70 protein-coding genes, 1 tRNA gene and 1 riboswitch are annotated in these 83,812 nt (G+C 67.9%); of the genes, 29 read left to right on the top strand and 42 right to left on the bottom strand.

Annotated features, from left to right (window positions below; translation table 11 throughout):
* Positions 1-82: 82 nt before the first annotated feature.
* From JZ791_RS11660 to JZ791_RS11695, 8 genes are all read right to left on the bottom strand, one after another.
* A tRNA-Glu gene (locus JZ791_RS11660) sits at positions 83-155 on the bottom strand.
* A gap of 61 nt (positions 156-216) precedes the next feature.
* Entirely contained in the window at positions 217-837 is a 621-nt protein-coding gene (locus JZ791_RS11665; protein WP_216894261.1) for a TetR/AcrR family transcriptional regulator, read from the bottom strand.
* A 6-nt stretch (positions 838-843) separates the two neighbouring features.
* On the bottom strand, positions 844-1,668 hold the full coding sequence (locus JZ791_RS11670; protein WP_216894262.1) for an enoyl-CoA hydratase family protein: 825 nt from the start codon (positions 1,666-1,668) through the stop codon (positions 844-846).
* A gap of 8 nt (positions 1,669-1,676) precedes the next feature.
* The gene (locus tag JZ791_RS11675) at positions 1,677-2,840 is read right to left on the bottom strand and encodes an acyl-CoA dehydrogenase family protein (protein ID WP_216894263.1); all 1,164 of its coding nucleotides are present in this window, start codon (positions 2,838-2,840) and stop codon (positions 1,677-1,679) included.
* A complete protein-coding gene (locus tag JZ791_RS11680) occupies positions 2,837-4,867 on the bottom strand; it encodes an acetyl/propionyl/methylcrotonyl-CoA carboxylase subunit alpha (RefSeq protein WP_216894264.1) in 2,031 nt (676 codons plus the stop codon). The genes JZ791_RS11675 and JZ791_RS11680 overlap by 4 nt, the downstream gene beginning before the upstream one ends.
* A gap of 8 nt (positions 4,868-4,875) precedes the next feature.
* Positions 4,876-6,480 carry an acyl-CoA carboxylase subunit beta gene (locus tag JZ791_RS11685; protein ID WP_216894265.1) on the bottom strand — a complete coding sequence of 535 codons (1,605 nt, stop codon included), beginning with the start codon at positions 6,478-6,480 and terminating at the stop codon, positions 4,876-4,878.
* Positions 6,477-7,634 (bottom strand): acyl-CoA dehydrogenase family protein, encoded by a 1,158-nt coding sequence (locus tag JZ791_RS11690; protein WP_308162888.1) that lies wholly within the window; start codon positions 7,632-7,634, stop codon positions 6,477-6,479. Before JZ791_RS11690 ends, JZ791_RS11685 begins: the two co-directional genes overlap by 4 nt.
* Positions 7,631-9,343, bottom strand: coding sequence for an acyclic terpene utilization AtuA family protein (locus JZ791_RS11695; protein WP_216894322.1), 1,713 nt, complete (start codon positions 9,341-9,343; stop codon positions 7,631-7,633). The genes JZ791_RS11690 and JZ791_RS11695 overlap by 4 nt, the downstream gene beginning before the upstream one ends.
* 166 nt (positions 9,344-9,509) lie before the next feature.
* Here JZ791_RS11695 and JZ791_RS11700 point away from each other — a divergent pair, with 166 nt between their 5' ends.
* Positions 9,510-9,668 (top strand): CG2302 family histidine operon protein, encoded by a 159-nt coding sequence (locus tag JZ791_RS11700; protein ID WP_216894267.1) that lies wholly within the window; start codon positions 9,510-9,512, stop codon positions 9,666-9,668.
* 31 nt (positions 9,669-9,699) lie between these two features.
* Here the strand turns inward: JZ791_RS11700 and JZ791_RS11705 are convergent, their stop codons facing one another.
* The 6 genes from JZ791_RS11705 to thiO form a co-directional block, all read right to left on the bottom strand.
* Complete coding sequence (locus tag JZ791_RS11705; RefSeq protein WP_216894323.1) at positions 9,700-10,458, bottom strand: adenylate/guanylate cyclase domain-containing protein; 759 nt, start codon at positions 10,456-10,458, stop codon at positions 9,700-9,702.
* 580 nt (positions 10,459-11,038) lie between these two features.
* Positions 11,039-11,857 (bottom strand): ABC transporter permease, encoded by an 819-nt coding sequence (locus tag JZ791_RS11710; RefSeq protein WP_216894268.1) that lies wholly within the window; start codon positions 11,855-11,857, stop codon positions 11,039-11,041.
* Complete coding sequence (locus JZ791_RS11715) at positions 11,857-12,807, bottom strand: ABC transporter ATP-binding protein (RefSeq protein WP_216894269.1); 951 nt, start codon at positions 12,805-12,807, stop codon at positions 11,857-11,859. The genes JZ791_RS11710 and JZ791_RS11715 overlap by 1 nt, the downstream gene beginning before the upstream one ends.
* Positions 12,808-12,901: 94 nt before the next feature.
* The gene (locus tag JZ791_RS11720) at positions 12,902-13,657 is read right to left on the bottom strand and encodes a thiazole synthase (RefSeq protein ID WP_438804508.1); all 756 of its coding nucleotides are present in this window, start codon (positions 13,655-13,657) and stop codon (positions 12,902-12,904) included.
* A 37-nt stretch (positions 13,658-13,694) separates the two neighbouring features.
* Entirely contained in the window at positions 13,695-13,901 is a 207-nt protein-coding gene (gene thiS, locus JZ791_RS11725; protein WP_216894270.1) for a sulfur carrier protein ThiS, read from the bottom strand.
* On the bottom strand, positions 13,898-14,986 hold the full coding sequence (thiO, locus tag JZ791_RS11730) for a glycine oxidase ThiO (RefSeq protein ID WP_216894271.1): 1,089 nt from the start codon (positions 14,984-14,986) through the stop codon (positions 13,898-13,900). Before thiO ends, thiS begins: the two co-directional genes overlap by 4 nt.
* Positions 14,987-15,128: 142 nt before the next feature.
* Between thiO and thiE the strand changes: the two genes are divergently transcribed.
* Positions 15,129-15,848: a thiamine phosphate synthase gene (gene thiE, locus JZ791_RS11735; RefSeq protein WP_438804507.1), complete on the top strand. Its 720-nt coding sequence runs from the start codon at positions 15,129-15,131 to the stop codon at positions 15,846-15,848.
* Positions 15,849-15,867: 19 nt separating this feature from the next.
* Here thiE and JZ791_RS11740 read toward each other — a convergent pair whose 3' ends face one another.
* Positions 15,868-16,542: an NUDIX hydrolase gene (locus JZ791_RS11740; protein ID WP_216894273.1), complete on the bottom strand. Its 675-nt coding sequence runs from the start codon at positions 16,540-16,542 to the stop codon at positions 15,868-15,870.
* Between the two features lie 162 nt (positions 16,543-16,704).
* Here JZ791_RS11740 and JZ791_RS11745 point away from each other — a divergent pair, with 162 nt between their 5' ends.
* The 3 genes from JZ791_RS11745 to JZ791_RS11755 all read left to right on the top strand — a co-directional run bounded on the left by JZ791_RS11745 (position 16,705) and on the right by JZ791_RS11755 (position 21,490).
* Positions 16,705-18,036, top strand: a complete 1,332-nt coding sequence (locus tag JZ791_RS11745; protein WP_216894274.1) for a GlnX family signal transduction membrane protein — start codon at positions 16,705-16,707, stop codon at positions 18,034-18,036.
* On the top strand, positions 18,033-19,007 hold the full coding sequence (locus tag JZ791_RS11750) for a glutamate ABC transporter substrate-binding protein (RefSeq protein WP_216894275.1): 975 nt from the start codon (positions 18,033-18,035) through the stop codon (positions 19,005-19,007). Before JZ791_RS11745 ends, JZ791_RS11750 begins: the two co-directional genes overlap by 4 nt.
* A 143-nt stretch (positions 19,008-19,150) precedes the next feature.
* Positions 19,151-21,490 carry a serine/threonine-protein kinase gene (locus JZ791_RS11755; protein ID WP_254205583.1) on the top strand — a complete coding sequence of 780 codons (2,340 nt, stop codon included), beginning with the start codon at positions 19,151-19,153 and terminating at the stop codon, positions 21,488-21,490.
* Between the two features lie 47 nt (positions 21,491-21,537).
* On the opposite strand, the gene JZ791_RS11760 is transcribed toward JZ791_RS11755, so the two are convergent.
* Together JZ791_RS11760 and pta are read right to left on the bottom strand one after the other, a co-directional pair.
* The gene (locus JZ791_RS11760; RefSeq protein ID WP_216894277.1) at positions 21,538-22,734 is read right to left on the bottom strand and encodes an acetate kinase; all 1,197 of its coding nucleotides are present in this window, start codon (positions 22,732-22,734) and stop codon (positions 21,538-21,540) included.
* Between the two features lie 30 nt (positions 22,735-22,764).
* Positions 22,765-24,846, bottom strand: coding sequence for a phosphate acetyltransferase (pta, locus tag JZ791_RS11765; protein ID WP_216894278.1), 2,082 nt, complete (start codon positions 24,844-24,846; stop codon positions 22,765-22,767).
* A 375-nt stretch (positions 24,847-25,221) separates the two neighbouring features.
* On the opposite strand from pta, the gene JZ791_RS11770 reads away from it, so the two are divergent.
* Together JZ791_RS11770 and JZ791_RS11775 are read left to right on the top strand one after the other, a co-directional pair.
* Positions 25,222-26,025: an LLM class flavin-dependent oxidoreductase gene (locus JZ791_RS11770; protein WP_216894279.1), complete on the top strand. Its 804-nt coding sequence runs from the start codon at positions 25,222-25,224 to the stop codon at positions 26,023-26,025.
* Between the two features lie 9 nt (positions 26,026-26,034).
* On the top strand, positions 26,035-26,544 hold the full coding sequence (locus JZ791_RS11775; protein WP_216894280.1) for a nitroreductase/quinone reductase family protein: 510 nt from the start codon (positions 26,035-26,037) through the stop codon (positions 26,542-26,544).
* Positions 26,545-26,594: 50 nt separating this feature from the next.
* Here the strand turns inward: JZ791_RS11775 and fgd are convergent, their stop codons facing one another.
* The gene (gene fgd / locus JZ791_RS11780; RefSeq protein WP_216894281.1) at positions 26,595-27,602 is read right to left on the bottom strand and encodes a glucose-6-phosphate dehydrogenase (coenzyme-F420); all 1,008 of its coding nucleotides are present in this window, start codon (positions 27,600-27,602) and stop codon (positions 26,595-26,597) included.
* Positions 27,603-27,831: 229 nt separating this feature from the next.
* Here fgd and JZ791_RS11785 point away from each other — a divergent pair, with 229 nt between their 5' ends.
* Positions 27,832-28,590, top strand: a complete 759-nt coding sequence (locus JZ791_RS11785; protein ID WP_216894325.1) for an HAD-IIA family hydrolase — start codon at positions 27,832-27,834, stop codon at positions 28,588-28,590.
* Positions 28,591-28,643: 53 nt separating this feature from the next.
* Here JZ791_RS11785 and JZ791_RS11790 read toward each other — a convergent pair whose 3' ends face one another.
* Both JZ791_RS11790 and JZ791_RS11795 read right to left on the bottom strand, forming a co-directional pair.
* Entirely contained in the window at positions 28,644-29,858 is a 1,215-nt protein-coding gene (locus JZ791_RS11790; RefSeq protein ID WP_216894282.1) for an O-succinylhomoserine sulfhydrylase, read from the bottom strand.
* Entirely contained in the window at positions 29,855-30,277 is a 423-nt protein-coding gene (locus JZ791_RS11795) for a rhodanese-like domain-containing protein (protein WP_216894283.1), read from the bottom strand. Before JZ791_RS11795 ends, JZ791_RS11790 begins: the two co-directional genes overlap by 4 nt.
* Positions 30,278-30,295: 18 nt before the next feature.
* Positions 30,296-30,409: riboswitch (SAM riboswitch) on the bottom strand.
* 418 nt (positions 30,410-30,827) lie between these two features.
* Between JZ791_RS11795 and JZ791_RS11800 the strand changes: the two genes are divergently transcribed.
* From JZ791_RS11800 to JZ791_RS11820, 5 genes are all read left to right on the top strand, one after another.
* On the top strand, positions 30,828-32,219 hold the full coding sequence (locus tag JZ791_RS11800) for an FAD-dependent oxidoreductase (RefSeq protein ID WP_216894284.1): 1,392 nt from the start codon (positions 30,828-30,830) through the stop codon (positions 32,217-32,219).
* 102 nt (positions 32,220-32,321) lie between these two features.
* Complete coding sequence (locus JZ791_RS11805; protein ID WP_216894285.1) at positions 32,322-33,188, top strand: amidohydrolase family protein; 867 nt, start codon at positions 32,322-32,324, stop codon at positions 33,186-33,188.
* A gap of 85 nt (positions 33,189-33,273) precedes the next feature.
* Complete coding sequence (locus JZ791_RS11810) at positions 33,274-34,368, top strand: CaiB/BaiF CoA transferase family protein (protein WP_216894286.1); 1,095 nt, start codon at positions 33,274-33,276, stop codon at positions 34,366-34,368.
* 506 nt (positions 34,369-34,874) lie between these two features.
* Positions 34,875-37,493, top strand: coding sequence for a helix-turn-helix transcriptional regulator (locus JZ791_RS11815; protein WP_216894287.1), 2,619 nt, complete (start codon positions 34,875-34,877; stop codon positions 37,491-37,493).
* 410 nt (positions 37,494-37,903) lie between these two features.
* A complete protein-coding gene (locus tag JZ791_RS11820; RefSeq protein ID WP_216894288.1) occupies positions 37,904-38,356 on the top strand; it encodes a hypothetical protein in 453 nt (150 codons plus the stop codon).
* Between the two features lie 14 nt (positions 38,357-38,370).
* On the opposite strand, the gene JZ791_RS11825 is transcribed toward JZ791_RS11820, so the two are convergent.
* A complete protein-coding gene (locus JZ791_RS11825; protein WP_216894289.1) occupies positions 38,371-38,913 on the bottom strand; it encodes a methylated-DNA--[protein]-cysteine S-methyltransferase in 543 nt (180 codons plus the stop codon).
* Positions 38,914-39,112: 199 nt separating this feature from the next.
* Here JZ791_RS11825 and yczR point away from each other — a divergent pair, with 199 nt between their 5' ends.
* The gene (yczR, locus tag JZ791_RS11830; RefSeq protein WP_216894290.1) at positions 39,113-40,600 is read left to right on the top strand and encodes a MocR-like transcription factor YczR; all 1,488 of its coding nucleotides are present in this window, start codon (positions 39,113-39,115) and stop codon (positions 40,598-40,600) included.
* 86 nt (positions 40,601-40,686) lie between these two features.
* On the top strand, positions 40,687-40,842 hold the full coding sequence (locus JZ791_RS11835; protein WP_216894291.1) for a hypothetical protein: 156 nt from the start codon (positions 40,687-40,689) through the stop codon (positions 40,840-40,842).
* A 135-nt stretch (positions 40,843-40,977) separates the two neighbouring features.
* Here JZ791_RS11835 and JZ791_RS11840 read toward each other — a convergent pair whose 3' ends face one another.
* Entirely contained in the window at positions 40,978-42,267 is a 1,290-nt protein-coding gene (locus JZ791_RS11840; protein ID WP_216894292.1) for an adenylosuccinate synthase, read from the bottom strand.
* Positions 42,268-42,569: 302 nt separating this feature from the next.
* Between JZ791_RS11840 and JZ791_RS11845 the strand changes: the two genes are divergently transcribed.
* Complete coding sequence (locus tag JZ791_RS11845; RefSeq protein ID WP_216894293.1) at positions 42,570-43,229, top strand: hypothetical protein; 660 nt, start codon at positions 42,570-42,572, stop codon at positions 43,227-43,229.
* Positions 43,226-44,014, top strand: coding sequence for a site-2 protease family protein (locus JZ791_RS11850; RefSeq protein ID WP_216894294.1), 789 nt, complete (start codon positions 43,226-43,228; stop codon positions 44,012-44,014). Before JZ791_RS11845 ends, JZ791_RS11850 begins: the two co-directional genes overlap by 4 nt.
* 413 nt (positions 44,015-44,427) lie before the next feature.
* Here JZ791_RS11850 and JZ791_RS11855 read toward each other — a convergent pair whose 3' ends face one another.
* Both JZ791_RS11855 and JZ791_RS11860 read right to left on the bottom strand, forming a co-directional pair.
* Positions 44,428-45,579 carry an FUSC family protein gene (locus JZ791_RS11855; protein WP_216894295.1) on the bottom strand — a complete coding sequence of 384 codons (1,152 nt, stop codon included), beginning with the start codon at positions 45,577-45,579 and terminating at the stop codon, positions 44,428-44,430.
* A gap of 63 nt (positions 45,580-45,642) precedes the next feature.
* Positions 45,643-46,089, bottom strand: coding sequence for a DUF3151 domain-containing protein (locus JZ791_RS11860; protein ID WP_216894296.1), 447 nt, complete (start codon positions 46,087-46,089; stop codon positions 45,643-45,645).
* Between the two features lie 143 nt (positions 46,090-46,232).
* Between JZ791_RS11860 and JZ791_RS11865 the strand changes: the two genes are divergently transcribed.
* The gene (locus JZ791_RS11865) at positions 46,233-47,648 is read left to right on the top strand and encodes an Rv0361 family membrane protein (protein ID WP_254205584.1); all 1,416 of its coding nucleotides are present in this window, start codon (positions 46,233-46,235) and stop codon (positions 47,646-47,648) included.
* A 229-nt stretch (positions 47,649-47,877) separates the two neighbouring features.
* Positions 47,878-48,921, top strand: a complete 1,044-nt coding sequence (locus tag JZ791_RS11870) for a fused (3R)-hydroxyacyl-ACP dehydratase subunits HadA/HadB (protein ID WP_216894297.1) — start codon at positions 47,878-47,880, stop codon at positions 48,919-48,921.
* A gap of 193 nt (positions 48,922-49,114) precedes the next feature.
* Here JZ791_RS11870 and JZ791_RS11875 read toward each other — a convergent pair whose 3' ends face one another.
* The 3 genes from JZ791_RS11875 to fbaA all read right to left on the bottom strand — a co-directional run bounded on the left by JZ791_RS11875 (position 49,115) and on the right by fbaA (position 52,824).
* On the bottom strand, positions 49,115-50,563 hold the full coding sequence (locus JZ791_RS11875) for a glycoside hydrolase family 183 protein (protein WP_216894298.1): 1,449 nt from the start codon (positions 50,561-50,563) through the stop codon (positions 49,115-49,117).
* A gap of 97 nt (positions 50,564-50,660) precedes the next feature.
* Positions 50,661-51,776 carry a BTAD domain-containing putative transcriptional regulator gene (locus tag JZ791_RS11880; protein WP_216894299.1) on the bottom strand — a complete coding sequence of 372 codons (1,116 nt, stop codon included), beginning with the start codon at positions 51,774-51,776 and terminating at the stop codon, positions 50,661-50,663.
* Positions 51,777-51,786: 10 nt separating this feature from the next.
* Positions 51,787-52,824 carry a class II fructose-bisphosphate aldolase gene (gene fbaA, locus JZ791_RS11885; RefSeq protein WP_216894300.1) on the bottom strand — a complete coding sequence of 346 codons (1,038 nt, stop codon included), beginning with the start codon at positions 52,822-52,824 and terminating at the stop codon, positions 51,787-51,789.
* 249 nt (positions 52,825-53,073) lie between these two features.
* Between fbaA and JZ791_RS11890 the strand changes: the two genes are divergently transcribed.
* On the top strand, positions 53,074-53,781 hold the full coding sequence (locus JZ791_RS11890) for a DedA family protein (protein ID WP_216894327.1): 708 nt from the start codon (positions 53,074-53,076) through the stop codon (positions 53,779-53,781).
* A gap of 4 nt (positions 53,782-53,785) precedes the next feature.
* The gene (locus tag JZ791_RS11895; protein ID WP_254205585.1) at positions 53,786-54,508 is read left to right on the top strand and encodes a DedA family protein; all 723 of its coding nucleotides are present in this window, start codon (positions 53,786-53,788) and stop codon (positions 54,506-54,508) included.
* 7 nt (positions 54,509-54,515) lie between these two features.
* Here the strand turns inward: JZ791_RS11895 and JZ791_RS11900 are convergent, their stop codons facing one another.
* Complete coding sequence (locus tag JZ791_RS11900; protein ID WP_216894301.1) at positions 54,516-55,655, bottom strand: glycoside hydrolase family 76 protein; 1,140 nt, start codon at positions 55,653-55,655, stop codon at positions 54,516-54,518.
* A 64-nt stretch (positions 55,656-55,719) separates the two neighbouring features.
* On the bottom strand, positions 55,720-56,412 hold the full coding sequence (locus JZ791_RS11905) for a TrmH family RNA methyltransferase (RefSeq protein ID WP_216894302.1): 693 nt from the start codon (positions 56,410-56,412) through the stop codon (positions 55,720-55,722).
* Positions 56,413-56,645: 233 nt separating this feature from the next.
* On the opposite strand from JZ791_RS11905, the gene JZ791_RS11910 reads away from it, so the two are divergent.
* Complete coding sequence (locus JZ791_RS11910; protein ID WP_308162889.1) at positions 56,646-57,056, top strand: hypothetical protein; 411 nt, start codon at positions 56,646-56,648, stop codon at positions 57,054-57,056.
* Here JZ791_RS11910 and JZ791_RS11915 read toward each other — a convergent pair.
* The 6 genes from JZ791_RS11915 to clpB all read right to left on the bottom strand — a co-directional run bounded on the left by JZ791_RS11915 (position 57,040) and on the right by clpB (position 64,470).
* On the bottom strand, positions 57,040-58,170 hold the full coding sequence (locus tag JZ791_RS11915) for a beta-ketoacyl-ACP synthase 3 (protein ID WP_216894304.1): 1,131 nt from the start codon (positions 58,168-58,170) through the stop codon (positions 57,040-57,042). The two genes, JZ791_RS11910 and JZ791_RS11915, sit on opposite strands and share 17 nt — an antisense overlap.
* 77 nt (positions 58,171-58,247) lie before the next feature.
* Complete coding sequence (gene pyrE, locus JZ791_RS11920) at positions 58,248-58,793, bottom strand: orotate phosphoribosyltransferase (RefSeq protein ID WP_216894305.1); 546 nt, start codon at positions 58,791-58,793, stop codon at positions 58,248-58,250.
* Positions 58,794-58,834: 41 nt separating this feature from the next.
* Positions 58,835-59,644: an SDR family NAD(P)-dependent oxidoreductase gene (locus tag JZ791_RS11925; RefSeq protein WP_216894306.1), complete on the bottom strand. Its 810-nt coding sequence runs from the start codon at positions 59,642-59,644 to the stop codon at positions 58,835-58,837.
* Positions 59,645-59,698: 54 nt separating this feature from the next.
* Positions 59,699-60,856: a TtfA family protein gene (locus JZ791_RS46480; RefSeq protein ID WP_308162891.1), complete on the bottom strand. Its 1,158-nt coding sequence runs from the start codon at positions 60,854-60,856 to the stop codon at positions 59,699-59,701.
* A gap of 79 nt (positions 60,857-60,935) precedes the next feature.
* The gene (locus JZ791_RS11935; protein WP_216894307.1) at positions 60,936-61,826 is read right to left on the bottom strand and encodes a DUF5666 domain-containing protein; all 891 of its coding nucleotides are present in this window, start codon (positions 61,824-61,826) and stop codon (positions 60,936-60,938) included.
* Positions 61,827-61,914: 88 nt separating this feature from the next.
* Positions 61,915-64,470: an ATP-dependent chaperone ClpB gene (gene clpB / locus JZ791_RS11940; protein ID WP_216894308.1), complete on the bottom strand. Its 2,556-nt coding sequence runs from the start codon at positions 64,468-64,470 to the stop codon at positions 61,915-61,917.
* A 315-nt stretch (positions 64,471-64,785) separates the two neighbouring features.
* Between clpB and JZ791_RS11945 the strand changes: the two genes are divergently transcribed.
* The 4 genes from JZ791_RS11945 (at position 64,786) to JZ791_RS11960 (ending at position 70,535) form a co-directional block, all read left to right on the top strand.
* Entirely contained in the window at positions 64,786-66,906 is a 2,121-nt protein-coding gene (locus JZ791_RS11945) for a hypothetical protein (protein ID WP_216894309.1), read from the top strand.
* A 130-nt stretch (positions 66,907-67,036) separates the two neighbouring features.
* Positions 67,037-68,392, top strand: coding sequence for a DUF6250 domain-containing protein (locus tag JZ791_RS11950; protein ID WP_216894310.1), 1,356 nt, complete (start codon positions 67,037-67,039; stop codon positions 68,390-68,392).
* Between the two features lie 139 nt (positions 68,393-68,531).
* On the top strand, positions 68,532-69,692 hold the full coding sequence (locus JZ791_RS11955; RefSeq protein ID WP_216894311.1) for an FAD-binding oxidoreductase: 1,161 nt from the start codon (positions 68,532-68,534) through the stop codon (positions 69,690-69,692).
* Between the two features lie 57 nt (positions 69,693-69,749).
* The gene (locus JZ791_RS11960) at positions 69,750-70,535 is read left to right on the top strand and encodes an FAD-binding oxidoreductase (RefSeq protein WP_216894312.1); all 786 of its coding nucleotides are present in this window, start codon (positions 69,750-69,752) and stop codon (positions 70,533-70,535) included.
* Between the two features lie 141 nt (positions 70,536-70,676).
* On the opposite strand, the gene JZ791_RS11965 is transcribed toward JZ791_RS11960, so the two are convergent.
* The 7 genes from JZ791_RS11965 to JZ791_RS11995 form a co-directional block, all read right to left on the bottom strand.
* Positions 70,677-71,846 (bottom strand): globin domain-containing protein, encoded by a 1,170-nt coding sequence (locus JZ791_RS11965; protein WP_216894313.1) that lies wholly within the window; start codon positions 71,844-71,846, stop codon positions 70,677-70,679.
* A 530-nt stretch (positions 71,847-72,376) separates the two neighbouring features.
* Positions 72,377-72,802: a heat shock protein transcriptional repressor HspR gene (locus JZ791_RS11970; RefSeq protein ID WP_216894314.1), complete on the bottom strand. Its 426-nt coding sequence runs from the start codon at positions 72,800-72,802 to the stop codon at positions 72,377-72,379.
* A complete protein-coding gene (gene dnaJ, locus JZ791_RS11975) occupies positions 72,802-73,971 on the bottom strand; it encodes a molecular chaperone DnaJ (protein WP_216894315.1) in 1,170 nt (389 codons plus the stop codon). The genes JZ791_RS11970 and dnaJ overlap by 1 nt, the downstream gene beginning before the upstream one ends.
* A 71-nt stretch (positions 73,972-74,042) precedes the next feature.
* Positions 74,043-74,708: a nucleotide exchange factor GrpE gene (gene grpE / locus JZ791_RS11980; protein ID WP_216894316.1), complete on the bottom strand. Its 666-nt coding sequence runs from the start codon at positions 74,706-74,708 to the stop codon at positions 74,043-74,045.
* Positions 74,705-76,546 carry a molecular chaperone DnaK gene (gene dnaK / locus JZ791_RS11985; RefSeq protein ID WP_216894317.1) on the bottom strand — a complete coding sequence of 614 codons (1,842 nt, stop codon included), beginning with the start codon at positions 76,544-76,546 and terminating at the stop codon, positions 74,705-74,707. The genes grpE and dnaK overlap by 4 nt, the downstream gene beginning before the upstream one ends.
* A 334-nt stretch (positions 76,547-76,880) precedes the next feature.
* Positions 76,881-77,756: an RNA polymerase sigma factor gene (locus JZ791_RS11990; RefSeq protein WP_216894318.1), complete on the bottom strand. Its 876-nt coding sequence runs from the start codon at positions 77,754-77,756 to the stop codon at positions 76,881-76,883.
* A 41-nt stretch (positions 77,757-77,797) separates the two neighbouring features.
* Positions 77,798-78,655: a haloalkane dehalogenase gene (locus JZ791_RS11995; protein WP_216894319.1), complete on the bottom strand. Its 858-nt coding sequence runs from the start codon at positions 78,653-78,655 to the stop codon at positions 77,798-77,800.
* 168 nt (positions 78,656-78,823) lie between these two features.
* On the opposite strand from JZ791_RS11995, the gene JZ791_RS12000 reads away from it, so the two are divergent.
* The 3 genes from JZ791_RS12000 to JZ791_RS12010 all read left to right on the top strand — a co-directional run.
* Positions 78,824-79,963, top strand: a complete 1,140-nt coding sequence (locus tag JZ791_RS12000) for a zinc-binding dehydrogenase (RefSeq protein WP_216894320.1) — start codon at positions 78,824-78,826, stop codon at positions 79,961-79,963.
* Positions 79,964-80,230: 267 nt separating this feature from the next.
* On the top strand, positions 80,231-82,753 hold the full coding sequence (locus JZ791_RS12005) for a LuxR C-terminal-related transcriptional regulator (RefSeq protein WP_308162892.1): 2,523 nt from the start codon (positions 80,231-80,233) through the stop codon (positions 82,751-82,753).
* Between the two features lie 68 nt (positions 82,754-82,821).
* Positions 82,822-83,812, top strand: a 991-nt coding sequence (locus JZ791_RS12010; protein ID WP_216894321.1) for a hypothetical protein, incomplete at its 3' end; no start/stop codon positions are given.

Genomic DNA, 83,812 nt, shown 5'->3' on the forward strand with positions numbered 1-83,812 from the left:
GGGTTTGGGGGCCGCGCCCCCAAAAGACACAACGAAGCGAAAAAGACTCATGCTCTCCATGAGCATGAGTCTGGGATTCGCGTAGTCCCGACGGGATTTGAACCCGCGCTACCGCCTTGAGAGGGCGGCGTCCTAGGCCGCTAGACGACGGGACCTTGAACAAGCGTGCTCCAGCGTAGCCGCCGCTAGCCCGTCGACCAAATCGGGTAATTCGGGTCACACGGCAGGTGAGACCGCGAGGGCCGAATGCAACGTTGCGGCCCACTGCGTCACGATCTGCTTGCGGCGGGCCGAATCGTCGGTGAGCACATCGGCGAGGCCGAGCCCTCGCGCCAGATCGAGAGTGGCCTGAACCAGATGGTGCGCAACGGGATTCGAATCGTCGACCCCCAGTGCCTCCACCGCCATGCGATGCGAGACCCGTCCGAAGCGCGCCTCCATCGGCACAATGCGTTCGCGCAGTACAGGATCGGCGGCGGCATGCGTCCACACCTGTAGCGCCGCCTTGAACAGCGGGCTGGTGTACGACTCGACCAGCGAGGTCACCACCGCCTCGGTGCGGCCGGCTCCCTCGGCGATTCGGCGCAGGCTCTGTACCTGCGACTTGGATTGCGCCATCCGGGAGTCGAACATGTACTCGAGTGCGGCGGTGATCAGGTCTTCGCGGGTCGGGAAGTGATGCTGGGTCGCACCGCGTGACACCCCGGCTCGTTCGGCGACCACCGAGACGGTCGCCGCCGCCCAGCCGGTCTCGGCCAGTGTGTCGATGGTCGCCTCGAGCAGCCGCTGCCGGGTGGCCCGGCTGCGGTCCTGCTTGGGTTCGTGCGGTGTAGCCATGGCAGGCTATTCTGCCCAGCTCGGCGGGCGACGTTCGAAGAAGGCCGTCATACCCTCGATGACCTCGGGTGTGCCGAAGAAGCCTGCCGAACGCTCTGCCAACTCCTGCGCACCACGATCGAACTCGGCGAGCAGGGCGGCGTTGACCAGGCGCTTGCCCTCGGCCAATCCCTGCGGCGACCCCTTGCGCAGCTCCCCGCGCAGTCGCCGCACCTCCGCGTCCGCGTCGTCGGCGGCCACGGTGATCAGGCCGATGCGCTCGGCCTCGGCGGCGTCGAAGGTTTCACCGGTCTGGTAATAGCGGGCCGCGGCGCGAGAACTCATGCGTGGCAGCAGTGTCAGCGAAATCATGAACGGCGCCAGGCCGATTCGCGCCTCGGTCAGCGCGAAACTGCTCGCCGGACCGGCCACGGCGATATCGCAGGCGGCCAGGATGCCCATACCTCCGGCGCGAACGTTACCGTCCACCTGTGCGACAACGGGTTTCGGAACAGTGATGATGTCGCGCAGCACCTGGATCATCCATCGGGTCCGGATGTCCGCGGCCGCCGCCGGGTCGGCATCGAGGGCCTCCTTGAGATCCGCACCGGCACAGAAGGTGTTGCCGGTGTGGGTGAGCACCACCCCGCGCGCCCGCTCGTCGCCGGCGGCCCGTTCGAGGCCCGCCAGCAGCTCACGAACCAGACGGGAGGACAGCGCGTTGCGGTTGTGCGGGGAATCCAGGGTGAGCACCGCGAAGCCGTCGCTGACCTCGTAGTGCACGAAAGGCGTATCCGTGCCGGACTTGTCGGCATCGTTCACGATCGCGTCACCTCCTGTCTCTGCGCTCATCGATTCGCTCAGTACGACCTCGGCAGACCCAGCGAATGCTGGGCGACGAAGTTGAGCACCATCTCCCGGCTGACCGGCGCGACGCGGCCGATGCGGGCCGCGGCGAGCATTCCGGCCAGGCTGACATCGCGGGTCAGCCCGGAGCCGCCATGCGTCTGCAACGCCTGATCCAGGGCCTTGATACTGGCTTCCGCCGCAGCGTATTTCGCCATGTTCGCGGCCTCGGCGGCGCCGAAGTCGTCCCCCGAGTCGTACAGCACCGCCGCCTTCTGCATCATCAGCTTGGCCAGCTCCACCTCGATCTTCACCTGCGCGAGCGGATGCGAAATCCCTTGGTGCGCACCGATCGGCACGCCCTTCCACACCGTGCGCTCCTTGGCGTATTCGACCGCGCGGTCGATGGCGTAGCGGCCCATGCCCGCGGCCATCGCCGCGCCCATGATGCGCTCCGGATTCAGGCCCGCGAACAGCTGCGCGATGGCCGCGTCTTCCTTGCCGACCAGCGCGTTCGCGGGCAGGCGCACATCGTCCAGGAACAGGGTGAACTGGTTGTCCGGCTCGATGATGTCCATCTCCTGCTTCGTTTTCACGAAGCCGGGCGTGTCCACCGGCACGATGAACAGGGCCGGTTGCAGGTTGCCGGTCTTGGCGTTCTCGGTGCGTGCCACGATCAGCACCGCCTCGGCCTGGTCCACGCCGGAGATGAAGACCTTGCGGCCGTTCAGGATCCAGTCCTCGCCGTCGCGGCGGGCGGTGGTGGTGATCTTGTGCGAGTTGGATCCGGCGTCGGGTTCGGTGATGCCGAAGACCATCTTGGCCGAGCCGTCCGCCAGGCGTGGCAGCCAGTTCTGCTTCTGCTCATCGGTGCCGTATTTGGTGATGATCGTGCCGCAGATGGCCGGGGACACCACCATCAGCAGCAGGCCGCAGCCCTGCGCGGCGAGCTCCTCCATGACCAGCGCCAGCTCGTAGATGCCCGCACCGCCGCCGCCGTACTCCTCGGGCAGGTTCACCCCGAGGAAGCCGAGCTTCCCCGCATCGGCCCACAACTCGTCGAGCGGCTCGTTACGGCGGGCCTTGGGTCCGGCGTAATCGCGGAAGTTGTACTTGGCGGCGAGCTGGGCCACCGCGGCCCGCAACTGCTTGCGCTCGTCGGATTCGATGAAGCTCATGCTGTTCCTTCTGTCGCGTCTGTTCCGTCCGTGTCGGCGTCCACCACGGCAAGCACCGCGCCGACGTCGACCTGTTGTCCCGCTTGCACATTCAGCTCGCTGAGTACGCCCGCGGCCGGTGCGGTGATGGTGTGCTCCATCTTCATCGCCTCCAGCCACAGGATCGGCTGGCCCTTCGCGACCCGATCGCCCGCCTGCGCCCCGAGCCGGATGACCGCGCCCGGCATCGGCGCCAGCAGCGAGCCCTGCGCCACCTGATCGGCCGGATCGGCGAATCGCGGCAGGCGCTTCAGCGCGACCGGTCCCAGCGGGGAGTCGACGGCCACCAGATCGCCGTAGCGGGCGATCTCGAAGCGGCGGCGCACCGAACGGGTGCCCGCGGGCACCAGCAGGGTCACCGAATCCGATGTGGCCTCGACCAATTCGAGCCCGGAGAATCCGTCGACCTCGAGGCCCGCGCGGGTGAGCCGATAACGCACCTCGTGCGTGCCGCTGGCGCGGGACTCGTACGACTTGGACTGCGGCTGGGACGGCAGGTTCCGCCAACCACCGGGCAGACCCGCGCCGATGCGGGCGTTCGCGCGGTTGGCGGCCGCATCGGCCAGCGCGGCCGCCACGATGGACAGTTTCTCGTCGGCCTCGGAGATCAGCGGCGCGGACAGTGTGTCCAGGCCGTGGGTGGCGAAGAAGGCGGTGTCGGTGTCACCGGCCAGGAAGGCCGGGTGGCGCAGCACGCGCACGAGCAGATCGCGGTTGGTCACCAGGCCGTGGATCTTGGCGCGCTGCAACGCCGAGGCGAGCAGGTGCGCGGCCTGATCCCGGGTCTCGCCGTAGGCGATGACCTTCGACAGCATCGGGTCGTAGTGCACGCCGACCACCGAACCGTCCACCACACCGGTGTCCAGGCGCACCCCGGGCTCACGCAGCACGGTGAATTCTCCTGCGACACCGGGGATGTCGAGCTTGTACACCGGACCGCTCTGCGGCTGCCAGTCGTGCGCGGGGTCCTCGGCGTACAACCGCACCTCGATGGCGTGGCCGTGCGGTCCGGGCTGCCGATCGGGCAGCGGATGACCGGCGGCGACCTGCAACTGCAACCGGACCAGGTCCAGACCCGTCACCTGTTCGGTGACCGGATGCTCCACCTGGAGGCGGGTATTCATCTCCAGGAAGTAGAACTCACCTGCCTCGTCCGCCAGGAATTCGACCGTGCCGGCGCCCTCGTAACCGATCGCCTCCGCAGCCAAGCGCGAAGCCTCGAACAGCCGCTCCCGCATGCTCTTTCGGCCGGGCTCGCCCTCGATCCGCTCGACCAGCGGCGACGGGGCCTCCTCGACGACCTTCTGATGCCGGCGCTGAATCGAGCACTCCCGCTCACCGACCGACCACACCGTCCCGTGCGTATCGGCCATGATCTGCACCTCGATATGGCGCCCGGTCTCCAGATAGCGCTCGCAGAAGACGGTGGGATCGCCGAACGCCGAGGCGGCCTCGCGCTGCGCGGCCTCGATCTGCGGTGTGAGATCGGCCAATTCGCGCACCACCCGCATACCGCGACCGCCCCCACCGGCCGACGCCTTGATCAGCACCGGCAGCAGGTCCGCGGTGACCGCGTCCGGGTCCAGTTGCTTCAGCACCGGCACGCCCGCGGCGTCCATCAGCTTCTTGGACTCCACCTTCGAGCCCATCTGCTCGATGGCCGCCACCGGCGGGCCGATCCACAGCAGCCCGGCCGACTGCACCGCGCGCGCGAATTCCGCGTTCTCGGAAAGGAATCCGTAGCCGGGGTGAACGGCATCGGCACCGGCCGCCAGGGCGGCCTCGATGATCAGATCACCGCGCAGATAGGTCTCGCCCGGGGTGTTGCCCGACAGCCGCACGGCCGCATCCGCCTGCGCCACATGCGGCGCGTCGGCATCGGCGTCGGAATAGATCGCGGTGGTCGCGATGCCCATGCGGCGACAGGTCGCGAAGACCCGTCGCGCGATCTCACCGCGATTGGCGACCAGGACGTTGGTGATTTCCACAGCTCGCCTCACATCCGGAAGACGCCGAAGCCCGCGGCGCCCTCGATCGGGGCATTGTGGATGGCGGACAACGCCATTCCCAATACCGTGCGGGTGTCCCGAGGGTCGATGACACCGTCGTCGTAGAGCCGCCCCGACATGAACATCGGCAGCGATTCGGCCTCGATCTGCGCCTCGATCGCCGCGCGCATCCCGGCATCGGCCTCCTCGTCGAAGGGCAGGCCCCTGGACTCGGCGGCCGCCCGGCCCACGATGGAGATCACGCCCGCCAGCTGCGCGCCGCCCATGACCGCGGATTTCGCACTGGGCCAGGCGAACACGAAGCGCGGATCGTAGGCCCGCCCGCACATGCCGTAGTGGCCCGCGCCGTAGGAGGCGCCCATGAGCAGCGAAATGTGCGGCACCTTCGAATTCGAGACCGCGTTGATCATCATCGCGCCGTGCTTGATGATGCCCTTCTGCTCGTACTCCCGGCCGACCATATAGCCGGTGGTGTTGTGCAGGAACAGCAGTGGCATATTCGACTGGTTGGCCAGCTGGATGAACTGGGTGGCCTTCTGCGACTCCTCGGAGAACAGCACGCCACGGGCGTTGGCCAGGATGCCGATCGGATAGCCGTGCAGCTGGGCCCATCCGGTGACCAGGCTGGACCCGTACAGCGGCTTGAACTCGTCGAAGTCCGATCCGTCCACCACGCGGGCGATGACCTCGCGCGGATCGAACGGGATCTTCAGATCCGTCGGCACGATGCCGAGCAGTTCCTCCTCGTCGTGCACCGGCGGGATGACCTCGCTCGGGGGCCGGGGGGTCGGCCCCTTCTTCGTCCAGTTCAGGCGCCTGACGATCGAGCGGCCGAGGCGAATGGCGTCGGGCTCGTCCACCGCCAGGTAATCGGCCAAACCCGAGACACGGGCATGCATTTCGGCGCCGCCCAGCGACTCGTCGTCGGATTCCTCGCCGGTGGCCATCTTCACCAGCGGCGGGCCGCCCAGGAATACCTTGGACCGCTCCTTGATCATGACCGTGTAGTCGGACATGCCCGGGACGTACGCGCCGCCCGCGGTGGAATTGCCGAAAACCAGTGCGATGGTGGGAATTCCGGCCGCCGACAGACGCGTCAGATCGCGGAACATGCGCCCGCCCGGGACGAAGACCTCCTTCTGCGTCGGCAGATCCGCGCCGCCCGACTCCACCAGGCCGATGACCGGAAGCCGATTCTCCATCGCGATATCGTTCATGCGCAGGTTCTTGCGCAGCGTCCACGGATTCGAGGTGCCGCCGCGCACGGTCGGATCCGGTGCGACGATCATGCATTCGACGCCCTCGACGATGCCGATGCCCGCGATCACGCTCGCGCCCACGTGGAATTCGCTGCCCCAGGCCGCCAGCGGCGCCAGCTCCAGGAACGGCGAATCCTCATCGATGAGCAGTTCGATCCGCTCGCGCGCGGTCAGCTTGCCGCGCTTGCGATGCCGCGCCAGCTTGTCCGGGCCGCCGCCCGCGATGTTCTTGGCGTATTCGACCTCGACCTCGGCCAGTTTGGCGCTCATCGCCTCGGCAGCGTTGTGATAGTCGGCTGTCTTCGAATCCAGTGTGGTACGAAGGACACTCATGACTGGAACCCCAATCGCTTGGCCGCGAGGCTGGTCAGGATCTCGGTGGTTCCACCACCGATGCCCAGGATGCGCACATCCCGGTAGTGCCGCTCGACCTCGGACTCACGCATGTAGCCCAGGCCGCCGAACAGCTGAACCGCCTGGTGCGCGACCCACTCCGCGGTGTCCACGGCGGTATTCTTGGCGAAGCACACCTCGGCGATCAGATCGGTCTCGCCGCCCGCCGCACGCTCGACCACATGACGGGTGTACACGCGGGCCACATCGATGCGCCGCGCCATCTCCGTCAGCGTGTTCTGCACGGCCTGCCTGCTGATCAGCGGACGCCCGAACGTCTCCCGGTCCCGGCACCATCGCAGGGTCAGGTCCAGGCAGCGCTGCGCGTGCCCGTACGCCTGCACGGCCAAGGCCGTTCGCTCGCTCACGAAAGCCTGTGCGATCTGGGCGAATCCGGAGTTCTCCGCACCCACCAGATTCGACACCGGCACGCGCGCATCCACATACGACAATTCCGCGGTGTCCGAGGCCAGCCAGCCCATCTTCTCCAGCTTGCGGCTCACCGTGAATCCGGGCGTGCCCTTCTCCACGACAAGCAGCGACACTCCGGCCGCGCCCGGACCACCGGTGCGCACGGCCGTCACCACATAGTCGGCGCGCACACCGGAGGTGATGAAGGTCTTCGCGCCGTTCACGACGAACTCGTCGCCGTCGCGTACCGCGCTGGTGCGCAGGTGCCCGACATCCGATCCACCACCCGGCTCGGTGATGGCCAGGGAGCCGATCTTCTCTCCCGCCAGAGTCGGGCGTACCCAGCGCTCGATCTGCTCTCGATTTCCCGACGCGACGATGTGCGGTACGGCGATGCCGCAGGTGAACAGGGAGGCGAACACACCACCCGAGCAGCCCGCGTAGTGCATCTGCTCGCAGACGAGGGCCGCGTCCATGCCGTCGCCGCCGGATCCGCCCACCGCCTCCGGGAATTGAATTCCCAGCAGGCCCAGTGCGCCGGCCTTCTTGTGCAGTTCACGCGGGAGTTCCCCCGCGCGTTCCCAGTCGTCCAGATACGGCAGAACCTCGCGCTCGACGAAACCGTCTACGGTGGCGCGCAATTCACGACGTTCGGACGTATTCCAGGGATTCGAGTAGTTCACAGCAACTCCACGGGGATATCGATATGCCGGGCACGAAGCCATTCACCCAGGCCCTTGGCCTGCGGATCGAATCTGGCCTGATACGCCACGCCCTGACCGAGCAGTCCCTCGATCACGAAGTTGACCGCGCGCAGATTCGGCAGCACGTGCCGGGTGATGGACAGCTTCGCGGCCTCGGGCAGCAGCGTGCGCACCTCGTCGACGGTGAGCGCGTGCACCAGCCAGCGCCACTGCCGCTCGGAACGCACCCACACGCCGATATTGGCGTTGCCGCCCTTGTCGCCCGAGCGGGCCATCGCGATCGTGCCCAGCGGCACGCGCCGGGTTTCGCCGGGCTCGAGAGGTAGCGGCAGTTCAGGTTCCGCGACATCGGCCAGTTCCTGGAAGTGCGAGGCGGGCGGGACGCCGATCTCGTCGCCGTCCGGCAGCACCGCCATATGCGGAACCTGCGCCGCGTCGACGTAGCCCGGCGTGAACACACCGTACGGCCCGCCGTTCCCCGGCGGTGCGGTCAGCGAGAATCCCGGATAGCTCGCCAGCGCCAATTCCACTGCGACACTGGAGAACGCGCGGCCAACCCTGTCCGGATCCGGATCGCGCACCACACAGCGCAGCAGCGCGCTCGCCTGCTCCTCGGTCTCCGCGTCGGGCCGATCCAGGCGGGACAGGGACCACTCCAGCTCCGCCGGGCGCACCGGCAGCCAGGACTCGAGCTGCCGCCGCGCCAGCGCGGCCTTCGCCTCGATATCCAAACCGGTCAGAATGAAGCTCATCTCGTTGCGGAAGCCGCCGATGGTGTTGAGCGACACCTTGATCCGCGGCGGCGCGGGCTCCCCGCGCACCTCGCTGATCAGCACCCGGTCCGGTCCCTGCGGCTCGAGCCGGATAGTGTCCAGGCGGGTGGTCACATCGGGTCCGGCGTAGCGCGCGCTCTGTATCTCGTACATCAGCTGCGCGGCAACCGTATCCACCGTGACCGCACCGCCCGTACCGGCATGTTTGGTGATCACGCTGCTGCCGTCGCGACGGACCTCCGCGATCGGGAATCCGGGACGATCCAGGTCGGCGATCTCGGTGAAGAACGCGAAGTTGCCGCCCGTGGCCTGCGTGCCGCACTCGATCACGTGCCCGGCCACCACCGCGCCGGCCAGCTGGTCGTAATCGGCTCGCCCCCAGCCGAAGTGGGCCGCGGCGGGACCCACCACCAACGAGGCGTCGGTGACCCGGCCGGTCACCACGATATCCGCGCCGGCCCGCAACGCCTCGGCGATGCCCCACCCGCCCAGGTAGGCGTTGGCCGTCAGCGGTGTGCCCAGGCCGAGCTCACTCGCGCGGGACAGCAGATCGTCGCCCGTCACGTACGCGATCCGCGGGTCGAACCCGAGCCTGTGGGCCACCTCCCCCACCCGCCGCGCCAGCCCGGCCGGGTTCAGCCCGCCCGCATTGGTGACGATCCGCACTCCCGATCCCAGGGCCAGGCCCAGGCAGTCCTCCAGCTGGCGCACGAAGGTCTTGGCATAGCCGAGATCCGGATCCTTCAGCCGGTCCCGCCCCAGGATCAGCATGGTGAGTTCGGCCAGATAATCGCCGGTCAGCACGTCGAGCCGACCGCCCTCGAGCATCTCCCGCATGGCGCCGAACCGGTCTCCGTAGAACCCCGAACAGTTGCCGATACGTATGGTCTCCGGATCCTGTGCCAGATCGCCCATCCGCGCGATGCCTCCCACTCGTGAGCCCGCCTTCGCGACGCTGTCGCCGCATCGATAACAGGGTCACATCGCGATCGGAAAAAATCAAGCCTGCGTGATTGTTTTTCTGGCGGGTATGAAGAGACCACCCTGGAGGGGGTGTGCGAACACACGGCATGATGGCCGTGTGTCCCATACCGTGATCGTGGTCGTCCTACTGGCCCTCGCCGGGTTTCTGATCGGCGGAGCCTTCACCACCTGGAAGAACGACAGCCGTGTGCTGTCGGTCGTCCTCGGCGTCTGCGCCGTGCTCGCGGTCGTCGGCGCGGCCCTGTGGTGGAAGTAGAGCTGAGCCCACCCACCCCGCCGGCTCACCGTTACTCCAACCGGAAAATCCGCACATCCTCCGGAACACCGCTGAGCGGGGCGGCGAACCGGCTCCGGCGATAGGGCTTCGCGGCGCACCCCAGCTCGGCGAGCGTATCGGGCGCCAGCGCGTCCAGCGTGGCGTTCGAGAGCATGGTGTTGCCGTTGCCACCGGCCTCCATCATGCGCGCCGCGATGGTGACGTCGACGCCGAGCCAGTCGCCGCCGATCTCGCGCGGCGTGCCGGTATGCAGGCCGACCCGCATCTGCGGCCGATAGCCGTGCAGATCCAGCTCGCCGAGCTGGCGCTTCGCGGTGATCGCGGCGCGCACGGCGCTGTCGGGGCTCAGGAATATCGCCATGACGCCGTCGCCCATGCGCTTGATCACCCGGCCGCCGCGGTCCTTGATCGGCGGCTCGATGGCGCTCGCGACCCGGCGCAGCAGCTCCAGCGTGGCCTCGTCCCCGGCGGTCAGTGACCAACTGGAGAACGCCACGAGATCGGTGAACATCACAGTTACCGGCTCGCTACCTTTTCCGCGGCCGACCCGTTCGAGCATCGCCTGCCAGACCTGCAGGGCGCCCAGGCCGATCTCCTTGGCCGCGCTGGGCGAGATGCCTACGATGCCCGCCGCCGCGCGCGCCACGGTCTGTGGCCCGCCCGGTCCGGACAGCGACAGCGGATCACCGAAAGACGGGTCACCGGGGAGATTTTCGCGCGCCTTGCGGATCGCGCCGATCAGATCGGGGCGCTGATTCGTGGCGGACATGAGCGCCGACAGCTGCCCCGAGCGCAGACGCCGACCCTGCTGCTCATCGGGTTCGCCGTCGACCGGTGTGAGCGGAATCACGACCTCGTGATCGGCCTCTGCCCGGCCACCCCGGTTCGGGAGGCCGCCGTCACCGGCGCCGGTCCGCGATTTCCCCTGCTCCCTGCGCTGCGGCGAGCCATCTGCAGCTGCCGCGTGACGTGGCTTTTTGCCGTCACCAGAGGACTTTTCGGTCACCTCGGGAGCGTATCCCAACGCTTCCCCGGTGGGTGGAGTACCAATAATCGCCACCGGCCACCTCTCTATCGGACGGAGCGAACACGGCATTGGGTCCGCCGATGGATAACGTGTTGGTTGCTGATCCGATGCTACGGAGACGCGATTGTGAATGGAAGACATTTATCAATAGTTAACGCGAATTTCCCCTTGCCCACCGGCCCGATGTGACATGGCACGCACCGGGCCGGTGGGAGTCGCAGCGGGCGGGCAGTGCCCGGTGCGACCGAGGTGCGGCGGCCCCCAGCAGGACCGCCGTCCCAACCCGGGGCCGCGAGGGTGGCGCCCGGGGAGGCCGGAGGTGTCAGGCGTCACGTTTGTTCACCACGAACAGCGCCGCACCGAAGACGATCGCGACGATGACCGCGGAGTAGAGCAGGCCACCCCACGGTCCCCAATGCCAGGGCAGATCGTCGCTACCGGCCGTGCCGAGGAACCGGCCCGCGTTCTGGAAGGGAAGAAGCACCTCGATATTCCGCCCGACCTTGCCGAACGCACCGACGATCGGCTCGATCAGCACCGGCCACACGATCAGCAGCGACAGCGCACCGGCGGACTGCCGGATCAGCGCGCCCACCCCGACGGCCAGGAACACCACCAGCGCGACGAAGATCGGCACCGCGTAGAAGATGTGCGCATCGCCGTTGGTCAGGCTCATGTCCCGGCCCGCGTCGCTGGACAGCATCCCCTTGAAGATGAAGAAGCTCAGCAGCGTCAGCACCGCGGACAACACCGCGGCGACGACCGCGACCAGTCCGGCCTTGGCCACCAGGACGCCGGTGCGGTTGGGCACGGCCAGGAAGGTGGCCCGGATGGTCCCGAACCGGTACTCGCTGGTGACCGCGAGCGCCGCCATGATCATGATCATGATGTAGCCGAACCCCGGCACGCCCTGCGAGGCGCCGGTGATGCCGAGCGCCGCGACACTGTTCGTCGGATAGGGCGCGGTCGCCAGGGTGGGGTGCCCCGAGGCCAGCTGCCGGTTGTACTCGTTGACGCTGACATTGAGCAGCAGGCTGAACAGCGCCGCCATGCCCAGCGCGAACACCACCGTCAGCACCGTGCACCACATCGGGGACCGGGTGGAGGTGAGTTTGATTCGTTCCGCCGTCAGCATGCCCATCAGAGCGCACCTCCCATGGCCTGCTCCAGGCCCTCGCCGTGATACTGGACCGACCCGCCGGTCAACCGCATGAACGCCTCCTCCAGCGAGGCCCGCTGCGGCGCGAGCTCATACAGCGTGATGCCGTTGTCGCCCGCCAATGTGCCCACGGCGTCGCTGGTTTCGCCGACCACCGTCAGCGCCGGTGCCGCGCCGTCGACCGGAGCCCCGTCCTCGCGCACCGTCATACCGTTGGAGGTGAGCAGGCTGCGCAGCTGATCCAGCTGCGGACTGCGCACGCGCACAGTGGATTCGGAGGAACGGTCGATGAAGTCCTTGGTCGCGGTGTTCGCGATCAGCTTGCCGCGGCCGATCACGATCAGATGATCCGCGGTCTGCGCCATCTCCGAGAGCAGATGGCTCGACACCAGCACGGTGCGGCCCTCGGAGGCCAGGCGCTGCATGAACCGCCGGATCCACAGGATGCCCTCCGGGTCCAGGCCGTTCACCGGCTCGTCGAACAGCAGGATCTCCGGATCGCCGAGCAGCGCCGCGGCCAGGCCCAGCCGCTGCGACATGCCGAGAGAGAACCCGCCGGCCTTCTTGTCCGCCACCTCGGTGAGCCCGACCAGCCGCAGCACCTCCTCCACCCGGCTGGCGGGCAGCTCGTTGGAGGCGGCCAGCCAGCGCAGATGCGCGCGGGCCGAGCGGTTCGGATGCGTCCATTTCGCGTCGAGCAGAGCCCCGACGGTGTGCAGCGGGCGCTCCAGCTCCCGATAGGGTTTGCCGCCGATCAGCGCGACACCGGCCGTAGGCCGATCCAGCCCCAGGATCATCCGCATGGTGGTCGACTTCCCCGCGCCGTTGGGCCCGAGAAACCCTGTCACCTGCCCCGGCTCCACGGTGAACGTCAGGTCGTCAACCGCGGTGGTCGCACCGAACCGCTTGGTCAGACCCCTCACTTCGATCATGTCGACCAGTCTCGCCGACGACCGCCGGGCGCACTATCGCCCCCGGGTCGCGATTCGGGTCATCCTCGAGGATGAGTCGGGTCGGGACCTTTCTCTAGGAGAGAGCCGGAGAAGAGGCCTGCGCCCAGAAGCGCTTCGGGATGCGTCCGGCCTGGCGGGCCAGATATCCGGCCCGGACCGCGTCGGCCATCGCCGCCGCCATCAGCGCGGGCTGACGCGCACGGGTCACCGCGGTGGCAAGCAGTACCGCCGAGCAGCCCAGCTCCATGGCCAGGGCGGCATCGCTCGCGGTGCCGATGCCCGCGTCGAGGATCACCGGCACGCCCGCGTCGGCGACGATCATCTCGATATTGTGCGGATTGCCGATGCCGAGGCCGGTGCCGATCGGCGCGCCCAGCGGCATCACCGCGACGCACCCCGCGTCCTCGAGCCGCCGGGCCAGCACCGGATCGTCGGTGGTGTAGGGCAGCACGGTGAAGCCGTCGTCGACCAATTGCTCAGCGGCGCTGACCAGTTCGATCGCGTCCGGCAGCAGGGTGCGCTCGTCGGCGACCACCTCGAGCTTGACCCAGTCGGTCTCCAGGGCCTCACGGGCCAGCTGCGCCGTCAGCACGGCCTCGGCGGCGGTGCGGCAGCCGGCGGTATTGGGCAGCAGGGCGATCCCCAGCTGCTTCAGCAGATCCAGCACGCCGGTGCCGCCGACCACGTCCACGCGGCGCATCGCCACCGTGGTCAGCTGGGTACCCGAGGCCACCAGCGCCTCGGACAGCACCGACAGACTCTCCGCACCACCGGTGCCCATGATCAGCCGGGAGGAGAATTTCCGGTCGGCGATCCGCAACGGTTCCATCATCGTGTCCGTCGTCACTGCCGTGCTGTCGACGCCGCTAACCACCTTGCACCGCCGTCAATACCTCGATCTCCCAGCCGCGGCCGACCGGAGAATCCCAGCGGGACTTGGGGAACACCGCGCCGTCCACCGCGACCGCGACGCCCCGGCAGGGCAGCCCCAGCCTGGCCAGCAGCTCACGCACGGTCAGTTCGTCGGGGAATTCGTGATCCTGGCCGTTGACGGTCACTCCGATGGGGATCATCGGCTACCTCCTGATAGTGAATAGGTCGAAAACCGTTCGGGATCGGCCGCTTTCGCCTCGGACAGGACCTCGTCGGCGAGCAGGGCGAGCACCGCGTCCACGGTGAGCGGCACGCCGAGAATCCCGTTGCGGCCGTGGCCGGTCGCGGCGACGACCCGGTCGTCCAGGCGGCCGATCAGCGGCAGATTGTCGGGGGTGACCGGCCGTGATCCGGCGGATGCCTCGGCCAGTTCGTACTCACCGAGCGCGGGCAGCACCGCCTCGGCGTCCGCGATCAGATCGCGCACGCCGGCCACTGTCACCGCCGTATCGAAGCCCGCCTCGTACTGGGTCGCGCCGACCACGATCCCGTCACCGCGCGGCACCAGATAGAGCGGACGCCCATGGACGCGCGCACGGATCACCCGGCGCGGCGGCGGCGGTGCGCCGGGGCGGTGCCGCAGCCGCAGGATCTCCCCCTTCACCGGTCGCACCGCCAGCCCGGGCCACAGCCGCGCCGCGGCCGCGCCCGTCGCCAGCACGACCCGGTCGAAGTCCAGATTGTCCACAGTTTCCACAGCCTCGGCCGCCATGTGAACACCCACTTGTTCACAACACTGCCGCAACGCACCGACCAGCAATCGGTTATCCACAGCCGGTTCGGTCGATGCCAGTAGACCGGCCCGGACGGTGCGCGCGAGCCCGGACTCCGCCGCCCGGACCTCGGCGCGGTTCAGCAGGCGCAGCCGATGCGTGAGCGGAGCATGCTCACCGACGAACTCGGCGATCGTGCGCAGATCCGCCGCGTCGGCCGCGTCCAGCGCGACGGTCAGGGTTTCCGCGGCGACGAAGACCGAGATGCCCGTCGCCGCCTCGATCCGCGCGGCGAACCGCGGCCAGCGATCGAGCGAGGCGGCGCCGAATTCCAGCGCCTCCCCCTCACCGGGCCAGGCCTCCGACAGCGGCGCCAGCATCCCACCGGCCACCCATGACGCGCCCGAACCCGGCGCCGGATCGAAGATCGTGACGTCCCATCCCGCCTCGGCGGCACACCACGCCACGGCCGAGCCGATCACACCCCCACCCACGACGGCTAGCGTTCGCATACCTTCCACCTCGCTGGTTCCGCCGCAGCGGAATCCGTACGCCGAATACCGGCATCGGCGGCACACCCGCGCGGCCGCCTTCGCGCCGGGGATGCCGTACATGTTTTCGCCTACCAACCGTAGCGCGGCTACCGTCGAGGGCGTGCAACCCTCCCACCAGTACCGACCTGTGGCCGATCCGGAACGAACCCCGCGGGAGCGACTCGCCGCCGCACGGCTCTACCTGTGCACCGACGCCCGCCGCGACAAGGGTGATCTGGCCGCGTTCGCCGACGCGGCCCTGGCCGGCGGGGTCGACATCATCCAGCTGCGCGACAAGGGCTCACGGGGCGAGGCCGAGTTCGGGCCGCTCGAGGCCCGGGCGGAACTGGGCGCCCTGGCCGAACTGAAGGCCGCCGCCCGGCGCCACGGTGCGCTGGTCGCGGTGAACGATCGCGCCGATATCGCGCTGGCCTGCGGCGCCGACGTGCTGCATCTGGGCCAGGACGATCTGCCGCCCTGGTACGCCCGGCAGATCCTGGGTCCCGAGGTGGTGATCGGCCGCTCCACACACGATCCAGAGCAGGCCCGGCTGGCCGCGACCGAGGACCATATCGACTACTTCTGCACCGGACCGGTGTGGACGACCCCGACCAAGCCCGGCCGCAGCGCCGCGGGCCTGGATCTGGTCCGCACCACCGCCGAGGTGAATCCGTCGCGCACCTGGTTCGCCATCGGCGGCATCGACTCGGGCAGACTCGCCCAGGTGCTGGACGCCGGGGCCACCCGCATCGTCGTCGTGCGCGCGATCACCGAGGCCGACCACCCGGAGGCCGCCGCCCGGGCCCTGAAGACCCGGCTGCTGGAGAACGCCGCGGGCTGACCGGCCCGGCCGGGCGCTGTCAGAACAACAGTTGCTCGACAGTGATGTACAACACGTTGTCGGTCGAATCCCCGAGGCCCGGACTTGCCCCGGCGATCCGAGCCTCACGGCCGGACGAGCCGTTGCCGTGCAACCAGAAAAATCCCTGATCGGCGAGATCGACGGTGCGGGGCAATGTCTCGGCTATCCGCGTCGCATCGGTCGTGTCGCCGAGACCGTCCAGCGCGAGGCGAGCGGCCTCGGCGCGCAACAGGGGCCAGGCCGCGGCGAACCCGGGATGCAGCGGACGGGCGTCCACCTGTTCCTCCGGCACCCAGGCCAGGGCGGCGCTCTCCGGATTCGCCGTCGTCGCCACGGGTTCGGCGATATCGGCGATCACGGTGGTGTAGGTCCACCCGCTGGGCGCCGTGGCGGTGACCCGGCTGCCACGCACCCGCACCGCCTCCGGGTCGATCCCGGCCTCCTCGTGTGCCTCCCGGACCGCGGCGACCGCACTGGTCTCATGGCTGTCGCGGGCTCCACCGGGCAGCGCCCAGGTCCCGCCCTGATGGCTCCACGGCGCGCGATGCTGCATCAGCACCACCGCACCGCCGCCACTGCGAGGGGCACGCAGCAAAAGTCCGGCAGCCCCGAACAATCCCCACTGACGCGTCCCGTCAGGGCTGTTCACAAAGCCGTCTCCATCACCGCGCATACCGTCTCGTCCCATCCTCGCCCGGGCACGCCGCGCGCCCGAACGGGGGAGCCGCCGCCGAAAAATACCGGAGCAACTCCGGCGATGGCCCGCGCGGCATCGCTACGACCACAATAAGCTCTAGCGACACAGGACCCGTCGGCGATGCAGCGGAGGTGTGAGATGACCCGTACCGCGCAGCCACGTCCGGACGACCTGTCACCCCACGCCGCCGCGACCGCGGTCCGCGAGCAACTCGACGTCACCGACCTGCGCTCGTTCGCCCGCTCCTCGCCGGCCAGGCTGGTCGCCGTCGCGCTGGCGCTCCTCATCCTGTGCCTGATCGCCGGAGGCGTGACCGCGTCGGAGGTGAGCAGCCGCCAGCACGCGCTGGACTATCTGCTCAACGACGCCGAGCCGGACGCGAATTCCGCACAGCGCCTGTACACCTCGTTGTCCGTGGCCGACGCCCAGGCCGGCACCGCGTTCATCTTCGGCGGCCTGGAGCCCCAAGCGGTGCTCGACGGCTACAACCAGGCGATCGGCGAGGCGGCGGCGGAGCTGGTGGCCCAGGCCAACCACGACACCAACGCCGGCGACGCCCAGCTGCGCACCGGCATCGCCACCAAGCTGCCGGTGTACACCGAACTGATCCAGACCGCGCGAACGAACAACCGGCTCGGTCACCCCGTCGGCGCCGCGTATCTGAGCGAGGCGTCGAATCTCATGCAGACCACGATGCTTCGGCAGGCGCAGAACTTGCAGCAGCATCGCACGGCCGCCATCGCGGATATTCAACGCCGCCATGTTCGCCCGCCGTGGCTGGCCATCGCGCTGCCGATCGTCGCGCTCGCCGCACTGGTCATCGCGCAGTGGTACCTGGCCAGGCGCTGGCATCGGGTGCTCAATCCGGGACTGCTCCTGGCCTCCGCCACGCTGGTGGTCCTGCTGGCCTGGACGGTGACCGGGGGGTTGATCTCGGCGATCGCCACCACCGACGGCCGCGACAACGGCGCGGTCCCAACCTCGGAGCTGACCCAGAGCCGCATCCTGACCCAGCAGGCCCGGGCCGCGGAGACCCTGAAAATGGTGCGCCGCGACGACAGCGGCGATTACGACCGCACCTACAACGATGCCACCGCCAAACTGACCGATCTGCTCACCCACTATCCGCACGGCGCCCCCGCGCAGGCCGATGTGGCCGGCGCCCGTACCGCCCTTGGCCATTGGCGCGAGGCGCACCAGCGGATGAACGACGCGCTGGGGCGCGGCGATTTCCCCGGCGCGGGCATCGTCGCGATCGGGCCCGGCCCCACCGAGGCCACCGCCAGCATGACCGCCCTGGACAGCGCCCTCGCCAACGGCATCGCCGAGACACGTAATGCGTTGCGCAGCAATGTCTCCGATGCCGCACGCACATTGGACGTGCTGTCCCCCGGCGCGTTGACGCTGGCGGTGCTGGCCGCGCTGTTCGTGGCGATCGGTCTGTGGCCGCGACTTCGGGAGTACCGATGATCACGCGTCGCACATTCGTTCTGACCGCCGCCGCGCTGCTGACCGCCGCATGCGCCTCGACCACCACCGCACCGCGAGACGAGAGCACGGGCAGCTATACCCAGCCGCCGCTGCCCGCCAATGCCACTCTCGTGCCGACGAATTCGCCGATTCCCCCGGCCGCGGCCGAGCAGGACTGCGGCGATGTGACCGCCAGCCTCAGCCCGAACGGCACGACGCAGGGCCAGGCCATCAACGCGATCCGCGCCCGGGGACGCCTGCTGGTCGGCCTGGACCCCGGCAGCAATCTGTTCAGCTTCCGCGACCCGATCAGCGGCACGCTGCAGGGTTTCGACGTCGACATCGCCGGGGAGATCGCCCGCGACCTGTTCGGTGATCCGCAACGAGTCGAGTACCGGATCCTCGGCCAGGCCGAGCGCGAGCGCGCGCTGCAGCAGCATGCCGTCGATGTGGTGATCGAGACCATGACCATCAATTGCGAGCGCAAGCGGCAGGTCGCGTTCTCGGCTCCGTATTTCATGGCACACCAGCGGATCCTGGCGGCCAAGAACTCCGGGATCAACGGCCTGGCGGATCTGGCCGGTAAGCGCGTGTGCATGGTCCAGGGCACCACCTCGCTGGACTTCATCCGGCGCGCGCAGCCCAAGGCCGAGATTCTGACCGCGCCCACCTGGGCCGACTGCCTGGTGATCCTGCAGCAGCGCCAGGCCGAGGCCGCCAGCACCGACAACGCGATCCTGGCCGGTCTGGTCGCACAGGATCCGTACTACACCGAACTGGTCGGCCCGGACCTCACCGATGAGCCGTACGGTGTCGGCATTCCCCAGGGCGAGGACGATATGGTGCGGTTCGTCAACGGCACCCTCGCCCGCATTCGCGCCGACGGCACCTGGAACAGGCTGTACACCCACTGGCTACAGCCTGTGCTCGGTCCCTCGTCCGGGCCGCCACAACCGGAATACGACGGCTGATGAGGCCCCGGCAGCCCGATGAATCCGGTTCCGGCCCAGGAGAATCCACTTCCGATCCGCCGGCCCCTCCCGTATCCGGCGAAGGCCGCGCGACGATTCGGGAACGGGCCGAATCACAGGATCCGGAGTCGACGCGGGCCGTCATGCCCGATCTCGCCGGTACGCAGCTCGCCACGACGCGGACCAGCCGACCCGACACAACCACGACGCGAACCCACGATGATCTCGCCGGAACCCAGGCCGCCACAAGAGATTCGGAGCCGACTCGGGCCGGCACACCCGATGTGACCGGCCTTGCTCCCACAAGCGCTGCGCGCAAACAGGATCCGGAGTCGATCTCCCAGCCCACCGCGCGCGTGCGCACCGGACGGTCCCGGCCTACCGTGCGCCGACTGGGCACCGGTCTGGTGGTGCTGCCGGCCGAGCCGCCGATCGATCCCCGCTCGGCAGTGCTGACCGACCCGGTGGTCAGCGAGGGGCGCCGATTCTGCTGGCACTGCGGTAAACCCGTCGGGCGCGCCACCGCGACGCACGGGCCCGCAACGACCGGTGTGTGCGGAACCTGCGGCGCACCTTACGATTTCCGTCCGCATCTGCGACCGGGCGATCTGGTCAGCGGGCAGTACGAGGTTCAGGGCTGCATCGCGCACGGCGGACTGGGCTGGATCTATCTGGCCGTCGACCGCAACGTCAGCGACCGCTGGGTGGTGCTCAAGGGTCTGCTGCACAGCGGTGACGCCGAGGCGCAGGCGGTCGCCGTCGCCGAACGGCGGTACCTGGCCGAACTGGCCCATCCCAGCATCGTCAAGATCCACAACTTCGTCGAGTATCCGGGCGCGGACGGCATCCCGATCGGCTATATCGTCATGGAATACGTCGGCGGGCGCTCGCTGCGTGACCTGCTCGACACGTACACCCCGCCCGCGCGGATGCCCGTCACCGAGGCCATCGCCTACATGCTGGAGATCGCGCCCGCGCTGGAATATCTGCATTCGCTGGAATTGGCCTACAACGACCTCAAACCCGACAACATCATGGCCACCGAGGATCGGGTCGAGCTGATCGATCTCGGCGCGGTGGCGGCCTTCGATTCGTTCGGAAACCTCTACGGCACCAGGGGATTCCAGGCCCCCGAGGTCGCCACGACCGGACCGACCGCGGCCTCGGACATCTTCACCGTGGGCCGCACCCTCGCGGTGCTGACCCTGAACATGCCGATGCAGCGGGGCCGATATCTGGATGGAATACCGGGCGCGAGCACAGAACCGGTGCTAGAGCGCTACGAGTTCTTCCACCGGCTGCTACTCCGGGCCACCGATACCGATCCCGCGCGGCGCTTTCCCACCGCGCGCGTCATGGCCACCCAATTGGCCGGGGTGCTGCGCGAGATCCTGTCCGCCGACACCGGCGCCGAACATCCACAGCTGTCCACGCTTTTCAGCCCGCCCCGCACCAGCTTCGGCACCGAGGAGCTGATCGCGCAGACCGACGCGTACATCGACGGCCGCGCTCGCGGCAAGAGCCTGCGCCCGGCCGATGTGGTCGCGGCGCTGCCGGTTCCGCTCATCGACCCGGCCGACCCGTCGGCGATACTGCTGGCCGGGACCGTGCATCCGGAGCCCGCGCACGCCCTGGACGCCGTGCGCACCGCGCGCGAGCGGGCCGGGAGCGGCGTCGGCGAAATACCCGAAACATTCGAGGTGGAAGGCACTCTCGCCGAGGCGCGCATCCGGCTCGATCTGGGCGAGACCGCATCGGCCCGCGAACTACTGGGCCGGGTGGCCGATATCGACTGGCGGGTGGACTGGTACCTGGGCATGGCCGGGCTGCTGGAACGTGATTACGAGCAGGCGTTCGCCCACTTCGATGCCGTGCTGCAGGCCCTGCCCGGCGAGATCGCCCCCAAACTGGCCCTCGCCGCGACCGCGGAACTCGTCCTGCAACAGTGGGAATCGCCGGATCCACAGCAGTGGCGCGCCTACGCCGAGAAGTTCTACGCCACCGTCTGGCGCACCGACCGCGGCGTGGTCAGCGCCGCTTTCGGCCTGGCCCGCCAACTCGCCGCGGACGATCGTGTCGACGAGGCGGTGCAGGCCCTGGATGAGGTCCCGGCGACCTCACGGCACTACACCGAGGCCCGCCTGACCGCGGTGCTGCTGTTACTCACCGCCGCGCCGGTGGCCGAACTGGACGAGTCGACCCTGCATATCGCCGCGGACCGCGTCGAGCGGATACCGGCGGGGGAACACCGGGCCGCACAGATGGGCGTCCTGGTGCTGGGCGCCGCGCTCGCCTGGCTGCAGGCCGGGAATGCCCCGAAGGATCCGGCCGCCACCCTGTTCGGCGCGCCGTTCACCGAACGCGATCTGCGCAACGGCGCCGAGCACGGACTGCGCGGGCTGGCCCGCATCGCTCCCGAGCGCAGCCATCGTTACGCATTGGTGGATCTGGCCAATACGCTGCGTGCGAAGTCCTGGTTCTAGGCATTTCGGCCCAAAACGTGCCGGAACGACGTCGTAGTGGCCGCGGTTCAGGCGACCAGTGCGGCGGCGGCCCGGGCGATGGCGAGTTCCTCGTTGGTGGGTACCACCAGGACGGGAATCTGCGCACCGCGAGGTGAAATAAGGCGTGCCGCACGGTCTTTGGCGGTGTTGCGATCTGGATCCACGGTGATGCCGAATCCGGACAGGTCCGCGAGCGCGTCGGCGCGCACCTGGGGACTGTTCTCGCCCACCCCGGCGGTGAAGGTGATCGCGTCGACTCGGCCCAATTCCACCAGGTAGGCACCGATATAATGGCGCAAGCGGTGGATGTAGACGTCGTAGGCCAGGCGCGCAGCGGTGTCACCCGAGTCGATCAGGCCCTGCAACTCCCGGAAATCGTTCACCCCGGACAGGCCCTTGATACCGGAATTCCGGTTCAGCAGATCGTCTATGGCGTCGATGCCCAGTCCAGCGGTGCGCATCAGGTGGGGGATGATGCCGGGATCGATATCGCCCGAACGGGTGCCCATCACCAGCCCCTCCAGCGGCGTGAGTCCCATGCTTGTGTCCACCGCCCGGCCGGCGCGGATCGCCGACGCCGAGGCGCCGTTACCCAGGTGCAGCACAATCTGATTCAGTTCCTCCGGCTTCCGGCCGAGCACGTCGGCGACCCGTCCGGAGACGTACTCGTGCGAAGTACCGTGAAACCCGTAGCGCCGTATCCCATGTGCGGCAGCGACTTTCGCATCGATCGCATAGGTCTTCGCGGCATCGGGCAGGCCGTGGAAGAAAGCGGTGTCGAATACCGCGACCTGCGGGACGCCGGGCAGCAGGGCGCGCGCGGACTCGATCCCTACGACGTTCGCCGGATTGTGCAGCGGCGCCAAGGCGGACAGTTCGTCGATCGACCGCACCACCGCGTCGGTGATCAGCGTCGGTGCGTAGAACACCTCGCCGCCGTGCACCACCCGATGACCGACGGCCCGCAGGCCCTCGGCGGTCAGATCGTGCCCGCTGCGAGCGAACAGGTCGAACACCACCCGCAGTCCGGCGGCGTGATCCTTGATCGCGCCGTGGTGCTCCAGAGTGTGACCGTCGCTGTCGTGTTCGACCGAGGGCGTGCCGGGCGCGACCGGTTCGCCGATCCGCGAGACCTGCCCGGAGGCCGCGACCGCCCCCGTATCCGGGTCCAGCAGTTGGTATTTGATCGACGACGATCCGGAGTTGATCACCAGGACCCGCATCATGCCTCCCGTTCGTGTCCGCTGCGCTCGTTATGCCTGTGCCGAGATCGCCTGTGCCTGAATGGCGGTGATCGCTACCGTATTCACGATGTCGGCGACGAGCGCGCCACGCGACAGATCGTTCACCGGCTTGCGCAACCCCTGCAGCACCGGACCGATCGCCACCGCGCCCGCGCTGCGCTGCACGGCCTTGTACGTATTGTTGCCGGTGTTGAGGTCGGGGAAGATGAAAACCGTCGCGCGCCCCGCCACCTGGGAGTTCGGCAGCTTGGCGCTCGCGACCGTCGGCTCGATGGCCGCGTCGTACTGGATCGGCCCGTCAACCGGCAGGCTCGGCTCGCGCTCGGCCACGAGCTTGGTCGCGGTGCGGACCTTGTCGACATCGACACCGGTGCCGGACTCCCCCGTCGAATACGACAGCATCGCCACCCGCGGTTCGATGCCGAATTGTTCGGCGGTGCGCGCGGAGGAGATCGCGATGTCGGCGAGCTGTTCGGCGGTCGGGTCGGGTACCACCGCGCAGTCGCCGTAGGCCAGCACGCGATCGGCCAGGCACATGAGGAATACGCTCGACACCGTCGACACTCCCGGCTCGGTCTTGATGATCTCGAACGACGGGCGGATGGTGTGCGCGGTGGTGTGCGCCGCACCGGACACCATGCCGTCCGCGATGCCCCGGTACACCATCATCGTGCCGAAATACGAGATGTCGCTCATGTATTCGCGCGCTCGATCCACCGTCATACCCTTGTGCGCCCGAAGTTTGGTGTACTCCTGCGCGAATCCGTCACGCAGATCGGAGGTCCGGGGATCCAGCACCTGCGCGTCGGTGATGTCGACCCCGAGTTCGGCCGCGCGGCCGCGCACCGCGGCCTCGTCGCCGAGGATGGTCAGATCCGCGATCTTGCGCTGTAGTACCCGCCCCGCGGCGCGCAGGATGCGGTCGTCGTCGCCCTCGGGCAGCACGATCCGCCGCCGGGCCCCGCGCGCCCGATCGATCAGCTGATATTCGAACATCTGCGGCGTCACCACCGACGGAATGGGAACCTCGATGCGCGCCAGAAGTTCTCGCGCGTCCACCCGCTGTTCCATCAGGGCCAGGGCGGTGTCGACCTTGCGGATGCTGGACAGCGACACCCGGCCCCGGGTGTGCGCCGCGCCGGCGGTGTCGAAGGTGCCCAGTTCGGTGGACAGGATCGGCAGCCGCGGCTTCAGCCCCTCGATCAACCGCTCGACCGCCGGATGCGGTCGCATGCCGCCGTTCATGATGATGCCCGCGAGCGACGGAAAACCCTCCGCCTCATGGGCATTCACCAATGCCAGCAGCGCGTCGGAACGGTCGCCCGGGACGATCACCGCGACGCCGTCGGACAGGCGCTCCAGGATGTGCTCCGCGGTCATGCCGCCGACCATCACGTTCAGCGCCTCGCGCTGCATCAATTCCGGGTCGCCGGAATAGATCTCGCCGTCGATCGCCTCGCACAGCTCGGACATGGTGGGCGCGTTGAGCAGTGGCACCTCCGGCAGCGCCCAGGACGGCACGTCGACCACCGTCAGCGCGTCGGCGACCGCGCCCAGCGCGTCGGGATCGCAGCGGTTGGCGATGATCGCGACCAGTTGCGCATGCTCGAGCGACAGCTCACTCGCGCACAGCTCGGCCACCTCGGCGACCTGCGCGGGCGTGCGCTCGGCCCCACGCAGGACCAGCACCACCGGCGCGCCCAAGTTGGCCGCGATCCGGGCGTTGTACCGCAGTTCGCTGGGGCTGGCGACGTCGGTGTAGTCGCTGCCGACCACGACCACCGCATCGCACTGCTTGGCCATCTCGTGAAAACGCAGGACGATATCGCTGATCGCCGCGTCCGGATCGGCGTGCACCTGCTCGTAGCCGACCCCGACCGCCTGGTCGTAGTCCACGTCGGCGGTGCTGTGCTCGAGCAGCAACTCCAGGATGTAGTCGCGCTGCGCGGTCGAGCGGCTGATCGGCCGGAACACACCCACCCGAGCGGTGCTCGCGCACAGCATCTGCAGCACCCCGAGCGCCACTGTCGACTTACCGGTGTCCCCCTCGGGCGAGGCGATGTACACGGTGGATGGTGCTGAGTCGGACATGGTCGTGAGCCTACTGAGCGCCGGTGTCCGATTCACCCCTGGACACCGCAAACTACTGGAAAATCACAGTCGACCCACACCCCTGGTTCACCGTTGTCCCGGCGAGTTGTTCACCGTGGTCCCAGCGCGCGGTTCACACTCGTCCCGATGTGTTCACATTCATCCCCACGTGCGGCTTCACACTCATCTGAAGTGCAGTTCACACCAATCCGACGCGCGGCTCACTGTCATCCCGGCGTGCTCGTGGCCGGGATCCACGCGAGGGGCCGACAACCAACGCTGCGAACGAACCACCGGAATGAACGGCGTCCGGCAAACGTCTTAGGGGGGTACGAACAGCACGAGCGGCCACCCCCGACCGCGGATCGGATCGATATGACCCTGGACATCGGGACCTTCCTCCCCACCTCGACGCCCGATCCGGCGATGCCGATCCTCGGCGATATCCGGGCCGCGGCCCGGCTCGCCGAGGAGCTCGGACTCGATTCGATCTGGTCCACCGACCACCTGGTCCCCAGCGGACCGATGCTGGACAGCACGGTGACCCTGGCGACGGCCGCCGCGGTCACCGAACGCATTCGCATCGGCTACGGGGTGCTGCTGCTCGCACTGCGGCCCGCGGCGTGGGCGGCCAAGCAGGTCGCCGGACTGCAATACGTCTCCGGCGATCGGCTCGTACTAGGCGTCGGCACAGGCAATCCGGTGCACGGTGATATCGGGTGGCGTGCCGCCGAGCGGTCGTATCCGGACCGCGGCCGCCTGACGGACGAGGCCCTGCGGGTGCTGCCCGATCTGATCGGCGGCCGTCCGGCGACCCTGCCCGACGGTGGCGTGGTGACGCTCGCACCCGGCGCGACGGTTCCCCCGATTCTGGTGGCGGGCAATGGAACCCGCGCGATGCGCCGCACCGCGGAGTTCGCCGACGGCTGGGTGGCGATGGGCGTCACACCGGACCAGGCCCGGGACTCCGCTCGTGAATTGGCTACGCTGGCAGAGGAATTCGGTCGTCCCGGACCGCTGGTCACGGTTGTCACCGCACCGCCCGGCGAACTCGCCGAGACGGCCGAACTGCTGCACGCCTACGCCGACGCGGGGGTCGAGCGGGTGATTCTCGCGCCTCGGGACGCGAATTGGCGCGGCGGTTACGAATTCGTCGCCAAGGTGAAGGCCGCTCTGTAGGTTGCCCCTATGGCAACGCAATTCCCCGATCGGCAGTGGGGTTCACGCACGCATCCGATCTCGCGGTTGACCAGCCGGTTCGCCGCCACCCGGGTCGGATCGCTCGTCGTGCGCGTGCTGTCCCCGCTGGATCGCAGAGTGCTCGAACGCACCGCGGGCCGGTACACCGCACTCGGCCCGATCGGCGCGCCGATCATCGCGCTGACCACCACGGGTCGCCTGTCCGGTCAGCCGCGCACGACCCCGCTGCTCTACGTGCACGGCGGTGATGTGCTGTACGTGATCGGGAGTAATTTCGGGCAGTCCCACCACCCGGCCTGGACCGCCAATCTGCTCGCGGATCCCCAGGCGATCGTCACCATCACGGGCGAGCGAATCCCGGTGCGGGCCGAGGTCCTCGCCGATCCCGAGAGCAAGGCGCGGATCTTCGGGCGGTTCGTCGAGATCAGCGAGGCGTATGCGGCCTACCGCACTCGCACCACCCGGGACCTGCGCATATTCACCCTGACCCGCGACTGACAACGCCCGCCGAATCCGTGGATCCGGCGGGCGTGCGGTGTGGTTGTCCGCTACAGCGCGCGCAGCCGGGGGGCCAGGTCGCGCTGGAACTGGTCCAGGAAGCGGCGCTGGTCGTGGCCGGGGGCGTGGAACACCAGGTGGTTCAGGCCCGCGTCGACGTACTGCTTGATCTGCTCGACGGCCTGGTCGGGATCGCTGGCCACGATCCACCGCTTGGCGACCTGCTCGATCGGCAGGGCGTCGGCGGCGGCCTCCATCTCGATCGGGTCGGTGATGTCGTGCTTCTGCTCGGCGGTCAGCGACAGCGGGGCCCAGAAGCGCGTATTGCTCAGCGCCAGTTCGGGATCGGTGTCATAGGAGATCTTGATCTCGATCATCCGGTCGATGTCGTCGACCTTGCGTCCCGCCTTGTCCGCGCCCTCGCGCACCGCGGGCATCAGCTTCTCGGTGTACAGGTCCATACCCTTGCCCGAGGTGCAGATGAAGCCGTCGCCGGCGCGTCCGGCGTAGCGGGCCACCAGCGGGCCGCCCGCGGCGACGTAGATCGGGATGCCGCCCTTGGGCACGTCGTAGATCGAGGCGCCCACGGTGTGGTAGTACTCGCCCTCGAAGGTGACCCGGTCGCCGGTCCACAGCGCCCGCATCAGGTCGACCGACTCGCGCAGCCGCGCGAAACGCTCCTTGAATTCCGGCCATTCGCCCTTGTAACCGGTCGCGATCTCGTTGAGCGCCTCACCGGAGCCCACACCCAGCATGATGCGGTTCGGGTACAGGCAGCCCATGGTGGCGAAGGCCTGCGCGATCACCGCGGGGTTGTATCGGAAGGTGGGGGTCAGCACCGAGGTGCCCAGCTGGATGCGCTCGGTGCGCTCGCCGACCGCCGTCATCCAGGCCAGCGAGAACGGGGCGTGTCCGCCCTCGTGCCGCCACGGCTGGAAATGATCGCTCACCGATGCGCTGTCGAGTCCGTGTTCCTCGGCCGCGACCGCGAGCTCCACGAGCTCCCGTGGACCGAACTGTTCCGCCGACGCCTTGTATCCCAACTTGAGATCAGCCACTGCGCCACTCCTGTTCGCCGTCTACGGATGTGTTTCCGTCGATCGAGTACAGCACGGGGAATCCGCACCGCATTCCACAGGCCGTACCGTCGACCCTTCCCCGACCATAGTCAGCGGCTTCGGGGCGTGTGAATGGTCGCAACTTCGGAAGTCGTCCCCAAGGGAAAGATCAATAGCTCACAATTGCCTGGTGACCGATGACGAGCCGATCCTGTCCTACCTGACCGATATGGACGGGGTGCTGGTGCACGAGGACCACCTGATCCCCGGCGCCGACAAGTTCCTCCAGGAGCTCCAGAACAACGGCATCCCGTTCCTGGTGCTGACCAACAACTCCATCCGCACCCCGCGCGACCTCCAGGCCCGCCTGCGGCACAGCGGTGTCGAGATCCCCGAGGAGGCGATCTGGACCTCCGCCCTGGCGACCGCGACGTTCCTGAACGATCAGCGCCCCGGGGGCACCGCCTACGTGGTCGGCGAGTCGGGCCTCACCACCGCCCTGCACGAGGTCGGCTACGTCCTGACCGACAGCGAGCCCGACTACGTCGTCCTGGGCGAGACCCGCACCTATTCCTTCGAGGCGATCACCACCGCCATCCGCCTGGTCGACCGGGGCGCCCGCTTCATCGCCACCAACCCGGACGCCACCGGCCCCTCCCGCGAGGGCCTGCTGCCCGCCACCGGCTCGGTCGCGGCGCTGATCACCCGCGCCACCGGCCGCGACCCGTACTACGTCGGCAAACCGAACCCCCTGATGATGCGTTCGGCCCTGCGCCGCATCGACGCGCACTCCCAATCCACGGTCATGATCGGCGACCGCATGGACACCGACGTCATCTCCGGCCTGGAAGCGGGCATGCGCACCCTGCTGGTCACCTCCGGCATCTCCACCCGCGACTCGGTGGAGCAATACCCTTACCGCCCAACGAAAATCATCAACTCGGTCGCGGACCTGGTAGGCCACACGGACGATCCGTTCGGGCAGTAGCCGGACAAACAATCCCGTCACCTCGAGGTGACGGGATTGTGCGCTCGGACCGTTCAGGCGAGGGCTTGGTCCAGGTCGTTCAGGAGGTCTTGGACGTCTTCCAGGCCGATGGAGATGCGCAGGACGCCGTCGGTGATGCCTACGGCCGCACGGCCTTCCGGGCCCATTGCGCGGTGGGTGGTGGTGGCGGGGTGGGTGATCAGGGTTTTGGCGTCGCCCAGGTTGTTGGAGATATCGACGATGCGCAGGCGGTTGAGGACCTCGAAGGCGCGCTTCTTGCCCTCGGACTCGGGGGCCGACAGTTCGAAGGTGACGACCGTGCCGCCGCCCGCCATCTGCTGACGAGCCAGTTCGTGCTGCGGATGTGACGGCAGGAACGGGTACTTCACCCAGCCCACCGACGGATGCTGTTCCAGGAACTCGGCGATCTTCAGGGCCGACTGGACCGAGTGACGGACCCGCAGGGGCATGGTCTCCAGGCCCTTGAGCAGGGTCCATGCGTTGAACGGGCTCAGGGCCGGACCGGTGTGGCGCATCAGATGCTTCACCGGGCCGTCGATGTAGTCCCGCGGGCCCAGGATCGCGCCGCCCAGGACTCGGCCCTGGCCGTCGATGTGCTTGGTGCCCGAATAGACGACGACGTCCGCGCCGAGATCCAGGCTGCGCTGGAGCAGCGGGGTGGCGAAGACGTTGTCCAGCACCACCTTTGCACCGGCCGCATGGGCCAGCTCGGATACCCGGCGCACGTCCACCAATGCCTGCATCGGATTGGAGGGGCTCTCGAAGAACACCGCCTGGGTGGGCTCGGACAGGGCCGCCTCCCACTGCGCGTTGTCCTCACCGTCGACGAAGACGGTCTCCACGCCCCAGCGCGGCAGGATCTCGTTGCACACCACGAAGCACGAGCCGAACAGGCTGCGCGCGGCGACCAGGCGATCGCCATTGCCCAGCAGCGCGGCCAGGGCGGTGAACACCGCGGACATACCGCTGGCGGTGGCGAAGCACGCCTCGGCGCCCTCGATCAGCCGCATCCGCTCCTCGAACATGGCGACCGTGGGATTGCCGTAGCGCGAGTACACGAAGTGCTCGACGTCGCCGGTGAACGCGGCCTCGGCCGCTTCGGCGCTCTCGTAGACGAATCCGGAGGTCAGGTACAGCGCCTCGGCGTTCTCTTCGAATCCCGAGCGCCGCAGACCGCCTCGCACGGCCTGGGTGGCCGGGCCGACGCCCTCGGGCAGCGGCTTGTCGAACGCACCGCCTGCGATCATGACTGCCTCCACGGCAGTCCCAGAGCACGCCAGCCGGCGCTCCCGCGATGCCCGTTCGGGTCGAGCGGCCCTTCGAAGCCCTCGAGCACGTTGTACGAAGGTGCGTATCCGGCGGCCGTAGCGGCGGTCGCCGCGCCGATGGAACGCTGCCCGGACCTGCACAGGAAGACCACCGGCGCGGCACTGTCGGCCGCACGGCCCGCGAGCGCCTGCTTCAGCTGGTCCACGAATGCCGGGTTGGCCGAACCGCTACCGTCGACCCATTCGATCAACGCCGTCGGCCGGTCGATCGACGCGGTCTCGGGTACACCGACGAACCGCCATTCGGCCTCGGTGCGCACATCCACCAGAACCGCATCGGGATTGTCGCGCAACATATCCCACGCCTGCTGCGGAGTGACGTCTCCTGCATAACTCACGTGCCAAACCTCCTCGCGAATCCACGCTTGCCGCGCCCGGGCGGGCGCGTGCCAGGTCGTCACCCGGAGCACCCCACCGCGGAGGAGGGTTGCCGACCAGCGAGCCGGGGCTTACCACTGATACTCATGACCTGGATCGAGATTGCCTGGCCCGGGGGCCACCTGTCAAACGTATGAGATCCGGGCTCGGCGCGTCGCATCCCGGGCGCAATCGACCCGCTTTCCGCTCCTCCAGGCCATCGCGAGGAGGATTGAAATCTGTGAGATTCTTCTCTCATCCGCCGATCTCCCCTGGTAGGCCCGGCTGCTCCCGGGCGAACTCCGATTCCCCGCCCGAGACCGGGGAATAGCGGCCATAGCCGACACCGATAGAATCGACGGAACCCGGCCGAGACCGGAACGACCGGTTTCCCCCGAGCGGCAACGCTGCGGCATCGACCGGTATGAAAGACCGACGGGTGTGACCCGGACCTACGTCAACTTAGCCTAAGCTAAGAACGACGGCTGAGACCATGACGACAGAGTTTTCGACCAAAGGGTGCGCATAGGAATGACCGAAACAAGTGCGGCGAATCGGCCACTTCGTATCGCGATCGTGGGTGCCGGCCCGGCCGGGATCTACGCCGCCGACGCCTTGATGAAGTCCGATGTGGACGTGAGCATCGACCTGTACGAGCGCATGCCCGCGCCGTTCGGCCTGATCCGCTACGGCGTGGCGCCGGACCACCCGCGCATCAAGGGCATCATCACCGCGCTGCACAAGGTCCTGGACAAACCGCAGGTGCGACTGCTCGGCAATATCGACTACGGCGCCGACATCAACCTGGCCGAACTACAGCGCTTCTATGACGCGGTGATCTTCTCCACCGGCGCGAACGCCGACCGCGCCCTGACCGTGCCGGGCATCGACCTGGACGGCAGCTACGGCGCCGCCGACTTCGTCTCCTGGTACGACGGCCACCCCGACGTGCCGCGCAACTGGCCGCTGGATGCGGAGAAGGTCGCGGTCCTGGGCGTGGGCAACGTCGCACTGGACGTGGCCCGCGTGCTGGCCAAGACCGGTGACGAGCTGCTGCCGACCGAGATCCCGCCGAACGTGTACGAGGGCCTGAAGGCCAACAAGGCGCTCGAGGTGCACGTATTCGGCCGCCGCGGCCCGGCCCAGGCCAAGTTCACCCCGCTGGAGCTGCGCGAACTGGATCACTCGCCCAATATCGAGGTCATCGTCGATCCCGAGGACATCGACTACGACGAGGGCTCCGAGGCCGCGCGCCGCCACTCCAAGCAGGTCGACATGGTCTGCAACACGATCGAGCAGTGGGCGATCCGCGATGTCGGCGACCGCCCGCACAAGCTGTTCCTGCACTTCTTCGAGTCACCCGCCGAGGTGGCAGGCCAGGACGGCAAGGTGGCGGGCCTGCGCACCGAGCGCACCCAGCTCGACGGCACCGGCAACGTCAAGGGCACCGGCGAATTCCGGGACTGGGATGTGCAGGCGATCTACCGCGCGGTCGGGTACCTCTCGCAGAACATCCCGCAGTTGCCGTTCGATGATCAGGCCGGAACGGTCCCGAACGAGGCCGGGCGCGTGCTGAGCGATGACACTGCCGAGGACCCCGCCCAGCGCTACCTGCCCGCCACCTACGTGACGGGCTGGATCAAGCGCGGCCCGGTCGGCCTGATCGGCCACACCAAGGGCGACGCCAACGAGACCATCGCCTGCCTGCTGGACGACGCCCCGAACTTCACCCCCGCCGCCGAGCCCGAGCCCGACGCGGTCACGAAATGGTTGGAGGACAAGGGAATTCCGTTCACCACCTGGGCCGGTTGGTACCGCCTCGACGCGCACGAGCGTTCCCTGGGCGAGCCGCAGGGCCGCGAACGCGTCAAGGTGGTCGAGCGCGAGGATATGCTCCGCGCGAGCGAGCCGGGCAAGGTCTGAGTGCGCGGAGCCGCCGGGCGGTCGACACGGTCACAGTGGCAGTGAATACCGTCTGACCAGCCTGGATCGGCACTTGTCACACTCTCGAGGCATGCTGATTCCGTGTTTGATGCCCATGTCCATCTGATCGACCCGCGGTTTCCGCTGGTCGAGAACGAGGGCTTTCTACCCCCGCCCTACACCATCGTCGATTATCGAAAGCGCATGTCGCGCTTCGATATCGGCGGTGGTGCGGTGGTCAGCGGGTCGTTCCAGGGCACCGATCAAAGGTTTTTGCGGGCGGCCCTGGCCGAACTCGGAGAGGACTGGGTCGGGGTCACCAATCTGCACCCCGACACCTCCGACGCCGAGATCGTCGCCCTGAGCAAGGCCGGGGTGCGGGCCTTGCGGTTCAACCTCAAGCGCGCCGCGGTCGACATCGCCGAACTCACCATGCTGGCTCTGCGGGTGCACGCACTGGCGGGCTGGCATGTCGAGCTGTATATCGACGGGTCGATGCTGGGGTCGCTCGAACCGGTGATCAACAAATTGCCCGCCCTGTCCGTCGACCATATGGGCATGTCCGACGAGTGCCTGCCCTACCTGCTCAACCTGGTCGATCGCGGGGCCAAGGTGAAGGCGTCCGGATTCGGCCGCGTGACGATGAATGTGCGTGCCGCGCTGCGGCGCGTCCACGCGGTCAACCCGGCGGCGCTGATGTTCGGCTCGGATCTGCCGGGCACCCGCGCCGGGCGGCCCTTCCGCGACGCCGATGTCGAACTGATCGGCGAGGTCATCGGCCCCGACGTGCATCGCGTGCTGGAGGACAACGCCCGCGCCTTCTACGGCCTGCCGGTCAAGGCGCAACCTGCCGACACCGCCCCACCGACCAGGCCGCTACCGCGTATCCAGCCGCCAACTCTGCGCCTGGACCGTTCGGATCTGCCCACCGGCCCCGAGACCAGGCCACTGCCGCGTATCGATCCCTGACCGTCGCTCGAACCGCCGCCATCCCATATTGTCGAGGTGTCAACAAAGGCTGCGCCGGGCGCGGAGACGACGAACCGAGGTATGTGTGACTACTCCATCCACCAGGCAGGGCCCCCTCGCGGGTATCCGGGTTGTCGAACTGGCCGGTATCGGCCCCGGTCCGCACGCGGCGCTGCTGCTGGCCGACCTGGGCGCGGACGTCGTACGGGTGCAGCGACCGGGCATGCTGCCCGGATACATGGAGCGGGCGCAGTGGCGCGGGCGGACCATCGTCGAGGCCAACCTCAAGGATCCGGCCGACGTCGAGCGGGTGCTCGGGCTGATCGATAAGGCCGACGTGCTGCTGGAGGGATTCCGTCCGGGCGTCACCGAGCGCATGGGCCTGGGCCCGGAGGCGGCGCTCGAGCGTAATCCCCGATTGGTCTACGGCCGGATGACCGGCTGGGGCCAGTTCGGCCCGCTCGCCGATCGCGCCGGGCACGACATCAACTACATCTCGCTGACCGGCGTGCTGCATGCCATCGGCCGCAAGGGCGAACGGCCTGTCCCGCCGCTGAATATGGTCGGCGACTTCGGCGGCGGGTCGATGTTCCTGGTATTCGGCGTGCTGGCCGCGCTGGTCGAGCGCCAGAGCTCGGGTAAGGGCCAGGTCATCGACTCCGCCATGATCGACGGCGCGCTGGCGCTCTCGCACATGATCTGGGGCATGAAGGGCGTCGGCCTGTGGACCGACGAGCGCGGCACCAATCTGCTCGACACCGGCATGGCCTTCTACGACACGTACGAGACGGCCGACGGCAAGTACATGGCGGTCGGCTGCATCGAGCCGCAGTTCTACGCCGAATTCCTGAAGGGCATCGAGGTCGATCCCGAAGGCCTGCCGCAGCAGCTCGACCCGAACGGGCAGGACCAGTTGCGCAAGCTGTTCGCCGAGAAGTTCAAGACCCGCACCCGCGAGGAATGGACCGCGGTCTTCGACGGCACCGATGCCTGCTGCACCCCCGTGCTGACCATGACCGAGGCGCAGAGCAATCCGCATATCGTCGCGCGCACCGGGCTGATCGACATCGACGGGATCGTCCAGCACGCACCCGCACCGCGGTTCTCCCGGACGCCGGGCGGGGTCCCGACGCCTCCGCCGTCGGAGGGGACGGCGTTCGAGCAAGTGTGGACGGACTGACCGTTTCATCCTCAGCCGAGCCTTCGGAGTAGTAGAAGGTAGGAGGTGTCTACCGCAGTGATCCGACCAGCGCATATCGGTGCATCGACGGAGTGCGATGCAATGAATTGATTCATCGCATTGCATTGCAAGGTATACTTTTCGGCATCACCTCGGTGATGGTTGAGGGGGCGGAGCGCCCTGGTACGACGCCCCGCCCGAATGGGTCACCTAGATCCGACTCAATCGGACCATGATGTAGATGAGCCCGGCGGCCGCAACAGCTCCGGCTGCGAACCAGGCTGTACGGTTCGCTGGCTCAGCTTTCCGGTGTTTACCAAACATCTCCCATTCACCTCCTCTCCCTGACGAGGGCGGTCGGACTGGCCGCCCACGTTCGGAGGAGGAGACGCCCGCCACCGTACATGCCTGCGGCGATAGCGCGCCACTATCAATTCTCGATCCACTTGCGGCCGTTCGGGGTTCGCCCGGCGCCTCCGGAATCATGAGGCACTAAAGTAAGTTCCATGGCGCGGAACTGGCCGATGATCGAGCGCGGCGGCGAACTGGCATCGCTGCATGCTGCCCTCACCGGCACCGAATTCGTCGGGGTGGTGCTCACCGGCGACGCGGGGGTCGGCAAGACCACCCTCGCGCGGGAGGCCGTGACCTCGGTCGGGGGAAATATTCGATGGGTCGCCGGAACCGAGTCCGCGCGCAGCATCCCGCTGGGCGTATTCGCCCATATGGTGGGCGTTTACACCGCGCACGATCCGGTGACGTTCATGGCCGCGGCGCGCGAGGCGCTGCTGGCCGACGACCACACCATCATCGGCGTCGACGACGCCCATCAGCTCGACCAGCTGTCGGCCACCCTGCTGTTACAGCTGGCGACCGACAAGGCCGCGCGCATCGTGTGCACCGTACGCAGCGGCACCGCGGTGCCCGACGCGGTGACCTCGCTGTGGAAAGACGGGCACCTGCTGCGGATCGACCTGTCCCCCTTCAGCCAGCGGCAGAGCGTCGAACTCGTCGAGTCGATGCTCGGTGGGCAATTGGAGGGTTTCACCGCGAATCTGATGTGGGAGTCCTCCGGCGGCAATGCCCTGTTCCTGCGGCATCTGGTCGAGGGCGCCCTGGAGGCGAGCACGCTGCGGCAGGTCAACGGCGTCTGGCAGCTGCGCGGGCGGGCGGCGGTCACCTCGGAATTGGCCGCGCTGCTGGAGGACCGGGTCGAACAGCTGCCCGACGCCGTGCTGCGGGTGCTGGAACTGCTGACCTTCTGCGAGCCGATCGATCTGGACGTGATGGCCGAACTGGCCGGCGAGGACGCGGTCGAGGCGGCCGAGGCGCGCGGCGTCATCCGTATTGTCGAGAACGCTCATCAACTTCTGGTGCGGTTCACCCATCCGCTGTTCGGCGAGGTGATCCGCCGGCGCCTGGGCATCGCCTCGGCGCGGCGGTTGCGCGGTCAGTTGTATTCGTCGCTGAAGCAGCGACGGACGAAGACCGCCGCCGACCGCATCCGGCTGGCCGAATTGGCCTTGGACAGCGATAAATCCGCCGATCTGGAACTGTTCGAGGCCGCGTCCGAGGACGCCATCGGACTGGCCAACATCCCGCTGGGCGAGCGCTTCGCCCGGGCCGCGGTCGAGCGCAGCGGCGGGGTGGAGGCCGCGGATCTGCTCGCGCGCGCGTTGCTGTGGCAGGGCCATCGGATCGAGGCCGAGCGCACGCTGGCCAGCTTCGATCCCGATCAGCTCAACGAGGTGCAGCTGGCCCGCTGGGGCACCACCCGGGTGGCGAATCTGCTGTGGGTCATGGGCGATGCCGATCGCGCCGACGAGGTGCTGGCGCTGATCCGCGATAAGGTCCGCCACCCCAAGATTCGATTGACGTTGCAGGGCTTGGCCTCCGCGTGCGCGGTGTACGAAAACCGCTTGGAAGACGCCTTTCTCGACGCCGAACAGGTGATGTCGAATCCGGAATCGCCGCCGTGGGCGGTGTGGTGGGCCGCATTCGGCGGCGGCCTGGCGCTGGCGCTGATGGGCCGCGCGGAGGCCGCGCGCGAATACACCGCGCGCGGACATCAGGTGGAGGCCGAGATCGACGGGCTCAACCGGTTCGTGCCCACACACGCCGAGGTGCTGGCGCTCACCCTCACCGGCGATATGGATGCCGCACGTCGTTGCGCCACAGCGTATTTCGGTTACGCCGCACCGGGGCAGTATCTGGCGTGGGGGTTCTCGAAGGGCCTGCAGGGCACCGTGGACGTGGCTCAGGGCCGCTTCCTGGAAGGCATCGAGAACCTCGAGCAGGCCCTGGCCGCACTGACCTCCGAGGGCGCGTTCGCCTGGATGTTCCCCGCGAGATTGCGTCTGGCAGAAGCGTATGCGGCGCTCGGGCGCCCGACCGAGGCCGCCGAGACGATCGCCGAGGCCACCGCGACCGGCGGACGGCACAGCGCGGTCTACGGCGAACCACAGCTCGGGATCGTGCGGGCCTGGCACGCCGCCGCCGAGGGCACGGTGACCCCGGCGATCCGCCTGGCCCTGGGCGCGGCCGACGCCGCGGCGCGGTCCAATCAGCACGCGGTCGAGGCGACGGCGCTGCACACCGCGGCCCGCTTCGGCGATCACAGCGTCGCCGGGCGCCTGGCCGATCTGGCCGCCCGGATCGATGGCCGCCTGGTACAGATCCAGGCGCGGCACGCGGTGGCCCTGGCCTCCCACGATGGTCCCGGATTGGACACTGCCGCAGCTGAATTCGAAGAGATCGGCGTGCTGTTGTCCGCGGCCGACTCCGCCGCGCAGGCCGCCTCGGCGCACGAGCGGGCCGGTGACCGCCGGCGCCTGCTGGAATCGGCCGCGACGGCCAACCGCCTGGCCGCCGCCTGCGGCGGTGCGGCAACCCCCGCCCTGCGCCAGTCCGCGCAGCCCCTGCCGCTGACCTCTCGCGAACGCGAGATCGCCAATCTGGTCGCGGCCGGACTGTCCAATCGCCAGATCGCCGACCGGCTGACCGTCTCGGTGCGCACCGTCGAAGGTCATCTCTACCGGGCGTGCATCAAACTCGATGTCACCGACCGGGAGGCGCTTGCCGACCTCATGCGCGGCGAGCCGCCGAGCGGCAAACAACGGAACTGACGCGCTGCGGTCACCGGCGTTCCGGGCTGCGTGCTCCACGAAGTTTTCATACCGAAATCTGTAATTGGTGTGAGGCAACACATTTCAACTGGTGCGTCACAAATAGGCCAAAGGCACTACTGCGCCATCGCGTCGGAGGCAGGTGAATGTTGCTGCGGCACAGCGAAATAACCGATAAGTCGACGTGAGGCTACCTGCGACCGCGTAGCTCCACGAATGCCATCCATACGGCATAGATCATTCCGATGAACACGAAGAAGCCGACCGCCGAGAACAGCAGATCCATTTGCGAAGTGTAGGTAGCGCGGAACCGTATCGGGGACTTTCGGCCGTATAGCTAGGGGGCTGATCACCAATTACGATGCAGCGGGGGGCGTACCGCCCCGCGTTGGCTCCAGATCGTGAGGGTGGTGTCCGAGGTGGCGGATAGACGTCGCAACGTATTGGCCGGTGTGCGGACCGGAATCGCCGTGCTGGCGGGTCTGGCCTTGGTCGGGGGCGCGGCCATCGCCGTGGCCGATCCGCCCGGGCAGGTGCAGCCTGGCGTCACCGCGCCGCCCGTCCATCCGGCGCCCACCACGGCCGTTCCGGCGCCGACCCCGGGCGATCAGTCCGCGGAATTGCATTCCGCCCAGCCGCAGCAGAACAATTCGGAGTCCACGCCGTACTACCGGCACTATTCCCAGCCCAAGAAGACCCCGACGCCCACGCCCTCTCCCACCCCGCGTCAGGTCCATATCGGCAATTTGGCCGCACCCGTCCCGGGCGTCGTGCCCGACGCCGTGGTCAACGGCGTGAACCAGACCAACCAGGACTTCCAGAAGATCATCAAGCCCAGCACCACACCGCAGCCGAACAAGTAGGCGGCCCGCCGGATTCAGAACAGCGTCGGCTCGCCGAATCCGGGGGTCCGTTCGATCTCCAGCAGACGCGCCTTGGTCATCAGGCCGCCGGGGGCGGAGAAACCGTGCAGCGCGTGGTCGGCGGCCAGGACGCGATGGCACGGGATGATCACCGGTATCGCGTTGTGGCCCAGCGCCTGCCCGACGGCCTGCGCGGCGTCGGGCAGGCCTATGCGGGCGGCCACTTGACCGTAGCTGAGGGTGTGACCAGGGTCGATCGCACGGGTCACCGAGTAGACCGCGCGCTGGAACTCGGGAATTCCGCTGTGGTCCAACGGAATCCAGCGCAGATCGTCCATTGTGCCGCCGATGTGGGCGCGCACCGCGTCGATCGCCTCGGCGATCGCACCGGACGGTTCGGCCTCGTCGGCGCCGCGCAGCGCCCTGGTACGCGTGATATCGGGACTGGCCTCGGGTAACAGGAATCGCGACACGCCCGCATCGGTCCAGACGACGGCGCACGCACCGATCGCCGTATCGAAGAGCGCCGCCGCGCGAGAACGGTCCGAATCGGCCATACGACCAGTGTGCCCGACCCCACCGACACATTCGCCGCCCGCGGGTCGCACCGGTACCGATACCCGGAAGGAACCGGACCGGCCCGAGCCGGTCCCGGATCGGTCCACCACCGAGACCTCTCCCGAAGACAGGCCAGTTTGTACAACTGGACTGGCAACTTACTTGAATCGAATGACCAGTCGAGGAATACTGGCCTGTATGGCACTACGTGTGATCAGCGCCGCGACCCTCACCCGGGACCTGGGCCGATGGCGTCAGGACACCGATGGCGACAAGCGCACCACCCGTCCCGCCTACCTCGCCCTCGCCGAGAGCATCCGGCTGCTGATCCACGACGGCCGCGCACCGCTGGGCGTCGCCCTGCCCAGCGAGCGGGACCTGGCCGGCACGCTCGGCGTCAGCCGCACGACGGTCACCTCCGCCTACACCCTGCTGCGCGAACACGGCTATCTGATCAGCCGGCAGGGCTCGCGCAGCACCGTCGCGCTCCCCTCCGACATCGCGCACGACGGCGCCAAGCCCGCGCGCAGCATTCTGGCGCTGATGTCGCCGAACCAGGTGCCGACGATCGACCTGACGTATGCCGCGATGTCCGCACCGCCGGAGATGACCGAGGCGTATTCCGCCGCGCTGCAGGGTCTTCCGCTCTATCTCGGCACGCACGGCATGGATCCGGTCGGCGTGCCGCCGCTGCGCGAGGCGATCGCCCGTCGCTATGCCGAACGCGGCCTGCCCACCGACCCGGACCAGATCCTGGTGACACTCGGCGCCCAGCACGGGCTGCGCCTGCTGCTGAACGTGCTCGCCGCTCCGGCCGCGCGCGTGCTGATCGACCACCCCACCTATCCCAATGCCATCGAGGCGATTCGCGATGTCGGCGCGCGCCCCGTACCGGTCCCGCTGCGTCCCGAATATCCCGAGGCGGGATGGGATCTGGACGGAATCCGCAGCGCCGCACGCCAGACCGCGGCGAGCGCGGCATATCTACTGCCGGACTTCAACAATCCGACCGGACTGCTCATGGGCGCGCGGGACCGCGCCGAACTGGCCGCGATCGCCCGCGAGACGCGGATGACGGTCATCGTCGACGAATCCATGGTCGAGCAGCAACTCGACGGCGAGGCGCCGCCCCCGGCGGCGGCGTTCGCGCGCGGCGCGGAGATCGTGACGATCGGCTCGGCGTCCAAGGTGTTCTGGGGCGGCCTGCGGGTGGGCTGGATCCGCGCCAACCCCTCGCTGATCACCAAGCTGCTGGGCATCCGCTCGACCCTCGACCTGGGCACGCCGGTCATGGATCAGCTGGCCACCGCCTATCTGCTGGAACATGCCGGGGTCATCACCTCGCGCCGGTGTGAACAACTGCGTACCCGGCGCGCGGTCCTGCTCGAACTGCTCGCCGAGGAACTGCCCGACTGGCGCGCGGTGCCCAGCGCCGGCGGCATGTCGCTATGGGTCCAGTTGCCCGCGCCGGTCTCCTCCGCGCTGGCCGCCATCGCGCCCAACCACGGCGTATTGCTCGCCGCCGGACCGCGATTCGGCGTGCAGGGCGCCTTCGAACGGTACGTGCGCCTGCCGTTCAGCCGCGACGAATCGGACCTGCGTCTGGCCGTCAAATCCATTGCCACCGCGTATTCCGCGCTCACCCCGCGCGCCGCCGAACCACTGGCCCCGGTGACCTACTACTGACGGGTGATCGAATCCGGGTGCCACGCCACAGGTTAAGGTTCTTCAGATCCGAAAAGCAGGTCCGGGAAACAGCAGGAGACCACACGATGACCCAGGAGCCGCAAAGGCACGGGCGCCACGCCGCACCGGAAGGCGCCGAGCGCCACCCCCTGATCGATCTGTCGCGGGACCCCAATCCGGGGATCGCCGACCACGCCGCACCGGAACCGGAGACGGACGAGATCCCCGCGACCGAATCCTGAGCTCGCCCACCCCGGCGGCTCGCGAGATCCGTCGGCGCACCATCCCCGTGGATATGCTCGAAAGCCGTGCCCCACTCGAATCATCGACGTGGGGCGCGGCTTTCGGTCAATCCACAGGCATTGTGCCGGTGACCCTCACTCGAGAATATCGTGGCGCACGATGGTTTCGTCACGCCCCGGACCGACGCCGATGCAGGACATGCGCGCGCCGGACAGCTCTTCCAGCCGCTCGACGTACGCACGCGCGTTGGCGGGTAGTTCATCGAACGTGCGGGCGTGCGAAATGTCTTCCCACCAGCCCGGCATTTCCTCGTAGATCGGCTTGGCGTGGTGGAATTCGGTCTGCGTGGTCGGCATCTGCTCCACGCGCTCGCCGTCGATGTCGTAGGCCACGCAGATCGGCACCGTATCCAGGCTCGACAGCACGTCCAGCTTGGTCAGGAAGTAGTCGGTGATGCCGTTGACGCGGGTGGCGTAGCGCGCGATCACCGCGTCGAACCAGCCCGTGCGCCGGGCGCGCCCGGTGGTCACGCCGACCTCGCCGCCGGTCTTGGCGAGATATTCACCGGCGGAGTCGAACAGCTCGGTCGGGAACGGGCCCGAGCCGACACGGGTGGTGTAGGCCTTGAGGATGCCGAGCACCGTGGTGATCTTGTTCGGCCCGATGCCCGAGCCGACCGCCGCACCGCCGGCTGTCGGGTTGGAGGAGGTCACGTACGGGTAGGTGCCGTGGTCGACGTCCAGCAGCGTGCCCTGCGAACCTTCCAGCAGAATGGTGTCGCCGGCCTCCAGCGCCTGGTTCAGCAGCAGCCGGGTGTCGCGGATGCGGTGCTTGAACCCGTCGGCCTGGCTCAGCACCTCGTCGACCACCTGGTGCGAATCCAGGGCGCGCCGGTTGTAGATCTTCACCAGCACCTGGTTCTTGAACTCCAGCGCGGCCTCGACCTTCTGGGTCAGGATCTTCTCGTCCAGCACATCCGCGACGCGCACGCCCACGCGCGCCACCTTGTCCTGGTAGCAGGGACCGATGCCGCGGCCGGTGGTGCCGATCTTCTTATTGCCCAGGAAGCGCTCGGTGACCTTATCGATGGCCACGTGGTACGGCATGATCAGGTGCGCGTCGGCCGACAGCAGCAGCCGCGAGGTGTCCACCCCGCGCTGCTCGATCCCGGCCAGCTCGTCGAGCAGCACGCCCGGGTCGACGACCACGCCGTTGCCGATGACGTTCGTCACTCCCGGGGTCAGGATGCCCGAGGGGATCAGGTGCAGCGCGAAATTGTCACCGTTGGGCAGCACGACGGTGTGTCCGGCGTTGTTGCCGCCCTGGTAGCGCACGACCCAGTCGACCCGGCCGCCGAGCAGATCGGTGGCTTTGCCCTTACCCTCGTCGCCCCATTGGGCGCCGATCAGGACGATTGCGGGCATGTGGAGTCTCCTACGGTTCGACGCGCAGCCCCTATGCTGCGCCCTTGTTCGGTGTGAGCGGGCCCGGCATGGTGACACGGGCCTACCTTGCGGGACTGCCTTGCGGGCCTGACGCGCACGCCGCCGAGGCTACCTGCCGTTTTCCGAGGCGGTGGCCGATGGGACAGTCTAATGCACGGTGCGGCGAGCGGGACTATCGTGGCTGCGGGAGGCGGACCGCGAGAGGTTCGCCCGGGCGCAGCGAGGGTCGTGATGGTGTCAGCACCGAGGAGCCAGAGGAGTTCAAGGAGGGTGTACCGCGGTTGAGTACTCATGTTCTCCGCTGCAACGGCGCCCCGGTTCCGATTGCGCTCGCTTCGCTCCCCACCACCCAGACCGCGGCCATCCCCGAGGCCTCCGCGATCGATGAGCTGCTGCCGGTGCTCGCCGCCGACAGTCTGCCGCGGCTGATCGTGCTCGGCGAGGACGCGGGCCTGGCCGCGGTGCTCACCCACCTGCTGCGCACCGAGCGGCTGCACGTGGAGATCGGCTACGTGCCGGTGGACCGCACGTACGGCTCGCGCGCCTATCAGACCGGCTCCGGTTCGGCGGCGGCCAAGCGGGCGCTGGAGGGAAGGCCCGAGCCGACCCCGCTGATCCGCGACGACACCGGACGGGTGCTGGTCGGACGGGCCACGATCACCGGTCCCGGCGGCGGCAAGCTGGAGGGTGAGGCGTACGCCGACGAGACCCCGTTGTTCTCGGGAAAGGTTGCGGCACTGCATATCTCACCGACACTCGAGATGCCCGGCGCACGTGCGACGGTGCTGCGCACCTTCCGCAGGCGGCAGTGGGTCGCCGGGCGCGCGATTCAGCTGGGCACGCCGGGCGCGTCGGTGACCCGCGACGGCATCGTCGACGAGCGCACGGTGCCGCGCGCGAGCTTCTATCGGCACACCGACCCCTGGTTCCTGGTCCGATGAACTCCCCGTTCGATACCCGGCGCACCTCGGGGTCCGTGCGCCCGAGCCCGGTGTTCCTGCTGATCATCGTGCTCACCGCGGTCGGCGGCGCGGTGGCCTGGGATGCCGAGGTGAATTCGGTCCGGGCGAAGGCCGGCGTGTTCGTCTTGGTGGTGTTCGGCTGGATCGTCACCCTGTGCCTGCACGAATTCGGCCACGCCTTCACCGCGTGGCGCGCCGGTGACCGCGAGGTGGAGCTGCGCGGATATCTGACGCTGAATCCGCTGAAGTACGCGCATCCCATGCTGTCGATCGGCCTGCCGATGCTGTTCATCGCGCTGGGCGGATTCGCGCTGCCCGGCGGTGCGGTCTACGTGCGCTCGGGGCAGTTCTCCCACCGTATCCAGCGGCTGATCAGCGGCGCCGGTCCGGCGGTGAACGCGGTGTGCGCGGTGGTGCTGCTGGTGATCGTGCGATTCTTCGGTTCGGCGTCCGAACATCCCGCCTTCTGGTTCGGGCTGAGCTTCCTGGCGTTTCTCCAGGTCACCGCGACAATCCTGAATCTGCTGCCGATTCCGGGCACCGACGGGTACGGAATTCTGGAACCGTCGCTGAGCTATCAGACCCGGCGGTCGATGGAACAGTTCAAGCCGTACGGACTTCTGCTGGTGCTCGCGATCCTCTGGATTCCGGCGCTGAGGAATGTGTTCTTCACCGCCGTCTACGACCTGTTCTCGCTGTCGGGCGTGCCCTCGAGCTGGGCCGAGTACGGCAGTTACCTCACCCGCTTCTGGAGTTCGCTCTAGCGCAGGCGAAATAACAAGGCCGCCCGATCCAGTGGATCGGGCGGCCCGCTTCGCTCGGATGACGGGGCACCGCGCCCGTGACCGGCCACCGAACAGTGGTTCCGACGTCCTCCCCGGGTTGCTCGTGCTGATCCGAGCGATCCCCGCCGTCTCTCGGCCCCAGAGCGTCCGTCACCTTTGCGAAGCTTGAACCGCGCCACCCCTCGTGGACGCGGTCTGACCACTAAGTTATTGGCCACGCGAGCCCCGCACACGAGTAGTCCACTACGCGAAGTTCGATCATCTCCACGCGCAGGACGACCGCACGGTGCGCAGTCGCCGTTACCGGTACGCGACCGACTGCCCGGTCCGGACCGGTTGCGACAGATCGTCATCCATCCGGATCACGGTGCTACTCGGGGAGTACGGACGGATCAGTCCGCGGGTTCGACGTAGGGATGTTCGACCGTCGGGGGCAGCAGCGCCAGCGCCGACAGTCGCTTCACCCCGCAGACCTGCATCAGGTCGACCAGGATCGAACGCAACTGCGCGAACACCACATGCGCCGACAGCCCCGCGTCGCTCACCAGGTCGATGGTCGCGCCCTTGGCCACCCGGCGCAGCACCCTCGTGGCCTCGGCGGCATCGGGCTGACCGCCCGGATCGGCGAGCAGGTACCGACGCACCACCTCGACGGCCTGACCGAGTTCCTCTACCTCCTCGACGATGCCGGGATCGAGGATCTCGTCGTCGCGCACCAGGCTCAGCGCGCGGCGCAGCAGTACGCGGGTGTTGCGCACGGCGTTGTCGAGCGGATCGACCGCCGACCGGATCAGATCCAGGCGTGGGCGGGCGTTCCAGTACAGCGGGGAGATCCGGCTGATCTCCCGGCCGCCCGCGACCGCGTTGCGCAGCGCGTCGATCTGCGGTTGCGTAGCACGGACGGATTCCAGTGCCTCGTGGATCTTTTCGGCATCCTGTTCGTGCAGGCCGTCCGCACAGGCGGTCAAGGTCCGGCCGATCACCGCGAGGATGTCCGCGGCCTGCTGCCGGGCCCGGCGCACCGGATGCAGCGGGAAGATCGCCACCACCGCGACGCCGACCAGTCCGCCGATGAGCGAATCGGTCACGCGCAGATAGGCTCCCGAGCTGTGCGGCGGATACAGCGTGGCCACCAGCACCGCCGAGGACGCGGCCTGCATCGGGATGACCGCACCGCCGTCCAGGAAGATCGCCGCGCCCATCGCCACCGCGACCACGAGCGCGATCTGCCACGGCCCGGTGCCGACGTGAGAGATGAACAGATCGCCGATCCCGATGCCGACGCTGACCCCCGCGACCAGCTCGACCGAACGCCTGATCCGCGCGCCGAACGCCACCCCGATCGAAATCACCGCGGCCATCGGCGCGAAGTACGGCGCGCTGTGCCCGACGACGCGGTGCGCGATGAACCACGCGATGGCCGCGCCCACCGCGCACTGCAGGATGGGCAGCGCGGATTTGCGCAGCCGCTGCCAGCCACCGCGCAGACGTTGTGTGCTGCTCGCGCGGACGGCATCCACGGTCAGCGAACTCTCGAAAGCCATGCTTCGCTGAGGATAAACCGGCATCGACAATTCCCGCGCGCGGGATGAGCCGCGCCGGGGCGACTAGCCGAGGCCGAGTTCAGCCGCCGCGCGCGGGTCGCAGTCCTCGAGCAGATCCAGGCAGCGCGCGTATTCGTCGGTCTCGCCGATCGTGCGCGCGGCCCGGGCCAGGGCCCCGACGGCACGCAGGAAGCCGCGGTTGGGCTCGTGGCTCCACGGCACCGGCCCGAAACCCTTCCAGCCGTTGCGACGCAACAGGTCCAGCCCGCGGTGATATCCGGTGCGGGCGAACGCGTAGGCGGCGATGACATCGGCGTTGACCGCGCCCGGCGCGGCGGCCTCGGCGCGGGCCAGCGCGTCCTCGGCCAGCTGCGCCCAGGCGATCGAGGCCGTCGGATGGGCGGCGGCGACCTGCACCGGATCCTGTTTGTCCAGCAACGCCTCCTCCGCATCGGAATTCTCGGGGAGTAGTACCGGCTGCGGTCCGAGCAGATCACCGAAGGACGTCATGCGCTTCAGTATCCTATGCAGGGCTCGGCCGCCACTTTCGGCCCTGATGGTTGCGCCGCGATGCCCGCAATGCCCACCGATGCCGGAAATGCTCGTTACGCTTGCGGGCGAGTCCACACTGTCCGCCGAGTGAGGGGTGCCGCGTGTCCGAGCCGATCGACGAGAAGAAGCCGCAGCCGGGTTCCGCCGATGCCGAGCAGAGTTCTTCGTCCAGCGCGCCGACATCCGGTTCGGCGTCCGGCGCGTCGCCCACACAACGGACCGCTCGCGACCGGTTACCCGGTGAACAGGCCGGACGGGGTCAGGGGGCGTCGGGCCCCGATGCGGGCAAGACCGAAATGATTTCCCGGGACGCGATGCGCGACGCCGACAAGACGGAGCGGATCCCCCGGAACGCGGTCGCCGACGCGCTGAACGACGCCCGTGGGGCGACCGGCGAGAAGGACAGCGAGGCGGCCGACCGCACGGTCCGCCAGCCGGCCCCGGCGCCCAAGACGATGCCGTCGTCGCCGGCGCCGCCCCGAATCGTGCCGGGTTCGGGCGCCGCCTCCACCCCGCCCCGCCCCGGGGTCGCGCCGTCGCCGGAGCCGCCGCGCCCGGCCGCACCCGCGGACAAGACCGCATTCATCCCCAAGTCCGCGGCGCCCCCGGCGGGCGAGGAAACCGTTGCTATCCCGAAGGTCTCGGATTCGTCCAGTGCCGAGACCACGGCCCTGCCGATCCAGCGACCGGCGGACCAGCCGACCGAGAAGATTCGTTTCGGCGACAAGTCCGACACCGATCGGATCGTCCCGCCCGCAGGCGCCCGCCCGCCGATCGGCACACCGCCGATTACCCCGCGACCGGTCAGCGGACCGAAAAACCCCGTGCCGCAGGGCTCCTCGGGGCCGATGCAGAACGCGCCGACCGGCGACACATCCGCGCCTCAGCCTCCGGCACCGCCCCGCCCCGCCGGGGGATTCCCGATCGGCGGCGACGTGCCGATGGGCGGCGCGCCCTCGCCCGCCGATACGCAGCCCACCGTCGCCGAGCACTCGGACGCGCGCACGAGCATTGCCACACCCCAGCGCATCCCGGGTGCCACCCCGCCGACCGCGGCCACCGACGCCGCGCCGAACAGACTCGGTAAGCGCGTGCTGCTCATCGCCGGTGCGGCGGTGGTCGCGCTCGTCGTGGTGATCGCCGTGATCGTGGCACTGGTCGGCCACAGCAGGAACACTTCGCCCCAGGCGAAGGTCAGCGCCGCGATCACCGCGTACACCAACGCCCTCGCCACCGGGAATCTGCCGGATCTGCAGGCCGCGACCTGCGGCGCCCAGCACAGCTTCTACCAGAGCATCGCGCCCGATCAGTACGCCAGCGTGCACAAGCTGGCGGTCGATCAGCGCAAGATTCCCAAGGTGGACGCCGTCGACTCGGTGCAGATCACCGGCGACAAGGCGGTCGCGCAGGCCAGCGTGTACACCGACGCCGATCCGACCCGCACCGCGAACACCTTCGACCTGCAGCAGAACGCGGGCGGCTGGAAGGTGTGCGACTCTCCGACCGCCGGGCGGTAAGTCCGCATTGTCGGATTCATCTGATGCGTGATGAACATTACTTGTGACGCTTTCGCACCCTGTGGCGATAGCCGAGTACAGACAATTGGTCATCCGTCCGACCGGCCGGTAGGCTGACTCGGATTCTCCGGCCGCGTTCGCGGGCCGGGCCGGTGCCTGTATGTCGGCGTATCGGTGTTTACGCGGTGATACTGATTTGCAGTAAGAGTTGAGCAGGGAGCGCAAGGATATGCCGGAGCTGGCACCCGAAGCAGCGGCATCGACGGAACTGGCCGGCCGTCACTATCAGGTTCGGGATCACTACGACGTCGGCCGGGAGAAGGTCCGCGAATTCGCCCGCGCCATCCAGAACAACCATCCGGCCCATATGCACGAGGGTGACGCGGCCAAACTCGGCCTGGACGCCGTCCTCGCACCGCCCACCTTCGCCGCGGTCATCGGGATGACCACCACCCACGGTCTGCTGGACACGGTGCTCACCGACTACGACCTGTCCCAGATCCTGCAGATCGATCAGCTCTTCGAGATCCACCGGCCGATCGTCGCCGGTGAGCGGGTGCGCAGCGAGGCGAAGATCGAATCGATCCGCCAGGTACGCGGCAACGACTTCATCACCGTTCGGGCCACGCTCATCAACGAGTCCGGCGCCGTCGCGGTGAACGGGGTCATCACCACCGTGGCCCGGCTCGGCGAGGACATCAATCCGGATATCGTGCAGCTCGTCGAGGGTCTGGTGATGCAGCGGCGGGAAACCGATCCCACCGAGCCCGCCGTGCTCGTCCAGATCCCGGCCGAGCAGTCCACCCCGGTACCGACGTTGGCCGCCTCGCGCGAAGACCTTGTCGTGCACACGATCCCGATCTTCGAGGAGCTGTCGGTCGGCGATCAACTGCCGGTCGGCAAGATGCAGCTGACCCGGGGCGACCTGGTGAACTACGCCGGTGTGTCGGGCGATCCCAACCCGATCCACTTCAGCGATCGGGCCGCCGAACTCGCCGGACTGCCCACCGTCGTGGCACACGGCCTGCTGACCATGGGCCTGGGTGCGGACTACCTGAGTTCCTGGCTGGGCGATCCCAACGGAATCGCTTCCTACAGTGTGCGTTTCGCGGGATTCGTGCCGGTCGAGGCCACCTCCGCGGCCCAGATCGAATTCACCGGAAAGATCAAGTCCCTGGATCCCGAGCGGCGCACCGCCACGATCCTGCTGTCGGGCGTCTCCGGCGGGAAGAAGCTGTTCGGGCGCGCCCTCGCCGAGGTTCAGCTGAGCTGAGCTGTGTTTATGGCCTCCGCTTCGCTCCGGCGGGCCGCGGCCCCCGAAGGCTCGATTCTTCCCTCCTCCGCTTCGCTCCCCCGCTCCGTCAGTCCAGAATCAAGCCGGGCCGCGGCCACGAAGTGCACCATCCAAGTGGGTCTACTCGAGGCGCTCGGGTCCAAGTGGGTCTACTCGAGGCGCTCGGGCCAGTTCAGTCGTCGACGACGGCATGCATCAGGTAGACGTTGTAGTCGCTCCAGGTGCTGATGGTGAAGTACAGGTCCGAGCCGGTGGACCACGGATGGATGAAACCGCCGTACAGTTCGGGATACCGGGACACCGGCACGGTCTGTGTGGGAGCGGACCAGACGCCCTGCGGTGAATTCGACTCGCGCAGTACGATAGCCGCTGCGGTCGTGTCGAGGTAACTCATCTGCCACACGCCGCGCGCGGTGTCGTAACGGACCGACAGTTCCCCGGCCGGAGCGTCGACAATCGGTGTGGCCGAGGCCGATCCACCCACCGGCGTCCACCGGCCGTCGCGCCAGTACTGATAGGCCGAGGTGTTCAGGACCTGCGCCCTGGGCACCCGCGCCAGCCCGACCGAGCCGAGGCGGGTATTGGGCGTGCCGAATACGTAGACGTAGTCGCCCTGCGGAACCATCGCGGCCACTTGGAAATTCGCCAGTCCGAAGATGTCGTCCCAGTGCGCGTACGGATCCTTGGTCCAGCTCTGACCGTCGTCGTCGGAGTAGGCGATACCGCCGTAGTTGGTGAACCACGTGCCCGGCAGGCTGTTCCAGGTGCGAACCGACATATAGCTCATGTACTGCCGGGAGCCGAGCGCGAAACCCGAGGTCGGGATCGTGGTGATCTCGATATTGTCCTTCTGCCGGCTGGACAGCACCTGCGCGGCGTGGCACCGGGCGTCGGTCACCATGCGGTCGAAGATGATGCCGTGGCTCAGATCGCGATTACTGCTGAAGGCCAGCGCATTACTGCGCCAGTCCGGCCCCATGCCGCCGGGCGGATGGAATCCGACGCCGACCGTGTCACCGAAGACCGTCGCGATCTGCCCGGGCGCGCTCTCCCAGCTGATGCCGAGGTCGGTGCCGTAGACCTGCCAGCGCTTATCGGTGCGATTGACCGAATCCGCACCGGTTTCCTTGGCGACCTCGGTGACCTGTCCGATCACCGGCGCCGGCCGGGCGGGCGACTGCGGGGCGGGTTCGGTCGACGGATGCTGCCGCGGCGGCGGCGGCGGACCGGTCTGTGGTGAGGGACCGGGCGGCAGCGCGAAATAGAACGGCTGGGCATGCGGCAGCACATCCGGAACACCCAAGCGCTGCAATATATCCGGTGGCGGCGCCGGTTTGTCGGTGAGATCCGGGCACGGATCGAGGCAGGGATTCGCGGGCAACGCCATCCTGGTGCGCTGGGGCGGCACGGGTGGCGGCGCGCCGGGATCGACGGTCACCACCGGATACGGAATAGGCACGTCGAGCGTCTTGGGCACCAGGGACTGGTGCGCCGGCGCCGGATCGGTGGCGCACGGACCGATACCGGAGACGGGCGCCACCGGACCGGCGCCGGCCGTCGGCTGCACGCCCAGTACCGCGACAACGACCGCTCCGACGGCGGCGAACAGCCGCATCGCCATTGTTCATCCCCTCGCTCCCGCGCGCGTATCACCCGGGCTGAACCCTACCGGTGGCACAGCGGCATTTCGGCGCATTCCACCGACGGCGCGAGTCGAGTTATCCCCCTTCGAAAAGCAGTACGGTAGCCCCGATGCGCACGGCGTCGCCATCGGCGAGCACCGAACCGCTCTCGATCAACTGCTCGTTGATGTAGATGCCGTTGGCCGAATGCAGATCCTTGATCAGCAGTCCGGCCCGGCTCGGCAGGATATGCGCGTGGTACCGGCTGACCTTCGGATCGTCGAGCACCAGATCGTTATCGGTCATGCGGCCGATCTTCAACCCGCCCTTGGGGATCGGGACCGCGCGCCCGTCGGGCAGTCGCAGCCGGCCCGTACGCGCCGACTGCGGTGTCTCGGTCACCGTCTCGGTCATCGCCTGCGCCATTCGCTCGACCCGGGCGATATCGGTGGTATCCAGCGGCTCCTGCCGCAGCACTCGCTGCTCCAGCTCCGTCAGCGCCGGGCCCGGATCGATACCGAGTTCCTCGGCCAGCACCGCACGCACCCGCCGGCACGCCTCGAGCGCGTCGGCCTGACGCCCGGACAGGTACAGCGCGGTGATCAACTGGACCCACAGCGGCTCCCGCAGCGGATGCGCACCGGTCATCGAGACCAGCTCGCCGACCACGGAAGAGGCATGGCCGCAGGCGATCTCGGCGTCGATACGAGCCGAGGCCACCAGCAGCCGCTCCTCGTCCATGGCGGTGGCGAAGCTCTCGGCGAACTGCAGGCCCGACAGATCGTCCAGGGCCTTGCCGCTCCACTCCGCGAGCGCTTCGGCGAACAGCCGCGCCGCGCCGCCGTGATCGCCCGCCCCGGCCGCTTCGCTCCCGGCACGCCGCGCGGCGTCGAACCGGCCCAGATCGCAGCCGGAGTCCGGGATCTCGAGCCGGTAACCCGAGGATTCGGTGCGCAGCACCGCACCCGAGTCCACGCCCGAATTGCGCAGGGCCTTGCGGATATTCGAGACGAAGACCTGCAGGCTGGCCTGATAGGAGTCCGGTGGCTCCTCGTTCCAGACGATGTCCGCCAGCGCCTGCGCGGAGACCGCCCGCCTCCGGTTCACCGTCAGCGCGGCCAGCAGCGCCCGCGGCTTGGGGCCGCCGACCGCTAACGGCGCACCGTCGACCAGCAGGCGCACCGGCCCCAAGACCCGGACATCAAGAACCATGTCCTCGATGTTATTTCGCGCTGACGGACTTTCCCGCCGACTTCAGATCGTTGCAGGCCTCGACCACGCGATCGGACATCGACAGCTCGGCCTTCTTCAGGTAGCTGCGCGGGTCGTAGACCTTCTTGTTGCCGACCTCGCCGTCGATCTTCAGCACGCCGTCGTAGTTGCCGAGCATATGTCCGGCGATCGGGCGGGTGAAGGCGTACTGGGTGTCGGTGTCGACGTTCATCTTCACCACGCCGTACTTCAGCGAGTCGTCGATCTCGGACTTCAGTGAGCCCGAACCGCCGTGGAAGACGAAGTCGAAGGGCTTGGATCCCACGGGCAGGCCCAGCTTCTCGGTGGCCACCTGCTGGCCCTGCTCCAGCACATCCGGCCGGAGAACCACGTTGCCGGGCTTGTACACACCGTGCACATTGCCGAAGGTCGCGGCCAGCAGGTACTTGCCGTTCTCCCCCGAGCCGAGGGCGTCGATGGTCTTGGCGAAGTCCTCCGGCGAGGTGTACAGCTTCTCGTTGATCTCCGCCTCGACGCCGTCCTCCTCGCCGCCTACCACACCGATCTCGACCTCGAGGATGATCTTCGCCGCGGCGGCCTGCTTCAGCAGTTCCTTGGCAATGTCCAGGTTCTCGTCGATCGGCACGGCCGAACCGTCCCACATGTGCGACTGGAACAACGGATTCTTACCGGCGCTCACCCGCTCCTGCGAGATGGCCAGCAACGGACGCACGTAGGTGTCCAGCTTGTCCTTGGGGCAGTGATCGGTGTGCAGCGCGACGGTGACGTCGTACCGCGCGGCCACCACGTGGGCGAATTCGGCGAGGGCGACCGCGCCGACGACCATATCCTTCACACCCTGGCCGGAGGCGAATTCGGCGCCGCCGGTGGAGAACTGGATGATGCCGTCGCTGCCCGCCTCGGCGAATCCGCGGATCGCGGCATTGATCGTCTCCGACGACGTGCAGTTGATCGCGGGGAAGGCGAAGGAGTTCTCTTTGGCCCGGCCGAGCATCTCGGCGTAGACCTCCGGGGTCGCGATAGGCACTGCAGGACCTCCGTATATGCGCTGCGAAAATAGGACTGTCTGTGCCCACATTATGTTCCGCGACGATCCGGGCGAAAGGCACCCCGCTGTAGTTCGGCTCGCACTAGTGATGAGCGAGCGGAGTAGGTGAGCCCACCGCGTGCCGAAACGAACGGTTGCCGGATGTGTGCGCCGGATGAGCAACTTCTGTGAGGTTGCGGTGACGTTCGGTGCCACGGCTCTCGGGCCGGTACTGTGGGGGCCGTGACCATGCTGGCCATATCCGATGTACTCGCAAGCAGCTCCGGTATCAAGGGGCTGCTGGACCCTATGCATCTGCTCACGGAGACGTGGCTCAAGGATGCGGTGCTCCCGGCCATCCTGGTCATGGTCTTCATCGAGACCGGACTACTGTTCCCGATCCTGCCCGGCGACTCGCTGCTGTTCACCGGTGGCCTGCTGGCCGCGCATCCATCGCATCCGGTGTCCATCTGGGTGCTGCTCCCGGCCGTCGCCATCACCGCGGTCGCGGGCGATCAGTGCGCCTACTGGATCGGGCGGGCCATCGGCCCCGCGCTGTTCAACAAGCAGGATGGGCGCTTCTTCAAACAGGCCTATGTCACCGAGACGCACGCCTTCTTCGAGAAGTACGGCCCCAAGACCATCATCCTGGGCCGATTCGTGCCGATCGTGCGCACCTTCATGCCGGTGCTGGCGGGCGTGTCCAAGATGGACTACCGCCAGTTCCTGACCTTCGACATCGTCGGCGGTGTCGCCTGGGGTGGCGGCGTCACGATCCTGGGGTATTTCCTGGGCAACGTGTCGTTCATCCGCAACCACATCGAGTCGATCTTCATCCTGATCGTGATCGTCTCGATCCTGCCGGGCATCATCTCCGTGGTGAAGAAGCTGCGCAACCACGAGCCCGTGCTGGCCGCCGAGAGCGAACCGGTCCCGACGAACGAATCCATACGCTGACACATTGTCGAACACCCCGCTATCTCTGGAACTGAACGGACTGGCTCCGCTGCAGTCGGCCGGACCGATCCTCGTCTGGATCGTCGTCCTGGTTTTCGTTTTTCTCGAATGCGCCCTGATCATCGGCCTATTCCTGCCCGGCGACTCGATGCTGCTCACCGCCGGTATCGCGGTGGCCTCGTACTCGGGCGGGCAGGCACAGATCTGGGGCCTGGTCGCCGCGACGATGATCGCCGCGGTCGCAGGCAATCAGGTCGGCTATGTCATCGGGCACCGTACCGGCCACCGACTGGTGGCCAGACGCAACGGCCGCTATATCAACACCCGCAACCTCGCGCGGGTGAGCGAACTACTGCAACGGCACGGATTCCTGGCCGTGCTGGTCGCCCGCTGGATCCCCTGGGTGCGCACCCTGTGCCCGCTGGTGGCCGGCGCCGCCCGGATGGACCATCGCCGCTACACCGTGGCCAGTTCGATCGGCGCGGTGCTCTGGGCGCCGGTGCTGCTGGTGGTGGGCTACTACTCCGGGGGATTCCTGGATCGGGTCTCGTGGCTGATGCCGACGGTGATAGGCACGCTGGTGGCGGGCCTGATCATCGGCACCATCATCGGCATCCGGCAGTACCGCATCGAAATGGCGCGCCCGGCAGAGGATTTCGATCTCGACACGCCGGAATCCGAATGCGTGGCGACCGGGCCGCTGCGGGCCAACGAGGAAACCCCGTAACCCGTGTTCAGAACCCCGCGGCGGAAATCAGGTACGCGGCCTCCATCAGCATCCAGCCGGACAGCTGCACCGACAGATCGCGCTCCGGCACTGTCGAGGCGCTGACCGATCCACCCGAGGTGAACCGCGCCGCGCCCGTGGTGCTGGTGGGTAGCTGCGCCGGCTGGTTCCAGTCATGGCCGAACAGCGGTTCGCCCTCGACCTCCAGGCGGTTGTCCCACGCCGCGGCGGCCGATGCCATGACGATCGCGGCGGCCGACTTGCGCGCGGCCACCTGATCGGCCTGCTCACCCGGGAGCATGAGGGCCGTCTGTGCCAGGTAGCGGATCAGAATTCCGTTGAACAGGCCGCCGTCACCGCCACCGCCACCGGCGACGACGTTCTTGTCGGTCATCGTGCCGCGGACCGCCGCCAGCAGCCGCCGCACCCGCTCGACATGCCGGAAATCGCCTGTGCGCACGGCCAATTCGGTCTCCAGGCCCAGCACCACGCCCTGGCAGTAGGTGTATACCGGATTCTCGATCCGCCCGGACGGCAGATGGACGCCGTCCATGATCAGATCGGTCTCGTTGTCGCGCAGATTCTTGTCCAGCCAGTCGGCCATCTCCACCGCGCGGTCGGTCCGGCCCAGGCGGGCCAGCGCGATGGCGGCGGGGCCGTTGGCGGGGGTGTTGTAGTAGTCGTCACCCTTGCGCCACGGGAGCGCGCCGATCTGCGGCTGCCAGCCGTCGACCAGCTCCTGCTCCAGCGCCGTGCGACCGCCGCGCACCTCGGTGATGCCCTGTGTGCGCTCGGCGCGCTCCAGCGCCAGGGTCAGCCAGGCCATATCGTCGTAGTAGTTGTTGGTCCAGCCCGTGATGTTGCGTATGCGATGGGCGCGCGCGATCGCGGCGACGCGAGCGGTGCGCGCGGGGGTCTGCGCGCGGTCGGCCGCGTCGACCGCGCAGTCGATCAGGTGCGCCTGCCACCAGTAATTCCAGGTGAGGAACAGCCGCTCCCCCAGCAGCGCCGGCCAGCCCACCACGCCGAGCGTGGCGCCGGGCACGACCCACAGCCGCCGCAGATTCCGTGACAGCAGGGCGGACTCGGCCAGATCCGCCCGCTGTGACCAGTCCGTGGCGGTTGGCTCGGTTCTCGACGCTGTCATGGGCTCCATGTTGCCAGCAGAAGACCCGCTCGCGCCCATGATTTGTCACCGCCCCCCGAACGGGCTACCAGGCCCGGGCCAGGTCCGCGTGCTGGCTGATCCAGGCGTGCATGGCGATACCCGCGGCCACGCCGGCATTGACGCTGCGGGTCGAGCCGAACTGAGCGATCGACACCGTCATCGCCGAAACCTGTTTCGCCTGGTCTGTGACGCCCGGTCCCTCCTGCCCGAACAGCAGCAGGCATCTGCGCGGCAGGCGAACGGTTTCCAGCGGAACCGAACCCGGCACGTTGTCGACCGCGACGACGACCAGATCCTCCCGCGCGGCGAATTCGCGCAGCTCGGCGATGTCGGCATGATGCTCGATGTGCTGGTAGCGGTCGGTGACCATGGCGCCGCGGCGATTCCAGCGGCGGCGCCCGACGATATGCACCGCCGCGGCGGCGAAGGCGTTCGCGGTGCGCACCACGGTGCCGATATTGGCGTCGTGCCCGAAGTTCTCGATCGCGACATGGAACGGATGCCGCCGCCGATCGATATCGGCGACGATCGCCTCGCGCGTCCAGTAGCGATAGGCGTCGACGACATTGCGGCGGTCGCCGTGGGCGAGCAGCTCCGGATCCAGGTGCGGATCTCCCGGCGGAGGCGTGCCGTACTCCTGCTCCCAGGGGCCGACGCCGTGCGGATGCTCACCCCATTCGGTGGGACCGGGCAGTTCGCTCTCGTCCCCGGCCGCATCGAGGCTCGACTCGCTCACGACGTCGCGCAGATGTCGGCGTCGGCGCCGCGGGGCCGCTCACAGGGGTAACTCACCCGCGCAATCGTAACGGCGGGCGGGATTCGGACCGGCACCGCCGCGGACCAGCGCGGCCACGGATGTGAACTCCGCCACACAGTGGGTACTCAGGAACTATCCTGGAGTCTGAAGCGGTGGTGGAGGTGGCTGTGAACAATACTGCCCACTCGCGGATACTTCGAACAGTGCTCGGTGTGACGGTCGGATACCTGATCGTTCTCGGGTTCTGGCTGGGTTGGGTCGTCAAGCACACGCCACAGGGGACGCTGCCCTATCAGATGGTGGCGCTGGTCGGCATGTTCGGATCCTGCGTCGGACTGGGCATGGTTCTCGCGCAGCGACCCTCGCGCAGCGACCGGCGACTGGCCCGGCACGGACTGGAGGGGTGGGCCGTCATCGAGGGCGTGCATCCGCTCGAGCGCACCGACCACTTCACCGAACTCACCGAACTGGATCTGGAACTCAACATCCCCGGCTCCGAAACCTACCGCGGCACCATCGTTTTCGACGTCGCCCCGATCGACCGCCCCAGAATCACCGTCGGAGAGACGATTTCGATTCGGGTGGACCCGGCCGATCGTGACCGAATCATGCTGTGCCTGTAGGAGGTTGAAAACTGGGTTCGATCGGGGCCGGCGGCAGCGTGACGACCTGGCCCGCATAACTGAGGCCGGCGCCGAATCCGAGCAGCAGCGCCAGCTGGCCGCCCTTGGCCTTGCCGGTCACCAACATCTCCTCGATCGCCAGCGGAATAGAGGCGGCGGAGGTGTTTCCCGTGTTCTCGATGTCGCCCGCCATCGGAATATCGTCGGCCAGGCCCAGGTTCTTGCGCATCAACTCGTTGATCCTGGCGTTGGCCTGATGCGGCACGAAGACCTCGATGTCCTCCTTGGCCACCCCGGACATCTCGATCGCGGAGGACAGCGCCCGCGGCAGCGTCACCGCCGCCCACCGGAACACCCGCTGCCCCTGCATCCGCAGCGACATCCGGCCGATCGGCTGGATCTCGGGTCGCACACCCTGCAGGGACTCGGCCTTGTCCATATACGCCAGGAAGTCGACATCCTGTGCGATGGCCTCGGCGTTCTCACCGTCGCTGCCCCAGACGGTCGGGGAGATGCCGTTTTCCTGGCTCGGGCCGAGCACGACCGCGCCGGCGCCGTCGCCGAAGATCATCGCGGTGCCCCGGTCGGTGGGGTCGAGACCGACTGTCATCGTCTCGGCGCCGATCACCAGCACATGTTCCGCGGAACCGGACCGGATCAGATCGGCGGATACACCGAGCCCGTAGCCGAAACCGCCGCAGCCCGAGGTCAGATCGAACGCCGGAATGCCGTTCAATCCCAGGTCGTAGGCGATACTGGGCGCGCCGTGCGGCGTCAGCTTCAGCCAGCTCGAACTCGCCAGCACCAGCGCGCCGATTCTGGACCGGTCGACCCCGCTGTTGCGGATCGCGCGCTCACCGGCCGCGGCCGCCATCGTCCGCAGCGTTTCGCCGCCGCTGATCCAGCGTCGATTACGGATGCCGGTGCGCTCGTAGATCCACTCCGGCGAGGAGTTCAGCACCTCGCACACCTCGGCGTTGCTGACAATGCGCTGGGGACGGTAGGCGCCGATACCCAGGAGGGCCACATTCTCGTGTCCCTTGGTGACCGCGATCCTCACGCCCGAGCCTCGCCGAGACTCGGCTCCACCGTGAGGATCGCCCGCTACGCCCATGATTCGCTCCGTTGCTAGACCCACCATTCGATGAACACCACCACGTTAACCCAGCGCATCATCGAACACGGCGCAGGTCAGCCGAGGGCGAGATCCTTCAGCCCGAGAATGGACCGGTACTCCAGGCCCTCGTCCGCGATGATCTGATCCGCGCCGGTCTCCCGGTCCACCACGGTCGCCACGCCGACCACCGTCGCGCCCGCCTCGCGCAGCGCACGCACCGCGGTCACCGGCGAATTACCCGTCGTCGTGGTGTCCTCGACGACCAGCACCCGTTTGCCGGAAATATCCGGACCCTCGATCTGGCGCTGCATACCGTGCGTCTTGGCGGCCTTGCGCACCACGAAGGCATCCAGCGGGCGGCCCGGCGTGTGCATCATCGCCGACGCCACCGGATCCGCGCCCATGGTCAGCCCGCCGACCGCATCGAACTCCCAGTCCGACGCCAGCTCGCGCAGTAGCTTGCCGATCAGCGGCGCGGCCTCATGGTGCAGGGTCGCGCGGCGCAGGTCGACGTAGTAGTCGGCCTCCTTGCCCGAGGACAGCGTGACTCGGCCGTGCACGACGGCGAGCTCCCGGACCAGCTCGGCCAATCTGTCCCGGTCGGTCGTAGATTCGATCATCTAGTGTCCTTTCTGGTCGACCGGCCATCGGCCTGGCCGCGCTAGGTCCTGTTGCGTGCGTTGAACATGGCTCGGTTCATGCGGACCTGGAGGGAGCGCGGGATCATCCCGGCCACCGTCGTGAGCACCTTGTACTGCGCTCCCGGCACGCTGACCACCCTGTCCGCGTCCAGGTCACGCAGCGAACCCGCGACCACCTGCTCGACATCGAGCCACATCCGCTTCGGTATCGACGACTTTTCGATGCCTGCTCGATCGTGGAATTCGGTGTGCACGAATCCGGGGCACAACGCCTGCACCCGGACCCCGGTCCCGGCCAGTCCGCCCGCTAAACCTTCGCACAAGGATACGACGTAGGCCTTGGACGCCGAATACGTCGATCCGCGACCCGGAACCAGACCCGCGACGCTGGCCACGTTCACCACCGACCCCTTGGCCGCGGCGATCATCGGCGGCAATGCGGCGCGAGTCAGGTGCAGCACCGCGGTGACGTTGACGTCCAACTGCGCCTGCAGTTGGACGGGATCGACCGTCCAGAACTCCCCCGACAGGCCGAAACCCGCGTTGTTGACCAGGAATTCGACACCCTCACCCAGGCGCGCGGCGACCCGGTCGCGGTCCGCGGCCTCCGCGAGGTCGGCGCGCAGCACCTGCGAGCGGGTGTCGAAACGCCTGCTCAGCTCGTCGGACAGGGCATCCAGACGCTGCTGGTCGCGGGCGACCAGCACCAGGTCGTAGCCGAGTGAGGCCAGGCGCAGCGCATACGCGCGCCCGATTCCGGAGGTGGGTCCGGTGACCATGGCAACGGGACGGGTCGCGCCGGGAAGGTGAGCGGCGGGCGAGTCTGTCATGAACCCATCATCGCGCACCCGCGGACGGTCGTCCCGGACCCGCGGTCACCGACCTCATCGGGATGCTGGTCCCTGGTACGGGCGGAACCCGGGATGGAACGGGCCGCCCGACCGGTCCGGCAGTTCGTCCTCGTCGGGCCGCTCCTCGACGTGCACGTCCTGCTCGGCGTGCAGATCGTGCTCGGCGTGCTCGTCGTCGAGCGGGTCCTGCTCCCGGTCGTCGGGCCAGGACTCCTGCGCCGGCGGCCAGTTGCGCCGCACACGGGTGCGCGGATCGGGCACGACGGCCAGGGCCGGGCGTCGCGGCGGCTCGGCGTCGCCGGAGACGTCCCCGATCAGCGGGACGATGTCGTCGTCGGCGTCCTCGCCGTCGGGGTAGTCACCGAACGGGCCGCGCGGTTCGGAGACGAACCGGGGTTCGGAGACGAACCGCGAGGCCGGATGCGGGCGTTCGGCGTCGTGCGTGGCGGGGACCTCGCCGTAGGGGTCCGGGAGGGGCGGATCGTCGTAGTCGTCCGGCTCCCCGTACATCTCGGAGCGCGGCTGCGGGCGCGGGCGGCCGGGATCGTGCATCTCCGGTTCCCCCGGACGCGGGGACCGCTCGACCACCGGCGGCAGCACATGCAGCAGTCCGGACAGGCGAAGCACCGCGTCGACGGCGGCCTCCCACTCCCGCGACGTCGTGCCCACCGGCAGCACGCCCAGGGTCCAGTTGCCCTCGCTCCACAGCTGCTGCACGCTGTCGGGCAGCGTTTCGATGAACGCCACCATGCGCTGATCCACGGCGTGCCGGGCGATATCGGGGTTGGTCGCGAACACCACGCGGTCGCCGATCGCGCCGAGCAGTTCCAGATCGGCGTCCTTGGGCGGGGCGGCCGTCTTGAGGCGCAGGTCGATGTCGATATCGGAGCCGATCTGGCGACGCACCGCGACCAGCGTCGCGGAGTCCTCCAGGTCGAACAGAACGAACTTCTCGCCCTTGCGATTACCCGACACCACATCGACCGCGGACAGATATCCGAGTTTGGCCATGGCGCCGCGGCGCCACGTGGCCGCCAGTGCCGGCTCGACCGAAACATACGTGTAGCCCTGGGCTTTCGCCCAGACCTGACGCACATGACCGGTGCGCTGACGCTGAAGCCGATCGAAATACAGCAGCACGATCGCACCCACGAGTGCGACCGCTGCCAAGCCGAACCACATTGCCGTCATCGCGGACAAGTCTAGTTGCCGGGGCGCGGACGCGGTGTGTCCGCACAGCGTGTTGTGTGCCGCGCGACGCTCGAGCCCCTCACCTGGTCGGTGTGGGGGCCGGGGTGCCCTGCGGCGGAACGGAGGTCCCGATGATGATCTTGGCGAGGATCGAGCCGTCCGGATTCTTGTCGCCCTGCACCACCACCATATCGCCGGGGTGCAGGTCGGCCAGGGTGCCCGAGCCCAGCGAGATCACCTGGGTCTTGGTGTCGGTGTGCACGGTCACCGTCGCACCCGACAGGGAGTCGATGGTCAGGGTGGAGCCGTCGTTGGCGGAGATGGTGCCCATCGTCGCGCCGAGAGTGTCGCCACCGGGCCGCTGCGGAAGGCCCGGATTGCCGCCACCACCGGGAGTCTGCGGGAAGACCGGAAACTGTGCCGGGGGCTGTGCGGCGGTAGGCAACGCCTCGGACGGGGCCGCGGAGGTGGACGTGTCGCGACCGGCCAGATAGAAGCCCAGCGCGGCCGCGGCGAGCACGACCACCGCGAAGATGCCCAGGCTCAGGGCGATCCACGTCGCCACCCGATTGCGGCGCGGCGGGCCGCCGGGCGGGCCGAACTCGGTGGGCGGGCCGTACATGGTGGGCGGGACCGGCCCGGGGGGCGGCATCGGCCCGGCCGGGCCGCCCGGCATGTGCGCCGGCTCGCCGGGAACCGCCCATTGCGTGTCGTACGGCCGGGTCTCGTAGACCCCGGGTGTGTCGTACACACCCCATTGACTCTGATACGGCGGCAGTTGCCGCGTGGCGTTCGGCCCGGCCGACTGCTCGAAGTAGTGATTCGGGTCGCCCGGTTCACCCCCCGCGCCGTACCCCTCCGAGTACTCCGTCGCATGCGCCTGCCCTGACTCGCCCGGGCCACCGAACTTCTCTGTCGGCGAGTCGGGCGAATCCGGTCGCTGCCCCCGCGGATCGCTCGGATTCGTCATACCCTCCAGCCTAGGTGAGATGCAGGCCACATCAGCTGACCCCGAGATTCGCGCGGCCCGGTCACCCGCACCGCGCGAATGCCTCCTCTCACCGGCCGACGATGAGCCCATCGCCGTCGGGTGAGACGTTGACCTTCACCACGTCGCCGTCGACGACCTCACCGGCCAGCAGTTCCTTGGCCAGCGCGTCGCCGATCGACTGCTGGATCAGTCGCCGCAGCGGACGCGCGCCATAGGCCGGGTCGTAACCCCGCACGGCCAGCCAGAAGCGGGCCGAATCGCTGACGTCGAGCTTCAACCGCCGCTGCGCGAGGCGCTTCTGCAGCTGGCTGAGCTGGATGTCGACGATCTCCTCGATCTCCTCCTCGTCCAGGGCGTGGAACATGACCACGTCGTCCAGGCGGTTGAGGAACTCCGGCTTGAACGCGGAGCGCACCGCGGCCATCACGAAATCCTTGTCGCCGCCCGCACCCAGGTTGGAGGTGAGGATGAGGATCGCGTTGCGGAAGTCGACCGTGCGACCCTGGCTGTCGGTCAGGCGGCCCTCGTCGAGCACCTGCAGCAGGATGTCGAACACGTCCGGGTGTGCCTTCTCGATCTCGTCGAACAGCACCACCGTGTACGGACGCCGCCGCACCGCCTCGGTCAGCTGACCGCCCTGGTCGTAGCCGACGTATCCGGGCGGGGCGCCGACCAGGCGAGCCACCGAATGCTTCTCGGAGTACTCGCTCATATCGATGCGGATCATGGCGCGTTCGTCGTCGAACAGGAAGTCCGCCAACGCCTTTGCCAGCTCGGTCTTGCCGACGCCGGTCGGGCCGACGAACATGAACGACCCCGTGGGCCGGTTCGGGTCGGCGACCCCGGCACGGGCCCGGCGTACCGCGTCGGAGACCGCGCGCACCGGATCGGACTGACCGATCACCCGGCGGCCGAGTTCCTCCTCCATCCGCAGCAGCTTGTGGGTCTCGCCCTCGAGCATGCGCCCGACCGGGATGCCGGTCCACGCCGACACCACCTCGGCGATATCGTCCGGGCTGACCTCCTCCTTGAGCATCACCTCGCCGTCCGAAGAGGTTCCCGCCTTGCGCTCGGCCTCCGCCAGCTGCTTCTCCAGTTGGGGAATCCGGCCGTAGCGCAGTTCGGCGGCCTTACCCAGATCGCCGTCGCGCTCGGCGCGCTCGGATTCGCCCTTGAGCGACTCCAGCTCCTCCTTGACCACGCGCACCGCGTCGATGGCCTGCTTCTCGTTCTGCCAGCGAGCCATCAGCTGGTTCAGCTTCTCGCGGTCGTCGGCCAGCTCCTGGCGCAACTTCTCCAGGCGCTGCTTGGAGGCCTCGTCGGTCTCCTTGGCCAGGGCCATCTCCTCGATCTCGAGGCGCCGCACGGCCCGCTCCACCTCGTCGATCTCGACAGGGCGCGAGTCGATCTCCATGCGCAGCCGCGAGGCCGACTCGTCGACCAGGTCGATCGCTTTGTCGGGCAGGAAGCGCGAGGTGATGTAGCGGTCGGACAGCGTCGCCGCGGCGACCAGGGCCGAGTCGGTGATGCGCACGCCGTGGTGCACCTCGTAGCGCTCCTTGAGCCCGCGCAGGATGCCGACGGTGTCCTCCACCGACGGCTCGCCCACCAGCACCTGCTGGAAGCGGCGCTCGAGCGCGGGATCCTTCTCGATGTGCCGGCGATACTCGTCCAGCGTGGTCGCGCCGACCAGGCGCAGCTCGCCGCGCGCGAGCATCGGCTTGATCATGTTGCCGGCGTCCATGGCCGACTCACCGGTCGCGCCGGCGCCGACGATGGTGTGCAGCTCATCGATGAAGGTGACGACCTGCCCGGCGCTCTGCTTGATCTCCTCGAGCACCGCCTTGAGCCGCTCCTCGAATTCACCGCGGTACTTCGCGCCGGCGACCATCGCGCCCAGATCGAGCGATACCAACCGCTTGCCGCGCAACGACTCCGGCACGTCACCGGCGATGATGCGCTGGGCCAGGCCCTCCACGATCGCGGTCTTGCCGACACCGGGCTCGCCGATCAGCACCGGATTGTTCTTGGTGCGGCGGCTCAATACCTGGACCACGCGCCGGATCTCGGTGTCGCGGCCGATGACCGGGTCGAGCTTGCCCTCGCGGGCGGCGGCCGTCAGATCGGTGGAGTACTTCTCCAGCGCCTGGTAGCTGCCCTCCGGATCGGGAGAGGTGACGCGGGCGTTGCCACGCACGGTGGTGAACGCCTCGCGCAGCGCGTCGGCGGTCGCGCCGTATTTCAACAGCAACTGCGACACATCCGAATCGCCGCGGGCCAGGCCCACCACGAGATGTTCGGTGGAGACGTACTCGTCGCCGAGTTCGGTGGCCAGCTGCTGGGCGGCGGTGATCGCGGCCAGGGCCTCGCGGCCCAGCTGCGGGCTCGTGGTCGCGCCGGACGCGCGGGGCAGCCGGTCGACGATGTCCTGGGCCTCACGGCGCACCGTCGCCGGGTCGACCGCGACGGCCTTCAGCAAGGGGGCGGCGATGCCGTCGGTCTGATCCAGCAACGCCACCAGCAAGTGCGCCGGCCGGATCTCCGGATTTCCGGCGGCCGAGGCCGCCTGCAGCGCGGCGGTCAGCGCGGCCTGAGTCTTGGTGGTGGGATTGAACGAGTCCACATTCACCTTCCTACTAGTCGTCTTCCTCACAGTCGGGACGACTGCGCACGGTCTGTTCAACGCAGCAGAAGTTGAGTCTGTTCCGCTCAAGTTCGAAACTTTTCGGCGACCTGCACAACGCTAGCGCCGAAACCGCCCCGGCACGAGCCTGGGCGCACCGTGGCCTCGGCGCTTGCCGGCCGACTCACCAGCCAGGCGAGTTCACGAGACATACGATCGGCAATCGTGTTCCAGCCACAAGCCGTAAATCTTGCCGTGGTCACCTCCATCGGGTAGTACGACGGGTGAGGATGAACCGGATCGTAAGGGAGACGCATGTCGGTCATCGATGGGCGACGGGTGGTGCTGGTAACCTTCGCCGGCCGCCGGGATCGAATGGAACTGCTGGCCCGCTACGTGGAAGCGGCACTCGACCGGAACCTCATAGACGAATGGCACATCTGGAATTTTTCACGGAACGACGCAGACGACCGCTGGCTGAATTCGCACTTCACCAGTACCGGACGGACGCCGGATAATCTCGTCTACTATGCGGCGGGCAGCCTGGACCCGTCATCCGAGCCGACTCGGCACTGGCGAGCGCGGGTGCGGGCCGGGAACGATGTGCACATCGGCCTGCAGGCACGAGACCGAAATAATTCGTCCTTCGAGATTATCATCGGCGGCTGGCAGAACCAGCGCACCATGCTCCGTCGCCTCGACACATCCGACTTCTTCGTCACACACCACACGGATCGAGCGCACATTTACGATCCCCCAGCGGAAAAATATACCCCGGGCATTCTTTCGACGCAGTCATTTCGGGACATACGTATTTCCCTGACCCCGTTCGGCGTGACTCTCACGGTCGATGATGCGCCCCTGATCGAGCACGCGACCGACATTGCACCGGATGTCTACGATGTATACGTCAAGACCGGATACGGCTCCGATGGTGAATGGCGCTTCCCCGCGCAGCCGGACCCGAAGGCGCATATATACCACAGTGCCGAGAGATGGCGAGCCGGATTCGTCGACGCAATACATTTCTATGCCGCCCGCGCCGGCAACCACGCGGATACCGTCTTCCTGAAATGCGACGACGACATCGTCTATTTTCAATTGGAACGGCTGGAAGAATTCATCCGATTCCGGATCCGGCACCCCGAGTATTTCCTGGTGACAGCCAATGTGGTCAACAACAATGTGTGTGCTCACTATCAGCAGCAACACGGCGCCATACCGCAGCGCCTGATGGAGCTGGAACTGCCGCCAGGAGGATTCGGCGGCAAGCTCTGGGAGAGCGCCGCCCTGGCGCGCACTCTGCACCACCACTTCCTGAACAATCGGGCACAGTTCGAGCAGGTCCCGGCCACACCAATCGAGTGGCGGGGACTGCTCGGCATGCACTTCGTCGCATGGCTGGGCACGGATCTGTCCTACATGTCCGCGGCCATGGTGAACGACGAAAACGCACTGTCGGTCCAGATACCTCGGTATCTGCAACGCCGACACTGTATATATCCGGGATTTCTGGCAAGTCACCTGTCGTCCGGAAAACAGGAGAGCGGGCTGTACCACCGCCCCCTCCTACGAGGATACTGGAAACTCGCCCTGGAAAACGGGCTGGCAACCGCAGCGGAGGTCGCCCACGCCACCGAGATCGCCGACGACGCACCGGAACCTACGACGTCGAACGGCATCGACCCATGCGGACGCGCACGAGTACGCGCCGCGCCGACGCGCACGCGGGATCCGGACGAATCTCCGAATGTCGCGATCATCGTATTGAACTTCAACACCGCCGAGATGACGGACCGCCTGGCCGACTATCTCAATCGCACTCTCGAATACGACCGGAAACGCGTCTACGTGATAGACAACCGGTCCACGGTGCCACCAGGATCGACGACCCATGTCATGCCCCGGAATCTGGGCTTCGCCAACGGGATGTACGCGGGTTATCGAATAGCGTCCGAAGCGGACGACTACGACGCATTCTGGCTGCTCAACTCCGATGTGAGTTTCGACTACGGAAACACGGTCCTGCGCGAACTGGTGTCGGTACTCTTCACCTCGGAGCACTACGCACAGATCGCGCCGCAACAAAATTCGTGGCACTCGTTCATGGAACGGGCCGAGGACGTTGCCTCGGTGCGGCGCCACCTGGAGCCGACAGCGACCCTCATCAAGCGCTCCACCATCGACAGCCTGGGATTCTGGGATCTGGACATGGCCCGCGGATACGGCACCGATTATGACTACGGATATCGAATACGTTCGGCCGGACTGCTCAGCGTCCTCACCAATCGTGCCCGCATTCACCATAAACAACATCAGTCCATGACCAACTTCGATGACTATCACCGGAAGGCGCTCGCCGAAGAAGATGCCGTGCTCAGCGCGAAATACGGCAGCGATTGGCGGCGCATCATCTGGGAGGACTCGGAGTTATGATCCCACGGGGGACTCGGCTGCTGCGGCCCGGATCCGAATCCGTATATATGTTCGACCCTCCGGTAGGCTGGGGGATAGATGCTGGCGGGACGCTGTCACACAGCGCCCAGGGTGGAAGGCGAAGATCTCCATGGCGGTCGACGGACATCCGGTGATCATGGTGACCTTCGCCGGGCGTCAAGATCGCATGGAGTTATTGACACACTATATCGGGGAGGCTCTGCGCCTCGGCGTGATCGATGAGTGGCACGTGTGGAACTTCTCCCGGAACGATAACGATGATCGCTGGCTGAAATCCCGGTTTCCGATTGTCGGACGAACCCCGGACGATCTGGTCTATTATCCGGCGGGCGATTTGGGCAAGTACACGGCTCGTAAACGTACTTGGCTCGCCCGGGTGCGCGCGAGAAGTGACGTCCACATCGGCATAGAGGCCCGCTACGAAGGGGCGCCCTCGTACGAGCTGGTCATCGGCGGCTGGGGGAATCAGCGGACAGTACTTCGCCGAGTGGACACCTCCGAACTCCTCACCACAGAACATCACCTTCGAGCGAACAGCGAGGAGCCCGTTGCCGTCGCGGAGACGCCCGGCATACTGTCGGCGGCACTATTTCGCCACATCGAAGTCTCGGCCGATGATCGAGGCATCAGGCTTTCGGTCGACGGCGGCACCGCCCTCGAATATGAGCTGAATTCAACTCCGGGGTTGTATAAAATATACGTAAAGACCGGCTACGGCGCCGACGGCGAGTGGCGTTTTCCGGACCGACCGGATACCGGCGAGTATCTTTATCAGTGCGCCGAGCGTATACCCGATAACTGGTCCGAACTGTATAAGTTCTACGCCGACCAGGCCGCGCATTATGCCGAGACCGTCTTCCTGAAGTGCGATGACGACATCGTATATATTCAATTGGACGAGCTGGCGAACTTCATCCGATTTCGGCTACGGGAGCGCAAATACTTTCTGGTGAGCGGTAATGTTGTCAACAACGGCGTGTGCGCCTACCATCAGCAAAGACTGGGGGTGCTGCCGGAAGAGCTGATGAAGATCGAACTATCGGGCCACGGCATCCAGACTCTCTGGCGTAGCGCCGCGATGGCAACCGACCTGCACAATTACTTCCTGAATAATCGGGAACTATTCGAGCAAATGCTCGCTGATCCCATTCCATGGCGCGGCCGAATCAGCATAAATTTCGTTTCCTGGATCGGCAGGGATATGTCCTACATGTCCGGCGAGATGACAGGGGACGAATTCCAGCTCTCCGCGCAGATCCCCGACTACCTCGACCGCGCGAACTGCTTCTATCCGCGGCTTCTGGTCAGCCACCTGACATTCTTTCCGCAGGATCTGGAGTTCGACCACGAGACCATTCTGGATAGATATCGACGGCTGGCCATGGCGACCGGCCTCGCCCTGGAAGGCGCAACCGATCCGCGCGGCGCGCGGGACCGCTCGGAGCCGGGTACGGCCACGTTGTGACGCCCGGCCACGATCGGGGGGTGGCCATGGATGCCCGTGATAACTACGCAACCACGGATTCATCGGCGATACTGGATCAACAGGCCCCGGCACGTCCGGGTAGTCCATGCAAGTCTGTAACAGAAGGGAAGCTGGAGTCGTGGATGCGCGTTCGGCTGCGCTGGTCCGCGCCAATTTCCGGTCGGTCATCGAGGCCCCGGGCGGCCCGGAACGACTGGTCAGTGCGTTCTACGGGCATATGTTCGCGGAGAACACCCGGCTGCGGGAACTGTTCCCTCCGGCGATGGATATGCAGCCCAAACGGGTGATGACCGCCGTGCAGTTTGTGCTGGACCATCTCGAGGACTGGGATCGCGCCCAGCATTTTCTGGAACAGCTGGCCCGCGACCACCGCAAATACGGTGTCGAGGCGGCACACTACGACATCGCCGGGCGCGCGCTGGTCGCTGCCTTCCGCACGTATCACGGCAGCGGCGGCTGGTCCCGGGAGTTGGAGGAGGGCTGGCGCGATATCGCCATCCTGATCTCCGCGTCGATGGCGATCGGCGCCAATTCCGATGACTCCCAGCCAGTCTGGGAGGCGACCGTGGTCGGTCACCGCCGCGTCCTGGACGATCTGGCCATCGTGCGGCTGCAATCGGAGAGCCCCATTCCGTACCAGGCCGGTCAGTACCTGCCGGTGACGATTCCGCAGCGCCCCAAGATGTGGCGGTATCTGTCCCCGGCGACTCCGACGAATCCGTACGGCGAGATCGAATTCCACGTCCGCAAGGTGCGCACCGGCTGGGTGAGCCCGGCCATCGTCACCGAGACCCAGGTCGGGGACGTATGGCAGGTCGCCGGACCGCTGGGTGCGCTGCATGTGGACCGGGACAGCGCCTCCGATGTGCTGATGATCGGGTCGGGCACCGGCATCGCGCCACTGCGCGCCCAACTCATCGAGATGGGGCGGCGCGGGCCCAATCCACGGGTGCACTTCTTCATCGGCGGTCGCTACCCGTGTGACCTGTACGACGTGGACAACATGTGGCAGCTGTCGCTGAGCAATCCCTGGCTGTCGGTGGTCCCGGTGTGCGAGAACGCCTCCAACCCGTGGTGGCATCCGCATCCGCCCGCCGATCCACCGTTCGGCATGCACCGCAGGCTGATCGGTAATCTGGGTGCGGTGGTGGCCAGCTTCGGCTCCTGGGCGGATCGGCAGATCCAGATCGCCGGGTCGGCACGCATGATCGCCGACACCCGCCGCGCCCTGCTCGCCGTCGGTACGCCCGAGTGGGCCATCACCTCGGATCCGGTCTGATCACCGGCGCCGGTCCCTTCCAAGCAGGACAAGACCTTTGATTGATAGGTGTGGTGAATGACCCTCGGCCCCGATGAGACCGGCGCGATACATCTGGACGCACCCACGGAGTGGTCCTCGACCGTGGTGGGTCACCACCGCCTGCGTCACGATCTCGCGGTGATCCGGCTGATCGGGGAGTACGTCCCCTTCCTCGCGGGTCAGTCGGTCGAGGTCGAGGTGCCCCAGCATCCCGGAATGCGGCGGCGCCTGTCGCCCGCGCTGGCGCCCTCGCTGGACGGCAAGCTGGAATTCCACGTGCGTGCCGTGCCGGGCGGGTGGTGCAGCGGATCGATCGTGGCCGATACCGCGCCCGGCGACGAGTGGCGAATCACCGAGCCGGCCGGATGGCTGTCGGTGGACGAGCAGACCTCCGATGTGGTGATGCTGGCCGGCGGTACGGGCCTGGCGCCGATGCGTTCACTGCTGCTGGAACTCTCGCGCCGCCCCGCCCCGCCGCGCACCCACCTGTTCATCGGCGGGCGCACGCCCCGCGATCTCTACGCTTCGGACATGCTGTACCTGCTGACCGATGAATTGCCCTGGCTCACCGTGATTCCCGTGGTGGAGAATTCGCAGGATCCGGACTGGGTGGACCCGTGGTACGAGAAGTGCCGCGTCGACATCGGGTTCGAGCTGGACGAGATGCTCGAGGGCACCCTGGCCGACGTGGTCGCGGAGATGGGCCCGTTGACCAACCATCAGGTGCTGGTGTGCGGCTCCCCCGGCATGACGAGGACCACCGTCGATCGGCTCATCCAGACCGGCACCCCGGCGGAGGTCATACGCTACGAAGGGGCGTGAAGCTCCGGAGCGAAGCGGAGGCCCTGCGACAGCCGTAATCTCGGCGAAGGCCGGGCCCGAGCGACGACTGCGGCGGCTCATGAGTTGCGCTCGGTCCCGACCTTCGCGGAGACGACGGAATCACCGTGTTCGCCCGGTGATTCAGAACAGGGGGTCGTGGCGGATGTTGGTGGTGGGCGTTCCGGCAGCCATCAGACGGAACTTGGTGGTCTGCACCATCGAGGGCGAACCGACGATCTGCACGTCGCGATCCGCCCACGGCCCATAACCGGCGACCACCCTGCCGATCTGGCCGATTCGCCGTGGATCCAGGCCCGGTAACTCCGAGGACGGCTCGCCGGAATCGAAGTACCACCAGGGGTTTTCATCACTCTCGATGACCGGGGTGACGGTGAGCCACTTGCTGGCCACGGCCAGCGCACTCAGCGACTCCAGATCGTACAGGTCGCAGGGGTGGCGCCCGCCGACGAACAGATGCACCCGCGGATTCGAGCGGCGCTGGGTCATCGACATGAGTTGCGCACGCAGCGGGGCGATTCCGGTACCGCAGCCGACCATGAGCATCTTGCGACGGGTGTTGCGGGGCACGCCGAGCCCGCCCAGCGGAGAACCGAGCAGCCACTGATCCCCGACCGCGCTGCGCCCGACCATCGCCGGGCTGACCCAGCCGCCGGTGACACTGCGGATGTGAAATTCGATCTCCCCGTTGTCATTCGCCGGAACGGCCGGAGACAGATACCGCCACATCCGGGGGCGGGAGGGTATCTGCACGCTCACGTACTGCCCGGCGGCGTAGCGCATCGGCTGATCCAGCCGCAGCCGCACAACGGTCAGGTTGGCCAGCACCTCGCGGCGTTCGATCACCGTGCCGGTCCATACCGGGGGCGTGTCCTGCTGCTCCGCGGCGTCGATCATGGTGCCGGTGATCAGGTCGATGCCCTCTACCCAGGCGCGGTCCACCTCGTCGGTCCACAGTTCGGTTCCGGCGTTGGCCCGTAGCGCGGCGGTCAGTGCCTCGCCAACGGCCGCATAGTGTTCCGCGGTGACGCCGTACTTGCGGTGATCCCGACCGAGCTGGGCCAGGAAGGGCAGCAGCCTGTCCTGCTCCTCGAGCCCGTCGACCACATGGCCGATGGCCTTGACGAGCCGATCGCGCTGAGCGTTGAGGGACGCGGGGAAGAACTCGCGAACCTGGGGATGGGTGGTGAACAGCACCGCGTAGAAGTCCTTGGCCAGTTTTTCGGGCCCGGACTCATCCGCAGCAACCGCCTTGAACGTCGTTCTTATCAATGCGACGGTCCGCGAATCCATGTGCCTCACAACCCCATTTCGCACTCGAACACGAGTCCGGATGCGCGCGGTGTGTCGGACGGACACTCCGCAGCATCCGATGGAAACCGAGTGTAGGCGAGGTTTGCCAGCTATGGAACGGACCATTTGAACAACCCGCATGTAATTCCCTGAAAACCAGAGCATTGCGTGTAAAGACCGGTGAAAACCAACCGTTTACCAGGGAAACGCCGATCATTCCAGCCAAACCCGCAGGGGAATCACTTGTTTCGATTTGAAAGACTCGCTTCCGCAGCGATCACACTGCAATCCGTACGGTCCTTCCGACAGGCTCTCGGCACACGGCAGATTCGGCTTCCAGCAATCTTCGCGCCATCACTCCGACCGTTTCGGTGCGAATGTCCCGCTCGCTCACGGGATTACTCCCATCTGCAAGCACAGCACACTGCTCGCAACACAACGCACTCCTGCGAATACAACGAAAACAGCGCCCCCGTCTCCAGAGGCGCTGTCTTGGTGAATATTTCGCTGTGTACCTACGGGAGGCCGGCTCAGCGGCGCTTGTTGCGCGGCTGCCAGACCACCAGCGCGGTGCTGCGTTGCGGTGGAGACAGTTCGGGCCGGTAGCCCGAGCGCAGGCGCTCGACCTCGGCACTCAACTCCTCCACCCGATGCTGCAACGCCTCGACCTGGTTGGTGAGGTCGATGATCCGCTTGATCCCGGCCAGGTTGACGCCCTCGTCCTGGGACAGCCGCTGCACCTCGCGCAGCAGTTCCACATCCCGGTTCGAATAGCGTCGGCCACCGCCCTGAGTGCGGTGCGGGGTGACCAACCCCAGCCGGTCATAGGTGCGCAGCGTCTGCGCGTGCATACCGGCCAGCTGAGCGGCCACCGAGATCACGAAGTACTCGGCGCTCGCGCCGCCCCGGTCGTTACCGGGTGATCCTGGTGGTGAAGCCCCTGTGCGACCGGTCATTACGCACCTGCCCATCCAGCGCGCGGGTCGAACCCGCCTAGCTTCTCGGCCTCCGCGTAGCTCCGCAGCGCCTCGGTAGCATTGTCGTCCAGCTTCTGCGGTACCGCGACCTTGACGGTGACCAGCAGGTCGCCGGCGCCGCCGCTGCGCTTGGGCACGCCGCGCCCGCGTACCCGTAGGGTACGGCCGTCGGCGGTGCCGGCGGGCACCTTCACCCCGACGCGACCCTCCAGCGTGGGCACCGACACCGTGGTGCCGAGCACCAATTCGCTGTAGCTCACCGGCAGCACCAGGGTCAGGTCGTCGCCAGTGCGGCCGAAGACCTTGTCCTGGCTGACATGGACGGTGACGAACAGGTCGCCCGCCGGCGCACCGCGCAGACCCGCCTCGCCCTGACCGGCCAGGCGAATGCGCTGGCCGTCCCCAACACCCGGCGGGATCCGGACCGTGATGGTCCGGGTCCGGTTCTGAATGCCGGTACCGTGGCAGTCCACGCACGGGTCGTCGATGATCGAGCCCGTGCCGCGGCAGTCCTCGCACGGTTCGCTGAATCCGAACGCACCCTGGTTGCGGCTGATGACGCCGGTCCCGTTGCAGTGCGGGCAGACTCGCGGACTCGTGCCGGGCTTGGCGCCGCTGCCGTGACATGTGGTGCACGGCGACGGGCTGGTCATCCGCAGCGGGACGGTGACGCCCTGTGCGGCCTCGCGGAAACCGAGGGTCGTCTCGGTCTCCACGTCGCTGCCGCGGCGCGGGCGCGATGACGCGCGCGCCCCGCCGCCGCCGCGATTGAACAGACCGCCCAGGATGTCGCCCAGACCCCCCTCACCGGCATTCGAGGCGCCGAAGATATCGCCCAGGTTGAAGTCGTTGAATCCACCCTGCGTGTAGCCGCCGCCCGGGGAGAATCCACCGCCCCGGGGAAAGCCACCGCTGGCGAACAGCCGACGAGCCTCGTCGTACTCCGTGCGCTTCTCCGGATCCGACAGGACGGCATGCGCCTCGCTGACGGCCTTGAACCGCTCCTCGGCCTTGACGTCACCCGGGTTCTTGTCCGGATGCAGGTCGCGGGCCAGCTTGCGGTAGGCCTTCTTGATCTCGTCCTGGGAGGCGCCGGAGGAAACACCCAGCTCTTTGTAGAAGTCCTTCTCGAGCCACTCACGATTCACCGGGCATCTCCTCCTTTCCGTGTCGGTGCATACCCCGCCCCACCGCCCCGGTCATCTCGGATGACCGTCGTTCAGTTTTCGTCGCCATCGGCGCCAGCGTTCGGTAACCCTGTCACCACATCTGCTACCCCGTCGGTGACTCCGACAAGCGCATGGCGCAACACGCGGTCACCGAAGCGGTAGCCCTTGCGCATCACCACGCCGATCACCGGATCGTGCCCGTCGCCCTCGTGCTGCACGGCCTCGTGCAGTGTCGGGTCGAAGGGCTCGCCCTCGGCGCCGAACTGCTCGAGCCCCTGCTTGGACAGGGCCTCGGCGAGCTTGTCCGCGACCGACTTCAGCGGGCCGGACTCCAGATCGCCGTGCGCCCGGGCACGATCCAAATCGTCGAGCACCCCGAGCAATTCGGAGGCCACCGACGCCTTGGCGGCATCGACCGCGGCCTTGCGGTCACGTTCGACGCGCCGGCGATAGTTCGCGTATTCGGCCGTCAACCGCTGCAAGTCGGCTGTGCGCTCGGCCAATTCGGCGGCAACCTGGTCGGCTCCGGCCTGCGCTGAGACCTCCTCGACGGGGTCGGGCTCGGGGGCCTGCGGCCCGGGGGCCGCGGCGTCCTCGGACGCCGCAGCCTCGCGAACCTCGCCTGTGACCGGATCGATCTTGCGGTTGTCGACGATGGTGACCGGCTCCTGTTCCGGGCCGTGCCCATCGCGCGGCCCGCCACTGTGTTCCGTCACTTCTTCTCCGGCTCTTCCACGACCTCGGCATCCACGACCGTGTCATCGGAGTCGGTCGGAGCACCGGCGCCGTTGCTCGATGCCGCCGCGTCACCCGCGGAGGCCTCGTAGATCGCCTGACCCAGGGCCTGCGACTCGGTGGCCAGCTTCTCCATCGCGGACTTGATCGCCGCGATGTCGGTGCCCTTCAGCGACTCGTTCGCCTCGGTGATGGCCGCCTCGACCTTGGACTTGATGTCCGCGGGGACCTTGTCCTCGTTGTCCTGGATGAACTTCTCGGTCTGGTGGACCAGCGACTCGGCCTGGTTGCGGGTCTCGGCCTCCTCGCGACGCGCCTTGTCCTCGGCCGCGTGCGCCTCGGCGTCCTTGACCATCCGGTCGATCTCCTCCTTGGACAGGCCGGAGCCGTCCTGGATCTTGATCTTGTTCTCCTTACCGGTGCCCTTGTCCTTGGCGGTCACGTGCACGATGCCGTTGGCGTCGATGTCGAAGGTGACCTCGATCTGCGGCACGCCACGCGGGGCCGGCGGCAGGCCGGTCAGCTCGAAGGAGCCCAGAAGCTTGTTGTGCGAAGCGATTTCGCGCTCGCCCTGGAACACCTGGATCTGCACCGACGGCTGGTTGTCGTCCGCGGTGGTGAAGGTCTCCGAACGCTTGGTCGGGATGGTGGTGTTGCGCTCGATGAGCTTGGTCATCACCCCGCCCTTGGTCTCGATGCCCAGCGACAGCGGGGTGACATCGAGCAGCAGGACGTCCTTGACCTCACCCTTGAGCACACCGGCCTGCAGGGCGGCGCCGACGGCGACGACCTCGTCCGGGTTCACGCCCTTGTTGGGCTCCTGGCCGCCGGTCAATTCCTTGACCAGGTCGGAGACCGCGGGCATACGGGTCGAACCACCAACGAGCACAACGTGATCGATATTGGAGACCGAGATTCCGGCGTCCTTGATGACCGACTGGAAGGGCTGGCGGGTGCGGTCCAGCAGATCGGAGGTGATCTTCTGGAACTCCGAGCGGGTGAGCTGCTCGTCCAGGAACAGCGGGTTCTTGTCCGCGTCCACGGTGATGTAGGGCAGGTTGATCGAGGTGCTCTGCGAGGAGCTCAGCTCGATCTTCGCCTTCTCCGCGGCCTCACGCAGCCGCTGCATCGCCATCTTGTCCTTGGTCAGGTCGATGCCGCTGGAGCCCTTGAACTTGTCGACCAGCCACTGCACGACGCGCTCGTCCCAGTCGTCACCACCCAGGTGGTTGTCACCGGAGGTGGCGCGGACCTCGACGACGCCCTCGCCGATTTCCAGCAGCGAGACGTCGAAGGTGCCGCCACCGAGGTCGAACACCAGGATGGTCTGCTCTTTGTCGCCCTTGTCCAGGCCGTAGGCCAGGGCCGCGGCGGTGGGCTCGTTGACGATGCGCAGCACGTTCAGGCCGGCGATCTGCCCGGCCTCCTTGGTGGCCTGACGCTGGGCATCCTCGAAGTACGCAGGCACGGTGATCACCGCGTCGGTGATCTCCTCGCCCAGGTAGGACTCCGCGTCGCGCTTGAGCTTCATCAGCACGCGCGCGCTGATCTCCTGCGGGGTGTACTTCTTACCGTCGATGTCGACGTTCCAGTCCGTGCCGATGTGGCGCTTGACCGAGCGAATGGTGCGATCGACGTTGGTGACGGCCTGGTTCTTGGCCGGCTGGCCGACCAGCACCTCACCGTTCTTGGCGAACGCGACGATCGAGGGGGTGGTGCGCGATCCCTCGGAGTTGGCGACGACTACCGGCTCGCCGCCTTCGAGAACGGCGACGACAGAGTTCGTGGTCCCGAGGTCGATACCGACCGCACGAGCCATTGTGGTTCCTCCTATGTGACGTACGTATATGTGTCGATGCAGGGGCAATTACCTGCCGCGACCGCCTCACGGCGGCCACCGGACCTCACCCCATACACCGCACGGAGCACGGTCCTCAGCAACACTGAGCGTGGTCGGCTCAATCCTGCACCCACTTCGGGTACGAGTCAAACTCCAACTTGAGTCTCACACGCTCAATCTTGCATCGATCTGCTCAACGACCGACCCGTCACAGACATTCCCGACCGGACGAATCAATTTTCCGACACATCCGAAGGAACCCCTCGGCCGGTACCGCCGAAGGCTCGATCCTGGCGCGCCGGGGACTGTCCGATCACCCGTCGTGCGGGTCGTCCAGCAACGAGAAGCGGCCCGAGCCGATCAACCCCGCGATCGCGTCCATACGCGCCCGCGGCACGGCGTAGTCCGGATGCGCGCGCAGCACCGCCGCGGCATCGTGCAGGCGGATCATCTGTGCCTCGGCGTCGGCGGCCGTGCGCCCGCCCTCGCTCACCGGATGGATGGCCAGAACGGGACGACGCGGATCGACCCGGCCGAGTTCGACGGCCTTGTCGACGCGGCGGGCGCAGCGGCAGAACGCCGCCGGATCGACCAGACCGCAGGACGAGGTCATGAAGTTGCCCAGCCGCCCGCGGGCGCGCTCGAGCCGCTTGCGATAGGTCGCCGGGCCGATATCCAGGATCCACGCCGCCTCGGCCGAACCGAGCTCGAACACCTCACCGAGCACGAAGGCCACGCGCTCGTCCCGGCTCAGGCATTGCAGCATGCCCTGGCTGCACGTCAGTCGCACCTCGCGCGTCAGCAGGGTCGCCTCGGGTCCCCGATAGTCCTCGGTGGCCAGGCCGTCGCGCAGATTCGTCGCGAAGTCGTCGAGTGAGACCTGCGCCGCCTCGTGCGGGCTGCGGCGGCGCACATTCAGCAGGTGGTTGACCCCGATCCGGTAGGCCCAGGTGAGCAGCCGCGCCTGGCCGCGCCAGGTGTCGAGCCCGCCGAGGACGCGCAGCAGGATCTCCTGCGTAGCGTCCTCGGCGTCCGGCGGGGCGGCGAGCATCCGCAACGCCAGCCGGTACAGCGGATCTCGGAGTGTTCGAACCACCTCGGTCAGCGCCGCGCGATCCCCGGCGACGGCGCGGGCGACGAGGTCGGCTTCGTCCTGCCGGGCATCCGGCGGGGACGATTCGATATCCATCCCACCATCGTTCGGCCGGCCGCGCCGCGAGGCAAGTGCGATCACATCAACTCGTGCTTGCCCAGCCACGAGGCCAGCGCCGTACCGATGGCGTCCGGCTGATCCTCGGGGGCGTGATGTCCGGCCGGACCGATGGATACGGCCTCGGCGGAGGCGAACGCGCTCACCGCCCAGTCGATCATCTCCGGCGAGCCGAGGCCCACACCGTTCTCCACCGCCATCACCAGCTTCGGCACATCCGGCGTGTTCGCCATCACCCGGTCGTAGTCCTCGATCCGGGCGACGACGTCGGCGGGCTCACCGTCGAGCGGAAACTCTCTCGGCCACACCAGCATCGGCAACCGGGACTCGGGCGTCGGATAGGGCGCGCGGTACACGTCGAGATCCTCCGGCGTCAGCCCCGCGGCCCCGGCGGGCAGGTTGAATTCGATGAACATGTTCTCCTGCAGGACCATTCGCTCGCCCTCGGAGGAGCGAAATCCCCGGAACAGTTCGGCAGCCCTGGGCGGCATCTCGTCCCAGCGGATCGGGCGAAGGAACGTCTCCAGCACGGCGACCGCCCGCACCCGGCCGGGATGCCGCGCCACCCGATCCATGGCGAGCGCGCCGCCCCAATCGTGCCCGACCAGCACGACCTCCTCCAAGCTCAGGGCGTCGAACCAGGCGTCCAGATAGCGCGCGTGATCGGCGAACCGGTAGGCGATATCGGGTTTGCCGGAGGCGCCCATCCCGATCAGATCCGGCGCCAGTGCCCGCACCCGGCCGCCGACGTGCGGAATCACCTTGCGCCACAGATAGGACGAGGTGGGATTGCCGTGCAGGAACACCACCGGAACCGCGTCGACGCGGCCGGTGTCGATGTAGGTGATATACGAGTCGAGAACGTCGATGACGGGCATCGCGAATCCTTACTGGTCGATTCCGCTGACATTCGGTTGGACACACCGCCGCTACCGCCCGTGACAGCCCGAATGAGTGACCTCCCTCACATCACGGTCGATCGGTCCAGCCCCGGACACCACCGCGAACCGGACATCGGAGCCGGGCGGGCGCGGTACCGTTCGGATATGAAGGCTGTGGTCTGCTCCGGCGGCGAGCTCGAGGTCGCCGATGTCCCCACTCCCGAACCCGGGCCCGGCCAGCTGCTGATCGCCGTGGAACGCTGTGGCATCTGCGGATCCGATCTGCACGCGCGAGTGCACTGCGACGAACTCGCCGATCTCGCGGCGGCCACCGGCTACGACCACTTCATGCGCTCGGATCAGCGCGTGGTGCTGGGACACGAATTCTGCGGGGAGATAGCCGAGTACGGTCCGGGCTGTCGCAGGCGGTGGCCGCGGGGTACCCGGGTGGTCGCGCTGCCGATCCTGCGCACCGGCCGCCAGCCGGAACTCACCGGCCTGTCCGCATCCGCGCCCGGCGGCTACGCCGAATACGTCGTGGCGCAGGAGTCGATGACCTTTCCGGTCCCGGGCGGCGTGTCGGCCGAGCACGCGGCGCTCACCGAACCCATGGCCGTCGCCTGGCATGCGGTACGCAAGGCGCGGGTCGCCAAGAAGCACACGGCATTCGTCATCGGCTGCGGCCCGATCGGCCTGGCCGTAATCGCCATGCTGAAGGCCGCCGGTGTGCGAACCGTTGTCGCCAGCGACTTCTCCCCGCGCCGGCGCGAGCTGGCCGCGCGCTGCGGCGCGGACGCCGTGGTCGATCCGGCGGTCGAACAGCCCTGGACCGCCGGGCCGCGCATGCCGATCACGGGCGCCGCCGACGTCCTGAACCTCGGCTTCGACACGATGCAGCGGCTGCGCCGGATCCCGAATCTGCCGTGGTGGCAGCTGTTCCGGCTGATGCACACCCTCGATGCCGGTCCCGCGGGCCCGGCGGTGTTCGAATGCGTCGGTGTACCGGGCATCATCGATCAGCTGATCGCCGCGGCCCCGCCGCGCTCGCGGATCGTCGTGGTCGGCGTCTGCATGCAACCCGACCGCTTCCAGCCCGCCATGGCGATCAACAAGGAGATCGAGCTGCGCTTCGCCTTCGGCTACGACCCGGGCGAATTCCGCGACACCCTGCACATGATCGCCGACGGCAAGGTCGATCCGGCGCCGCTGATCACCGGAACGATCGGCCTCGACGAGGTCGAAGGGGCCTTCACCGCCCTGGCCAACCCCGACCGGCACGCCAAGATCCTCATCGCCCCCGCGTAGGAGTTTCCGCACGCGAACCGTCGCGACGAATCCGGCCCGGCCGCTCCGGGATGTGCCGTGTTAACGACCGGCGCCCCGCAACCGACAGCCTCGGTGGGTCGGCAGAACACAGCTGTTCGCCGACGCACGACATCGCCTGCTCACCAACGACAGAGGGCTGACATGACTGTGAGCCGAACCGAATATCCCAACGATCGACATACCCGGCAGCCCGGCCCGTACACACCGGGCCCGGCGCACACACCCAGCAGCGATTGAGGCGAAGCCGTGGTCGGAAGTATTCCCGTGGCCGTGGAGTCGCTGCCCGGTGCGCGAGATCTTTTGCGCGAGATGGAATCCCAGTCCGCGGATCCGCGCGCCCACCTGCTTCGCGGGCGTTCGGGCACCGGCAAGTCCACCCTGCTCGGCGTGATCCGCAACCGCGTGCGCGCCCGCGGCGGCATCGTCTACGACACGCTGGAGGAGGCGCTGGCGGCGACCGAGCACCCCGCCTCGCCGGCGGTGCTGATCCTGGACAACGTGCACCGGCTCTCCCGCGTCGAAGTGGAAAAAATCTGTGCCGCAATAAGTTCCGTCCACTGCGGCATTCTGATCGCGGTCCGGCCGTGCCCGCACGATACCGCGCTGCGCACCCTGGCCGACACGGTCGCGCGGCACGGACGCGTCGTCGATCTGCGCACCCTGGGGGTGGGTGATATCGGGCCGTTCGCACGGGAATTGGGTATGACGGTGCCACGACCGGTCGCCCTGCACGTGCACCGGCAGACCGCCGGAATACCCGGCGGTGTCGTGGCGGCACTGGCCGCGGCCTGCGCCACTCGCCTGGGCCAGGGCATCGGCGCGGTCGACACGGCCGTCACGGCCTGGTCCCGGACGATGCTGGACGACGCGGATCCGGATCTGCTGGAGGTCTTCGTCATCGCCACCACCGGCGTCGGCCTGGATGCCGGCGAACTCGCCGAGGTGCTGGGGACAAGCCATGGGGCCGCACGGGATCTCATCGACCGGGCACGCGCGACCGCGCTGGTGACCGACGCCGATCTGCTGTTGCCGCAGGCCGAGACGCCGCTGCGCACCCTGGTCGGTGACCGCCGCTATCTGGCGGTGCTGCGGCGGCTGCTCCAGGCCCGGCTGGCGGCCGGGTTGCTGCGCGAACGCACCGCGCTCGTGCTGGCCGAATCCGGCGTGGACGATCCACGACTGGCCCAATTCCTGTGCGCGGCCGCCGAGAAGACGGGCGCCGAGGCCGCCCGGTATTACGCCGCCGCCGCGCGCAGCGGCGCCGATCGCCAGTCCATCGCACTGCGCTGGGCCGAGGCCGCCGCGCGCGTCGGCGACGGTGACACTGCGCTGCGCCTGGCCGAGCCGGTGCTCGATCAGCAGGTCGCGCCGTATACGGAATGGGCCGCGGCCGTGCGCATCTGCGCCGGGGTGTGGACCAGGCGCGGACTGGTCGACCGAGCCGTACAGCTGTACTCCTGGCTGGGCACCGACCGGGTGGGCGCCGACTGGGCTGTCGGGGCCACCGTGTCGTATCTGGCCGGCGCCGCCGAGATGGCCGCCGCCTTCTCCGCATCGGCGGATCGATGGCCCCCGACCGAGGCCACCGTGCGTTCCGGACGGATCGTCGCCGCGCTGGCGCAGTCGATCGATCTGTCCGGCCGCAGTGCGGCGGTCGCCGCGGCGTCGTCGCTTGTTCAGACCGCACGCGCCGATGGCGCCCCCGCGGATCGAAGCACCGCCCGCTTCCTGCCCTGCGACGCGGTGACCGTGGCGACCCTGCTGTGCCTGAGCATGGGCGACCCGGGGCGCGCCGCCGACGCGCTGCACGGCGATCTCGAATCCGACGCCACCCGTGCCGTACTCGGCGCGTGGACCGCGATGCTCAGCGGAGACGAGCAGAGCGCCGCGACACTCGTCGCGCCCCTGGACCTCGCCGCGCTCCCGGCGCGCGAACGGCTGCTCGGACACGGCGTGCGGGTCGGCCTGGCCCGGCGCGCCGGGGACCAGGCCGCACTGGCCCTGGCCTGGCAGAGCGCGTATCCGATGTTCGACGACGTCGGCGCGGACCTGCTGGCGCTGTTGCCGATCGGCGAACTCTGGCTCGCGAGCATCCGGCTGCACGACGAGGCCCGCCCGGCAGCACTCGTCGACGCGGCGCGAAAACTGCTGGACCGCTTGGACAATCCACCGGCATGGGCGAACGCCTTCCACTGGTACGCGATCCAGGCGGCCATCGCCGGCGAACATCCGGACGAGTCGCTGCCGTCCGCCCAGCGGCTCGAGGCCGCGGCCCGGGCCGGGGATCCGCAGGCCGCGGCGCTGGCCGAGGCCGGTCGCACCTGGATATCGGTGCTGCACGGCCAGATCGCGCAAGATCGGGTGACGGCCGCGGCGCGCGGACTCGCGGACCTCGGTCTGACCTGGGATGCGGCCCGGGTGGCCGGTGAGGCGGCGGTGGCCGGCAGCGATGCCGCGACCTGCACCGCGCTGGCGGAATTGGCGTACGCCGTGCGGTTTCGGGCCCGCTCGCCACAGAATCCGCAGCATCCGCCCGCCGCGCCACAGCCGCAGACCGTGCCCGGAACCGCGCTCAGCGAGCGCGAACGCGAGGTCGCCGAGCTGGTGCTGCTGGGCCTGACGTACCGGGAGATCGGCGCACGGCTGTACATCTCCGCCAAGACGGTGGAGCATCATGTGGCGCGAATCCGGCGTCGAATCGGGGCCGGTTCGCGTTCGGAGCTATTGTCGATGCTTCGCGCCATGGGGCACGGTTCCCTACTTGTATGAGACGGTGACTGCTGGCGTATGAAACAGCATGACCCGATCTCGGGACGGACCGGAGCGAGGTAACCAGGATGGCCACAGGGGTGGGCCTGCGAATCGCCGAGGACGAATGCCTGGCGGCCATCGTCAGCAACGGCGGCGGGTCGGGCGCGCTGCTGCCCCAGCCGCCCCTGTTCGTCGTGCGCGAGCCGATCCTCTACATGTCCGACGACGGCGATACCGAACTGGGCGGCGATCCCCCCGAGGGCAACACCCATTCGATCACCGGCTTCGTCGCGGCGGTCGGCGATCCGGCCGGCATCCCGGTCGACGAGGGCGAGGCGTACCGGGCCGAGGATCTGGTGGCCACGGCCCTGTTCTGCCTGATCGATCTGGCCGCCGCACATCTCGCGGGGCCTGCGGAGTTCTATGCCGTGCATCCCGCGCACTGGCCGGCGGCGCAGGTGCTGGCCCTGCGCGACGCCCTGGATTATCTCGGCCTGCGCTCGGTCGCGCTGGTGAGCGAGGCGATCCTGCCCGATGCGGAGACGGGTCGCGAATACGCCGCGGCGGCCGCGCGCAGCGCGTTGGCCGCGGTGCTGTCCACCCCCGCGGGGGCGACCCCGCCGGATCCGACCCGCGCCGAGAATCCGATGGAGTCCACCGACATCCTGCCCGCGCTGGCGACGCCGGAGAACGCCCAGGCGTATTCCGCGGCCATCCCGGTGGAGGGCCTCGCGCGGGCGGTCGCCGCCGACCGGATCGTCGCACCCGAGGTCGCCGAATCACCCGAACCGAATGCGACCGAGGTGGCGCCGACGGTCGTCCCGCCCGCACCCCGTCGCCGCACCCCCGCGTTGATCGCCGCCGCGGCGGTGCTGGGCCTGCTACTCGGCGGTGCGGGGGTCGGCATCGCGCTCAGCAGTCATTCCACAACACCGGCGCCCAGTACCCCCGACGCCCATTCGGACTTCACGCCGACCACCGTGCCGGCCACCATCCCGCTTCCGCCGCCGGTGGTGACCAGGAAGCCCGCCTCGATCCCGATCGTCCCCCGGCAGGTTCCGCCCCGGCGAACCGAGC

The organism is Nocardia alni, assembly GCF_019038435.1.
Classification (GTDB): domain Bacteria; phylum Actinomycetota; class Actinomycetes; order Mycobacteriales; family Mycobacteriaceae; genus Nocardia; species Nocardia alni.

Bases quoted from the DNA above. Each gene is read 5' to 3' on its own strand.
- JZ791_RS11665 (WP_216894261.1), bottom strand. From the start codon at position 837: ATGGCTACACCGCACGAACCCAAGCAGGACCGCAGCCGGGCCACCCGG.
- JZ791_RS11670 (WP_216894262.1), bottom strand. From the start codon at position 1,668: ATGAGCGCAGAGACAGGAGGTGACGCGATCGTGAACGATGCCGACAAG.
- JZ791_RS11675 (WP_216894263.1), bottom strand. From the start codon at position 2,840: ATGAGCTTCATCGAATCCGACGAGCGCAAGCAGTTGCGGGCCGCGGTG.
- JZ791_RS11685 (WP_216894265.1), bottom strand. From the start codon at position 6,480: ATGAGTGTCCTTCGTACCACACTGGATTCGAAGACAGCCGACTATCAC.
- JZ791_RS11695 (WP_216894322.1), bottom strand. From the start codon at position 9,343: ATGGGCGATCTGGCACAGGATCCGGAGACCATACGTATCGGCAACTGT.
- JZ791_RS11705 (WP_216894323.1), bottom strand. From the start codon at position 10,458: ATGTCCGCCACGAATCAGCGCCCCGATCTGATCGGCGCGATCCGCAAG.
- JZ791_RS11710 (WP_216894268.1), bottom strand. From the start codon at position 11,857: ATGGGCATGCTGACGGCGGAACGAATCAAACTCACCTCCACCCGGTCC.
- JZ791_RS11715 (WP_216894269.1), bottom strand. From the start codon at position 12,807: ATGATCGAAGTGAGGGGTCTGACCAAGCGGTTCGGTGCGACCACCGCG.
- JZ791_RS11720 (WP_438804508.1), bottom strand. From the start codon at position 13,657: ATGGAACCGTTGCGGATCGCCGACCGGAAATTCTCCTCCCGGCTGATC.
- thiS (WP_216894270.1), bottom strand. From the start codon at position 13,901: ATGATCCCCATCGGAGTGACCGTCAACGGCCAGGATCACGAATTCCCC.
- thiO (WP_216894271.1), bottom strand. From the start codon at position 14,986: ATGCGAACGCTAGCCGTCGTGGGTGGGGGTGTGATCGGCTCGGCCGTG.
- JZ791_RS11740 (WP_216894273.1), bottom strand. From the start codon at position 16,542: ATGCGCGGTGATGGAGACGGCTTTGTGAACAGCCCTGACGGGACGCGT.
- JZ791_RS11745 (WP_216894274.1), top strand. From the start codon at position 16,705: ATGACCCGTACCGCGCAGCCACGTCCGGACGACCTGTCACCCCACGCC.
- JZ791_RS11750 (WP_216894275.1), top strand. From the start codon at position 18,033: ATGATCACGCGTCGCACATTCGTTCTGACCGCCGCCGCGCTGCTGACC.
- JZ791_RS11755 (WP_254205583.1), top strand. From the start codon at position 19,151: ATGCCCGATCTCGCCGGTACGCAGCTCGCCACGACGCGGACCAGCCGA.
- JZ791_RS11760 (WP_216894277.1), bottom strand. From the start codon at position 22,734: ATGCGGGTCCTGGTGATCAACTCCGGATCGTCGTCGATCAAATACCAA.
- pta (WP_216894278.1), bottom strand. From the start codon at position 24,846: ATGTCCGACTCAGCACCATCCACCGTGTACATCGCCTCGCCCGAGGGG.
- JZ791_RS11770 (WP_216894279.1), top strand. From the start codon at position 25,222: ATGACCCTGGACATCGGGACCTTCCTCCCCACCTCGACGCCCGATCCG.
- JZ791_RS11775 (WP_216894280.1), top strand. From the start codon at position 26,035: ATGGCAACGCAATTCCCCGATCGGCAGTGGGGTTCACGCACGCATCCG.
- JZ791_RS11785 (WP_216894325.1), top strand. From the start codon at position 27,832: ATGGACGGGGTGCTGGTGCACGAGGACCACCTGATCCCCGGCGCCGAC.
- JZ791_RS11790 (WP_216894282.1), bottom strand. From the start codon at position 29,858: ATGATCGCAGGCGGTGCGTTCGACAAGCCGCTGCCCGAGGGCGTCGGC.
- JZ791_RS11800 (WP_216894284.1), top strand. From the start codon at position 30,828: ATGACCGAAACAAGTGCGGCGAATCGGCCACTTCGTATCGCGATCGTG.
- JZ791_RS11815 (WP_216894287.1), top strand. From the start codon at position 34,875: ATGGCGCGGAACTGGCCGATGATCGAGCGCGGCGGCGAACTGGCATCG.
- JZ791_RS11825 (WP_216894289.1), bottom strand. From the start codon at position 38,913: ATGGCCGATTCGGACCGTTCTCGCGCGGCGGCGCTCTTCGATACGGCG.
- yczR (WP_216894290.1), top strand. From the start codon at position 39,113: ATGGCACTACGTGTGATCAGCGCCGCGACCCTCACCCGGGACCTGGGC.
- JZ791_RS11835 (WP_216894291.1), top strand. From the start codon at position 40,687: ATGACCCAGGAGCCGCAAAGGCACGGGCGCCACGCCGCACCGGAAGGC.
- JZ791_RS11840 (WP_216894292.1), bottom strand. From the start codon at position 42,267: ATGCCCGCAATCGTCCTGATCGGCGCCCAATGGGGCGACGAGGGTAAG.
- JZ791_RS11850 (WP_216894294.1), top strand. From the start codon at position 43,226: ATGAACTCCCCGTTCGATACCCGGCGCACCTCGGGGTCCGTGCGCCCG.
- JZ791_RS11855 (WP_216894295.1), bottom strand. From the start codon at position 45,579: ATGGCTTTCGAGAGTTCGCTGACCGTGGATGCCGTCCGCGCGAGCAGC.
- JZ791_RS11860 (WP_216894296.1), bottom strand. From the start codon at position 46,089: ATGACGTCCTTCGGTGATCTGCTCGGACCGCAGCCGGTACTACTCCCC.
- JZ791_RS11870 (WP_216894297.1), top strand. From the start codon at position 47,878: ATGCCGGAGCTGGCACCCGAAGCAGCGGCATCGACGGAACTGGCCGGC.
- JZ791_RS11875 (WP_216894298.1), bottom strand. From the start codon at position 50,563: ATGGCGATGCGGCTGTTCGCCGCCGTCGGAGCGGTCGTTGTCGCGGTA.
- JZ791_RS11880 (WP_216894299.1), bottom strand. From the start codon at position 51,776: ATGGTTCTTGATGTCCGGGTCTTGGGGCCGGTGCGCCTGCTGGTCGAC.
- JZ791_RS11890 (WP_216894327.1), top strand. From the start codon at position 53,074: ATGCTGGCCATATCCGATGTACTCGCAAGCAGCTCCGGTATCAAGGGG.
- JZ791_RS11900 (WP_216894301.1), bottom strand. From the start codon at position 55,655: ATGACAGCGTCGAGAACCGAGCCAACCGCCACGGACTGGTCACAGCGG.
- JZ791_RS11915 (WP_216894304.1), bottom strand. From the start codon at position 58,170: ATGGGCGTAGCGGGCGATCCTCACGGTGGAGCCGAGTCTCGGCGAGGC.
- pyrE (WP_216894305.1), bottom strand. From the start codon at position 58,793: ATGATCGAATCTACGACCGACCGGGACAGATTGGCCGAGCTGGTCCGG.
- JZ791_RS11925 (WP_216894306.1), bottom strand. From the start codon at position 59,644: ATGACAGACTCGCCCGCCGCTCACCTTCCCGGCGCGACCCGTCCCGTT.
- JZ791_RS46480 (WP_308162891.1), bottom strand. From the start codon at position 60,856: ATGACGGCAATGTGGTTCGGCTTGGCAGCGGTCGCACTCGTGGGTGCG.
- JZ791_RS11935 (WP_216894307.1), bottom strand. From the start codon at position 61,826: ATGACGAATCCGAGCGATCCGCGGGGGCAGCGACCGGATTCGCCCGAC.
- JZ791_RS11945 (WP_216894309.1), top strand. From the start codon at position 64,786: ATGTCGGTCATCGATGGGCGACGGGTGGTGCTGGTAACCTTCGCCGGC.
- JZ791_RS11950 (WP_216894310.1), top strand. From the start codon at position 67,037: ATGGCGGTCGACGGACATCCGGTGATCATGGTGACCTTCGCCGGGCGT.
- JZ791_RS11960 (WP_216894312.1), top strand. From the start codon at position 69,750: ATGACCCTCGGCCCCGATGAGACCGGCGCGATACATCTGGACGCACCC.
- JZ791_RS11965 (WP_216894313.1), bottom strand. From the start codon at position 71,846: ATGGATTCGCGGACCGTCGCATTGATAAGAACGACGTTCAAGGCGGTT.
- JZ791_RS11970 (WP_216894314.1), bottom strand. From the start codon at position 72,802: ATGACCGGTCGCACAGGGGCTTCACCACCAGGATCACCCGGTAACGAC.
- dnaK (WP_216894317.1), bottom strand. From the start codon at position 76,546: ATGGCTCGTGCGGTCGGTATCGACCTCGGGACCACGAACTCTGTCGTC.
- JZ791_RS11990 (WP_216894318.1), bottom strand. From the start codon at position 77,756: ATGGATATCGAATCGTCCCCGCCGGATGCCCGGCAGGACGAAGCCGAC.
- JZ791_RS11995 (WP_216894319.1), bottom strand. From the start codon at position 78,655: ATGCCCGTCATCGACGTTCTCGACTCGTATATCACCTACATCGACACC.
- JZ791_RS12000 (WP_216894320.1), top strand. From the start codon at position 78,824: ATGAAGGCTGTGGTCTGCTCCGGCGGCGAGCTCGAGGTCGCCGATGTC.